The organism is Candidatus Deferrimicrobiaceae bacterium (genome assembly GCA_036504035.1).
GTDB lineage: Bacteria > Desulfobacterota > Deferrimicrobia > Deferrimicrobiales > Deferrimicrobiaceae > JANXPS01.
On record DASXVV010000006.1, the window covers coordinates 56,750 to 172,092 of the forward strand.

Consider the following 115,343-nt stretch of genomic DNA (forward strand, 5'->3'; position numbering starts at 1 on the left):
GGGCGGGAGGCGGCGGAGGAATTCCGGGTGCTGATCCTCCACGCTTCCGACATGGAATTCGCGCTGCTGGCCGACGAGATCGCAGGCGTCTCCCGCATCGCCTCCGCCGACCTGCAGGCCACATTGCCGACGCTCAGCGGCGTGCGCGCCGAATATCTCAAGGGGATCACCGCCGACCGGCTGGCCGTGCTCGACGCCGACCGGATGCTGGCCGACCCGGGCCTCATGGTCCACGACGACTTCACCGGATGACATCGAAACGAACGCCTCAGGAGGGCGAACATTCATGAACATAGATTTCAGGTTCAACATCGGGGTCAAGCTCGCGGCCGGGTTCATCTTCGCCAACCTGCTGATCATGGCGCTGAGCGTCGATCCCTACATCAGCATCCACCGGCTGATCCTGAAGGCCGGGGAGATCGATGCGACCTCCCGCGACCGGCTGTTCGTCGCGTCGGTCGTCGCCGACCTCGACGAAGCGTCCGCGAACGCCGACGGCTACCTGGCCACCGGCGAGCGTCAGTTCCTCGACGCCGGTACGGCCGCGTCGGGAAGGGTCTCCGAACGCCTTCGCGAATCCGGGACCGCGATCCGGAACGCCGAGGCCCGGCAGCTCTTCGCCAAGATGAGCGACCTGATCGCCAAGCGGCTGGCGCAGATCGGCGACGACGTCGGCGCCCGGCGCGCGGCGGTCGACCGGGGGAAGGCGCAGCCCGAGGGGCGCAAGGCCGAGATCCTGCTCGGAGGCGAGATCCGCAGATTATCGGCCGAGATCGGCCGCGTCCTGCAGAAGAGCGCGGAAGAACAGCTTTACGCCCACCACCAGCTGGCCGACAGCACCAAGACGACCCTCGTCATCGCCTGCCTGATCTGCTCCGTCCTGTTCACCGTCGTCAGCCTCTCGCTCACGCACCACATCGCGAAACCGCTGCGCGACATCACCAAGACCGCCGAGCGGATCTCCGACGGCGATCTCACGATCGCGGTCAGTAAATACAACCGGGAAGACGAGGTGGGCACGCTCGCCAAGGCGTTCGAGAAGATGACCGCCTATCTTGAGGAAATGTCGCTCGTCGCCGGGAACATCGCCACGAACAACCTGACGGTCCGCGTGTTCCCCCGCTCCGACCGCGACATGCTCGGGAACGCCTTCCTCACGATGCTAGAGAACCTGCGGCGGATGATCTCCGACCTGACCGACGCGGCCGACGTCATGGCGTCTTCCTCCAACGAGATCCTCGCGCTCACCACGCAGCTCGCCGCAAGCTCCTCCGAGACGGCCACCGCGGTCAGCGAGACCTCGACCACCATCTCCGAGGTCAAGCAGACCGTGCGGCTGGTCAGCCAGAAGGCCGATTACGTCTCCGAGAGCGCCCAGAACGCCGCGGCCGTCTCCCAGAACGGACGGGCGGCGGTGAACGAGTCCGTCATCCGGATGAACCAGATCCGCGAGCAGATGGAATCGATCGCCGACAGCATCGTCAAGCTCTCCGAGCAGAGCCAGACGATCGGCGCCATCATCGCCAGCGTCAACGACATCGCCAACCAGTCGAACCTGCTCGCGGTCAACGCCTCCATCGAGGCCGCCAAGGCGGGCGAGCAGGGGAAGGGCTTCGCGGTCGTGGCCCAGGAGGTGCGCAACCTGGCGGAACAGTCCAAGGAGGCGACCTCCCAGGTGCGCGCGATCCTCAACGACATCCAGAAGGCGATCTCGGGGGCGGTCATGGCGACCGAGCAGGGCAGCAAGGCGGTCGACGCCGGGGTGATGCAGTCCCACCAGGCCGGCGACTCGATCAAGACGATGTCCGAGGCCGTATCCGAATCCGCGCTCGCCACGACGCAAATCGTGGCGTCGACGAACGAGCAGGTCGTCGGGATCGACCAGGTCGCGCTGGCGATGGACAACATCAAGCGCGCCAGCGAGCAGATCGCCGCCAGCATCCGGCATGCCGAAAGTTCCTCGATGAATTTGCATGAGCTTGGCATCCGGCTCAAGCAGGTCATCGGGCGATTCAAAATCCAGGGAGAATGACGCGCGCGTGAGCACCCGGGAAGAAGAGTTCCTCCAGCGGCTGCTGGCCACCTTCCGGATCGAGGCGGAGGAGCACACCTCCGCCATGAGCGCCGGCCTGATGGAACTCGAGCAGTCGCCACCCGTCCCGCGGCGGCGCGAGCTCGTCGAGATGGTCTATCGGGAGGCGCACAGTCTCAAGGGCGCCGCGCGCTCGGTCAACCTGACCGAGATCGAGCTCATGTGCCAGTCGATGGAAGGGCTGCTCGCGGTCGTCAAGCGCGAGGAGGTGACGTTGTCGCCCGCCCTGTGCGACCTCCTCCTCGAATCGCTCGACACGGTCAACGGGCTGCTGCAGGGAAGCGGCGAGGAGGGGCCGGCCGAACGGCAGAAGCGGCTCGCCCTCCGCGACCGGCTCGGGGCGGCTTCGCGCGGGGAAACCGGCGCATCTCCGCCCGTTCCGTCCGCAGATACGCCGTCAGGTCCCCTCCAGGAACCCGCACGGGCGCCCCGCCGCCGATCCGAAGACCGGCTTCCGCCTCCCGCGGCAGCACCGGCCGCAGGCCCGGTGGTCCCCGGCGCCGACACGATCCGGATCCCCAAGCACAAGCTCGATGCGCTGCTGCTGCAGGTCGAGGAGCTTATAGCGCTCAAACTGATCTCACAGCGGCACGTGGCCGAATTGCGCCAACTGCGCGACGAGGTCGGCCGGTGGTCCGATGGCTGGCAACGCGTCCTCCCGGTCCTGCGGAAGATGGCCGCCACCGACGGAGGGGGCGAAGAAGCCGCCCCCGACGAAGACCGCGATGCACGCCTGCTTCGCGCCTTCCTCGAAAACCATGCATCGGCGGTGAAAGATATCCCGGGGCGCCTGACGCTCATGAAGAAGGGATTCGGCGACGACGTCCGCACCGTGGCCTCGATGGTCGATTCCTTGTTCGAGGACGTCAAGGACGTCCTCATGTTTCCCTGCGCTTCGCTCCTCGACCTGTTTCCCAAGGTGGTGCGCGACCTGGCCCGCGAGCAGGGAAAGGACATCGATTTCCGGATCAGCGGCGGAACCATCGAGGTCGACAACCGGATCCTGCAGGAGGTCAAGGACCCGCTGCTGCACATCATCCGGAACTGCGTCGACCACGGGATCGAGTCGCCCAAGGAGCGGGAGCGCAAGCGCAAGTCGCCCCGCGGCAAACTTTCGATCTCGGTGTCGCGGACCGACGGCGGCAAGATCGAGATCCTGACGTTCGACGACGGCGGCGGGATCGATCCCGAGCGGGTCCGGAATTCAGCCGTCGCCAAGGGGATCATTACAGCCGAGGAATCCTCACGGATGACGACGGACGAGTCGGTGGGCCTCATCTTCCGCTCCGGCTTTTCGACGGCGTCCAAGATCACCACCCTTTCCGGCCGGGGGCTTGGGCTCGCGATCGTCCGCGAGAAGATCGACAAGCTCGGGGGCACGGTCGAGGTCGAGACCCACAGCGACTCGGGCACCACCTTCCGGATCCTCATCCCGATGACGATGGCCACCTTCCGCGGTACGCTCGTGCGGGTGGGCACGCGCATCTTCGCGATCCCGACGACCAACGTGGGGCGCGCCCTGAGCCTCCCGTCCGAGCGCGTGAAGCGGGTCGAGAATGTCGAGACCATCGAGCTCCATGGGAAGCCCGCTTCGCTCGTGCGACTGGGCGCCATCCTCGGCGTGCCCGAGGAGCCGGGCAGCGACGAGGCGAGGACGGTCCAGTTGCTCGTGCTGGGAACCGGGAACGCCCGCATCGCGTTCAAGGTCGACGAGGTGCTGAGCGAGGAGGAGATCATCCTCAAGAGCCTCGGGAAGCAACTGTCCCGCGTCCGGAACGTCTCCGGAGCGACGGTGCTCGCCTCCGGGCGGGTCGTCCTGGTGCTCAACGTCTCCGACCTGCTCAAATCCGCCGTGCTCCTCGCAGGGCGGATCGACCAGGTTCCCTCGGCGCCAGCGACCCGAACCCGAAAACGGAAGTCCGTCCTGGTCGTCGAGGACTCCATTACCGCCCGGACGCTGCTCAAGAACATCCTCGAATCGGCCGGGTACGCCGTCGTCACCGCGATCGACGGAATCGACGGGTTCACGGCGCTCCAGTCCAGGAGCTTCGACCTGGTCGTATCCGACGTCCAGATGCCGCGCATGGACGGGCTCGAGCTTACCGGGAAGATCCGCGCCAGGAAGGAATTCGCAGACCTGCCGGTCATTCTCGTGACCGGCCTCGAATCGGCCGACGACCGCAAAAAAGGGGTCGAAGCCGGCGCCAACGCATATATAGTGAAGAGCAGTTTCGACCAGGGCGACCTGCTGTCCGCGATAAGGAGAATGGCTTAAACGATGATCGACGTCCTGATCGTGGAGGATTCCCCCTCCGCCGCGCAACTCATCAGCTACATCCTCACGACCGACCCCGAGATCCGGATCGCCGGGATCGCATCCAACGGCGCCGAGGCGATCAAGAAGCTGGCCACCCTGTCCGTCGACGTCGTTACGATGGACATCAACCTTCCGGGCGGGATGAACGGCTTCGAGACGACCCGGCGCATCATGGAGACCCGACCGCTTCCGATCGCCATCATCAGCTCGCTCGTCGTGCCCTCCTCCGGGAATTCGAACCCGTTCCGGATGATGGTCGAGGGCGCGCTGGCGGTGCTCGCCAAGCCCCCGGGACCGGGGCACCCCGACTACGAGCGGCGGTCGAAAGAGCTGATCCGCACCGTGCGCGCCATCGCCGAGGTCAAGGTCGTCCGCCGGCACACGGGCTCCGCGCGTCCCGCCGCCCCCTCCACCGAATCCTCCGCACGGGCGGGCATCGTCGTCCCGCAACGGACCCGCCCCCCGCGGATAGCCCAGGGCACGGGACGCTACCGGATCGTGGCGATCGGCGCGTCGACCGGCGGACCCGCCGTGGTCGAATCGATCCTGGCGGGGCTCGGGCCCGATTTCCCGTTGCCGATCCTGCTCGTCCAGCACATCTCGGCCGGCTTCACCGAAGGGTATGCCGCCTGGCTGCGCAAGTCGACGGGGATGCCGACCCGCATGGCGCGGCACGGGGAGCTGCCCGAGGCGGGCATGGTCTACGTCGCCCCCGACGACCAGCACATGGGCGTTTCGACGACCGGGACCATCGTCCTCGACGGTACGCGGGAGGCGATCCACGGGCTGCGCCCTGCGGTAGCCCACCTTTTCGAATCGGTCGCCCGGGTCCACGGCGACCATGCCATCGGCGTGATCCTGACCGGAATGGGCGCGGACGGCGCGCGCGAGCTTGGGCTGATCCGGGAAGCGGGTGGCGTCACCATCGCCCAGGAGCGCGGCAGCTGCGTCGTGCCGGGCATGCCGGGCGAAGCGATCCGGATGGGGTCGTCGACCTTCGAGCTCACGCCCGAGGCGATTCCGAGAAAGCTTTCCGCGCTGGCGGCCGAATGACGACGCCCCCGGTCGATATCCTGCTCGTCGAGGACAGCCGGACGCAGGCCGCCCTGATCCGGCACGCGCTCGAGGAGGCCGGATACGGCGTCCGGAACGCCCTCGACGGGAACCGTGCGCTTGCACTCATCCGGGAATCGGCGCCGACGCTCGTCGTCAGCGACATCATGATGCCCGGCCTCGACGGCCACGGCCTGTGCCGCGTCCTGAAGGCCGATCCCGCGACGGCCGGGATTCCCGTCATCCTCCTGACGACGCTTTCCGAGCCGGGCGACATCGCACGCGGCATCGAGTCCGGCGCCGACAGCTTTCTCTGCAAGCCGTTTTCCCCCGAAGTGTTGCTGGAACGCATCGACGAATTTCTGCAAAATGGGGAGTTGTCGAGAAGCCGGATATTCGACCTGCTGGTGTCCGCCATCGACGAGGGGCGCAGGAAACACGAAGCGCTCGCGCGAAGTTACGGAGAGTTGTTGAAAAGCCGGGTGTCCCGGAAGTCGCTCGACGAGACCATCCGGATCTGCGCACGTTGCAAGAAGGTGCAGGACGACCGCGGAGATTGGGTTCCGGTCGAAGAGTATTTCCGGCGGGTGGCCGGGCTCTCCTTCACCCACGAGTTCTGCGCCGAATGCGGCGACGGCCTGCTGCGGAAGCAGTCCATCCCGTAACGTTGCCGAACGACGACCCGGGCGCCCGGGAAGAAAGGCACTCGAACGCGATGACACCGGAACCGGAACAGGACGCACCCGCGACGATCCTCATCGTCGAGGACAGCCCGACGCAGGCCGAGCAACTCCAGTTCCTGCTCTTCAAGCACGGGTTCCAGACCGACGTCGCCCTGAACGGACGCATCGCGATCGAAGCGATCCGGCTGCGCAAGCCCGACATCGTCATCAGCGACATCGTCATGCCCGAGATGGACGGCTACGAACTGTGCGCAGCAATCCGGAGCGATTCCGGCCTCGACAGCATCCGCATCGTGCTGCTGACGTCGCTATCCGAGACCGACGAGGTGCTCCGGGCGCTCGAGAGCGGCGCCGACTATTTCATCACCAAGCCCTACGACGAACGATTCCTCGTCGAACGGATCCAGGGTATCCTGGCCCGGCGCAAGTCGTCCGACGATAACCCCGACAGCAACGAGATCGTCTACAACCACAAGCGTTATGCGATCCACACCGAGCGGCGCCGGATCCTCGACCTGTTGCTGGCGACCTACGAGTCCACCATCAAGAAGAACGGGGAGCTGCGCCGGGCGCACGACGAGCTTCGGAACATGAACGACAAGCTCGAGCGCGCCGTGACCGAGCGGACCAAGGCGCTCGAATCCGAGACCTATCAGCGGCAGCGCGTCGAGGCGGTGCTCGAGAACCTCCGGCGCGCCGAAGAGGCGCTGGTCGAGCGTCACCGTGCGCTCTCGGTGCTCTACAAGATCACCACCGTGATCAGCGTCGCCCGCGACCCGCGCGAGATGTGCGTCGGCGTGTTGGAAGCCATTTCCGAGCTGAAGCTGTTCGGCTTCGAGACGCGCGGCCGGATCTTCAACGTCGAGAACGGACGATTCACGGACTGCTTCCCGCTCAAGGCCGAAGACAACCCTCCCCCTCCCAGCCTCGCGGCGTGCGAGGAATGCCTCTGCGGTCTTGCAGCGCGCACCGGCGAGATCATCCTCTCCCGAGGTCCCGGGGAAGTCCCCCTCCATTCCGTCACCTGCGAATGCGATACGCACGGCCACGTCATCGTACCGCTCAAGACGCAGTCGGGCACCGTCGGCGTCCTTTGCCTTTGCGTCGACCCCGCGGGCGTGCCCGACATCGGGGAGGCCGGAGAACTGCTGCGGTCGCTGGGCGGCCAGATCGCCATCGGCATCGAGAACGCCCGCGTCTACGAGCAGACGCGCCACAGCTCGCTGCACGACCCGCTGACCGGACTGCCCAACCGGCGCAACATGGAGATCTTCTTCGAGAAGGCCTACGCGCAAGCCACACGCGGCGCGTCGCTCTCGGTGCTGCTGTTCGACATCGACCGATTCAAGAGCTACAACGACACCTACGGCCACGCCGCAGGCGACAAGGTGCTCGTCAGCGTCGGCAAGACGGCGTCCGAACAACTTCGCGACACCGACCTGATCGCCCGCTTCGGGGGCGAGGAGTTCCTGGTCATCTGCCTGGGCCTTGGGCTGACGGAATCGTACAAGGTCGCCGAGCGGATCCGCGCCGCTATCGAGGCGAACACCGAGGTGACGGTCAGCATCGGCGTCGCCGCCTACAGCCACGGGGTCGGCGGCAAGGAAAAACTGATCGAGTGCGCCGACGCCGCCCTCTACGTCGCCAAGAACAACGGCCGCAACCGGGTCGAGGTTCACGTCCGGAAGGAGACCGCCCCCCCCCCTTTCTTGACGCGTTCTTGACACGCCGCTCAACCCTCCTTCATCCGCGGTTTCCATAATGCCTCCATAACGCGCGACAAGCGCCGATCAAAACGGAGGAAGCATCCATGAAAAAAAGATTCGGTTCGGCGGGCCGCCTGTTGCTGGCCACGCTCTGCCTGGCGATGGCCGGCACGGCGTTCGCGGGCGAGGTCACCGTGAACGGGGCCGGGGCAACGTTTCCCTACCCGCTCTATTCCAAGTGGTTTTACGAGTATTCGAATGCCCACCCGGGCGTCAAGTTCAACTACCAGTCCATCGGGTCCGGCGGCGGGATCAAGCAGATCACGTCGGGCACGGTCGATTTCGGCGCCACCGACGCTCCGATGACCGCAGACGAGATGAAAAAGCTGCCGGGGCCGATCTTCCACATACCCACCGCGATCGGCGCCGTCTCGGTCGTCTACAACATGGAAGGGGTCAAGAACGCGCTCAGGCTGTCGCCCGAAGTGCTGGCCGATATCTTCCTCGGGAAGATCGGCAAGTGGAACGATCCGAAGATCGCGGCGCTCAACAAGGAAGCGAGGCTCCCCGACATCGATATCGTCGTGTCGCACCGCTCCGACGGCTCCGGCACCACCGATATCTTCACCAGCTACCTGGCCGCCGTCAGCCCGGGGTGGAACAAAACGGTCGGGCACGGCAAATCGGTCAACTGGCCGGTGGGCCTCGGCGGCAAGGGCAACGAGGGCGTCGCGGGCGTGGTCAAGCAGACGCCGGGGGCGATCGGCTACGTCGAGTTGGCGTTCGCCCAACAGACCAAGATGAAGGACGCGGCACTCCGCAACCGGGAAGGAAAGTTCGTCTCTCCCTCGCTGGGGACCACTTCGGCCGCCGCCGCGGGCGCCGCGAAGACGATGCCGGCCGACTTCCGGATGTCGCTGGTCAACGCGCCCGGCAAGGACGCCTACCCGATCTGCGGACTGACCTGGCTGCTCGTCTACAAGGACCAGAAGGATGCCGTCAAGGGGAAGGCGATCGTCTCCTTCCTCAAGTGGGCGCTGCACGACGGCCAGAAGATGAACGCCCCGCTGCTCTACGCTCCGATTCCGAAGGCGGTGGCCGAGAAGGTCGACAAGACGGTGCGCGAGATCAGGTCGGGCGGCAAAAGCCTCTACTGACCGCCTGCCGTCCTGTTCGAACCTGCACGTCGCGGGGGAGGTGCCGTCCGGGCATTCTCCCCCGCCTTGTTTCCGTACGCGATCGCTTAGGCGGGCGTAACCGCAGATGATCGGGGACGGTATAATAAACACTAATAACCCCCGGTCTTCCGGAAGAAAAAGGTCATTTGTTGCCGCAAAAGCCGTTCCGCCGACGCATGGCGATTGTCGTTTCCCTGTTGCTCCTGTCGTTCTGCTTCCTGACCCGCTTCGATTTCAAGGGACATCACGAGGGTCTCTTCCTGCTCAAGGGCAAGGGCTGGCGCCTGTTCGAGCTCAAGGACGACCTCTACCTGGGGGACGGCAGCCGCATCCTCCTCCACTTCGACACCGACCGGATCCGGGATCTTTACTCCAAGCGGGAGCGTCATCCCCATGGACGGGCTTATCTGGAGTACGTTTGGGACGCGGCCGACGGAAGCGGATACGTGGTGAACGTCTTTCCGGGAGGAGAACGGCTGATGACCAATTTCAGCCGGTTCATCGACGAGGACGGCAAGGCGGTGTTCGGGCTGTTCGTCGGGGGCGGGTTGCCGCTCTCGGTGCTCCCGGAAAGCGTCAACCGCGGGAACGACACCGGGATGGCCTGGTTCGACGGGACACGCTGGTTCCACGTCTGGTGCAACGTCAACGAGGGAATCGGGCCCTCCGGTTCTCCGGGGGCAATCCCTCCATCCCGCTGGAAGTTTCTGGGGAGCCGGATCCTTAACTACAGCGACAAGCGGCTTGTTCTTTCCAGCTGGCACGAAATCGAGGTCGAGGGCGTCCCGCTGCGGATCGATCGATACGCCTATTTCACGGCCGGAGATCCCTTCTTCCGGCTCGAGATCAGGATCACCAACATCGGCAGGCGCTCCGTGCGCGTCGCCTACAACTACGGGGACGACCCGTGGCTGGGCGATTTCGGCCGGGGCAAGGGAAACGTCGGATGGGTGAAGGACCGATTGATCCGCCACGAGGAACTGGTGGATTCGTCGGCGTATTCCTGGGCCGGGATGTACGACCGGGGGAACGAGACCGCGGGAGATCCCCCCGGCATGGCCTACACTTATATCGCCAATTTCATCGAATGGCTGGGCCCGGATAAACCTGTGGTCTATTACGCCAACACCTTTCGGGGACCCCAGATGCCCATCCTCGGCAACGTTCCGCTGTCGAGCAACGAGCGGTTCATCGGCCTCCAGTGGGACCCCCTGGAGCTCGACCCGGGAAAGGGGAAAAAGCTCTTCCTCGTGGTCGGGAAGGCGAACACGGCTCCCGACGGCGGCCTCCCTTCCATTCCGCCCGGGGCACTCGATGCTCCCCCGTCGGCCTCCACCCCGGTCCGCTGAAAACCGCCCTCGCTTCTTAACGCGGTCTTAATACGCGGCCAATCCGCGCTTCATTCCCGCGCGAAAGAATGGGCTCATGTCAGCCAGCCGCGGCAACGTGAAAGACATCCTTTTCGAGCGGGCGACCGCCCTGTTCGCCGGTTGCGTCCTGGGGCTGACGCTGTTGCTCCTCGGGCTGCTCGTACACGAGTCTCTGCCCGCCCTGAAGAAGTTCGGCTTCTCCTTCCTCACCGGCACGACCTGGGACCCGGTGGCCGAGACGTTCGGCGCCCTCCCCTTCATCTACGGAACGCTCGTCACCTCGACGATCGCCCTGCTCATCGCGGTGCCACTCAGCGTCGGCGCCGCCGTCTTCATCAACGAATTCGCTCCGCCGTGGCTCAAGGGCCCCGTCGCCTTCCTCGCCGAGCTGCTCGCCGCCATCCCCAGCGTCATTTACGGGCTATGGGGCATCTTCGTGCTGGTGCCGCTGCTGCGCGACCACCTCATGAAGCCCGTCGCGAAGTTCCTCGGCTGGATCCCCCTGTTCAAGGGCCCCGTCTACGGGCCGAGCATGCTCGCGGCCGGAGTCCTGCTCGCCATCATGATCGTCCCGTTCATCCTGTCGGTCAGCCGCGAAGTCATGGCGACCGTGCCGCAGCGCCAGAAGGAGGCGGTGCTGTCGCTGGGCGGCACGCAGTGGGAGATGATCCGGATCGTCGTCGGCCAGCATTGCATCCCCGGGATCTTCGGCGCCACGATCCTGGGCCTCGGCCGCGCCATCGGCGAGACGATGGCGGTCACCATGCTGATCGGAAACCGCCCCGACATCCTCTTCTCCATCTTCCAGCCCGGCTACTCGATGGCCGCCGTCATCGCCAACGAGTTCACCGAGGCGACAGGCGACCTCTACCTGTCCGCGCTGGTCGCCATCGGGCTCGTCCTCTTCCTCATCACGTTTGTCATCAACCTGGCCGCCCGCTGGATCCTCAAGCGGCTCGTCGCCCGGGCCTCCCGGGGGATCGCATGATCGCGTCGATCGCCCTCCGCCGACGACTGGCCGACCGGACCATGAAAACGCTGTTCGTCCTGGCCGCAATCCTCGTCGTCCTGCCGCTGTTCATGATCTTCGCCGACCTTCTCTGGAAGGGGGCGAAGGAGCTCAAGTGGTCGCTCCTGACCGATCTGCCCCGCCCCGTGGGCGAGCCCGGGGGAGGCATCGCCAACGGCATCCTCGGAACGCTGACGATCAGCGGGTTGGCCATGGCCGTCGGCATCCCGGTGGCGGTCATGACCGGGATCTACCTTGCGGAATACGGCCGCGGCCGGTTCGCATCGATCGTCCGATTCTGCGTCGACACGCTGGCCGGCGTCCCGTCCATCATCATGGGAATCTTCGGATACGTCCTTATCGTGCTGCCGATGAAGCGCTTTTCAGCGTATGCGGGGGCGGCGGCGCTCGCGATGATCTTCATCCCCATCGTCGTCCGCACGACCGAGGAGATGCTGAAGACCGTCCCGCAGCCGGTGCGAGAAGCGGCGCTTGCGCTGGGAATCGAGCGCTGGAAAGCGACGCTGCATATCACGGTCCGGACCGCCTGGTCCGGCATCGTCACCGGCATTTTGCTGGCGATGGCGCGCATCGTCGGCGAGACCGCCCCGCTGCTCTTCACCGCGCTCGGCAACCAGTTCTGGCAGTCGCGGCTCGACGGGCCGATCGCCGCCGTCCCGCTCCAGGTGTTCACCTACGCGATATCGCCCTACGAAGACTGGCACGACAAGGCGTGGGCCGGCGCTGTCGTCCTGATCCTGATCGTGCTCTGCATCAGCTTGACCGCGCGTTTTTTCACCCGGGAGAAGAAATGGAAACCGTAAAGCAGGACATCCTCCGGATCGAATCGCTGTCCGCCTGGTTCGGGGACAACCAGGTGCTCCGGAACATCTCGATGCCCATCGGGCGCAACACCGTCACCTCGATCATGGGTCCGTCGGGCTGCGGGAAAAGCACCTTCATCCGCTGCATCAACCGGATGCACGACCTGACGCCGGGCTTTCGCCTGTCGGGCGGAATCCTCTACGACGGGGCCGACATCTACGCAGACCGGGTCGATTCCGTGGCCTTGCGGCGCAAGATCGGCATGGTGTTCCAGCAGCCGAACCCGTTCCCCCGCATGTCCATCTTCGAGAATGTTGCCGTGGGGCTCAAGCTCAACGGCGCGTCCAAGGGAAAGCGGGAAATCGCCGAGAAGGTCGAGAAATCGCTCCGCATGGCCGCGATCTGGAACGAGGTGAAAGACCATCTCTCGCGCCCCGGCATAAGCCTTTCCGGGGGGCAGCAGCAGCGGCTCTGCATCGCGCGGGCGCTTGCCGTCGAACCCGAGATCCTCCTGATGGACGAGCCATGCTCCGCGCTCGACCCGGTGTCCACCGGCAAGATCGAGGAGCTGATCGAGGACCTCGGCGAGAAGTACACCATCGTCGTCGTCACCCACAACATGCAGCAGGCGGCCCGCATCTCCGACTTCGTCGCCTTCTTCCTGATGGGCGACCTGGTCGAGCTCGACCGCAGCGCGAAGATCTTCACCAACCCGTCCGACAAACGGACGGAGGAATATATCACCGGCAGGTTCGGATGAACGAAGAAGGAGCGTAGAAGATGACCGCAGCAAGGCATTATTCGGAAGCGCTCGGCGAGCTCAAGGAAATGGTGCTTCGGATGGGGGGGCTGGCCGAACGGATGGTCGACTGCGCCATCAACGCGCTGGTCGAGCGCAATGCCGGCCTCATGGACGAAGTGCGCGCCATGGAAAACCAGGTCAACCGGCTGCACGTCGATATCGACGAGGTCTGCCTCGAAACGATCGCCCTGCGCCAGCCTGCCGCCGGCGACCTTCGCTTCATCACAGCGGCGATGAAGATCAACACCGACCTGGAGCGGATCGGCGACCAGGCGACCAACATCTCCCAGCGCGCCGCATCCCTGCTGGCCGTCCCGCCGCTCAAGCCACTGATCGATATCCCGCGGATGGCGCAGATCGCCGATGGCATGCTCAAGAACGCGCTCGACGCGTTCGTGCACGGGGACGAGGCAATGGCCATGGAAACCATCGCGCTCGACGACGAGGTCGACCAGCTCAAGGACCAGGTGTTCCGGGAGCTGCTCACCTACATGATGAGCGACCCCACGACCATCCCGCGGGCGATGGACCTCATCCTGGTTTCCCGAAGCCTCGAGCGGATCGCCGACCACGCGACCAACATCTGCGAGGATGTCGTTTTCATGGTCAAGGGAAAGGATGTGCGCCACCAGGGGCCGCTGGCGTAAAAAAGTCGACGCGGGTATCATCGGTTACGTGAGCACGCTAGCCGCGATCGACATGGGCTCCAACGCCATCCGCTTCTACGTGGTGGAGCCGACCGGCCCGGCGTCCTACCGGGTGATCGAGAATATCCGCGAGCCGATCCGGCTCGGCGGCGACGTGTTCCTGTCCGGCACCATCCGCCCCGAAAACATCCGCAAGGCCGAGGAGGCGTTTCGCCGCTTCCGGCAGGCGCTGCAACGCTACCGCGCAAGGGTCGTTCGCGCCGTGGCGACGGCCTCCATCCGCGAGGCGGTCAACGGGGAGCAGGTGATCGCGCGGATCGAGAAAGCCTCCGGGATCCGGGTCGAGGTGATTCCCGGCGACGAGGAGGCGCGGCTGGTCGCGCTGGCCGTCGGGAGCCGGATCCCGCTCAAGAAGCGGAACGCGCTCATCGTCGACCTGGGGGGCGGCTCGGTCGAGGTCAGCCGCATCGAGAACGGCCGCATCACGCTGGCCGAATCGCACAACTTCGGCGCGGTCCGGCTGCTCGACGTGCTCTCCTCCGCCGGCGACGACCCGGCGCGCGGCGGCGCCCTTCTCCGCGATTACATGGAGCTGATGGGGCGCAAGCTGCGGCGCAAGGGCGCAGAAAAAGCCGATATATTCATCGCGACGGGCGGAAACATGGAGACGATCGCCTCCCTGTCGGACATCGGCGCCGTCCCACATCCCACATATCCCGGCACGCTCGTCCTTCGCACCTCGAAGCTGCGCACGGTGATGGAGACGCTCTCGGGCATGACCGTCAAGGCGCGCATCGCACGCTACGGCCTGCGGGAAGATCGCGCCGACGTCATCCTCCCCGCCTGCTTCGTCTACCACATGCTCGCGAAACTCAACGGCAGCGCCGAGATCCTCGTGCCGCGCGTCTCGCTCAAGGATGGCCTGATCCTCGATGCCCTGGCCCGCACGCGGGAAGTCGAGCACAGCGACGACCTGCGCGCCCAGGTGCTCGTCTCCTGCCGCGAGCTGGGCGAGCGGTTCAAGATCGACCGCTCCCACGCCGAGAAGGTCGCGTTCCTCGCGACGCGGCTGTTCGACGGCACCGAAAAGGTCCACGGAATGCCCCCCGGCGACCGGCTGCGTCTCGAAGTCGCGGCGCTGCTGCACGACATCGGCTACTACATCAGCATCCAGAAGCATCACAAGCACAGCTTTTACATCATCTCCAACGCCGAGATCGTCGGCTTCCCCCCGCAGGAGCGGTCGATCGCCGCCCATGTCGCCCGATACCACCGGAAGGCGCTTCCCAAAAAAGAGCACGCCGAGTTCGAGGGTCTGCCCAAGAAGGAGCGCGTCGCCGTCCGGCGGCTCGCCGCCCTGCTTCGGCTGGCCGACGCCCTCGACAAGGAGCACCTGGGCGCGATCCGCGGGATCGACTGCCGGATGCGCGGGGGCGTTCTCCGGATCTCGGCGGCCAGCCGGAAGAGCTGCCGCCTCGAATCGCTCGGCTTCGAACGAAACGCCCAGATGTTCCGCGAGGTCTTCGGCATCGACGTCGCACTCGAGATCCGCAAGGAGGCATAGACCCGCATGGTCAACCGGATTCCCCGCACAGCGCGTGAGCCGCACGATTACCCTGGCAAGCTGATCGCCGTCGAAGGGCTCGACGGGTCGGGCAAATCGACGCAGATCTACCTCGTCCGCCGGTGGCTCGAACTCGAGGGGTACAAAGTCTTTTTCACCGAGTGGAATTCGTCGGCGATCGTGAAGAACGCCACGAAGCGCGGGAAGAAGCGCAACCTGCTCACGCCGACCACTTTCTCGCTCATCCACTGCACCGACTTCGCAGATCGGTACGAGCGCAACATCCTGCCGATGCTCAAGGCCGGCTTCATCGTCCTTGCCGACCGCTACAAGTACACGGCGCTCGCCCGCGACACGGTCCGGGGCTGCCCCGAGCGGTGGGTCGAGAAGCTCTACAGCTTCGCGGCGCAGCCCGACATCACCTTCTATTTCCACCTGCCGCTCAAGACGGCGCTCGACCGCATCCTCGCCGGGAGGCCCGAGCTCAAGTACCACGAGGCGGGAATGGACCTCGGACTTTCCCCTGACCCCGTCGAGAGCTTCAAGATCTTCCAGGGCCGCATCCACAAGTCCTACGAGGCGCTCTCGAAGAAGCACGGCTTTACCCGCATCGCCTCGGACCGTCCGATCGAAACCATGCAGGAAGAGGTGCGCGACATCATCCGGGAGCGGATCGACCTCGCCCGGTTCAAGGTGGTGAGCCGATGAGCGCGCCCAAGAGGTTCTACGGCGAAGGGCTGCCGGGCGTCGACCCGGCCTCCCTGCACGGGAAGCTGATCGTCATCGAAGGGGCGGACGGCTCGGGGCGCAGCACCCAGACGGCGATCCTGACCGACTGGCTCGAGCGCCGCGGCCACGCGGTCGCCCACGTCGGCCTGCGCCGCTCCGAGCTCGTCGGCGAAGAGCTGGCCGCCGCGAAAGACGGAAATGTCCTGTCTCCCCGAACGCTCTCCCTCTTCTACGCCACCGACTTCGCCGACCAGGTCGAGAACCGGATCATCCCGGCGCTGCGCGCCGGCTTCGTCGTCCTGGCCGACCGGTACATCTACACGCTCATGGCGCGCGACTTCGTCCGGGGCGCCGAGATCGACTGGCTCCGCTCCGTCTACAGCATCGCTCCCGTCCCCGACCTCGTGATGTACCTGCGCGTCCCGCCGCAACAGTTGCTCGAGCGGTTCATCTACCGCGGGAAAGAGCTCGACTACTGGGAATCCGGGATGGACATCGGCTACAGCCGCGACTGGTTCGATTCCTTCATCCGGTACCAGACCGAGCTCAACCGCGTCTTCACGCGGCTCCAGCACGATTACGGCTTCGAGATCATCAACGGCAACCGCTCCCGCCAGGCCGTAACCCGCGACCTGCAGGCGCGCATCGAGGCGTTCATCGAGTCCCCCGAGGAGAAAAAGCGATGACCCGGAAGACACCCCCTCCTAAAAAGGCGGCCGCGAAGCCGGCTGCACGGCCCTCCGCCAAATCGGCGCCGGCGGAAGGGCCGGCCGCGAAAGGTTTCCCCGCGTCCGAAGGGAAGAAATCGGTGGCCAAGGCATTGACGCGCAAGCGGACGCCGCAGGTCGCCCGCGAGCTCCTTGTCGTCGAGATGCGGCGCGTCCGGGCCATCTTCGTCGAGATCGGCGAGCGTTACCTGGCCGACATCGAGGGGAGCATCGTGTCGATCATCGACGACCTTGCGCAGCGCAAGCTGCCTCCGGACCGCGTCGAACGGCTTCTCAAGGAGGTCCGGGAACTCGACGTCAAGCCGCGCAAGGGGCGCCGGAAAGATCTCGGCCGCATCGAAATGCTGGTCGACGATCTACGCAAGTCGCTCGAGGATTGACCCAAACGTTCCTCGCCAAGGCCGGCGAAAAACGGCTCGAACGCTTCCTGGCCGCCCACAGGGCCGCTTCCCGAAAACCGGGAGAGGAATCGGTGCACGATCTTCGCGTGGCGATCCGAAGGCTGCTCGCGTTCCTCGACATGGCCGCCCCGCTCGTCGGTCAAGGGACTCCGTTTTCAGGAACGCTGCCCGAAACGCTGAACCGGCTGATGAAGCCGCTTGGACGGCTGCGCGACGCGCACGTCAAGACCCTGCGCATCCGGGCGATGGTTCCCCTGGCCGACCCGGTTTCGTGGCAGTACGCGCTGGCGGTGCAAAGCGACACGGAAAAATGGGAAACCGTGGCCGATGCCGCGCTGCGGCGCACCCGGGCAAACCGCATCCGGGCGGCCTTCCGGGCGCTCCCTTTTTCGCGCCCGATCCCCGACGATCCCGAGGGGGCCATGCTCGACCGTCTCCGCGGGCTGGAAAAGGCGCTGGTCAGGGACGCAGGAGTCTTCCTTGCCGAGCCTTCCCCCGAATCGCTCCACGTGTTCCGCCTCGCCTTCAAGACCTACCGCTATTCCGCCGAAGTCGTCGGCGCGCTGCTTCCCGGGCGGGCCCCGGAAGCGGACGCGCGTCTCCACGATTTCCAGACGCTCCTGGGAGATATCCACGATCTCGATGTCATGCTGGCCGAGGCGCGGCATTTCCGCGAAAAGGTCCTGGGGGAAAAAGGCGGCATGAGCGATGTCGAGCGCGCCGCCCGAAAAGCGCGCGCGGAATCCTTGCATCGTCTTTCCCGTATCTTGCACAATGAACGGGAGGTTGCGTCGCTGTTCCGCCGGGACGCGGCCGCCAATCGGACCGACAAACGGAGAATCGATGTCCCAGGCTAACCCGACCCACGATTATTTCCAGGCGCTGTTCAACGCGATCCTTCGAGGGATGCGGGCACTCGGCCGAATGCTCCGAGTGCGTGATCCGGAACTCGGTCGGAAAAGCGATCGCGGGAGAAGCGGTCACCCGGAGACGGATGCGGATGGAGCGCTCCGATGGTCGGGGGACGATCGAGACCTACCAGCTGGTCACCGCCATCCCGTTCGATTACGAAGACCGGCGCCTGGCGCTGTTGCAGCTCGAGGACATCGACGTCTCCCACGGGATCTGCGACGAGTGCCTCGAAAAGCAGCTTCGGGGGCTAAACAGGTAGATAATAGACTTAGGAGAATGCCGTCAGGAGGGTTGCCATGAGCGATGTCACGCACAAGAAATGCATCGTATGCGGCCTTGTCGAGCCCGAAGACGACTCCATCTGCATCCATTGCAAGGCGGTCATCCGGGGAGAAGCGGTCGAGCGGCACCAGCATGAAAAGAGGGACGTCGACGTCGCTCTCCACAAGGAGGGCAGCGGGGATATTCCAAAGCACTGACCCTGCGGAAGGTTCAGGGCGTGGCGAGTGCCGCAGCCGCGAACTGCCTGCCGAATTCGAAGCATTGCGCGAGCTCGGCCTCGGAAGGCGTCATCTTGACCTTGATCGGCTCGACCGCCACCTTGAACCGCATCGCGGTGAGGATGTCGGACACCGCCTTGACGGCCTCGCCGCTCCAGCCGTAAGAACCGAACACCGACGCCGGTTTCCCCTTCATGTTGAGGACGACCAGGTTGCCGATCAGGTCGAGGATCGGGTGCGGCACGGTCCCGTTGAGCGTCGGGGTGCCGAAGAGGACGCCTGCCGCCTGCTCGAACGCGTCGATGATCGTGCCCATCGGCGTCTCGACAATATTGAAAAGCTCGGGCGTGACGCCGCCCGCCTTGAGCCCCTCGGCCACCTTGACCGCCATCGCAGCCGTGTTGCCGTAGGACGAGGCATAGACGACCGGCACCTTCTTTTCGGTGACGCGCGACAGGACCGAGGCGCGCTCCTCGTAGCGGGCGAGGAACTTCTTCGGATCCTTGCGCAGGATCGGCCCATGGGACGTGGCGACCATCCGGATCGGCATGTCCTTGAGCCGAAGGGCCGCCTTGAGGACGTGCTCGCGGAACGGCCGCATGATGGTGCCGTAGTAGAACTCGAACGCGCGCCAGTGATCCTCGGGCTTCTTGATCTCGTCGTCGAAATATTCCGCGGAGCTGTAATGCGCCCCGAGGAAGTCGCACGAGAACAGGATGCCGTCCTCGGCCAGCCAGGTGAGCATCGTGTCGGGCCAGTGCAGGAACGGCGTGTTGAGGAAGGTCAGCGTCTTGCCGCCCAGCGGCAGCGTGTCGTTGTCGCCGACCACGAGCGACTTGTACTCGCCGTTGACGATGTTGTCGACGAAGGTCTTGGCCGACCGGGAGAGCACGACCGTGACGCCCGGGTTCGCGGCGATCAGGTCGACGAGCGCGCCCGAATGGTCGGGCTCGGAGTGGTTGATCACGATGTAGTCGATCTTGACGACCTCCGCCACCTTGGCGATGTTCGCCAACCACTCGGCCGCGAAGGGGCGCTTGACGCTCTCGATGAGCGCGGTCTTCTCGGTTCCCTTGACGAGATAGGCGTTATAGGTGGTCCCGAACTCGGTCGGGATGACGATGTCGAAAACGGCCAGGCCGGGATCCTTGACCCCGACCGCGAACACGTTCGATGCCAGCGTAATCGGTGCCATCTTCTGCGCCTCTCCCATCCGCTCTATTCGTCGGCCGGTTCGAATTCGGACTTGGACGCACCGCAAAGGGGGCAGGCCCAGTCATCGGGCAGGTTCTCGAACGGCGTGCCGGGCTCGACGCCGCTGTCGGGATCGCCGACCGCGGGATCGTAGATGAAGCCGCACGGGATACAACGCCATTTTTTCATTGATCGATTCCTCCTGATGCTGGTTAAGTTGGTCAGGTCTTTAATAATATGCGAATCTCATCGGCCGCGATTCATGAAACTTGCGGCATTATATAATCGATGGAGAAGGGAGAGGCGGGCATGCAGGATTGGCTGGCCAGGTTGCGGGACGTCCCATACGTCGCGGCCGACGTCGAGACGACGGGGCTGTCACCCGATTCGGGCGACCGGATCTGCGAGGTCGGGATGGTCCGCTTCCTGCGCGGGTCCGCCCTCGATTCGTTCGTCTCGTTCGTCAACCCGCTGCGCCCCATCCCGTCCGGCGCCTCGGCCGTCAACGGCATCACCGACGCAATGGTGGCCGGCGCCCCGACCTTCTCCGACCTTTACCCGCGGATCGTCGAATTCCTGGGCGACGACCCTCTCGTCTTCCACAACGCGCCGTTCGACCTGTCGTTCCTTCGCGCCGAGTCGCGCATCGCCGGTCTCGACTGGCCCGGCAACCCGGTCGTCGACACGCTGGCGCTCGCCCGCAACAGCGGCCGCTTCCGGTCGAACAACCTGGCGGCCGTCTGCCGCGAATTCGGCATCACCTCGTCGTTCCACCGGGCCGAGGCCGACGCCTGGGCCGCCGGCCGCCTCCTGCTCCACCTGCTGCCGTAATCGAATCACCGGGCCGACTTCCGTTTATTCCGCATGGCGGAATACCACGATGAAGGATCAAGGAATGCTTTCTTTGCGGCCATGACATCGCGAACGGAAATCCCGGTGGAGTCCGTTACCGGCATTCCCATCTTGTGGATAAATAGAACCTGGCTCGCGTACACGCTGCGATGGCCGGTGACCAGATAACTGACGATGCAGGCGACGGCGGCATACGGAGCGATCGCCGGCCCGAAAAACTCTATCGCCATGACGGATGCGGCGATCGGCGTGTTGGCAGCTCCCGCCAGGAGTGCAACCATCCCGATCGCGGTATAGGCTGCGATGTGCTCGTTCCCGCCGATCAGGTGGAATATGTTCCCCGCCGAGGCGCCGACGAAGAAGATGGGCGTCACGACGCCGCCGCTCCCTCCTGCCGCCAATGTAACGGATGTGGTGCCGATCTTCCAAAGGAACGCAGTGGGTGAAAGAGCCGCCCCGAATACGCCCGCCTCGATGAACCTGAGCCCCAATCCCAGATAATCTTTCGACACGAAGAAGCCGACCACGGCGACAAGCGTTCCACCAAGCAGCGGTTTAAGGACGGGAGGAATCGGGAGCGACTTGAAGCCTTTGTGCGTCAATGCCAGCCCTTCGATCAAAAGGATGGCGACCAGTCCGCACCAGATCCCCATCGGGATCATTTCGAGAAAGAAGGTCTCGCTGACGGCCGGGATGTTCGGGATAGTGCGGTAGAAAAAGGTTGCCCCAAGCATGTGAGACACGAAGAAGCCCGTTATTCCCGCGATGAACGAGGGGTACAGCACGTCGTACAGAATCCGCCCCAGGAACAGTACCTCGATGCCCATCAAGGCACCGCCGACAGGGGTCCCGAAGACGGATGCGAACCCGGCGCTGACCCCACAGATGACCAGCTTGCGTCGATCGACATCGTCCAGACGGAGCAGACTCGCGAACGCCGAAGCAAGCCCTGAGCCGATCTGGGCGCAGGGGCCTTCCTTCCCCGCGGATCCGCCTCCGGAGAGTGTGATCACCGTGGCGACCAGCTTCACGGGGATGACCGCCAGTGGAATCCTGCCCATCTTTTCGTGGATGGCGGCGATGACCCGCTCAGTGCCGTGTCCCTCGGCCTCCGGAGCCAGGCGGCGAACCAGTTCGCTGCTGGCAAGAAAGACCAGCGGCAACGCGAGGAGGGAATAGGGGTTCCGACCAAAGAGCGCCGTCGCCCAAGCAAGGGACTTTAGGAACGCCGTCGTGCTCAGGCCTACCAATGCCCCGACGATCATCGAAAGAACCGTCCAGCGAAGCATGTGGACGAAAAAGAGCGTTTTCACCTTGAGGCGTGCCTTCATTTTTTGACCCGACGAGTCCTGGCGGCAGGGGCCTCTATTTCGCGCGGGGGAATTTCTTTTCTGATCCTGGGACGGTTGACCTCGGATGAGAAAAGCAGTTTCGGAGGGAGTTCCTGGGCTCCGAGCATCTTGACCAGAAGTTCCATCCCTTCCGCGATCACCTGAAGGTCCGTTGCCTTGAGCGATTCGAGGCCCATCAGCAGGAGCACCTGCGCCACCTCCGGGGTTTTCTCCGCCGTCTCCCTGCCGTCTTCGGTCAAAGCGACTGCAATTTCGCGCCGGTCCGTTTTCGACCGCGTACGCGTGACATACCCCCGTGCCTCCAACCGGTCGACGATACCTACGAGGGTCGAGGGATGCAGGTACATCTGCCTCGCCAGGTCGGACAACCTAAGCGGCCCGGCGTCATCGAGTACTTTCATCGCCCAAAGTTGAGGCGATGTCAGGCCGGCGACCCGTTCCGACCGCTTTGAATATTCGTGCGTGACCTGCACGACCCGGCGCAGGTTGTCCACGACTTCCGCGATCGTCTTCTTTCTGCTCGTCACCTTCCCGCCTCCACGCTTCCTGTTGTAACCGCCCATGCATTATATTACGATACCAATAGTTGGTACACAAACTATCAACCGGTCAAGGTCGGGTCCACCCCTTCCTTTGGCTGGCACAGGGGGGGCTTATGGAAAAGGCGACTCGTTTTTCGACCGCAATGGCAATGCTGGTAATTCTGAGTGTCGCTACGTTCGGGTGCGCGAAGAAGCAGACGATCCGGGCGAACGACACCACGTTGCCGAAGGCACCCGGGCAAACGACCGCGACGATGAACACACCGGGGGTGTCCACGAGAACTCCAGAAGGCGTCATCACCTCCGAGACGATTCGGCCGGGCAAGAACACACCCAATGCCAGTGCGGCGGTTCGGAAAGAACCGCCTTCCACGACCGCCAGTTCCACCACATCTACCGTTTCCGGGGTGGCGGGTGCCGCCCTTACCCGGGAACAAGCATCTATCTTCAAGGATATCCACTTCGACTTCGATCAGTCGCTCATCCGCGAGGAGGATAGACCCATCCTCCTCGGCATCGTCGAATATCTCCGGAAGACCTCGGGAGCCCGTCTCCTGATCGAAGGCCATTGCGACGAGCGGGGGACGGCCGAATACAACATGGCGCTTGGGGAACGGCGGGCGACCAGCGCCCGGAAATACTTCGTCGCCTTGGGCATTCATGAAAACCTCCTTACGACGGTGAGCTTCGGGAAAGAAAAGCCGCTGGACTCCGGACACGATGAGGCCGCATGGGCGAAGAATCGCCGGGATCATTTTATCCGGAGATGACGGCGGGAATTCAGGGATTCAGACCGGGGGTGACGAATTGAGAGCGACACTCGTCGTACGTGGGGTGATGTTCCTTTGCATGGTGATTACCAGTCTGTTCGGCCAAGGGCGGATCAACGAACGGGAGATGCTGCGGAAGTATGTGCGAACCCATTCCCTTCGATTTCGGAGAAGACCTCCCGTACCTTCTGCGATTGAGGAACAGACGGCGTACCGGAACACCATCGCGCGGCGAACAGGCGAGTGATGCGACTGGAACCGGATTTTACAAGCCTTGAACCCTGGGAACAGAGAAATGCAGCATCCTGAAACATCGGGGACCATCGGTTCGCAAAGGCGGGTTCGTTCCCACGGTCTGGAGCTGTTTGTCGGATTGGTTTCGCTCGGCCTGGTCGCCATCCTTCAACCCGAATACGCAGTCGGGCAAAGCATATTCATGAAATTGCTTTTCGCCCTGCTCTATCTGCCGCTCCTGGCCGCCATTGCCTTCGGAGTCCTCCGGATCGCCGGCAAACTTCCGACGTTGACCGCTTCGGTCATCCTCGGATCCTGGATCACGATCTCATGGTGCTTCTTCGGCCTGTTGTCAACGTTCCCGATCGAACCGTTCGGAACGAATCTTCCGATAACCATTGCCGCATCCATGGCCGCCGGCGCTCTTGTATCCGCCGCTGTCTCCCTTGCAGGAAAGGCCACCCTGATGTTCCCGATGATCATGGCGATCACTTTTCTGGGCATGGCGGCGCTGTTGAATGTCTCGTATTGGGTCTACAAAGCATTTGCGGGGAATCAGGAAGCGGCAATAGTCGAAATCCTCAGGGAGAAGCAAGCGGTCCCGGGGGTGCCGTTTCCGGGAGACCCGGGGAGTTACCCGGTCAAGACCCTGACCTACGGAACCGGCACCGACCGACACCGACCTGAATATGGAGCCGGGGTCTCGATCCGTACCCGGACGGTCAGTGGCTCTCCTTTCGTTCCTGCCCAGTGGTCCATCGCACGAACCGGCTACTGGGGATTCGATGAGACGGCGCTCCCGATCAATGGGAGAGTCTGGTACCCCGAGGGCAAGGGACCCTTCCCGCTGGTCCTGATCGTTCACGGGATGTGCGGCATGACCACCTTCTCGGATGGCGGGTTCGCATACCTTGGCGAGTTGCTCGCAAGTCGGGGCTATATCGTCGCTTCCGTCGACGAGAATTTCCTGAACCCGGGCGGGTACCGGTACGGGGAGTTTTCGGAATCGGACATCGACGCCAGGGGATGGCTCCTGCTTCAGCATCTCAAGGTTTGGGAGCTGTGGAACCGGGACCCGGGAAGCGGGTTCCACGGCAAGGTCGACATGGATCGGATTGCGCTGATCGGGCACTCCCGCGGGGGCGAGGCGATCGCGGCTGCCGCGGCTTTCAACCGAATGGGCAGGTACCCGCGGAACGGCAATATCCCCTTCGATTTCCACTTCGGGATTCGCACGCTGATCGCGTTCGCACCGAGCGACATCACGCAATCCCGTTATGAACGATCGACCCCGTCGAAGATCGAGAACGTGAACTACCTGCTTCTCGAAGGAACGCACGACAGGCAGGTTCCAAGCGTCATCGGGGCCAGGGTTTTCCAAAGAGTCCGGTTCACCGATCCCGACCGGCACTACATGAAGTCGGCTCTCTATATCGGCGGCGCCAACCACAGCCAGTTCAATTCCGACTGGGGAATCTACGATCTCTCCTTCCCGACGCGGGTGCTCACCGACATGAGCGCACAACTGGGCGCGTCCGACCAGCGTGACATCGCGAAAACCTGCGTCTCGGCTTTTCTCGATGCGACCCTTAAAGGGGATGAACGTTACATCCCGCTGTTTCGGGATTATCGCCTGATGCAGGGTTGGCTTCCCAAGACCACATACGTCAGCCGGTACGAGGATTCGGGATTTCGCCCCATCGCGGATTTCGACGAGGATATCGATCTATCGACAACCACTATCCCCGGCGGGACGATCAGCGGCGAGGGACTGACTCAATGGCGGGAACAGGACATCGATCTTCGCGGGACGCGCAACATCGTGGAGGGGATGATGCCTTCCGATCGCCTGATGTTTTCGATCGCGTTTCCGGACACGACCACCAGCCCTGAAATCAGCGTAATTCTTACCGATCGAAACGGACAAAGCGCGAGTCTGCCATTGTCGAGGATATTCCCGGTCAAACCCGCTCAGCGTTACTCGTTGACCCGCCTCGGCTTCCTCGAAAAGCCCTCGCAAGTGCTGATCCTTCAGACGGTTTCGATCCCGCTGGCACGGTTCATGATGTCCAATCCCCGCCTGGATCTCGCCTGCATCCAGAGGATCGATTTCAAGCTGGACCCGAACCATCGCGGGAGAATCCTGTTGGACGATATCGGCGTCGACATCGGGAAGGACATTCCCGCCGCATGACAGGATTTTTCCCTGGAAAGGAAAAGGCCGGGGGGCGAACGCCCTTCCGGCCTTTTTCGTTCGTCGTCGCGTGTGCGTCTTACTTCTTCTTCGCCTTTTTCGCCTCGCGCGACAGGTAGGCCTTCTGCAGCGCCAGATAGAGCTCTTCGCGCTGGTCGTAGAGCCGCTTCAAGGGCCGCTTCTTGGAGCGCGTCAACACGTAGGCCGTGAGCAGCGGCAGCGCGATGGTCGTGTCGAGGTAGCACACGACGGCGTCGGGGAGGTTGTCGGGGTCGACCTTGCCCCACGACACCGCCTCGGACGGCGTCGCGCCCGAGAGGCCGCCTGTGTCGGGACGGGCGTCGGTAACTTGGAGGAAGTAGTCGTGCCCCTTCTCGTCGAGGCCGAGCACCTCTTGAATCTGCGGCTCGGTCTGAAGCATGAAGTTCTTGGGAGATCCGCCGCCCAAGATAAAGACTGCGCTCTTGCCCTTCTTTTTCGCCGCGTAGACGATCGCCGCGGTCTCGTTGACATCGCGGGAGACGTCGATCTTGACGCCCTTGCCCTTGAGCGCCATCGCCGCGACGTTCATGCCGATGGAGGAGTCGCCCGGCGACGAGGTGTAGACCGGCACGCCGTAGCGATATGCCGCGGCCAGCACGCTGACCTCGCCCAACCCCAGCGCCTTCTCTCGCTCGGCCAGGTACCTCCCCATACGGTGGTGGAACTCGGCGGTGCCCATCTCGGCCTGGAACTCGTCGGCCTCGAGCACCTTCCGGAAGAAGGCGTCGGTGTCGAGCAGCACCTCATAGGAAAACAGGATGTCGTAGATGCGGACGACGCCCTCGTCGCGCAGCACCCGGTCGTCGGTGAAGGGCGACCCGGCGTGGAGCTGCATGCCGAGCGCGAAGTGCGCGTCGTGGTACAGATTGGCGCCGGTGGAGATGATCCAGTCGAGCGCGCCCGCCTTGATGAGCGGCACCACGCACGAGGCGCCGAGCCCCGCGGGCGTCAGCGCGCCGGTCAGCGACACGCCGACGGTCACGTCGGGGCGAAGCATCTTCTGCGTGAGCAGCCGCGCCCCTTCGCGCAGACGTCCCGCGTTATAGGCGAGGAAAAAGGTGTCGATCAGGTCGGCGGCCTTCTCCCCCGCACCGATCGGCGGCGGCAGGATGCGCGCGCCCTTCAAATACTTCGACGTCTTGGCCATTACGTTCGTTACCCTCCCGATCGGGTGCCTCTTGCGGCGCCCCTTAGTCTTCCGGTACCAGCAGGAACTTGGCGGCGATCTCTTCGGACAGCGTGGCGCCGTCGAAGGAAGCGGTCGCCGTGTAGGTCACCCGGCTGTCGGTCTGGATCTCGCGCCCGGAGATGATGTCGACGGCGCTGCGGAAGTTGCCGGCTGCGCTCGTCTTCGAGGTGTACTGCCCGGGCAGCTTGACGCCGAAATCCTCGAGCCGCTCGGTCAGAAGCTCGGGCGAGAGCCGGGACTCGCCGGCATATTTCCCGGCCGCGTTGAGGAAATGCTTCCCGTGGCTCACTTCGAATCCTTCATAGGCCAGCTCGGTCTTGACCTGCATGGGGCCCAGGTCGACGCTGGGGCCGACGAAGGGCAGCAGGAAATCCTTCTCCTCGATGGCCCGGTATTCCCTGGTGAGTTTCCGGCCCGCCAGCCGCGTAAACGGCTTGGTGTAGAGATCCTGCATCTGCGCCAGGTAGCCCTCGAGCCGGAACGTCTTGCCGAGGATGTCGCCCGCGGGGCTGTCCTTGACCGTCGCCATCCAGTCGCGCCAGGCCTTGGCCATCTCGGTGCAATCGGCCTTCCCGGTATTCGTGTCGAGCGTGAAATAGAAGGTCTCGGGCGGGGAGAGCCGGCGGAACGGCGCGTCGACGAACTTGCCGTCCTGCAGGATCTTCGCGGCGGACTCGCGGATCTCGATCCGGGCGATGCCGTCCTTGACGCTCTTGACGGTCTGGACCGCCGTGAGCTCGAGCCCCAGCGAACGGTTCCGGACGGTCTCCTTGCCGTCGGCCGCGCGCAGCGTCCGACGGACCTCGCCCGTGGAGACGAATCGGCCCTTCCACGAGTTGCCTTCTTCCAGATGGAGCGTGACCCCGATCTCGGTCGGCAGCTCTCCCTTGCCGTGCTTCGCCGCTTTCGCGGCGTTGTCGCAGGCGGCGCCCTTGTGGCGCATGCAGGCACATCCCGACGCGAGCAGCGACATTCCGGCGATCAACGACACCAACACCGTCGATACGGAAAACGGACGAACGTTGCGCATGCGGCACCTCCGGGCGTTTCGAGTTTGACCGCATTATATAACGCAGGCCATAATCACGGGATGAACGATTACCGATTTACCGCCAGCGCCGATCTCACCGCCATCCACGAAGTCGCCAAGTTGCTCGCATCCACCCGGAACCTGGAGCGCGCCCTCGGGACGACGCTGCGCACCCTCCAGAGTCTCCTCGGGTTCGACCGGGCCGCTCTCCTTTTCCCCGACCCCGCGACGCGCGAGCTCCGCATGGAGGCGAGCGTCGGCTATTCCCGCGAGGAAGCCGAACGCGCGCATTACGTCTGGGGCGAAGGGATCGTCGGCAAAACGGTCAAGACCGGAAGCCCCATCGTCATCCCCGACGTGCGCCAGGAGCCGATGTTCCTCGACAAGACAGGCGTTCACGCCGATTCTCCCGAGCCGGTCGCCTACCTCTCGGTTCCCATCAAGATCGGCAACGAGGTGCTGGGCGTTCTTACCGCCACCCGCATCGGCCGCCTGGGGACGCAGGCGCTCGAGGGCGATACGCGCACGCTGGTGATCGTCGGCTACCTCATCGGGCAGGCGATGAAGCTGAACACCGCCTTCGAGCGGCTGCAGGAGGAGTTCCAGCGGCAGCGGCAGGAGTTCGAGAAGACCATCCGCAAGACCTACCGGATCGAGAACATCATCGGGCAGAGCAAGCGGATGCAGGAGGTGTTCGCCTCGGTCGTCAGCGTCGCGGCCTCCCGCGCCACGGTGCTGCTCCGGGGCGAGAGCGGCACGGGCAAGGAGATGATCGCCCGCGCGATCCACCTGGCGGGCAAGCGCGCCGAGCGACCGATGATCACCGTCAACTGCGCCGCGCTGCCCGAGACGCTGCTCGAGTCCGAGCTGTTCGGCCACAAAAAGGGCGCGTTCACGGGCGCGGTCGAGGAACGCAAGGGGCGTTTCGAGGAAGCCTCCGGCGGAACCATCTTCCTTGACGAGATCGGCGACATCCCGGTGCCCACGCAGGTCAAGCTGTTGCGCGTCCTCCAGGAACGCAAGTTCGAGCGGCTGGGCGAGAACCGCACGATCGCCGTCGACGTGCGCATCATCGCGGCCACCAACGCCGACCTCGAGAAGATGGTCGAGGAGGGGCGTTTCCGGGAAGACCTCTACTACCGGCTCAACGTCATCCCGCTGTTCCTGCCGCCGCTGCGCGACCGGCGCGAGGACATCCTCCCTTTGCTCGAGCATTTCATCGAGCGCTTCAACCGGGAGCACGGGAAGAACATCTCTTTCTCGCCCGACGCCATCGAGCTGCTGCTCGACTACCGGTGGCCGGGCAACGTCCGCGAGCTCGAGAACCTCGTCGAGCGCACGGTGGTCATGGCCCGCGCCCCCGTCGTCCAGGCGGCGGATCTTCCGCGCGGGGTCCGGACCTATCGGGCCGGCACGATCCTAACGACCATTGCGCCGCCGCCCGAGGCCGCCACCGAAGCCGCGCAGGCGGGAACGGCCGCCCAGGCCCCGAAGGGCCACCCGCCCGCCTCGCGCGCCGCTTATCTGAAGGATATGGAAAAGGAAGAGTTGCGCCAGGCGCTCGACAACGCCGGCTGGGTCATCGCCCGCGCCGCGAAGCTGCTCGGCTGGACGCCGCGACAAGTGGGCTACAAGATGAAGAAGCACGCCCTCGCCTCGCCCTGGAAAAAGCCGGGCGACTAGGGCGACACGATCCCCATCGCCTCGCGGATCTTCCGGACCAGCGCCGCGGGCCGGAACGGCTTCTGGAGATACCCCCGCCCCTTTCCCATCGCCCCCTGCTGCGCGACCGACTCCTCGGTGTAGCCCGACATCAGCACGATCCCGACGCCCGGGCACATCTCCTCGATCCGGTCGGCCATCTCGCAGCCGCCCAGCCGCGGCATCACGATATCGGACAGGACGAGGCGGATCTCTCCGAGGTGCTGCTTCGCGAGCTCGACCCCCTCGACGCCGTCCGCCGCCACGAGTACCCGGTACCCGGCCTGCTCGAGCGATTCGCGCACCAGCCGGCGGACCGCTTCCTCGTCCTCGACGACAAGCAGCAGCTCACCACGGACGGGCATCGCCTCGGCCGGTTTCTCGATTTTTCCGACGCCGACGTCCCCCGTGACCGAAGGCAGGTAGATCCGGAAGGTCGCCCCGTTCCCGGGTGAGCTCTCGACGAGGACGTGCCCTCCGCTCTGCTGGACGATCCCGTAGGTCGTCGACAGCCCCAGCCCGGTTCCTTTTCCCTTTTCCTTGGTCGTGAAGAAGGGTTCGAAGATGTGCTCGCGGGTCTCGTCGTCCATGCCGATCCCGGTGTCGGACACGCTGAGGAGCACGGCGGGGAGCGGCATCCCGATACCGGATTCCAGCAGGCCGGCATGGTCCTCGACGCCCACGGCCGAGGTCTCGACGATGAGGCGCCCCCCGTCGGGCATCGCGTCGCGCGCATTGACCGCCAGGTTCACGAGCACCTGCTCCAGCTGACCCGGATCGATCAGGATGTTCGGGATGCCGGCCTGCGTGCGCGTCTCGAGCTCGATATCCTCCCCGATCAGCCGCTGGAGCATCTTGTCCATGTCGCGCACGACGTCGTTCAGGTTGACCACCCTGGGCTGGAGCATCTGCCTGCGGCTGAAGGCCAGGAGCTGCCCGGTCAGCGACGCGGCGCGCTCGCCCGCCTTGTTGATCTCCTCGATATCGTGCCGGTTCGGGTTGCGCGGGTCGAGGCGGCCGAGCAGAAGCTCGCAATAACCGAGGATCGCCGTCAGCAGGTTGTTGAAATCGTGGGCGACGCCGCCGGCCAATCGTCCGACCGCCTCCATCTTCTGGGCCTGGAGAAGCTGATCCTCAAGTCGCTTGCGCGCGGTCAGGTCGGTCAGCGATCCGGCGATACGGACCGGTTGCCCCGCCTCGTCGAACAGGCAGGTCCCCCGCCCCTGGACCCAGCGGTAACTGCCGTCCTTGTGCAACAGGCGATACTCGGTGTCGATGTGACGGTTACGGCCGCCCGTCAGGTCGGCCAGCGCCGCGGTGACGCGGTCGAAATCGTCGGGGTGGATCCGGCTCGACCACGCATCGACGTTGTATTCGACCTCGCGCTCGGCGTACCCCATCATCTCGAGGCAACGCTCGGAGAAATGCATCTCGCCCGTGCGGACGTTCCAGTCCCAGATGCCGTCGTTCGAACCACGAACCGCCAGCGCATAACGCTCTTCACTTTCGCGTAGCGCCTCGTCGGACCGCAGGCGGTCGGCCAGTGCGCGGTGCTCGGTCTCGGTGAGTTGCCGAGCGATCGCCTCCCGGGCCGTCTCCAGCCGGGCGACGATCTCCTGGTCGAAGATCCGCAGGATGCCCACCACGGCCCAGGCCATGACGACGGCAAAAAACGTGCGGAACAGGTGGACGGGCACGTGCATCTGAACCAGAAAAGTATCGACATTCAGCAGGTTCGCTGGGAAAAAAGCCGCATTGGCCCGGATGCAGCCGCAGAAGAAAGCCCAGGCCAACGTTGCGCCGGCCGCGCCCAGGAAATACCTACGGCTGCCGAGCGGTTGGAGTTCCGTGCGATTCGCCAGGTAATAGCGGTAGAAGCCGGCCGCCGACAGCACCCCGCCCGGGAAGCGGACCAGGTAGCCGACGAGGACATTCGAAGTGACCCAGGGAAACGCCGACGGGACGGATAAGGCGGCGATCGCCGCGAAGAGCAGCGGCATCAGCCAGGCCGGCAGCGTGCGCCCCACGAGTCCCAGCAGGCGGCGGCCGAATTCGAACAGGAAGGCGTAGGAGACGTAGGTGAGGAGCTGCGCAACGCGGAAGAGCGCTTCGTTCCGGCCGTGGATGACGGTCCACATGTCGATGAAATCGGCCGGCGCGTGGATGAGCGCGTAAGCGACGTAGAGCCACAGGACGCCGGCAAGCGAGTGGCGGCTGCCCTTGTGCGGTTGGACCCAGATCGCGATGCCCATGATGGCGAACGCCATCCCGTACACAAGGTACACCAACTCGGGATTTCGGCCGACCCAATCATAGAACGGATTCACGCTGCCTCCGAAGTCCTCTCGGGCCTCATATTCCTCATCGGAATAATAAACGATTTCCTTCAGCAACATATCGCACGACGGAAGCGGCCGGCCTGGACGCGCCCAAATTGTCGATATTGCGACAATCGTGGGACCGGCCGGGACCACCCCTCGCGTGCGACTGACACGTCCTCCTCATAAAAATCTCCTTCCATAATGACCACTTGCGGCGTCGCATTCCCCGGAGCGGCGATTCGGCACGCATACTGCGTTGTCTACCGGCAACAACATTTCAAGGAGGCAAAGATGTCGAACCGCTCCCTGCTCCGGAACCTTTCCCTTGCCGCCGTCGCGCTCTGCGCGCTCACGGGCACCGCGCTGGCCACCCCTTCGACGCAGATCTGGATCCCGTCGACCGACGTCCAGGCCTTCAAGACCGTTCACCTGAACGTCGACAGCTACATCCGGACGAGCAACAACCCCGACGGCACCCGGTCGAACCCGCTCTACGTCATCGGACCGACCTTCGGCGTCTCGCCGTTCGAGAAAGTGCAAGCCGAGGTCGGCTTCGACCTGATGTACTCGGGCGCCACGGCGACCGGCCCCGACGGCAACACCGTCAACCTCGACAGCAACCCGCTCTATGGGCACGCCAAGATCGGAACGCCGGAAGACGCACTATTCAAGGGCTCGCCCGCCCTCGCGGCCGGCATTTACAACGCCGGGACGCGACGCAAGGTGACCGATCAGAACATCGCCTACGCCGAGGCGGCGAAGACGATCCCGGTGCTCGGACGCATCTCCGCCGGTTGGTTCGTGGGCAACAGCTACCTGCTGAACGACGCACAGGGCAACAACGACGCGAGCGGCGTGCTGCTGTCTTGGGACCGCACGATGACCGAGATCTCCGACAAGCTGTGGCTGGGCGTCGACTACCAGGGCACGAAGAGCGCGATGGGCGCACTGTCCTTCGGCGCCTCCTGGGCGTTTGCGAAGAATGTCAGCGTGATCCTCGGCTACGACATCTACAACAGCAAGGCCACGGGCGGCCAGAACACGGCGACCGTGCAGGTCGACATCAACTTCCCGTAGGGGACATCCCGACTACGCGAGCCGTTCTGAAAAAAAGTCCCGTTCCATGAACGGGTAGACGAGGAGACGCAAGATGAAACGCATAACGAGAAAGGCAGCCACGATATTCCTGTGCCTGGCGATGCTTTCGATGTTCGCCGGCTCCCTCTTTACGTCCTTTGCGGAAGACAACGCCGCGGCGAAGACGGCCGACAACGCGGCGCCTGCCGCCGCGGCGGCTCCGGCAGCGGCCGCACCTGCCCCCGCGGCGGCCGAGCCAAAGCCCGACCCCTCCGGCGTAAACACCGGCGGCGTCGGCGACATCATCGGCGGCTCTGCGGGCGCGCCGACCGACAACGATCTCAAGCTGATGGGCAAGACCGAGCCGCTGGCCGCCAAGGTCGCCGATACGGTCGGCCACAACCGGATCGCCATAAACACCGTCTGGACGCTCGTCTGCGGCTTCCTCGTCATGTTCATGCAGGCGGGCTTCGCGATGGCGGAAACCGGCTTCACCCGCGCCAAGAACGCCGGCCACACCATGGCGATGAACTTCATGGTCTACGGACTGGGCATGCTCGGCTTCTGGCTCACCGGCTTCGCGATCCAGATGGGCGGCGCGGGCCCCTTCGCCACGCTGGGCGGCGGTGGCACGATGAACAGCGAATTCGTCGTCCACCTGTTCGGCAAGGAGTTCGGCCTGTTCGGCACGAAGGGCTTCTGCCTCGGCGGCGGCGCCTATGACGCATCGATCTTCACGATGTTCCTCTTCCAGATGGTGTTCATGGATACCACCGCGACGATCCCGACCGGCTCGATGGCCGAGCGGTGGAACTTCAAGTCGTTCGTCCCGTATGCCTTCCTGGTCGGCGGTCTCATCTACCCGCTGTACGGCAACTGGGTGTGGGGCGGCGGCTGGCTGTCCAAGCTCGGCAGCAACTTCGGCCTGGGCCACGGCCATGTCGACTTCGCCGGCTCCTCGGTCGTCCACCTGACCGGCGGCGTCCTCGCCTTCGTCGGCGCCAAGATCCTCGGGCCGCGCATCGGCAAGTATGCCAAGGACGGCACCCCGCAGGCGATTCCCGGCCACCACATCCCGATGGCGGTCGTCGGCTGCTTCATCCTCGCGTTCGGCTGGTTCGGCTTCAACGCCGGCTCCACCCTGGCCGGCACCGATTTGCGCATCGGCGTGGTCGCCGTCAACACGATGCTGGCGGGCGGCGCCTCCTCCTTCTCGGCCATGCTCTACATGTGGCTGCGTTACGGCAAGCCCGACATCAGCATGATGGCCAACGGTCTTCTCGCGGGTCTCGTCGCGATCACGGCGCCGTGCGCCTTCGTCAACTCGATGGCGGCCGTCTTCATCGGCCTCGTCGCCGGCATTCTGGTCTGCTGGGCGATCTTCTTCGTCGAGCGGACGCTCAAGGTCGACGATCCGGTCGGCGCGATCGCGGTCCACGGCTTCAACGGCGCCTGGGGCGTCCTCTCGCTCGGCCTTTTCGCCGACGGGATGTACGGCGACGGATGGAACGGCGTCGCGGGCACGGTCAAGGGGCTCTTCTACGGCGATCCCGGACAGTTCCTCGCCCAGGTCATCGGGACGGCGACCAACCTGATCTACGTCGGCGCCATCGGCTACGTCGTATTCAAGGTGCTCGACCTGACGATCGGCCTGCGCGTCTCCGAAGAAGCCGAGCTTGAAGGCTGCGACCAGAGCGAAGTGGCGGTCGTCGCCTACCCCGACTTCAACCTCCGGAACATGCCCCGGTAACCGGGACAAGCGAAAGACCAGGAGAACAGCCATGAAAAAAGTGGAAGCCATCATCAAGCCGTTCAAGGTCGACGACGTCAAGAAGGCGCTCAACGACATCGGTATCACGGGCATGACCGTGTCCGAGGTCAAGGGCTTCGGCCGGCAGAAGGGACACACCGAAATCTACCGCGGTGCGGAATACGTGGTCGACTTCATCCCGAAGATCAAGATCGAGGTCGCGGTCCCGGCGGACACGGTCCCGGCCGTGGTCGAGCGGATCGTCACCGCCGCCCGCACCGGCAAGATCGGAGACGGCAAGATCTTCGTCTACGATATCGAGGACGTCGTCCGGATCCGCACCGGCGAGCGCGGCAAGGAAGCGCTCTAGATCGTCACGACGACGGGAGTTCCCCGCGGCGGCTCCGGCTGCCGCGGGGGGCTCCCGCCCTTTTTGTGTTCGCATCCGCAATCCACCGTAATATCCTTGGGGCAAGGCACACCGAAACGGAGGTTTCCCCATGAAAATCCTCTACCCGCTGCCCACCCCGGGCTCCCCCCCCGACGCGCTCGAGATGGCCATCGACATCGCTCGCGCCCACGGGGGAAAGATCCGCATCCTGTCCATCGTCGACACCGAACGCATCCGCAGCATCGAAGCGGGGGCGACGCCGGGCGCGATCGAGATCGCCCACGACGTCGTCGAGGAGATCACCGCGCGCGAGCGGGACATCGCGGCCGAGTCTCTGAAGGCCGCGCTTCGCCGGTGCGGAGAGGCCGGCGTCCCCACCGACGGGAAGATGGTCGAGGGCGATCCGCGCGAGGAGCTCGTCCTGGCCTCGGTCGACGCAGACCTGCTGGTTGCGGGAATCAACGCCCATTTCGCTTTCGGCGGCGAGGACAAGCCCGCGGGACTCGCCCTCTCGCTCATGAAGGACCGCACCGTGCCCGTCCTGTTGTGCGCTTCACCCTGGCGGGCCGTACGGACGTTGGCCGTCGGGTGCGGCGGCGGGGAGCGGACGCTGCGGGCCGTCGGCGCGATGGCGCGGATGGGGCTCTGGAAGTCCGGGGTCCGCACCGTCCTGCTCGCGGTCGACGACGACTCCGAGCGTGCGGAGCGGAAGATCGCCGGCCCCAAGGAAGTCCTCGAGGAAGACGGTTATACCGGTCTCGAATCGGTGATCGCCCCGATGCCCAAGATCGAGAACTTTCTCGCGGCGTGCAAGCGGGAGCAGGTCGATGCCGTGGTCCTGGGCGGCTTCGGCGAGCATCGCTGGAACGACGTCTTCGGCTTTTCGATCACCGGCCGGATGATCCGCGAGGCGCAGCATCATCTCTTTCTGTTCATGTAGCGCGAGGACCCGTTGACCGAATCCGCCTCCCACGCCCTAGGCCTGTCGCTGCCGCTCTGGTCCGTGCTGCCGTTCGCGGGCTTCCTGCTGTCGCTTGCCGTCGTCCCGCTTCTCGCGTCCGAATTCTGGTCGCGGCACTACAACAAGGTCGCGGCCGCCTTCGGCCTGCCCGTCGCCGCGGCATTCCTTTTCTTCGGGCCGCACGAGCTGCTGACGACCGCGCTCGACTACGCCTCGTTCATCATCCTCCTGGGCTCCCTGTTCACGATCTCGGGCGGCATCCTGGTTCGCGGGGCATTTCGCGCGACTCCGGCCGTCAACGCCGCGTTCCTGCTCTGCGGTAGCCTCCTCTCGAACGTGCTGGGGACCACCGGCGCCTCGATGCTGCTGCTCCGGCCGCTCCTGAGGGCCAACGCCCACCGGAAGCGACGTGCCCACGTCGTCGTCTTCTTCATCTTCACCGTGGCGAACATCGGCGGTGCGCTGACGCCGATCGGCGATCCCCCCCTGTTCCTCGGCTTCCTCAAGGGAGTCCCGTTCTTCTGGCCCCTGCGGGCGCTCTGGCCTGTCTGGCTGTTCACGCTCGGGACGGTCGTCGGCGTTTTCCTTCTCGTCGACCGGCGGATCCGGAAAACTGACGGCGCGGCGGCAGATGCCGGTGGGGAAAAGACCCCGATCAAGATCGACGGAACGGTCAACTTCCTGCTGCTGGCGCCTGTGATCGGCGCGGTCTTCCTGCCGGCCCCTTATCGGGAGGCCGCGATGGCGGGCGCCGCCGGGCTGTCGATGTGGCTCACCCCGCGCGCCGTACGCGAAGAAAACGGCTTCACGTGGCACCCGATCCGGGAGGTGGCGATCCTGTTCGCCACCATCTTCGCGACGATGATCCCCGCCCTGCTGCTCTTGCAGGCACGCGGCGGCGCGTTGGGCGTCTCGCAACCCTGGCAGCTCTTCTGGGCTTCAGGGTCGTTGTCGAGCTTCCTCGACAACGCGCCGACCTACCTCACCTTCTTCTCGCTCGCCCAGGGCATGGGGAACGGCTCCGGCGTTGCGGGTGTCTCCCCCGCGCTCCTCGCCGCGATCAGCGCCGGAGCGGTCTTCATGGGCGCCAACAGCTACATCGGAAACGCCCCCAACTTCATGGTCAAGGCCATCGCCGAGGAATCCGGCGTCCGGATGCCCTCGTTCTTCGGCTACATGGCGTGGTCGTGCGCAATCCTCATTCCCACGTTCATCCTGGTGACGCTGATCTTCTTCTGACCGGTTGTATACTGTCCCCATGCCCCCTTCCCCCCCCGTCACCGCGTCGCTGTTCTTCACCTGCATGGCCGACGCCCTCTACCCGAACGTGGCGATGGCCGCCGCGACCGTACTCGAGCGGTTCGGCGTCACGGTGCGCGTGCCGCCGGCGCAGACGTGCTGCGGCCAGCCGGCCTTCAACTCCGGCCACCGGAAGGAAGCTCGGAAGATGGCAGCCGGATTCCTCCGGGCGTTCGACGGCGAGGGGTACATCGTGACCCCCTCGGGCTCGTGCGCCGTGATGGTCAAGGAGATGTACCCGGTGCTGTTCCGCAACGAGCCGCGGATGCTCGACCTCGCCTGCGCCGTCGGCGAGCGCGTCTACGAGCTGTCGCAGTTCCTCGTCGACGTCCTGGGCGTCACCGACCCGAAATCGGCTTTCAAGGGCAAGGTCACGCTCCACGACTCCTGCCATCTGCTGCGGGGGCTGGGCGTCCGCGAACAGCCCCGCACGCTGCTGCGCGCCATTCCCGGCGTCGAGCTGGTCGAGATGGAGCAAAGCGACCGCTGCTGCGGATTCGGCGGCGTCTTCTCGGTGAAGAACCCGCTCGTCTCCTGCGCGATGGTCGATAAGAAGATCGAGCGGATCCTGGCGACCGGCGCGCAGTACGTCGCCTCCGGCGACCTGGGATGCCTCATGAACATCGGGGGCGCCGTTTCCCGGTCGGGCTACCCGGTCAAGCCGATCCACCTGGCGGAGATCCTGGCCGGCCCGCCGGCCGATGGGAACGCCCCGTGATCCCGCGCTGCCACGATTTCACCCGCAACGTCGCCCGCGCACTGTCGAACCGGAATCTCCAGTCCGCCATCTCCCGAACGACCGACCGCTTCCTGTCGCACCGCGACGCGGCCGTCCGGTCGTTCCCGGGCGATTTCGAGGCGGCGCGCGAGGCGGCCTCGCAGCTGAAGCTTTCGGTCCTGCGCGATCTCGACGTCCACCTGTCGCGCTTCATCGAAGAAGCCGAGCGGCGGGGAGCATCGGTCCACGTCGCGCACGACGCCGCCGAGGCGCGCGAGATCGCCGTCCGGATCGCGCAGGAAGAAGGGGTCAAGCTCGCCGTCAAGTCCAAGTCGATGGCCACCGAGGAGATCGCGCTCAACGAGGCGCTCGAATCGGCCGGCGTCGAGGCGGTCGAGACCGACCTGGGCGAATACATCATCCAGCTCGCGCACGAGGCGCCCTCGCACCTGATCGCACCCGCCGTCCACAAGACGCGCGAGGAAGTGTCGCAATTGTTCGTCGACAGGTTGGGGGAACCGTATACAGAGGAAATCCCCGAGCTGGTCGCGATCGCCCGCAGGCATCTTCGCGACAAGTTCCTCTCGGCCGGGATGGGCATCAGCGGCGCCAACTTTCTCGTGGCCGAGACCGGGTCGATCGCGATCGTCTCCAACGAAGCCAATGCCCGGATGGTCACGACGCTGCCGCGCGTTCACCTCGCGGTCGCCTCGATCGAGAAGGTGATCCCGAAGCTTTCCGACCTGCCGGCGATGCTGCGGCTGCTGACGCGCAGCGCAACCGGGCAGCCGATCTCCTCGTACGTCTCCGTGTTGACCGGCGTCCGCCGCCCCGGCGACCTCGAGGGGCCCTCGAAGCTGCACATCCTGCTGGTCGACAACGGCCGCAGCGCGATCCTGAAAGGCAAGTACCGCGAAATCCTCAAGTGCCTCCGATGCGGCGCCTGCCTCAACATCTGCCCGGTCTACCAGACCATCGGCGGGCACGCTTACGGATGGGTCTACCCCGGCCCGATGGGCTCGGTACTGTCGCCGCTGCTGCTGGGGCTCCGGGAAGCATCGGCGCTGCCCGACGCCAGCACGCTGTGCGGCGCCTGCGCCGACGTCTGTCCCGTCAAGATTCCGCTGCCCGACCTGCTGCTCGAGCTGCGCGGCGACGCGCGGGCGCAGGGGCACCGGACGCCGGGCGAGGTGGCCGGGATGAAGGGATTCGCCGCGATGATGGGACGAGCAGGCCTCCTCGAGGCATTCGAGCGGATCGCCGGGGTCGTGTCGCAGCTCCTGTGCAAGGACGGGAAGATCCCATGGCTGCCGTTCGGGCTGTCGGGCTGGACCGACCGGCGCGACTTTCCCGCGCCCGCCGTTCAACCGTTCCGGAAGCTCTGGAAGATCAAGCGGGGGATCGCGCCGTGGAACCGCTAGGCCGCAAGGATGCGCTGCTGCGCCGGCTGCGCGTCGCCCTGCACGGTCACGACGAAGCGCGCCCGGCCCCGCCCGCTCCGGAACTGCGCGAGGCAAGGCCCGCGACGCCCGCCGAGCGCGCGGCCCGCTTCTCGGGCGCGCTCCGCGCCGCCGCGGGCACGGTCCTGTCCGGATCCGCCTACGCCGTGCTACCGGCGCTCGGCGAAGCGCTCCGGGGCGCCGGTGTCAGCGCGCTGCTCGTGCCCGAAGGCGACCCCGCCGCGCGCGCGCTGGCCGATGCGCTGCTGCCGCTGGGCCCGTTCCGGCTGGCGTCGACCTCCGAGTTGCTGCACGGGAAGTCGCCGGTCACCGCCGGGATCCAGTCGGCCGAATTCGCGATCGCCGAGAGCGGCACCGTCGTCCAGACCGGCCGCCAGGGCCGGACGCTCTTGCCCGGGCTCGTCACCGACGTTCACGTCTCGCTCGTATCGCCCGATATTCTCGTCGACCGGATGGAGGACGTTTTGGCGACGCTCGCCGCCGACCCGCCCCGCACGATCGCGTTCATCACCGGGCCCAGCCGCACCGGCGACATCGAGCAGACACTCACCCTGGGTGCGCACGGGCCTAGGGCGCTGATCGCGGTCCTCGCCGAAGCGGATTACTTCCCGGTCGCCTTGACGAGGTAGCTGGCGATCGCCTGCGCCTCGGGATCGGTGACCCGGGCACCTTTGTCCTTCATCCGCGCAATCGTCGCTTCCCACTCCGCCTTGTCCTTGGACGCCGACAGCGCCCGGCTCGCGGCGTGGCACAGCGTGCACTTAGACTCGAACAGCGCCTTGCCGTCCTCGGCCGCAAAGGCCGCGGACAGGGCGAGGCACAGGACGGCTGAAACCGGTACGGCCCATCGCATCTTTCTCATCGGCGATCCTCCCTCTGCCCCGGCTACTTCTTGCCGTGTTCTGCGGTCAGGAAGTCGACGATCCTGGTGGCGTCGTCGTCGCTGATCGACCCGGGCTGCTTGGCCTGCATCTTCTTGACGAGAGCGACCCATGCCTCGCGCGTTTCCTTGCGGGAGGTCGCGCGTTCGACCGTGTGGCAGATGGAGCACTTCTGCTCGAAGAGCGCCTTGGGCTCCGCGGGCGCGGCAGCCGTAGCGGCCGGGGCGGCAGGCGCGACGGCCGGGGCGGCGGCAGGCGCGGCGGGCGCCTCGGTCTTGGGCGCTTCCTGCTTGGAGCAGGCGACCAGGGTAGCGACGGAGACGGCGGCGATCAACGACAGGGCAATACGCTTGTTGGGCTTCACGGGATCGATCCCTCCTTTTGGTGGTGGTCCTGTTGATGGTGGTCCTGCGGCATACCTGCAATGGTACAATGATGCGCATGATCTGTGTCCGGATTCCCCAAAAAAACAGGATGCTGGAAATTCCCGGCCCCCGCCTCGTCAAGGACATCCTCCTCGAGACCGGCCATCGTCCCGCCACCGTCATCGTCACGATGGGCAAGCGGCTGCTGACGCGCGACCACCGGGTCGACGACGGCGAGACGATCGATATCGTCTCCGTCGTTTCCGGAGGATGAGTCCCCTCTCATGAAGTGCAAGCGGTGCCGCAAGGCGACCGCGGCCGTCGAGCTTCGCAGCCACAACGCCGCGTTCTGCCCCGAATGCTTCTTTCTCTTCTTCCGCCGCCAGGTCGAGGAGGGGATCCGCAAGCAAGGCCTCCTCGCGCACAACGACCGCGTGCTCGTCTGCGTCTCGGGGGGCAAGGACAGCCTCGTCCTGTGGGACGAGCTGCTCGAGATGGGCTACGACGCCGAGGGGCTCTATATCGGCCTCGGCATCCCCGGCTACTCCGACCGCTCGAAGGAAAAGGTGCTCGCGTTCGCCGAGGCGCGCGGGAAGAAGCCGATCGTCGTCGACCTGCGCGACGAGGGGGTCCCTATTCCCGAGGCGGCGCGCGCCAACAAGAAGCACGAATGCTCGGTCTGCGGCGTGGTCAAGCGCTACTTCTTCAACCGCGTGGCGGCCGAGGGCAACTTCACGGTCGTGGCCACCGGGCACAATCTCGACGACGAGTCGGGGCGCCTGCTCGGCAACCTCCTCCACTGGCAGAAGAGCCACATCGCCCGGCAGCACCCTTTGCTTCCGGCCGACACCGACGGGCTCGTCCGCAAGGTCAAGCCGCTGTGGCGCCTCTCCGAGCTCGAGACCGCGTCCTACGCCTTCCTCAAGGGGATCGATTTCGTAATCGAGGAATGTCCGATGAGCACGGATGCGACGTCGCTCGTCTACAAGGAAGCGCTCTCGCTGATCGAGGACAAGATGCCGGGCAGCCGCTTCGCCTTCTACGCGGGCTTCCTCGACCGCGCCAACCCGGTGCGCGAGGCGATGGCAACGGCCGCAGCGATCGAGGCCGCGAGCTTCGTCCCCGGCGCGGCGCCTGCCGCACCGCGCGGGACTTGCGACGCCTGCGGGGCGCCGACGCTGTCTTCCACCTGCGGCTACTGCCGGATGAAAGCAAAAACCAAGGCTTCCCACAAGGAGAACACGTGAGCGTCCGCAACCCGAAAGGCCCGATGCGTGCCGGCGAAGACGTGATCATCGTCGATCCGAAGGGCGAGGAAAAAATGCTGGTGCTCGTCCCGGGCAAGGTCCACGGGACGCACAAGGGGAACCTTCAGCACGACGATATCATCGGGAAGCCCGACGCCGGCCGGGCCTGGACCCAGATGGGCGCCGAGTACCGCTATTTCCGCCCCACCTACATCCAATACGTCATGAACCAGAAGCGGCACGCGCAGATCATCTACCCGAAGGACACCGGGCCGATCCTTTTGTGGGCCGACATCTTCCCCGGCGCCACGGTGGTCGAGGCGGGCATCGGCTGGGGCGCGTTGTCCGTCAAGCTGCTCGAGGCGATCGGGCCCGGCGGCAAGCTGGTCACTTACGAAATCCGGGAGGATTTTGCGGAGAGCGGCGCGAAGACCGTCGCGCGGTTCCTGGGGGACTGCCCGAACCACACCGTCAAGGTGGGCGACATCTACCAGGGGATCGCCGAGCGGGAAGTCGACCGGATCGTCCTCGACCTGCCCGAGCCGTGGCACGTCGTGCCGCACGCGGCGGAAGCGCTCGTTCCCGGCGGAATCATGCTCGTCTACCTGCCCTCCACGGTCCAGATCAAGCAGTTCGCCGATGCGGTCGTGGCGCACGGCGGCTTCACCGACCCCGACACCTTCGAGGTGATCCACCGGCCCTGGCACGTCAAGGGGCTGTCCGTGCGTCCCGTCCAGTGGATGTTCTCCCACTCCGCATTCCTGGTGAGCTGCCGAAAGCTGTCCTGATCCCGTTTCCCCTAACGATCCTGTGACATCCGCCTCCCCTTATCGCTAAAGTTCCATTCAACGATAACCGATAACCTAATAAACGCAGGAATGCAGGGGATTCAAGGCACCCAACGGTTATTGGAAAGGAGATTTGCATGAAGCAGCGGTTGTATCTTGCAGCGGGCGCGCTCGCATTGCTTTCGCTCGTCGGCTTGGGAACGGGTTGCAACAGCGCCAGCTCAAGCGACCCCGCCGCCCCATCCGACACCCTAACGGGCTCGGCGGCCTACCTCGCCGACATCAGCGCCGGCAACGGCAACGACAATGCGTCATCGACCGGCCTGGGCGGCAACGGCGGCAACGGCGCCAACGGCGCCAACGGAGTCTTCCTCGAAAGCTACGGCGTCCGCGGCATCCAGACGCTCGCGAGCGGGAAGGCCAACGCGACGTTCACGCTGAACATCCCGGCGTTCACGCCCGAATTCGGCGCCGGCGGCAAGACGATCGCAGCCAATACGACCATCTCCTTCGACTTCCCCGCCGACGGTGTCAACCAGGTCTTCTTCACGACATTGGACAACACCCAACTGATGTACAAGAACGCCGACAACACGCTTTCGGTCGTCTCCGGCCTCCGCGTCAACCCGGGCGTCACAGTCACCGTGCAGGGAGGCAACGCAGGTACCGATGCCGCCTCCATCGATCTGACGAACGACGTCGAGGTGTTCGGCACGATTCGGTCGGAGGTCGGCGCAAGCGCCCAGACCTCCCTCACGATCCGGACCGGCGGCGGCTTCTTCATCCGCACCTCGGGCGTCGTCTCCACGGCCGGAGCCGCGGACAACGCTGCCGGGACGCTGACGATCTCCAGCCTGAACAGCACCAGGAACGGCGGGCTGATCCTGAACCAAGGCACGATCGACTGCTCGGGCGGCAACTCGGCTGAAGCCTCCGGGTACGACGGAGGATACTTCTCGCTCCGCTCCGACGGATACCTGATCAACACCGGGTCGATCAAGGCCAATGGCGGCGACGGCGCCATCAACGGCGGTAACGCCCCCTACGGCGGCCAGGTCGTCGCCAACTCATACCTCTACAACACCGGGACGATCCAGGCCAAGGGCGGCAAGGGCACGTCGGCCCAAGGCGGCAACGGCGCCGGCTACAGCAACTGGCTCAATGTCTATTCCAATTATGCCAGCACCTACAACTCGGGCGTCATCGACATCTCCGGCGGCAACGGCGGCACCAACGGCGGGCACGGCGGCGATCTGTTGCTCTATAACAACGCAGCCGGCAACACTCTCAACTCGGGCGACATCGCGGGGAACGGCGGCAACGCCACCGACAACGTGGCCGCGGTCCGCGGTGGCGATGGCGGCACCATCGAGATCGACAACTACGGCGGCAACCTGGCCACCTCGGGCAACCTCTCGGTCAATGGCGGCGCCGCGCCGACGGCAGTCTCGTCTGTATACGGCGGCAACGGCGGCAATATCCAGTTCTATAGCATCTACGGATACGACAACTACGGCGGCGGCCCAGGCTTCACCGTCGCCGCCGACTGGATGGACATCTCCGGCAACCTGTCCGCCAGGGGCGGCAACGGCTACAACGGCGGAGCCGGCGGCTACCTCTCCGCCAGCTACGGCGCGAGCGATACCAACTCCTACGGCCCGAACGCGTCCAACACCGGCGGGATCCGTTTCCTCGGATACCGGAAATTCGCGTGCAACGGCGGCTCCGGGACGGTCGGCGGCAGGGGCGCCGGCATCACCTACCGCACCTTGTCTGACACCTGGGGCTACATCCAGGTCCCGGCGGGCGGCATCGCCAATGAGGCGATGCTCGAAAGCAAAGGCGGTGCGGGCAGCGCGGGCAACGGCGGCAACGGCGGCTCCCTCGACCTCCGTACCGACGACAGCACCTCCAGCCTGACCTCGGCCCCCGGCTTTCCGGTCGCCAACATCGTCAACAGCGGCTCCCTATCCACCCAGGGCGGGGACGGGACCACCGACGGCGGGAGCGGCGGCTCCATCTACTTGTGGGGCTACGACGGGCTCGCCAGCAACGCCGCAATAAACGCCTTCGGTGGCGCCAACACGTACGACAACAACTTCCGCGGCGGAAACGGCGGCGGGATCGACCTGTACGCCACGAACGGCGATGTCGCCTTCTCGGGCACCGTCAACGCAAACGGCGGCAACGGGGGCGCCCTCGGCGGCAACGGCGGCCATTTCGACATCGGGTCGCTCGTCACCACCGTCACAGGCAACGTGGCGGTCAACGGCGGCGACGCCGCCAGTACGCTGGCGGGCGCCAACGCAGGCAGCGGCGGCTACATCGATCTCTGGAGCTACCGTGCCCCGACGACCGTCGCCGGCACGCTGACCGTGACCAAAGGAACCGGCGGCAGCATCGGACTGTCGGCCACCGACGGCTATTACCACGTCGATGGCGTGGCCCTCTTCTAGGGCAACAGCCAGATCCGCCACTGGCTGCCCGTTCAAGACGGGCATGTCCAAACACGACGGCCGGGAGGGGAAACCCTTCCGGCCGTCGTGTTTCCTATTCGTCCCGTCGGAACGGAATCGCGTGTCCTACTTCCGAGGGTTCGGATCCGGCGCGCGGACCGCGATGTCGGGAAACTTCTTCAGATCCGGCAACGTCTTCCGGCCGCTCCGGATGTCGGCGCGCTCCTTCTCGCGATTCGCCGCGCGCGCCTCGTGCTCTTTCCTGACCTTTTCATCCTGTGCCCCCCGGGCCGCTTCCTGCGCCTGGCGCTCCTGTTCGGCCCGTTCGAACGCGGGAAGCCTCCCCTCGGCCTCGGCGGCGTGGCGGCGATACCGGGTCATCTCCTCTCGGTACGCCTCGATCGACGCCTTCGTCGGAACGGCGGGCGGCTTTGGAGGGGGGCCAATCTTCGCCACGACGGCTGCGGAAGGGGAACCCGCGCCGGCGGATGACGGAGATTGCAAGGCGCCCGATTCCCCGGGCGCCGCGACGCCCGGCATCAACGCGCCCCCTGGACCCGGCCGGTTGACCCCCACCGGCGCCTTGCCGCCGAAGAGCACGGCCGGTCCGGGCTCGTCTCCCCGCATCCTGCCGATTCCGAAAGCCAGCCCCCCGGCAACCGCTCCCGCCGCGATCAGGCCATACACCATCTTTCTCGACATGAACGTTCCTTTCAGCCGATCGACCGGTAGTAGTCCATCGCCCGGGCCAGCCCCTCCGAGAAACGCACCCGCGGGGCGTAGCCCAGAAGTTGCTGCGCCAGCGAGATGTCGGCCAGCGAGTCGCGCACGTCGCCCGCGCGCGGCGGCTCGAACCTCGGCGCCACCCGCTTCCCGGCCAACGCATAGATCGCCTCGAGGATGTCGAGAAGCGAAACGCGCTCGCCGCACGCGATGTTGAATACCTTCCCGCACGCTTCGGCAGGCGCCGAGCAGGCCAGAAGGTTGGCCTGGACCACGTTCTCGACGAAGGTGAAATCGCGCGTCTGCCCGCCGTCGCCGTGGACGACCGGCGCGGTTCCGGAAAGCACGGCCGTGACGAAGGCGGGGATGACCGCGGCGTAGGTCGACTTCGGAGCCTGCCGTGGCCCGAAAACGTTGAAATACCGCAGCGCCACCGTCTCGAGTCCGTAGACCGCATGAAAGATGCGCAGGTAGTGCTCGCCCGCCAGCTTCTGGGCAGCGTATGGACTCTTCGGGTTGGGGGTCATCGACTCGCGCTTGGGCAGCTCGGGGGTGTCGCCGTAGGCCGAGGAGGAGGCCGCGAACACGACGCGCCGGACGCCCGCGTCGCGCGCGGCGACCAGGACGTTGAGCGTGCCGTCGACGTTGATCGCGTTCGTCAACAGCGGGTCGGCCACCGAGCGGGGGACCGACGGGAGCGCCCCCTGGTGCAGCACGTAGGAGACGCCCTCGACCGCCCCGCGGACGGCATCGAGATCGCGCAGGTCGCCCTCGACCAGTTCGAACGCATCGCCGTAGGCTTCCGGGAACCCGGCCAGGTTCTCCCGGCGCCCGGTGAGGAAGTTGTCGAAGACACGGACGCGCGCGCCCTTCGACAGGAGCGCCTCGGCCAAGTTGGAGCCGATGAAGCCCGCGCCACCGGTCACGAGATAGGTCACTGGTGGTTCCTCCTCACAGCTTGACGATGTTCTTGCCCGGGAATCCCTTCATCGCGTTGCGTGTATCGACGACGACCTTCGAATGGCGGGACACGAGCGCGTAATCGAACGCGGCGTGGTTGGTCACGATCACGACGCAATCGGCCTTGCGAAGCGTATCTGCGGTGAACGGCACGCCCTTCATCCGCTTCCCGCCGTCCTGGAGCGTGGCCACGTGGGGGTCGCAATAGGAGAGAACGGCGCCCTTCTTCTGCAGCAGGTGGATGATGTCGAGCGCCGGCGACTCGCGCACGTCGTCGATGTCCTTCTTGTACGCCACGCCGAGCACCAGAACCTTGGCGCCGTTGACCGATTTCCTGAACCGGTTGAGCGCGTCGCCCACCTTGTCGACCGCGTAGTGCGGCATCTGCCCGTTGACGACGCCCGCCAGCTCGATGAACCGCGATTCGAAGCCGAACTGCTTCGCCTTCCAGGAAAGGTAGAACGGGTCTAGCGGGATGCAATGCCCGCCGATGCCGGGACCGGGGTAGAACGGCATGAAGCCGAACGGCTTCGTCTTGGCCGCGTCGATGACCTCCCAGACGTCGAGCCCCATCCGGTCGCACATCAGCGCCATCTCGTTGACCAGCCCGATGTTGACCGAGCGGAAGGTGTTTTCGAGCAGCTTGACCATCTCGGCGACGGCGGCCCTGGAGACGGGGTGCACGTTTTCGAGGAAGGCGCCGTAGAACGCGGCAGCCACCTTCGAGCAGGCGGGCGTCACGCCCCCGACCACCTTGGGAATGTTCCTCGTGGTGAACTTCTCGTTGCCGGGATCGACCCGCTCTGGGGAAAACGCGAAGAAGACGTCGCGTCCGACGGTCAGCCCCTTGCGCTCGGCCATCGGCACCATCACCTCTTCCGTCGTGCCGGGATAGGTCGTGCTCTCGAGGATCACGAGCATGCCCTTGTGGAGGTGCTTCTCGATCTGCTCCGCCGCGGCGACGATGTAGGAGAGGTCGGGATCCTTGGTCTTGCGCAGCGGCGTGGGAACGCAGACGTTGACCGTGTCGAGCTTTGCGATCGCCGTAAAGTCGGTGGTCGCGGAAAAGAGCCCCGCATCGACGGCCCGCTTCACCGTGGCCGACGGGATGTCGCCGATGTAGGAACCGCCGGCGTTGAGCTTCCGGACCTTGCTCTCGTCGACGTCGATGCCGACGACCGGGACGCCGGCCTCGACCAGCTCCATCGCCAGCGGCAACCCGACGTAGCCCAGGCCGATGACGCCGGCCTTGAACTTCCGAACCTTCAGGCGCTGCAGCAGATCGGGGGACGACTTGGGTGACGCCATGGGAGGAACCTCCGGTCAGGTCTGTTGGGTCTTGTCCAATGCGGCAAGGATCCCGGGGATCGCCTTGAACAGGTCGGACACCAGCCCGTAGTCGGCGACCTGGAAGATCGGCGCCTCGGGATCCTTGTTGATCGCGACGATGGTCTTCGAATCCTTCATGCCTGCGAGGTGCTGGAGCGCCCCCGAGATGCCGAGTGCGATGTAGAGCTCGGGCGCGACGACCTTGCCCGTCTGTCCCACCTGCCGGTCGTTAGGCACCCAGCCCGCGTCGACCGCCGCCCGCGATGCGCCCACGGCCGCACCCAGCCGGTCGGCAAGCTGCTCGACCAGCGAGAATCCCTCGACCGATCCCAGGCCCCGCCCCCCCGAGACGACGACACGCGCTTCGGTCAGCTCGGGCCGGGCGGACTTCGTCTCCTTGCGGCCGACGAACACGGTCCCGTCGGATTCGACCGAGAGCGCGACCGGTACGATCGGGGCGGTCGGGCCGGACGGCGAAGCCGCATCGAACGCCGTCTGCCGTACGGTGAACATCAAGGGGCTTCCCGTCATCAAGACGGCGGCGATCGCGTTGCCCGCGTACATCGGGCGCCGGACGCGCAATTCCCCCGCCTCGAGCGTCAGGCCGACGATGTCGCTCGCCAGCGGCGCGTCGAGCAGCCCCGCCAGTCGCGGCATGAAATCTTTCCCGAACGTGCTCGCGGGCGTCATCACCGCGCCGTAGCCGTGTTCGCGGACGACCTGCGCGCAGGCGGTGGCGAGGGGATGCGCCAAGCCGTGCGCGAAGACAGCCGCGTCCCCGTGCAGCACGCGCCGGACGCCGCACCCCGCGGCCGTTACGGCCACCGCGGCGGCACCCTCGCCCAGCACCAGTGCGTCGATCGCACCGCCGACCAGCGCGGACAATCGCCTGGCGGCAGTGATCGCCGACAGCGTCGACTTGCGGAACGCGCCTTCCTGGTGCTCGACGACGACCAGGATGTCGACCATCAGCCGATCACCCGGGCTTCCTCGCGCAGCAGCCGGACCAGCTCGGCGGCATCGGCAACGATTCGCCCCCCCTTGCGCGCTCTCGGCGCCTCGAAGGAGAGAACCCGAACCTTCGGCGTCAGGTCGATCCCGAGCGTCGCGGCGTCGACGACGCGCACCTCTTTCTGCCTGGCCTTCATGATCCCGGGCAACGAGGCGTAGCGGGGCTCGTTGAGACGAAGGTCGGCCGTCACCACCGCGGGAAGCGGCAGCTCGACCGTTTCGATCCCGGCATCGGTTTCGCGGTCGACCCGGATGCGCTTCCCGTCATCGAGGAATTCGATCCGGGAGGCGAAGGTGGCCTGCGGCCACGACAACAGCGCGGCCAGCGTCTGCCCGACCTGGTTGTTGTCGTCGTCGACGGCCTGCTTGCCGAGCAGCACCAGGACCGGCGACTCCTCTTCAACCACCTTGCGGAGCAGTCCTGCGATCACCAACGCGTCGGCCGCGCCTTCGAGCCGGACGAGCACCCCCCGGTCGGCCCCCATCGCCAGCGCCGTGCGGAGCTGTGCATCGGCCGCGAGCGGCCCGACCGTGACGACGACCACCTCGGAAGTCCCCAACCGCTCCCGAATGCGCAGCGCCTCCTCGACGGCGATCTCGCAGAAAGGGTTGACGATGGTCTTGACGCCGTCGAGCACGAGTCGCAGCCCGTCGGCGGAGATCCTCACCCGCTCGTCGGGATTGGGCACCGGCTTGATGGCGACCAGGATCTTCACTGGCGCTTCGTCACCAGAAACGGGAACACGGCCGGGAAGATCCCCGATGAGAGCGAGCCGATCCCGCCCCCCGCCATGTCGGCAAGCCAGTCGTTGAATTCCATCGACCTTCCCGGGATGAACGACTGGTGCCCCTCGTCGAGGGCGCCGAGAACGACGATGAACAGGACAGCGACCAGGATGGACCGCGGGACGGGATCGGAGGCCTCCCGCCGCCACAATGCGAACAGGAAACCCATGACCCCGTAGAAGCCGAGATGCGCGAGCTTGTCGGCATGGGGAAGATCGACGGGCGTTTCCAGGTTCGGGATCGAGGTCAGGGTGATCGTCAGCGCGACCCAGCCGACCAGCATCCAGAAATAGAGACGCCTGCGGCCCAACGTCTCAGCGCCCCTTGCCGGTGTACCACCGGTCGAAGAACGACCGGTATTCGCCCGATTTCACCGACCGCCACCACGGCTCGTTGTCGAGGTACCAACGCACGGTTGCGCGCAGCCCCTCGTCGAACGGCACCTGCGGGACGATCCCCAGCTCGGTGCGGATCCGGGTGTCGTCGATCGCGTAGCGCCGGTCGTGCCCCGGGCGGTCCTGAACGTATTTCATCGCGGATTCGTCGCGCCCCATGAGCCCGGTCAGCAGCTTCGTGATCTCGATGTTGGTCCGTTCGTTCCCGCCGCCGACGTTGTAGACCTCACCCGGCGTGCCCCGCAGGAGCACCCCCTCGACCGCCCGCGAGTGGTCGTCGACGTGGATCCAGTCGCGCACGTTCATGCCGTCGCCGTAGACCGGCACCTGCTGCCCCTCGTGCAGGAGCGTCACGAAGAAGGGGATCAGCTTCTCGGGGAACTGGTAGGGCCCGTAGTTGTTCGAGCAGCGCGTGGTCAGCGTGGGCAGGCCGTAGGTCTTGAAGTAGGCGCGCACCAGCAGGTCGGCCGCGGTCTTGCTGGCGGCGTAGGGGCTGTTGGGCCGAAGCGGCGAGCTCTCGGTGAATCGGCCGGTGGCGCCCAGCGACCCGTAGACCTCGTCGGTGGAGATCTGCAGGTACCGGGCGACGCCGGACCGGCGCGCCGCGTCTAGCAACACCTGCGTCCCGAGGATGTTGGTCTTGAGGAAGAGGCCGGGATCGTCGATGCTGCGGTCGACGTGCGTCTCGGCGGCGAAATTGACCACGGCGTCGGGCTTCTCATCGTCGAAGACCCGGGCGATGGCCGCCGCGTCGCAAATGTCGGCGCGGACGAAGCGATACCGGCGGTCGGCCTCGGCGTCGCGCCCGGCGACATCCGACAGGTTGGCCAGGTTTCCCGCGTAGGTCAGCGCATCGACGTTGACGATGCGCCAGCCGGGCTGCGCACCGTAGATGTAGCGGACGAAGTTGGAGCCGATGAAGCCGGCCCCGCCGGTCACCAGAAGCGTGAGTCCGCCGTCCGGGAGCCCCGTGTGCGTCGTCGCGTCGGTCACCGCGTCACCCGTCCTTCCGGGCCCAGTCGTACGGGATGTCGTTGTCGTGAGGGGGGAACCGGTATTCGTCGGGCGCCTCGGGCTTGTACGTCTCGGTGCACATGTTGATCAGCAGCGCTTCCTCGCCCGAGATCGTCTTGAAGCCGTGGAAGACGAGCGGCGGGATCCGGAGCAGGATCGGCCGGTGCTCGCCAAGGAAGTATTCGTTGACCTCGCCCTTGGTCGAGGACCCCTCGCGGCTGTCGTAGAGCACGACCTTCATCATGCCCTTCAGCACGCAGAAGTGGTCGTACTGGATCTTGTGGTAGTGCCACGCCTTGACCACTCCGGGATAGCCGGTGGTCATGTAGACCTGGCCGAATTTCAGGAACAGCGCATCGTCGGCGCGCAGGATCTCCATGAGGCGCCCCCGCTCGTCGGGAATGACCTTGAGTTGCTTGATGGCGACGCCGTCGATCATCGAAAAATCCTCCCGGGGCTCTTTTTCAGTAAAGGATCGGTTCGTGGTGCTCGATCGCCTTGCGGCCGATCGAGTGGTAGAAGAAGCCGTGTTCCCGCATCTTCCGGGGATCGTAGATATTGCGGCCGTCGAAGATCACCGGGCGCTTCATCACGCTCTTCATCAGACCCAGGTCGGGCTTTCGGAACTCGTTCCACTCGGTGACGACGATGAGCGCATCGACGCCCTGCAGCGCCCCGTAGGGCGACTCGGCGTATCGGATTTTATCGCCGTAGCGTTGCCGCGCTCCCTCCATCGCCTCGGGGTCGAAGACCGTGACCTCGGCCCCTCCCGCCAGCAGCCGGTCGACGATGTAGAACACGGGCGCCTCGCGAGTGTCGTCGGTGTTGGGCTTGAAGGCAACCCCCCAGACGGCGACTTGAAGCCCCGACAGCTTCTCGTGGAAGTGCAGCTCGAATTTCCGGAAGAAACGCTTGCGCTGTTCCTGGTTGATCGTCTCGACCGCTTGCAGGATTGCCAGCGGCGCCCCGGCGTCGGACGCCGTCTTGAGCAGCGCCTTCACGTCCTTGGGCAGGCAGGAGCCGCCGTAGCCCAGGCCCGGAAACAGGAACTTCTTTCCGATGCGGGAGTCGGACCCGATCCCGTCGCGCACCTTCTCGATGTCGGCGCCCACGGCGTCGCAGAAGTTGGCCAGGTCGTTCATGTAGGAGATCTTCATCGCCAGGAAAGCGTTGGCCGCGTACTTGGTCACCTCGGCGCTCTTCACGTCCATCACCTGCACCGGGTTGCCGGGGGGCAGGAACGGTTCATAAAGGTCGGAGAGGAGGGCGATCGACTTCGGTGAGGAGGCGCCGATCACCACCCGCTCGGGCCGGAGAAAGTCCTCGACCGCGAAGCCTTCGCGCAGGAATTCCGGATTGGAGACGACGTCGAACGCGTCCCGGCCGGCGAGATGTTGCGCGATCGCCGCGGTCACCTTGTCGCTCGTGCCGACGGGCACCGTGCTCTTGTCGACGATCACCTTGTAGCCGGCATCCGGATTGGCCGCGAGGATCTTCCCGATGTCGTCGGCCACCTGGAGGATGTATTTCAGGTCGGCCGACCCGTCCTCGCCGGGCGGCGTCGGAAGGCAAAGGAAGACGACGTCGGATGCGAGCAGCGCGGCGGCCAGGTCGCCGCCGAATGTGATGCGCCCCCGGCGCAGGTTGCGCAGGAAGATCTCCTCGAGCCCCGGTTCGTAGATCGTCACCTCGCCCGAATTGAGCTTGCCGACGATGGCCGGGTTGTTGTCGACGCAATGGACCGTATTCCCGCGTTCGGCAAGACAGACACCGGTGACGAGCCCGACGTATCCCGTACCCACGATGGCGATGTTCATTTCCAGTGCTCCTGATAGTCCTGTTGGAATTGACCGGGCGGAAACCGTACCAATTTACCGCAAAACGGGTCGAATGGGCAGGGGTAGGTGAAACCATGCGGCCCTTCGTGAATCGAACGACAAAATTGAAACGAAGTTTTTTTTGATGCAATCCCGCCAAAGGGTTGGTAGTAATAATTGCAACCGAGAACCATTACCACCAAAAAATGCCGGGCCGGTTTCGCAATTCCTCCATCCCCGGCTTGCAATATTTCGAATTCCATTCCCATGGGGGTGCACGTCGGAAAAGCCGACACGATAACCATTGCTATTTGCTCATGTTTTTTGGGGAGCGCCTTGGTACGCCCCTTGCTCCATACAGATGAACGCAGGAAACGTTAACCCGCACCACACACACTAGAAGGAGGTAAAAATGAACAGGCGAAAAATGATGCCCGTATTTTTCCTGGCATTGATCGCTGCCGTTTTCTCCTGGAGCGCGTCTCCAGGATCGGCAGCCGTCGGCCCGAACCCGGCCGTCAACTACAACGTCCCCAACTACGCCGCCAGCCCGCTCCCGACGGTCGACAACGTCGGCAACGTTGCGCCCGGCACCGGCATCCGGAAATTCATCGACTCGTTGCCGGGGCTAAACGCCGCGAACAACCTGGGGCAGAAGATCCCGGTCGCGATCGCCGACAACACCACGTTCAATGGCTCGGACTACTACGAGATCGCGCTGGTCGACTACACCGAGAAGATGCACACCGACCTCCCCGCGACCCGACTCCGGGGATACGTCCAGCTTGAAACGCCGTTCAACGCCGGCGTCAGCGCCCACATCGCCCTGAAATATCTCGACAACACCGCCATCCTCATCGGCGGCCTCCAGGCCTATGCCGTCGACAACGTGCACTACCTGGGCCCGCTGATCCTCGCCCAGAAGGGCCGCCCGACGCGTATCAAGTTCTACAACCTGCTGGCCAAGAGCGCCAACGGCGGCAACCTGTTCCTGCCGGTCGACACCACCTTCATGGGCGCCGGAGACGGCCCCAAGCAGATCGGCGTCGACAATACGGGCATGCCGATCTACGAACAGTACACCGAGAACCGCGCCACCCTCCACTTGCACGGCGGCAACACGCCGTGGATCAGCGACGGCACGCCCCACCAGTGGATCACCCCCGCGGGGGAAGTCACTTCCTACACCAAGGGCGCGAGCCAGCAGAACGTGCCCGACATGCCGCTGCCGGCCGACGGTTCCGCGACTTTCTACTACACGAACGATCAGAGCGGCCGCCTCATGTTCTACCACGACCACGCCTACGGCATGACGCGCCTCAACGTCTATGCCGGCGAGGCCGCGGGATACCTGTTACAGGATTCCACCGAAGCGGCGCTGGTCAGCTCGGGGGTCATCCCCGCCGACCAGATTCCGCTGGTCATCCAGGACAAGACGTTCGTCCCCGACAACGTGACCGCCACCGACCCGCTTTGGGACGTCGCCAAGTGGGGCGGCAAGGGCAATCTCTGGTTCCCGCACGTCTACATGCCGAACCAGGACCCGACTTCGATCACGGGCGCGAGCGACTTCGGCCGGTGGGATTACGGCCCCTGGTTCTGGCCCGTGTTCCCCGTGGCCAACGACCTGCCGGCGCTGTCCGCCGTTCCCGAGTCGTTCATGGACACGCCGATCGTCAACGGCACCGCCTACCCGTTCCTCGACGTGCAGCCCAAGAGCTACCGGCTGCGCATCCTGAACGCCTGCAACGACCGCATGCTTAACCTGTCGCTGTTCCAGGCCGACAACACGATTCTCACCGGCAATGGCGTCAACAAGGAAGTCAAGATGGTTCCCGCCATGCCCGGCACCATCGGCTTCCCGGCCACCTGGCCGGTCGATGCGCGTGACGGCGGCGTCCCCGATCCGGCGCTTGCCGGTCCGTCCTGGATCCAGATCGGGTCCGAGGGCGGCTTGCTGCCCAAGGCGGCGGTCGTCCCGCCCAACCCGACCAACTATGAGTACAACCGCCGCAACATCGTCGTGCTCAACGTCACGAACCACTCGCTCTTCATGGGTCCCGCCGAACGCGCCGACGTCATCGTCGACTTCTCCGCGTACGCCGGCAAGACGCTGATCCTCTACAACGACTCGCCCGCGCCGGTTCCCGCATCCGACCCGCGCAACGACTACTACACGGGCGACCCCGACCAGACCGCCTTCGGCGGCGCGCCGACCACGGTTCCGGGCTACGGCCCCAACACCCGCACCATCATGCAGATCCGGGTCGCCAACACGGCGCCTGCAGCCGCCTTCAACAAGGCCGCGCTCGACAACGCGCTCCCGGCCGCCTTTGCGGCGAGCCAGCCCGCGCCCCTCGTCGCGGACAACGTCTACGTGCGCATTTCCGACACCTCGCTCAACATGTCCGGCCTGCCCCAGGCGGTCGGCAGCATCCACGTCGCGGCCGGCGGCACGGGCTATACCTCCGCGCCAAAGGTCACGCTGATCGGTGGCGGCGGCACGGGCGCCGTCCTCACGGCGACCATCGCCGGCGGGGCAGTCACCGCCATCAACGTCACGAACGGCGGTTCCGGCTACGTGTCGAACCCCACCATCACCATCACGGGCGGCGGCGGCGTCGGCGCGGTGGCATCGGTCAACCTTGTGGGCTCGACCCCGATGCAGCCCAAGGCCATCCAGGAACTGTTCGACCCGTACGGCCGCATGAACTCCACGCTGGGCGTCGAGCTTCCCTTCACGAGCGCGCTGACCCAGACCACGATTCCGCTGGGCTATATCGACCCGACCACGGAGTCGTTCAAGGACAACGAAATCCAGCTCTGGAAGATCACCCACAACGGCGTCGACACGCACGCCATCCACTTCCACCTGTTCAACGTCCAGGTGATCAACCGCGTCGGCTGGGATGGCGCGATCCGGCCGATAGACAACAACGAGCACGGATGGAAGGAAACCGTCCGGATGAACCCGCTCGAGGACATCGTCGTCGCGATGCAGGCGAAGTCGCAGACGCTGCCCTTCAAACTCCCCGACAGCGTCCGCCCCCTCGACGTGACGAAACCGCTCGGCTCCACGATGGGCTTCACGGGCGTCGATCCGCTCACGGGCAGCCCGATCACCGTCACCAACGACAACACCAACTTCGGTTGGGAATACGTCTGGCACTGCCACCTGCTGGGCCATGAAGAAAACGACATGATGCGACCGGTCGTGCTGCAGGTCGCACCGGCCGCACCTTCGGGCCTGACGGCGGCGAGCACGACCATTCCGCCCCAGGTCACACTTTCCTGGACCAACAACGCCACCACCCCGGCCGCTACGTCCATCACCCTTCAGCGGGCGACCGACAACGCCTTCGCGACCGGCCTGACCACCTTCACGCTCGCCAGCACCGCCACGGGCTACATCGACAACTCGGTCGTTCTCGGAACCTACTTCTACCGCGTCCGGGCCGAGAACGCGAAGGGCCTTTCGCCTTGGACAGCTCCCGCCTCGGCGACCCTCGCCGTCACGCTGAACGCCAGTCCCGCGAGCCCGCAACCCCGGGGCACGCAGATCCTGTTTACGGCGGGAGGCGGCGCATTCCAGTTCCAGTTCCGTGCGCTCCAGCCAGGTTCGTCGACCTGGGTCGTAGCCCGCGGGTACTCGACCACCACCACCTGGACCTGGAACAGCAACGGAGTGGCCCTCGGCACCTACCAGTTCCAGGTTTACGCACGGCGCGTAGGGTCGGTAGCGGCATTTGAAGCCGTGAGCCCGATCGTGCCCTACGTGATTACCGATCCCCTCGCCGCCACCGCGGCCACCATCGGCGCCGCACCGGCGTCGCCGCAACCCGCGGGAACCTCCGTGCTCTTCACCGGCGGCGCGAGCGGAGGCCCCGGTCCCTTCCAGTTCCAGTTCCGGGCCCTCCAGCCGGGGCAATCGACCTGGGTCGTGGCCCGCGCCTACAGCACGACCAGCACCTGGAGCTGGAACAGCACCGGGGTGCCCTTCGGGACCTACCAGTTCCAGGTCTACGCCCGACGCGTGGGTTCCACGGCCGCATTCGAGGCGGCCAGCCCCATCCTGCCCTACGTGATCTTCGACAACCTCGCCGCGACCGGCGCCACGCTGGCCCCGACGACCGCGACAGTCACCGCAGGCACCCCCGTGGGCTTCACGGCCACCGGCAGCGGCGGACCCGGCCCCTACCAGTACCAGTTCCTCGGCCGGGCCGTCGGATCCACCACCTGGCTCGTTGCCCGGGCCTATAGCACGGTCAACACCTTCACCTGGGCCACCACCGGAGTCCAGCCCGGCGGGTACGAGTTCATGGTGAACGTGCGGCGGGTCGGATCGGTCGCGCCGTTCGAGGCGCAATCGACGATCAGCACCATCACGGTCCAGTAACAGGCATACGTCCGTCGGGCGGAGCTCCCTTCGGGGGCTCCGCCCCTTTCATTCCACCGACCTGGAGAATCCGCATGAAAATGATTACGGCTATCGCCTCGGTCACCCTCGTCCTGATTTCCCGTGTCTGCCCGGCCGGAGAAGTCGTCGTTCCGCAGTCCGAGAAGGACCGGATCAACTACAGCGTCGGCTACCAGATCGGAGGAGATTTCAAGAAGCAGGGCGTGGAGATCTCGCCCGAGATGCTTATCCAGGGCATCCGGGACGCCATCGACGAAACTGCGTCCCGGATGAGTCCAAAGGACATGCGACAGACGCTCGTGACGCTCAAGGCAAGCATTACCGCCGCCGAGCGCAAGCGGAAGGGCGGCGTTGGGGCTCCGGTCGATCCTCGGGCCGAGCAGACGTTCCTCGACCTGAACGGGAAGAAGGCCGGCGTCGTCATCCTCCCGAGCGGGCTGCAGTACAAGGTCATCCAGGAAGGGACCGGCGCGACACCGACGGCCAGCGACAACGTCACGGTCAACTACCGGGGAACGCTGGTCGCAGGCAACGATTTCTACGATTCGAAGAAGGTCGGCAAGCCGGCGGAGCTTGCCGTCGGCGCGCTGATTCCCGGCCTTCAGGAGGCGCTGACGCGGATGAAGGAAGGGGCTCTCTGGCAGATCGTCATACCCCCGAGTCTGGGATACCGGGAAGGGAGTCCTCTCGTAGGGAAAACGGTCATTGTCGATCTCGAACTGATTCGGGTCAACCCCGCGAAATAGATCGACTGGATCGCCTTTCTACAATCCTTTCAGCCCCAGGGAAACGAGCGCGGCCAACAGGCTTGTGGCGATCACGAAGTTCCGCCTCGGCTGCTTCCGCACCAGGATCTTGAGCGCCAGCAGCAGCGGGATCGATTCGAGGCAGGCCATCAGCAGGGCATTCCGGACATTCTCCCCCATCCCGACGGCCGGTACCAGGACCGTCGGCACGAAGATCGTGACGCCGATCAGCAGCGCCTCGAATCCAGATATCAGCATGATTTTCTTGTGCCCCGCCTGCAACTTCATGATCGACAGCACCCAGATCAGGACGATCCCGCAGAGGGCGGACAGGTAGTTATCGAGCCATACCGGAGCCGACGGCAGGAAATGGAGGATTCCAAGCAGGCAGACGCAAGCAACGTAGATGATGCCGAAGCAGATTCCGGAGTCGACTCGTTGGGAACGCCAGGGAAACAAAGCCATCATGAACGCCGCGATGCCGAATGCGACGACACCCGCCCGCCCCGGGACCCCGAATACGGCCAGCGCCGGCAGCAGCAGCCCCAGCGCGATCACCCAGGACATGCAGGGGACGGTCTTGCCCATCACGACCGCGATCCAAGCGGTCGTCTTTCCCCCGGCCCCCCGCGTCCCGAACCCGGCATCGGCTGCATTCCGTCTCCAATGCAGCCTTTGAGCCAGGAACACGGTGCCGTAGATTGCCCCCCCGAACGCGAGAATGGCAAGGAGTTGCAACGGCTCGGGCTGTTCCCGCATCGCCCACGAGATCAGCCCGAAAGAGGCCATCGCGCCATAGAGGACCGGGACCACGGCGCCGTGCGGCAGGCCGAGGGTCAACAATCGGTGATGGAGATGTGTCTTGTCGGGGAGGAACGGGTTCTGGCGGTGCCAAAACCTGCGTGCCATCACCAGCAGCGTGTCGAGGATGGGAAGGGCAAGCACGCCGGCGACGGTCACCGGATCCAGCGGAACGGCACCGCCCGGATGCACGCCGGCGACGGCGAGGCAGGCGAGCGAGTAGCCCAGGAGGAGACTCCCCGAATCGCCCATGAACAACCGGGCGGGAAAAGTGTTGTAGCGGAGGAAGCCGATCAGGGCGCCGAGCAACGCCACCGAGACGAGGAGCCCGTCGCCGTCGCGGCTGAGGAGGGCGAACAGCCCGAAGAAGACGCAGGCGATCGCGGCGATCCCCCCCGCCAGGCCATCGAGCCCGTCGGACAGGTTGAGGGCATTCATCACCCCGACCATGCAGAACACGGTGAAGGCGGGGGCGAAAATTCCCGTCTCGATCGGGCCGAAGCCGAACAGGTTCCCGACCGACTCCAGCTCGAAACCGCCCAGCCGGACGAAAAGCGTCGCGGCGATCACCTGCCCGAGGAACTTGACCACCGGACGCAGGATGTAGAGATCGTCCAGGAATCCGACGGCCACCACGGCGACCGCTCCGGCCCCGAATGCAATCAGCGTCCACGACCCATGGCGCGCCATGAGCAGCGCTCCCAGGAGGGCGGCGGCGATCGCCATGCCGCCCAAACGCGGGATGGCGCGCGAGTGGATCTTGCGGGCGTGGTCCGGCGAGTCGACCGCGCCGAGGAATCTCGCCAGCCAAGCGGTGCGGGGCGTGATAAAGAGCGACACAAGGAGCGACACGAAGAACAGCAGCGCCGCCTCCCGGTAGACGGCAGGATCGTTGGTGATCGGAATCTGCATTGGATACTCAGTATACCGGGGGGGGAGAGGCGAAGTACTGATGGATTTTCCGCAATGGCTTGCACAGCAACGTCCAGGGGCGCGGCGACATTCCGTTGACGGTCCAGGCGCGACGATCCATCCGGTTGGCCGCGATCCGGCTGAGCAGGCCGGCGTTACTGGCGCCGCCGATGCGCATCCGGACCAGCACCTCCGGGATGTAGGTCGTGCAAAGGCCGTGCTTCAGGAGAAATCGGAGCATCAACTCGTAGTCCGCTGCGGAGCCCAACGAGAGATCGAACCCGCCCAGCCTCCCATAGACCGCTCTTCTGACGAAGAACGTGGGATGGGGCGGCATCCAGCCCCGATAGAATCCGGCGGGGGAAAGGCTCCCGGCCTTCCAGTACCGGAAGACGCGGTCCTTCGGGGCCGCGACGTAGACGAGGTCTCCGTAGCACGCCTCGATCTCGGGATTCTCGAACACCCGTGCGACCTTCTCCAGGACGTGTTCATGCGCATAGCGGTCGTCGCTGTTGAGGAGGCCGACGACCTCGCCGGTCGCCAGGGCGATCCCCTTGTTCATGGCGTCGTATATGCCCTGGTCCGGCTCGGAGAGAATCAGGGCAGCGGGGGAAAGTTGCCGGACGATCTCGAGCGTCCGGTCGGTCGAGCAGCCGTCGATCACGATGTGCTCGACCCGGACCGTCTGCGCGCGAAGGCTCTCGAGGGAATCGGCGATCGTCGCGGCGCCGTTCCGAACGGCGGTCACGATGGAAAGCGACGGCCGGGTCATCCCGCCCGCTCGACGAACCACTCGCCCAGCACCAGCACGTCCATCCGGGTGCGCAGGAAGCAGTCGAGCGCCTCCTCGGGGCGGCACACCACGGGTTCGTTCTCGTTGAACGACGTGTTGAGCAAGAGCGGCACGCCGGTGAGCTCCCGGAACGCCTCGATGAGCCGGTGGTATCTTGGGTTCTGCCCCTTCGTCACGCTCTGGAGCCGCCCCGATCCGTTCACGTGCGTCACGGCCGGAACAAGGGCGCGCTTCTCTTCCCGGATCGGGTAGACCTGGAGCATGAAGGGGACGTCGTAGTCGGTCTCGAACCATTCCCCCACGGCCTCGCGAAGGATGGAGGGGGCGAACGGCCGGAACGACTCGCGCCGCTTGATCTTGAGGTTGAGGGTTTCCTTCATGTCGGCCCGCCGGGGATCGCCGAGGATCGACCGATTGCCGAGCGCGCGCGGTCCCCACTCCATCCTGCCCTGGAACCAGCCGATCACCTTGCCTTCCGCGATGCGTTCAGCGGTCCGGCGACACAGCGCGTCCTCATTGTCGATCCGGGACACGCGGCAGTTCTCCGCGTCGAGCTCGGATCGCCGCGCCTTGAGGAGGTCGCCGATCGCTTCCGTCGTGAAGCCCGGGCCGAGGTAGGCGTGATCCATCACGAAGCCGCGCGGGTTCCCCATCTCCTGGTTCCAGACGTAGAAAGCCGCGCCGATCGCGCCCCCGCCGTCTCCGGCCGCCGACTGGATGTAGAGATCGCGGAAGGGACTCCGGTCGAACACCTTGCCGTTGGCCACCGAGTTCATCGCGCATCCGCCCGACAGGCAGAGGTTGGGGCTCCCCGTCTCTTCGTGCACGTGCGCCAGGATGTGGAAGAACGCCTCCTCGTACATCGCCTGGAGCGAGGCGGCCAGGTCCCTGTGGTCGTCGGTCAGCGGCTCCCCTTTCGCCCGAGGAGGCCCGAGCAGCTCGGTCATTCCCTCGGAGAAGACGGTGCCGATGACCGGTTCCCCGTTCTCCCAGACCATGGACACGCCTTCCGAATGGTGCCGGAAGCAGTCGAGGTCTAGCTCGAAACGGCCCCCTTTCCTCAGCCGGACGATCCGGCGCATCTGTTCCATCTTTGTAGGAGAGCCGTAGGGCGCCAGCCCCATGACCTTGTATTCGTCGCCGTAATGGGGGAAGCCGAGGAACTGCGTCAGCGCCAGGTAGAAGAGCCCGAGGGAGTGCGGGAACGTCACCTGGCCGGACACCGCGATCTTGTTGCCGCCTCCCTGCCCCCACATCGTGCTGACGAAGTCGCCGAAGCCGTCGACCGAGACCACGGCGGCCGAATCGAAAGGCGAGACGAAGAAGGAACTCGCCAGGTGCGCCCGGTGGTGCTCGACGGCGTGGAGTACCGCCCGCACCGATCCAGCGTCGACCCCGAGCGACCGGCAAAGCTCTCCGCGGATGTCCCGCACCCGCCCGGCGTTGGCCAACCGGTCCCGCACGGCGGAAAGACCAGGGCGTTTCGAGAAGGCGAAGAGCGCCTTCCTGAACAGGTTCGCACCGGGGTTCCGGTTGATGGCGATGTGGTCGACCTCGTCGATGTCGACGCCCGCCTCCGAGAGGCAGTAGCGGATCGACTCGGATGGAAATCCCGCCCAGTGCTTGATGCGCCGGAAACGCTCCTCCTCGGCCGCCGCGACGAGTTGCCCGTCGACGAGGATGCAGGCGGACGAATCGCCGTGGAATGCGTTGATGCCGAGAATGGTCATGGGTTTCCTCCAGGACGGGGCGTCCCGGCATGCGCGCCGCTTCTGTTGGTCGATCGCAGGGCGCCTTCGACGATCCCGTCGACCGCCCTCGCAAGGGAATAGCGCCCGATTCGGGACGGGACCCGCGACTTCCGTTCCTCGAGGCCGTCCAGCACTTTCCCGATGGCGGAAGCCAGGGCAACCGGATCACCGGCGGAAAAGGACTCCCCGATCCCCTCGACCAGGTCGGGCCCGCAGCCGACGCGATCGCTCACGACCGGGACGCAGCCGAAATGCATGGCCTCGTTGACGACCAGCCCCCAGGTTTCGTCGCCTCCGGAAGGCAGGCAGACGATATCCGCTACGGCATAGATGTCCGGCAATCCGGATTGGTTCACGAAACCGGCAAAATGGACGGACAAGCCCGGCACCCCCGACACGGCCGCCTTCATGGGCTCCAGAAGATCGCCCGCTCCCGCCACCAGCAGCGACACCTCGCGTCTTTCCGAGAGACGGCACATCGCCTCTGCCAAGTCCATCGGCCGCTTCTTTTCGATGAGCTTTCCGCAGAACAGCACGACGGGACGCGCGGGAGGGAGGCCGAACCCCTCCCGGATCCGGTCCCGTTCCGGCCGCCTGCGGGACGCCGCCTCTTCCCAGTACGGCGTGTCCACGTTGTGCGGGGAAGAAACGATCCTGTCCGGCGGCGCCCCGAGATCCATCGTGTACTCCCGGACGAGCTTGCCGACCGAAAGGACCATGACGCCGTTGCGAAACAGCGGTCCCAGGATCATCCGCTTCCAGCTTCTCCACCCCGGGCTTTCGTGCAGGAGCGTCGAGTCGCCCCGGTAAAGGACCGGGATGCCCCGCGCCATGCAGGCATAGAAGAAAAGCAGCGCCCCGGGCGAATTGTAATCGTTCCGGAGAAAGACGTCGGCCGTCCCCGCCAACGCCTTCTTGATCGGCTCAAGACTCATGCGGTGTCGGAGGCTGCCCGGCGACGTCCCCTCGGCCCCCGGTAGCAACTCCCAGCGATACCCCTGATCGAGGGGAACATCCCATTGGAACGTGTGCCCGAACCCAGCGTCGAACCCCGGACGCCGCCCGTGGTCTGAAAGATAATAGACGGTCAGGTCGATTTCCTCGCGCTTCGCTAGTTCGCGCCAAATGGGCGCCTGGTACTGGATAAAATGGCTGGCGATGACGCCAAGGCGTGGCCTCTCCGGTTTCCGGGGGGACCTCGTCATCCCCTGCGCCGCCTGGGCGAGCAGGATTCGAGGATCGCCGCTGTCTCGCGGTCCTCCCCGGGGACGAGCACCGCCTCGTCGGAAAACGTTCCCGCATCCAGCGGCTGCCCGTCTAGGCCGAGGACGCGATATCCGAAACCGGCGGCCGACGGGAACAGGCGGCCATACAGATCTCCCGAATGAAGCGACATGAAGATGACGGGCCGGCCCTTGGCCAGCACCTCGCGAGCGCCCTTCAACATGTCGATCTCGGCCCCCTCGATGTCGACCTTCATGACGTTCGGCACGATCCCGAGCGTCCGGGATATCTCGTCGATCGTCGTGACCTCGACGGTCAGCGATCCCCCTTCCGCCAGGCGACTCGTCGCAGGCCCGTCGACCGCAAAGGTCGCCGTGCCCACGCGGTCCGAAACCGCCTTTCCGACGATCGCGACGTTATCGATCCCGTTCATCGCGACATGACGACGGATATACGCGAGATTCCTCGGCAGTGGCTCGATGGCGACCACCCTGCCCCCCGGCCCCGAAAGGACGGAGGCGAAAAGGGAGTAAAAACCCGTGTTGGCCCCCACGTCGAAGAAAACGTCGCCCACCCGGATGCATCGCATCATGCTCATCTGCTTGTCGATCTCGTAGGATCCCAGCCAAACCCCGTGGGTGTGTGCCCCCGTGATCCACTTTTTCCCGCGAAGCGGCCCCTGGAGGATCGGGACGGCCACCCCGTCGGGAATCAGGCCGAGGAGCGCGCGAAGCCCCTTCCCCAACCAATTCCCCATCGGGATATCCCCGAAACGCATCACCATGATTTTCCCGCCTCCGCGTCCTTGTGCCTGCTTTCGCATCTTCCCAGGACATCCCCGATCATCTTTACCAGCGGCGGCTCACTCCCCTGCACCCGGCCGGCCGCCTGTTGCCTTAGCGCTTCCTCGACCGCGCATACCAACTGGTCGGGGCCTTCCGCGAGGACGACCTTCCCCGTGTCGGCCAACACACGCCCGAACTCGACCTGGTGGTCGTCGAGGTGTTCGCCAAACTCCTTGCGCCTGGGCATGACGACCGGAATCTTTCCCGCCCGGAGGGCGTGGATCACGGATCCCGCGCCCGCATGAAGGATCAGCAGATCCGCGCTCGCGAGAAGTTCTCCGAATTCCGCCATGCCCAGGAAAGGCCTCGCATCAAAGCCGGGGGCGCCGAACCGGGTGTGGCCGTGCTGGACGATCACCGGCTGCGGCAACGAAGGCAGGCGCAGGATCGCCTCTAGAAGCCGATCGAACGGCTGGGTCGCGTTCCCCACCGAGACGAAGGTCGTCAAAGAAGCGGCCCCCCGAACCGGCCCTTCGGAAAGAACCGCCGCAGGCTTTCCCACTGATAGAAGAAGTCGTGCGCCAACCGGTACATGATGCGACCCGTGAGCGACGGCGCATGGATCCGGGTGATCGTCTCGACGAAGACCACCCGGATCCCGAAGAGGAAGCGGCCGACTAGCGCGAAGGGCACCGCCGGACCGGCCCCCGTGCTCAGGATGACCGCGGGGCGCTCCTCCCACAGGATACGGAACGCCTCCCACAGGTTCAGGAGGAACTTCCAGTCGCGCTCGGAGTGGGCGATGAACCGGGTCTTGCCTTCCATATCCGGCGGCAGCATCGCCCGGTCGTTGATCACGTAGAAATGATCGTAGCCCGCATACGCGGGCATCAGGCAGCGCACCTCCGTCAGGTGACCGCCGCACGACGAGACGATGCAGACCTTCACGCCCCCACCTTCAATCTTTCCTGGCCACTGCTACCATGGATTTCGCGAATGCGGGAATCCGCCCGACACTACGGAACGCGACCTCGCCGAATCGGGCTTCCCGAAGCAGGGTCCCCAGTGTCTCCTTCGACCAGAACTTGATGTGGCCGAAGTCCCACAGAGCGGTGAAATGCGTGTCCATCTTCCCCGACAGGGCCATCGCCAGATTCTTCCAGTAGCCGTGGTACGGCGTGGAGACGATCGCGACACCTCCGGGTTCGAGCAGGTCGTGGAGCGCCGCCGCAAATTTCCTTGGGTAGTACAGATGCTCCACCACCTCCAGGCTGACCACCGCGGGGAAGGTTCCATATTGTCCCGCAAGGTCGTCGTATGCTGAACCCGTTGCAAGCTTCAACCACGGATAGACCCGGTTCGCGTGCGCAATTCCCTCCGTGGAAGGATCGATCCCGGTCATCTCATACCCTTCCTTCGAAAGGGCATCTGCGACCGACCCGTTCCCGCAGCCCAATTCGAAAACCCGGAGAACCCTTCCGGAGCGCGCCTGCCGCCCCAGCGTCTCTAGGACGACGGGGAGCAGGTGCCGGTGTAAAGGATTGAGTCCCGCGTCGCGGAATCTGTAACCGTATGCGTCATTCGAGGGTTTGTCAGTCACCCCGGGCTCCCTTCAGGCCGCGTGCCGGCCGCCTTTTTGTAGACATCGAGCATGGAAGCCGCGATCGCGCGCCAACCGTAGCCTCTCGCCATCCATTCCCGCCCCCGTTTTCCCATTTCGGCAAGATCGCCCATCTGGATTACACGGACCGCATCCGCCAGTGAAGCGGGGTCGTTATCGACCCACAGGCCGCAGCCGCGGCTTTCCATCTCCGCCCAAGGCGTTCCCCGGCTCGCGATCACCGGCACGCCGTGGGCCAGCGCCTCGGCGACCACCATCCCGAAGTTCTCGGTGAAGGACGGCACGACGCAAACGTCGGCATGCATGAAGGCGGCCGTCCTGTCGTCGCCGTCCACATGCCCAAGGAAACGGACGCGGTCGCCGAGACCGAGCTCGGAGGACAGCCGCCGAAGCGCGTTCTCGTAGTCCGATTCGCCGCTCCCGGCGATCGACAGCGAGAGCGGCATCCCCTCGATCGACCGGATCGCGCGCATCAGGTTCTCGATCCCCTTGATCGGGTGGAACCGCCCGATGAACAGAAGGCGGAGCATTCCCCTTGGCCGCCAGTCGCGCGCGGGAAGCGAATCGGGGATGTCGACGCCATTGGGCACGATGGCGATTTCCGCCTTCGGAATCCGGCGCCGGCTGTCCCTTTCCTCCTCGCGGGACGTCACATGGAGCACGGACCGGCCTGGTGCCAGCAGAGCATTGCAGATTCGCTCCCAGACCGACTTGGTCCATGCCTTGGTCGTGCCTTCCCAGCGCTGCAGCGATCCTCTTGGGGACCAGACCACCGGCTTGCCGGCAAGACGGCACAGCGCCAGCGTCGGCAGGGTCGGGGCGGAATAGACTGCCGTCAGGTGCACCACGTCCGCCCAGCGGATCATCGGCCAGAGCAACCGGAGCATCCCCGGGGAAAAATCCGCCCCCGACCTCCGGCGGCAGAAATAGACTTCGTATCCGCCAGGAAAGGTCACGGGAAATCCCGATACCGGGACGGTATCGGAAAGCCGGGGGCTCGCCGCATCCGTCGTGAGTACCCGGAGGTCCACTCCCGGCAATCCGGCCAACGCGTTGCACAACCCGTGAAGGGAATGGATCGGGCCGCCCCAGTAGGTGGCCGGAAAGAATGTCGGCACGACGTGGAGCACCTTCATCGGCGAGCGGCACCCCGGGCGTAAAGGTAGAAATCGGATCGCGCCGGATCGGCCATCTCCTCCGGCCGGATCCGCCCCCCACCCGTATCCGATGCCTCCACCTCGAATCCCCGGGATTCGAGCAGTTTCCGGAACGCGACGACATCACCGAACCGCGGGTGGATCTCCATGGCGATGAAGCCGACCGAATCGAGCCACTCCCCCGCGGAGGCGAACAGGTCGAACTCCGATCCCTCGATGTCCATCTTGAGAAAGTCGATCCCGTCGAACCCGTTTTTCTCGAGGAGCGATGCCATCGACAGGACCGGCGGGGTCTCGAACCAGTGCGAGCAGCGCTTCTTCCCGTCTTCGCCGCTCAAGACGCCCGTGCCTGCCCCGATAAGTCCGAACTCGATCGAGACGCGGTCGCGCACGCCGTTTCGCTCGAGGTTTTTCCCGATCTCCGGGATGAACCCCGACTGCCCCTCGACGGCGATCACCCGGGCACCGGCCGAGGCCGCGAGCAGGGAAAAGAGGCCGACGTTCGCCCCGAGGTCGACGACCCGGTCGCCGGGCTTGATCGTCGCCTTCCATTGCCGGAGATACACGTTCCGGCAGTACATTTCCCGCACGCCGGGCCAGTGCGCCCCGTCGACCAGGATTTCCGTGCCGAGGGGGCGGACTTTCAGGATCCCCTTCCCCATCCGGCGATCCGCCGGGACGAGGGTGCCCGACTTCAGGATCTCGGGGATGCTGGCGATCACGCAGGCCGAGTATCGCGCGAGCGTCGCCGGGCCGCAGACCCGCCCGATGCCCGACAGTTCTACGACAAGCCGTTTAAATCCTGCTCCCATGTCCTTCCTTTCGCTCACGCCGTGTCGCCTGCGGGATCAGCAGGCGCTCTCAGCACCAGGTACTGGATCGCCAGGCCGATCGCCCCCATCCTGATGATCTCGATGATCACGGAATAAAAGACGCTGTCGACCAGCGTCGTCCCCCGGAACAGGAAAAGGAAGACGATCAGTCCGCCTCCCCCCGCGGGTATGAATACATCTGCCAACTGGCGCTGCGCCATACCGATGAAGAAGAATCCCGCGACGACGGCCGCCGCTCCCCCCGCGAAGTAGAGGTAGGTAAACGGGCTCATCCCGACGGAAGTGTCCCCCGCCTCGATCCCCATCACCTCGCGCACGTACCAGAGCCCGTGCCGGGACATCTCCTTGGATTGCCACAACGCCCGGGGGACGACCGCGTAGACCGGCGCCAGGAGGATGTCCGCCATGAACCGGGGCGAGCCGGGAGGCAGCGGCGTCTCGTCGGCGAACGCCACGCCCAGGGAGGCGATCTGGGTCATGCTGACCCGGGCCAGGAATGCCACCCCCGTACCTGCGGATTCCTCGATGTCCTCAGCGGTATAGCTGTCCCGCTCGGTGAAGGCCGCCTTGATCATCGTGTCCGCGATCGAGCCCACGTCCCTTCCCACGAATGCATCATCCGAGTAGCGGGCAATCCGGAACGGTTCGATGACCGCGTAGGCGACGACGATCGCCAGGGGAACGACCGCGACGATCCGCCAGGGGATCGTTCCCCGCATCAGATAGTGGCCGATGCCGACGATCACGAAGGGCATGGCCACGTTGCCCTTGAACCCGGACAGGAAACCGAACAGCACCTCGACGGTCAGCACGGCAACCAGCAGGCGGCCCTGCCTTCCCCCCCCGGCAGGGTCGAAATACCGCAGCGACAGGAGGAGGAGGGCGAACTTGCCCAGCGATTCCGCAAGCCCGAGGTACTGCTTGAAGGAAACCGTTGCCTGCATGCGGTCGATGTCCGAGCTGTAGCCGTAGATCCCCAGCCTGATCATGAGCAACCGGCTGACGAGGGAGAGCGCAAGGCAGGCGACGATCGTCCCCGGGCGGATATCCAGCCCCGGCCGGAGAACGCGCCTGAGGAAGGAGGAGGCGCGGAACTTCTTCGCGATTGCCCCGGCGATCCCGGACCAGTAGCCCGTCCACATGGCGGCTGCCCCCAGCACGACGAGCAGCATCAGCTTGAGGATGGCCGGGGTGACGTCGGGCAACAGCCCGACGAGCGCCACCTTCTCCTCGGGCATCAGGAACAGCGCGTTCCCAACGCAGAACTGGAGGAATATGGTCAGGAAGGAGGCGAAGACGGCGGGATTCAGCATCCATCGCTCGGGCCTGCGCGCCCTGAGACGACCGACCTCGACCGCGAGATACCCGGTCAGCAGCAGCGTCATCAGCACCAGCTTCCCCTTGGGGGAGAGCGTGTCGTCGGAAACCAGACAGACGACCGACGCACCCGACGCAGAGACGATCGACGCCATCAGGGGAGGCGTCAGCGGAAAGCGTCGGTCCATCACGCGGCCGGCTCCCCGATAGACGGCATGGGGAACCCCCGCTCCTTCCCCGCGAGCGTCGCGAGCAGCAGCTTGAGGCGATGCCGGTAGGTGTGCTCGGCGTGGGCACGCCGCATGCCCGCCTCGGCGACCGCGCGGCGCTCCTCGTCCCGGGGAAGCCACCAGTCGATCTTCCGCTTGAGGTCGGGAATGCCGCGGAACGACACCAACTCCCGGCCATCCTCGAAGAGCTGCCCGAGGCCCGGCCGCCAGTCGACCATCTGGAAGGCGCCGATTCCGGCCACCTCAAACAGGCGCGCGTTTAACCCCCACACCTCTCCATAGTGAAGGGAGTTGAGCACGATCTTCGCCCCCCGGAAAACCCGGGCCTTCTCCCGGCCGAACACGGGACGCCCCCGGTACATCTCCGCCACCGGGTTCGGGTCCATCCAGAGCGGTGGCTTCCCTCCCCAGATCCGGACATCGTACCCGGCCAGGTGACGAAAGACCGAAACGCGCCAGGAATGCTGGGTGCCCGCAGTGGCGATGTCGCACTGGAAGTTCCCCGCCTCCCCATCCGTCTCTGCAAGCTCGTAAGCCGCGGGGTTGAAACATTCCGGCAGGTAAAACACGGGCGGGGTAACGACGCCGTCCAGGACGCGCACAAGGTAGGGCTCCTTGAAAAATGCCGCGTCGTACGGCGCCGTCATGAAAAAGGCCCGACGCAGGTTCACCATCGCATCGGGGAACCACATCGCAACCGGTGCACCCGCCCTGCGCCTCAGTTCGCGCACCTCGCCTGGCCAAAGCGGGTCGCCGCAAACGATGACCGCGTCGAGGGGGCCCTCGTCGACCGCCTGCCACAGCGCGCGCATCCTTCGGGCGCGGATCGCGGGAACGTTGTCGGTGGCCCCATGGACCGCTTCGCCAACCTGGTCGACGCGGCGGCCGAGCCCCGCCCCGAGCCGATGGGCGCGGTAGCCCGGCTCGAAGCGGCGCACGGCGTGCCCCATCCGCGAAAGCGTCTCCGCGATGTGGAGGGCGAACCCTTCCGCGTAATACTTGCCGACGACCAGGATGTTCATTCCGGCCCCTGCGCCAACGTGTTGTACCGGTCGGGAACGACTTCCCGGGTTTGGAACCAGGGCAGTGCGCTGTCGTGGACGATCAGGTAGTTCGCCTCGAAAAATCGCTCCATCTCCGGATGCCAGCAGCTGTACAGGTCAACGTGATCCGGATGTATCCTGCCGATTCGGTACGGCAACCCCTCGACCGCGTCGAAGACGTCCTTAAGGTAGTGCCGGGAGAAGATCCACCGGTAGTTGTACTCGAACTGAAGGACCCGGATTGCTCCCGTTCGCAGGAGCGGCAGCGCCCCCGCAACAACCTCCATATCGTGCCCCTCCGTGTCGCACTTTAGCAGGTGGATGCGACCGATCCCGTGATCGGCGCAGAACCGGGTGGCCGTGACTCGGGAAATGTCGATTGACTGCGTTTCCCCCTCGTTCGTATCCGGGTGGATGGAGTTCGACCCGTCGAACCCTCGGACGTACATCTTTTCGGCTCCCTCCGCGGAAGAGAGCGCCAGTGGGTTAAAACGAAGGTCGATCCCGGCGCCCGAATTCGCCAACCGACCGCGCAGTCTCTCGAAAGTGTGGGGCACCGGTTCGAAGAGATGAAGCAGGAGCAGCGACCGTTCTCGCGGATCGCGAATTTCGTCCCTGAGACACGCTGACCAGTCGCCCACATTCGCGCCGACGTCGAATACCACGAGCCGCTCGGCGGCGGCAGCGCGCGTGCGCCAACCGCCCAGGACGGACCGCTGCACCATCAACTCGCCGTTGCTCCGGATGTTGTTCGCCACGTCGCCCCGGGCTTGCATATAAAGTCCTCGACCCAGCCGCCAGGCCGTTTTTTGCCCGAGCAGCGATGCGATCAATCGGGTCAGCATGTCGTGCGCTCCTCCCCGCCCTGCCATCCGGCCGGATCGATCCGGCAATCGCACGCGCCAACCCGGCGAGCGGCAATTCGTAGCGACAGGCGCCTTCGGACGCGCCTGTGACCATTTCCTGCCGATTCCGGACGACCGCGTACCCCAGCCGCTTGATCACTCCCTCTTGGCAGAAGGAGTGCAAGGCGGACCAGCACTCTATCGATCATTATGCCTCCCGCCCCGCATGGTCGTTGGATTTCACGAGGTAAAACAGAGCCTGGTCTCCTCGCCCCTGTTCGTTCAGCTCCCTTGCGCGATTCGCGAATCCGGCGATTTCCTTCCTCGAGAAAATGGATTCGTCCCGGGTTTCCGCATACGATCGTTTGTCCCTGAGGGATATCCCCTTCAGATATTGCTCACTGCCCCAAAACTGGAATGCCGTGGAATCGTGGACCACCTTTCGAATCTTCAGGCCGGCGCGCTCGGCAAGAATCCCCATGCTTTTCACGGAGTGAAGGTAATAGTGCCTCGGGGCGTCGAGCTGGACCCAGTTGACCCCGTAATAATTCCAGGCGTAGGAAGACGCCAGCGGGATCCCGATCACGCAAGGCCCGCCCGGCGCCAGCAGCCGGGAAACGGTATCCAGCGCTTCGGCGGGATCGGGGACATGTTCGAATGAATGAAGGAAGATCACGATATCCCATTCCCCGACGACTTCCCGGAGACCCATTTTCCGGATTTCCAGGCCGTTCGCGTATCGCAGGTCTTCCCGATTGAACGGGTCGATTCCGAGGAGGTTGCGCAGTCCAACCCCGCGGAGGCAGTTCAGCACGGCACCATGGCCGCAACCAACATCGAGGATCCTGGACTTCTTCGTCACCGAAAGGGGACGGAGGAACCGCAGGGTGTTATTCGGATTGGTCGCATTCAACAAGCGTCCCATGATTCCCTTTCCGGACAGGACATATCCATCTCTCAACCCGGTGAGGTATCCCTTGATCCGGTTGAGGGGGGGAATCGCACCGTAGGACAAATAATCCCGCGGATAGAATCGCGCGATATCGGAAGGAATCTCCGCAATCTGCAGACACTCGCACCTAGCGCACTGGAAATACCGGAATACGTCGCCGTATCCGAACATCCTTTCTCTGGCGTCATAAATCCTGTTGTCCGCTTCATTGCCGCAGATCCTGCACTTCGAATTCATTGGGCGCTCCCCGACGGCCGACCGGCCCCGGGAAAAAATTTCGCGGCAAGAACCCTGGCCGCCCGCGCGGGCGCCATCTCGAAACGGCAGATCCCGTCCGATGATTGACCGATCATCTCCATATTTCCTCGCAGCACCGCATAGCCGAGCCATTTGATCGTCTCGCGGGTCACCCGCATGCGGAACTTTGTCATTTCGAATGTCCGCCGGAATCCCCGGTAAGTCTCCTCCCGGTTCGTCCCGTGGATTTCGTATAGGAATCGCTGCCGCTTCCAGAATCCCGATCTTCCAGTATAGATGCCGGGATAATAATCGGGGCGCTCCTGCCGGGTCACAATGACCGGTTCGGGAACATAGCCGACAGGAAACCTTCGCGCAAGACGCATCCAAAGGTCCACGTCGGCCAGCAACCCGAACGCCTCGCGCATCCCGCCCACTTCCGCCCAGGCATCGCGGCGGATCAACGCCGTGCCGCGGACGGGGCACCCCCATCGAGGGAAAAGGTGCCGCTCGAGGAAAGTGGCCCCATCGATCAATTCGCCGCTGAACGGCTCATCGTCGATCCTGTCCGAGCCATGCACGCCATACGAGTTGAAGACGAACCCGGCATCGGGATGGCGATCCATCAGCGCCCCCCATTTCCTGAGCATGTCGTGCCGGTACAGATCGTCGTGATGGAGCAGCGCGATGTACGGACGGGCGGCCTGCGAGACGACATAATTCGCATTGCCCGCCATCCCCAGGTTCCGCGGCGTCCGGATCGGGACAATTCGCGAATCGGTCTCCGCCATCTCGACGACCTTCTCCCACGTCCCATCGGTGGAGCAGTCGTCGCTCACCAGTAGCTCATAGCCGTCGATGTCCTGTTCTAGCACCGTGCGAAGGGTCGACTCGACCAGGTTCTCGTGATTGTAGGTGACCAGGCAGACCGAGATCTTCCTCCCGAGAGATGCCATCGAATTCCCGTCGGTCACCGGCAGCCCCGGGTCATGACGGAATCCCGGGACGGAACCTGCCCGAGATGGCCGAATACAGCTGGCGCTTCACATCCTGGTCAAGGCGGGTCCAGCCGATCCATCCGGAGGCGACCACCCCTGCGATCGACAAAGGGTAGGTCACCCGCGCAAGGCGCGATCCGACGCTTTCCGCGATCAGGAATACCAGCACCGAACAAACGCCCAAGGAGAAGGACGCAAGCGCGTCGCCCCGCACCCGGACACCGAGATCGATGAGTTCGGCCTTGAAGAAATACCGGTAGGTCACTGCCAGCACGATCCCTTCCGCCAGCAGGATGGCCCCTCCCAGCCCTGCGAAACCGAATCGCCGGTAAAGGAGAGCGCCGGCCGCCAGGCTGACCACCCCGCGGACGAAGGACGACGCGAGGAGCGCCCGGATGTGGTTAATCCCCGTAAGGTAGAGCGTCATCAAAGCCCCGGCGCTCACGATCGAGATGCTCGAGAGCAGAAAGCAGAGCAAGGGCCTGTCGAGCGCAACTCGGCTCCGGGTCCAAAGGGCATATGCCGGCGCGATCAGCGGATAACAGGCCAGGATGCCGAGGTTGACGGCCGTGCCGACGATCGCCCAGTGCGCCTCCTGCAATGCGGCTACCTTCGCCCCCTCCCGATTGGCATGGTAACGCACGACCTCCGGCAGGAGCGGCGTCGTCAGGACTCCGGTCAGCGTCGCCCATAGGTTAGTCAAGGTCCGGACCGTGGTCAGGATCGTGACCATCGCGGGCCCCGAAAGGAAGGAAACCATCAGAACCAGGCCGTTGGCGGACCCCTGTTGGAGCAGGCTGCTTCCCGTCAACCCCAGCGAACGCCCCAGGTCCCTGATTCCGGCGACAGGATCGCCGCCGCGCCACCACGGAAAATAATCGGGAAGGACCCGGCGAATGTAGGCTGCGGAAGCCAGGTAGACGATGGCCTGGACGCACACGTAAATGGCAGTCGCCTGGAAGAGAGACAGGTTCGCAACCGCTGCCGCCATGACGGCCAGGAACTGGCAGACCTGGAAGCCCATCCCCCACCAGGCAGCCTGGTACATCATGCCGGCCGGAATCATGAGTCGATGCAGAATGCTCGGGTAGACGCCGGTAAAAATCCACGCCGGCACCAGGAGAATCAGTGGAGCATTCGAGGCCCAATCCGTCAACACAAGCACGACGCACAGGAGCATCTGGAGGCACCCGATAACGCACAGGCCTGCGACGGACGACGCCAGGCTGCGTTTCAGCTCGTCCCGGTCGCGATAGTAGGCCAGATTGATTCGGTTCCCCACGTACGAGACGTAGCCGGTTTCGAGGGTCCGCAGCATCGTGAATGTGGCCAGAAGCGTCAGCCAACTCCCGTATTTTTCCTTTCCCCAGCAACTCATGCAGACCGGAACGGATACCAGTTGAATCGCGATGGCGATGACCGTCGAGATACCGGTGACGACCGCGACTCTGGCCGCTCGGCGCGTGACGTCGAATTTCCGGATCAAGTCGCCGCTTCCGCCTTCCGTGTGAATACGGCGCAAAGGATCGGCCCCCTGCCCCCCCGCCAGCGCTTCCTGCCGGTCAAGAGGTCTCGCACCGCCCTTGCCGTCGCGAGAAGGCCAGTCACATCGAGGAACAGGGAGATCGGATTCCGGCTTTCCTTCGGATCGAGGGGAGCGATGATCCGCCCGTTTGCGTCGAGGACGCTTCGCCCCGGGCGAGGCGGTCCTTCTGGATCCCGTTGCCGATAATGGCTCGCGTAAAAATCCGTGAAATCGACGAACCGGACGTCAAGACGATGCCGTTCCGCAAGATACCTCAGCGACGTTTCCCCAAGCCACCAGAGGTGTACGGGAGGAAGCTCGGAATCCCAGGTCGACCGGGGGAAGGCGGACCGGTTCGGCGTCGTGACCAGGATCTCGCCGCCTTCGGCCAGCAGGGCCAATGTCTCTTCCAGGAGGCGGTGGATGTCGGGAACGTGCTCGATCAACTGATTCATCACCAGCACATCGAACCGGCTTCGCCCGGATATGGCGGCGACGTCCTGGCCGGACCGGAAATAATGGGGGCCGAACCTGCGCGTCGCCTGGTCGACCGCATCCTGCGACAGATCGATGCCCACCGCGTCAAATCCGTCGCGATTGAGGGCATAGGTGAAATATCCCAAGCCGGACCCGATCTCGAGGACGGATACGCTGCTGCCTTTCCCCCTTCTTTCCCTGAGCGCGTTACCAACGGCCCAATAGGACTCTTCCCGACCGCAAAGAAAATCGAGCGGAGACTTTTCGTCGACGATGTTCAAGCAATAAAGGTAATAACGATTGTATCCGGGCACGCGTTCGATCGCGTTGTAGATGCACTCGTATATGGAATCATCCACCGTCATCGGCCAGGCGAAAGCGCTGCCGCAGCCGCTGCAACCATACAGGTCGAATCGGCTGGATTCCCGATATCCCGGATAATCTTTCGCCATGACTTCGGCAGGACAGCCGCAAAGCGGGCAATTCACGTCGAATCCTCACGCTGGCGAAGCGAAGGCCGGATCGCCAGCAATTCATCCACCCTTTCCTGGAACGCCTCGAACGAGAAGTATTCGAGCCCCTCGGGAACGACGCCGGTTTTCGCGGAGAACGACACCAGGATGGCGGCCTTCAGTTCCTCCCTCGAATCGGGGTCGACCAGCGTCCCCAGCATTCCGTCGCGCAACGCTTCCCTTCCCCCATCGCTCTTGCTCCCGATGACCGGCACGCCGCACGCCATCGCCTCGAGGAACACGATCCCGAATCCTTCCCCCTTGCTCGGCATGGCGTAGACGTCGGCAAGCCGGTAGTGGTCGACCTTCTCGTCCTCGGGAATCATTCCGGCGAAGACGACCCACTCCGACACGCCAAGCACACGCGCTTTTTTTTCAAGACGACCCCGGTCGCTCCCGTCGCCGGCTATCAGATAGGCGACATCGGGGGCCGCGCGGGCCAATTCGGGGAGCACATCGAGGACGGCATCGAACCCCTTGCATCGCTCCTGCGACACCAGCCGCCCCAATGTCATCACGACCTTCTTTCCGCGCAACCCGTAGCGTTCGACCAACGCCCCGTTCCGGGGACCTGGCGTAAACCGGGCGAGGTCGACCGAGTTCGGCAGGATAAACCCCTTTTCGGGCGAAAGGCCGGTCCATGCGGCGAAGCGGTCTCGGGTCAACTTGCTGACGGAAATGAACCGGTCGACCCGCCTCGCAAGCGAATTGCAAACGCGGTTGTTCGTCGGTCGCCAGGCATCGATCCCGTGGACGACCAGCAGAAGCCTGGCGCCCGTCAGCCGGGCGCTCGGCCAGGCGGCGGGAAGCAGGTTGATGTGTCCGCAGACCAGGAGGTCAAAGCCGCCGGCCGCCCGCAATTCGGCCGCCAACACCTGCAGGTAGCGGGCTTTGCCGCCCAGGCCGGCAGTCACGTATTTCAGCTTGGGGGGCTGCGCCTCGCCCGAATTCGGCATCAGTCGTGGAATCGCCACCACCTCCTCGACCGCCGGGTTCGCGCAAAGGGCCGTCAACAGATCACGATTGAACTTCGCGATCCCGCCGTGCCCGCCGAAGGCGTCCGTCAGCAAGCAGAGAATCCTCAAGGAACCGGCCTCCGGCCGACGGGGGAGGCCGGGGGATCATACGCGAAGATGGAGGCGATACCACACACTCTGAAATCGCTCAGCCGGCCCGGCATTCCCGTTTGCGCCTGGCGAACAGGACGACATAGCCGAAGACGGCCGCGGCGGAGGTTGTGGACAGGACGATCCTGGCCCGTGCGGGGCGGGACTTCATGTCGGGCGCCCGGACGGAATCGAGGATCTTGAACCCGAACTGCTCCCGGTTCCTGGCCATCATCTCCCGCTCGGCTTCCTGCCCGTAGAGCGTGTAGAAACGGTCCCGCACGAGCGGGTCGAACGTCCGGGCGATCTGCTCTTCGATGAACCGCTTGTTCCGTACGGCCCGCTCGAGCGCTTCCTCCTGCAGGCGGCTCTTCGCCTCCTCGAGATAGAAGCCCACGATCCGGGCGGATCCCTCCGCCGTCAGCGACTCGAACGAGATGGACAGGGTGCCCGCCTTCTTGTTGGGTGTCAGTTTGAGCGCACGATTCGATGCCCGGATCGCCTGCCAGTCGCCCGGCTTCCGGGCGCGGCCCGCCTGCGCGTCGTCGGAGAATCGAGCCATGAGGCGCTCCCGCCAACCCGGCCGAAGCGTCCCGGTTCCGGGGTCGTATCGTTCGCCCAGGACGATCGGCCAAACGTCATGCTTCGAGAAGACGCGCGCGGTCACGTCCCGGCTCCGGAACAGGGCGTCGAGATCCTCGATCTTCGAGGCGTTCCCGACGGGCAGGCCGATCGAGGCAAGCGCCCCCGCGGCCGGGTTGATCTTGCTCTCCTCGGCCGGAGGCGTGATGACCGCGGTCGCCTGGTAGTAGTTCGGCATCTCCCGCACGACCAGGATGGAAGCGACCCCGACCACCAGGGAGAACAGGCCGATCTTCCACCACCCGCGCCTGAGCACCGCCCAATAGACGCCGAGGTCGATCTCGGCCCCTTCGTCCCGCGTCACGCCTTCGCCGTCCGCCATCGCTCCCCCGTCCTACAGTCTCAGCAGCACGCCGGCCGTCACGGCGATCTGCATCATGATCTGGGTGATGTCCTTGATGTCCTTCATCAGGCGCGTCTGGACCAGCTTCTCGGGGACGACGATCGAATCGCCCGGTGCGACCTTCGCCGACTGGACGCCCCGGTCGCCGAAGACGAAGAATCCGCCCGACCGGCTCGTCTCGCCCGTGGCGACCGTCCCGTCGGCCCGGAGCAGGAAGATGTGGTCGCGGTCGGCCGTCTCAGTCGGGCCGCCGACCAGCCGCAGGTAGTGCCCCACCGTCGGCGTCCCCGGATCGAAGACCACGCCGGTCGGGTTGTAGACGCGCCCGACCACGTTGACGACGTTCATCTTCCGGGGGACCTCGAGCCGGTCGCCGTCTTCGAGCAGGATGTCGGCGGTGGAGCCCGCGATCCGGCCGTCGTCGGGCAAGCCGATGATGACGCGCCCCGTCGCCTTGGCCTTCTTGAGTTGCGCGATGAGCGAACGGCGGGCCGCCAGCAGCGCCCGGTTGGAATCGAGGTCTTCCTTGTCGATCGCCGCGCCGCTCTCCTGCGCCTTCTGGGCGATTTCGAGCTCGAGCTCCTCGATCAGCTTGTCGATGGCCGCCTGCTGCGAGGCGCGGGTGGATTCGCGCGAGAATTGCCCCGCCCGGAAGTAGGCATCGCCGGTGAATCCGCCCGCGCGGGCCACCACCGAGCTGAGCCGCTCGCCCTTCCGGACCGTGTAAATGCCGGGGAAACGCACTTCGCCGGCCAGCGTCACCTGCTGCCTGGTCGACCAGTCGGGCATCGCCCGGACGACGAGCAGGTCGTTTTCCTTGAGCGTCACGTCGGATGCCGGGTCGCCAGCGATCGCCTTCGACGGGGAAACGACGATCGTCTGCGTGGCGACCAGCGTGCCGTCGGGGGAGATCTCGCGCCGGACCAGCTCGGCCTCCTTCCCGTAGGCGCTCTCCTTGAATCCGCCCGCCTTGAACAGGAGGTCGGACAACCGCATCCCGTCGGTCATCAGGTACTCGCCGGGACCGTTGAGCTCGCCCGAAGCGGTCACGCTTTTCTTGTAGCGGGCCTCATAGACGGAATGGACGCGAAGGTGGTCCTCGTCCTGCAACAGGAGATCGGCCTGCGGGTCGCCCGACAGCGCCTTGCCCAGGTCGACGTAGACCGTCGTGAAGTTGCGCCCCGCGTCGACCCGGATCAGCTCGGCACGGGTGAGCAGCGCCGTGCGCGACAGCCCCCCGGCCAGCTTTACGAGGTCGGAGACGCGCGCGCCTTCCGGCACGTCGAACGACAGGACGTTGTCTTCGGGACGGGCCTCGCCGGCCACCTTGCCGAGCGTGGCCTGGTTGTCGGTCACGGGCGCCGGAACGAGGTCGCGCGCCATCCGCACCTCGCCCGAGATCGACGCCTTGCGCCCGTCGCGGAACGCACCCCGGGGATACACCTTGAGCGTGTCGCCCCCCTGCAGCGCGATGTCCGCCTCTTTCTTTCGCTCGAGCACGATCGCCCGGAGGTTGACCGGGATCATCTCCTTGTGCTGGTCGGGCGGGACAAGCCGCGTCAGCAGCGCATAGTCGAAGTCCGTCTCGGGCAGGAACGTTTTTTCGTCGGGCAGGAGCCCGCCGACGGTCATTCCCTTCTTCGCCTCGTACTTGCCGGGGCGCGCAACATTGCCCTCGAGCCGGACGACATTCTTTTCGGCGTCGAGGATGGGCAGCACGCGTACGACGTCGCCATCAGCCAGGTCGAACGCGCTCCCCCCCTTTGCGATCGTCGAGGCGTCGGTGTCGAGGACGGTGCGGGCCGTGTTGCCCTCGAGCCGCTCGACCTGCACCCGCTGCGTGAAGGCCGAGGGGGCGAATCCGCCCGCCATCGCCACGACTTCGGCCAGCGACTTCTCGGGGGCCAGCTCGTAGATCGCGGGCCGGCGGACGTCTCCTGCGACCGCGACCAGCCGACCGACCACCGGCACGAAGATCGTGTCGCCCTGCCGAAGCCGGATGTCTCCGGAGTTTTCGCCATGCAAGAGGAAGTCGTAGAGGTCGATCGTCGTGAGCAGCCGGCCGCCGCGCCGCAGCTCGACCCGCCGGAACGAGCCGATGTCCTTGAGCCCCCCGGCCAGGTAGAGCGCCTGGAGCGCGGTGTGGAAGGAGCTGACGTTGTACCAGCCGGGGGACCGGACCTCGCCGACGACGGAAACGCGGCTTGCCTTCATATCGCCCAGCGATACGTCGGCCGACACCTGGGCCATCGTGCCGATCTTCGCCCGCAGGTACGACTTGAGCTCGCCGAACGTCTTGCCGGCCACGTGCATCGACCCCAGCTTGGGGTAGAAGATCTTCCCGTCCCGGTCGACGGTCAGCCGGCTCGTTCCCTCCAGGCGCCCCCACGTCCGGACGACGATCTCGTCGCCGGGACCGACGACGAAGGAGGGCGACACGGGCATGTCCTCGAGGACCGCGGCGCCGCCGGGCTTCGGGGCGAACAGGTCGTGCCCGAAGTGGACGACGGATTTCGCTTCGTTGTCGCCCAACCGCTTTCCGAACAACCCGGCGAGGTAGACCGAGTTGCGCCAGTCGTAGGACGGCAGCGGCGGGGGGTTGACGGAGACCGCATTCGCGTTTGGAGGCACCGCGCCCGTTTTCGACGATGTCTTGTCCTTGCCTTTATTGTCCTCGTCGGCCTTTTTCTTGGCGCCCTGGATCAGCTGTTCCTTCAACTCCGGATGCGCTTCGAGGAACTGCTTTGCATCGGGCGGAATCTCGGCCCCCGATTGGATCACTTGCCGCGCCTCATCGATCATCTCGGGCGTCACCCCGGCGTCCGGATTGTCTTCGGCGCGAAGGGGCATCGCCGGCCCGAACAGCAGCATCGTCGCCACCAAGGCGAAAATCCATCGCCGGAGGCGGCGTAAACGATCGAATGGCACATCGAACCTCATTTTCGGCATGGTTTGCCCGTCATTATCAGGAATTCCCGTCATTTTCCTCTCATTGCCCGCCATCCGCAACCCGCCAGGCCAGCATTGCCGAGAACGAAAGGTCGGTCCGCCCCTCGCCGCCGAAGCCTTCGGCGTTGCGAATCCTTTCGGAGCCGAACCGGCCTTCGGCCCGGAGGTTCTCCGTCAGCCAGCCGACCAGCCCCGCCCCGGTCCGGACCGTCGACTCGACCTGCGGGCCGCCGGGGGAATAGCGGCGAAGCGAGCCGAGCGAGAGTTCCAGGTATGTGGAGGGCAGGAAATACCAGTGGCCGGTCAGGTCGAGCTGCCGGGCGTCGGTCCCCATCGGGTGCCCGAGAATCCGTCCCCGGTAGCTTTCCGGGTGATGCCCGTGAACGTACCAGCTAGGCCCGTTGCCGGAAAGGTGGTTCGCCGCCCACTCAAGCCGCAGGTCGGCACGGGAGGAGCCGAAAACCGATGGAAGGAATATCCCGCCCAGGAAGGCCCACTTGCTGGGAACGGGCAGGTGGTTCAACTCCTTGATGGTCGCCTCGTCCTCCCCCGCCGCCTCGAGGTAGAGCCGGACCGGCTGGAGCCGGAACGGCAGGTTCACCGCGACATCGAACCCGCTTTCCTGGTTGCCGGTGCTGCCGGGCTCGTTGTCGTGCGTTCCCTTGAAGGCGGTCCACCAGGCTGACGGGCCGCTCGGTTCGCCCCGGCCGCCATACTGCATGGCGCGCGACGCGCCGATCTCGAGGTAGCGGCTCGGGCGAATGGACAGGCGGACGCCCGACAGCAACGGGTGGGGAACGGGGCGGTCATCCTCCAGCCGCGCCACGAACAGGTCGTACCGGAACGTTCCGAGGAACGAGAGAAGCCCCGGCATGGCGATCGGCCGGGCGTTGTGCAGCCGGACGCCGGGATAGGGCGCCGCGTTGTTCGTGAAGATCAGCGCCCCGTTGCGCCCCGGCCCGTACCAGGTGGAGATCTTCCCGGCCTCTACCGACAGGAACGGCCAGCCGGCCTCGACCGACGTGTCGAGCAGACGCGTCCCGCGGGCATCGCCGTCGGCCAGGAACGCCGCCCCGGAGGCCTGGGCCGAAAACCATGCGGCCGGCTCGGCGCGAAAGGCGCCCGATGCGAAGAGGGAACCGCCGTGCGGGACCGGCACACCGTCGGCCAACGGGGGCGCACCCGGCCGATCCGTCAGCGAAAATCCGGCCCCGGCCCGCCCTTCCGAACGCGGCGCGAGATACCATGCAAGCCAGTCCGCGAGCTTTCGGTCGAACCCGTCGGAAGGCAGGTCGCCCGACGCCAGGGCGTTGTCGACCGCATCCCGGACGGAGGAGAGGGGGTATGGGCGCGTGCTCGCCGCGAATCCGGGCAGATAACCGGCTGCATCGAGCTTCTCGACCGCCTGGTAGATCTCGGGCTCCCGGGCGATCGACAGTTCCGCCGCGCGCGCGGCGGGCGGCGTCGCCAGGCCCCCGGCGAGCAGGGCGATCGCGGCAACCAGCATCCGCCCACGGTCGGCCACCGCCCCCGCGTGTATCGAGTGGGTCTTCATGTTCTTTGGATCGTATCCTTCGGCACCGTGACCCGAAAGCGGGATACGGTATCGAGCAGCAGCACCACGCGCTCGCGGTCGGGCAATTCCTCGAGGAAGACGGCTTCGATCCCCGTGAAGGGACCGTCGCCGATCGTCACCTTCTGTCCCGGCTGCCAGGTCGCCGGCCTGCGCATCAGCCGGACGATCCCCTCGTCGTCCATCCGGGCGCGGACCGACGCGATGATCGCCTCCTCGACGGGCTGCGGCTCGAGGCCGAACGCGACGATGCGCGCCACGCCGTGCGTGTAGCGGATCAGCCGGAACTGCTCCAATGAAAAGCGGACGAACAGGTAGGTCGGGAAGAAGGGGCGCTTCTCGACCTCCCCCTTTCGTCGGCCCCGCTTGCAGATCTTCGGGAACAACAGTTCGAATCCGGCATCGGCAAGTCGGGAAGACACCCGGTCTTCAGAGAGCGGCTTGGTCTTGACGAGGAACCATTTAATTTCACTTAACGGCATTAATCGATATTAACCGATTTCCCCCCGCCTGCCTGCGCCCTTTCCTACAGTTTGCTCCCGAAGACGAACCCCTTCTCGTCCAGGATCTTGCGGCCCTCGCCGGGCGAAGTGACGCCGGCCTCTTCCATGTCGGCGTCGACCATGATGCGCACCAGCTCGCGGAACGACACCTTCGGCTCCCAGCCCAACAGCTTCTTCGCCTTGGAGGCGTCGCCGATCAGGTTCTCGACCTCGGTCGGGCGGAAATATTTCGGGTCGATCTTGACGTATTCCTTCCAGTCGAGCCCGGCGTAGGCGAACGACTCCTCGACGAACTCCTGCACCGAGTTGGACTGGCCGGTCGCCACGACGAAATCGTCGCCCTTCTCGTGCTGGAGAATGGCCCACATCGCCTGGACGTACTCGTAGGCGAAGCCCCAGTCGCGTCGGGCGTCGAGGTTGCCCAGGTAGAGGTCTTTCTGCTTCCCGGCCTTGATGGCGGCGACCGCGCGGGTGATCTTGCGCGTGACGAACGTCTCGCCGCGCCGGGGCGACTCGTGGTTGAACAGGATGCCGTTGCTGGTGAAAAGTCCGTATGCCTCGCGATAGTTGACCGCCATCCAGTAGGAATAGACCTTGGCGGCGCCGTAAGGCGAGCGCGGGTAGAAGGCGGTCTTCTCGTTCTGGGGCGGCGGCGTCGCGCCGAACATCTCGCTCGAGGACGCCTGGTAGAATCGCGGCTTCCGTCCCGCCCTGCGGATCGACTCGAGCAGGCGGGTCGTTCCGAGGCCGGTCGTGTCGCCCGTGTACTCGGGGATGTCGAACGAGACCCGCACGTGGCTCTGGGCGCCGAGGTGATAGATCTCGTCGGGCTCGACGTTGTAGATCAGGTTGGTGAGCTGCCCCGCGTCGGTCAGGTCCCCGTAGTGGAGGAACAGGCGTGCGGACTCGATGTGCGGATCGACGTAGAAGTGGTCGAGCCGGCTCGTATTGAACGTGGAGGCGCGGCGGATGATGCCGTGCACCTCGTATCCTTTGAGGAGGAGGAATTCGGCGAGGTACGAGCCGTCCTGTCCGGTGATGCCGGTGATCAGCGCCTTGGGCATGAAACGCTCCGATGGAAAATTGGTGGCAACGCGATAAACTGTCATTCTAGCCGCTCGGGAAGGGACAAATCAATGAACGACCCGGTTTTGCTGCTTCAGGAATACATCCGGATCGATACCGCGAACCCGCCGGGCGATTGCCGCGCGGCGGCCGCTTTCCTGTGCCGCATCCTGTCGGAGGCCGGGCTGTCGCCCGTGATGTCCGGCGCAACGCCCGAAAAGCCCAACGTGCTCTGCCACGTCGGGGGGACCGAGGAACCGGGGCTGGTGCTGGTCCACCACATGGACGTGGTGCCCGCGCAGGCGGAGGAATGGAGCGTCCCCCCCTTTTCGGCCGAGATCCGCGACGGCTTCCTTTACGGGCGCGGGGCGCTCGACACCAAGAACCTGGGGATCGCCCACCTCTGCGCCGCGCTGGCCGCGCGCGAGGCAGGCCTTCTTCGCCGGAAGCTTTTCTTTATCGCCAATGCAGACGAGGAAGTCGGCGGCGGCGAGGGTGCGGAATATTTCGCCCGGAACCTCCCCTTCTCCCTCGGCCGCGCCGTCGGGATGAACGAGGGGGGCAGCGGGCTGCTCGACGCCTTCGGACCCGGGAAATTCTTCCTCGTGAACACATGGGAGAAAGGGCCGCTCTGGCTGACGCTCTCGGCCGAGGGGAAGGCAGGGCACGGAAGCCGACCGTCGCCCCAGGATGCGCCCGGACGCCTCGCCCGCGCCATGGCCCGGATCGCAGAGCACCGCGACCCGCCGCGCCTGACCGAGCCGGTGCGCGAGATGCTCGCGGTCCTTTACGCCCACGGACGGGTGCCGTTCGACCCGGCGACGCTTTCGGGCGCGGCCGGCGATGCCGAAAGGCTCGAGGCGCTGGCGCGCGACTTCCCCGAGTTCGACCCGCTTTTGCGCAACACCTTCGCCGTCACCACGCTCTCGGCGGGCTTCAAGCCCAACGTCATCCCGTCGCGGGCGGAAGGGACCGTCGACGCCCGGATCCTGCCGGGGGAAGCGCCGGAGGCCGTGGCCGCCCGCCTGGGCGAGATGGTCCGGGAGTTCGGCGTGTCCGTCGAGATCGCCTTCTCGGAACCGCCATCCGGATCGCCGTCGGGCCCGCTCTTCGACGCGGTCAAGGCGGCCGTCCTGTCGGTCCACCCCGACGCGATCGTGGCGCCCTACCTGAGCACCGGATTCACCGACTCCCGCTTCTACCGGCAGCTCGGCATCGACATGTACGGCCTGGCCCCGATCCTGCTGCCCCGCGCGGATCTTGCGCGAATCCACGGCGTCGACGAGCGGATCCCGGTCGACGCCTTCCGCGACATGGTGAAGATCACGCAGGCGATGATCGCGGGGTGGAACGGCGACCGGGAAGGCCGGCCATGATGCACGGCCCGGAGCAGGCCGGGTGGTTCGACGCGCAAGCGCCCGAGGACGCCCGCTGGAAAAGGAAAAACCGCTACTACTACGAGTCGGTCGAGCGGATCATCCGGTTCCACGTCCCGCCAGGCGCCTCGGTGCTCGAGATCGGGTGCGGATCCGGCGAGCTGCTGAATGCCCTGACGCCGTCGCGCGGCGTCGGCATCGACCTCTCCCCGGTTTTCGTCGCCCAGGCGAAGGAGAAATACCCCCACCTCGATTTTCGGGTCGGGGACGCCGAATCGCTTCCGCTCGACGAGACGTTCGACTACGTCGTCCTGTCGGACCTGATCGGCTACCTCGACGACGTCCAGCGCGCCTTCGACGCGCTGCGCCAAGTCTGCCATCCGCGCACCCGAATCATCATCACCTACTTCAACTACCTCTGGCAGCCGATGCTGAAGCTCGGGGAAAAGGCCGGGCTGAAGCGCCCCCAGCCGGAGCAGAACTGGCTCGCCCTCGAAGACCTGCAGAACCTCCTCTCGCTTGCCGGCTTCCAGACGGTACACCAGGGCTACAAGCTGTTGCTGCCGATCCGCATCCCGCTGCTGGCGGCCTTTTGCAACCGGGTGCTCGCGAACCTCCCGCTCTTCCGCAAGCTCTCGCTGGTCGAGGTCGTCATCTCGCGCCCGGCCCCCGTCCCGGTTCCCGAAGAATCGCTTTCCGTCTCGGTCGTCATCCCCGCGCGCAACGAGCGGGGAAACATCGAGAACGCGATCCTCCGGACGCCCGTCATGGGACGCCATACCGAGATCATCTTCGTCGAGGGGAACTCGTCGGACGGAACGGCCGCGGAGATCGAGCGCGTCATCGCCGCCTATCCCGATCGCGACATCAAGCTGATCCTGCAAGGGGACGGCCGGGGCAAGGGCGATGCGGTCCGCAAGGGATTCTCGGCCGCTACGGGCGACATCCTGATGATCCTCGACGCCGACCTGACGATGCCGCCCGAGGAGCTGCCGAAGTTCTTCCACGCCCTCGCCTCCGGGCGGGGCGAGTTCATCAACGGCTCCCGCCTCGTCTATGCGATGGAAAAGCAGGCGATGCGCTTCCTCAACACGCTCGGGAACAAGTTCTTCAGCCTCGCCTTCAGCTTCCTGCTCGATCAGCGCTTCAAGGACACGCTGTGCGGCACCAAGGTGCTGCTCCGGAGCGACTACGCGCGCATCGCCGCCGGACGAAGCTATTTCGGCGACTTCGACCCCTTCGGCGACTTCGACCTCATCTTCGGCGCGGCGAAGCTCGACCTCAAGATCGTCGAGGTGCCGATCCGCTACCGCGACCGGACCTACGGCTCGACCCAGATCTCCCGCTTCCGCCACGGCTGGCTCCTCCTCCGGATGGTGCTGTTTGCGCTGCGGCGGATCAAGTTCGTGTGACACCGATGGCCGGGTTGCAATTCCGCCGGTCCGCCGGGATCGCGCTCCTGGTCCTCGGGACGGCGCTGCTCGCGACGGCCCTCCTCGGCCGCTGGACCGGGCTGGGAAGATATCCGAGCTGCCCCCCCGTCCAGGGCGAGCGGTTTTCCCCGGCGTTGGCCGCGCGCACGAACACGCTGGACGCCCTTTACCGGGAAGCGGAATCACGCGCCTCCGTCCCGCTGGCGACTCTGCCGCCCGAAAAAAGGATGCTCATCCTGGATGAAGTCGTCTCCGAGCGGTTCACGCACGGCGCGCTTTCCGAATACAACTTCTTCGGCAACTGGCTGTTCCGCGTTGCGGGGCGCTACCGGAAAGGGAACCTCCATATCGAGGATCCCGACACCCTCCTGAGGCTCGGGCATTCCGCCCTCTGCGACGAGACCTCGTTCCTGCTTTACCGGCTGGCGGAAAAGGCCGGGATCCCGGCCCGGCACGCTTTCCTGGAAGGCCACGCGCTCATGGAGGCGCAGTACGACGGGGGATGGCACGCCTTCGATCCCGACATGGAAGTCCGTTTGCGCGACGATGCGGGATCGGTCGCGAGCGTCGAATGGATGCGGTCGCATCCGGACGCCGTGCGGGCCGCCTATGCGGCCAGGGGCGGGGAAGAATATGGGAATCGGGTCGCACGCATCTTTTCGGGGCCGGTCCGTTACATCGTCTACCCCGCGCAGACCGGCTTCTCCGTCAAGGGGCAGCGGCCCGGCAGGGCCGAGCGGCTCGCCGCCTCCGGGCAGTTCGTGATCCCCCTCGCAATAATGGCGCTGGGCGCGGTCTTGGCGTACCAAAAGCGTGGGAACGCATCGCGCCCCGGGACCGGAGCAGCGCAGGCCAAGGACGGGGTCCGGCAGCATTTCGACACCCTCGCGGACGACTACGACGACTGGAAACGGAAGGCGTCCTACTACTATTCGGCGCTGGCGGGCATCTATGGGGAATTCATCCCCGAGGGGGCGTCGGTTCTCGAGGTGGGATGCGGCACCGGGACGCTGCTCGCCTCGCTGCGCCCGCGGCGCGGGGTGGGGATCGACATCTCGGAGCGAATGGTCGGGATTGCCGCGGCCAAGTTTCCCGGCCTCAAGTTCGTCACTGCAGACGCCGAGCGGTTCGACCCGGGCGAGACGTTCGACTTCGTGATCGTGCCCGACGTCATCGAGCACCTGTCCGACGTTCCGGCGATGTTCCGCTCCGCCCGACGCTGCTGCCACGAAGGATCGCGGGTAATCGTGACGTGCATCAACCCGCTCTGGGCGCCGGTGCTCCACCTCGCGGAGCGGCTCGGGCTGAAGATGCCCGAGGGCGAGCACCGGTGGCTGCCCGCCGCGACGCTGAAGGCGATGGCCTCGGATGCCGGCTTTGAGACGGCCTCCGCACTGGGGCGCCTCCTGCTCCCAAAGCGGGTGCCGGTCTTGTCCGCGCTCCTCAACCGGGCGGCGCGCCACCCGGCGCTGGCGCCGGTCGACCTGCTGCTGGTGCTCGTGTTCGCGCCAAAGCCCCGAAACCCCCGGTAATCATCCCGGTCAATCCGTCCCCGAAGGGCCGATACCGGAACGCGACCGTGTGCGTGCCGTGACCGATCGGCACCGATTTGAAGGTCCCGAAAAGAAGGTCGATCGGTGTTTGCTTGTCGTCCACCGTCGCGACCCAGCCGTCATCCCAGTTGTCGATGAAGCTCAGGAAGCCGTCGACGGGCGATGCGACACGGACGACCAGCGTGTCTCCGTCATAGGAAACGACCTCGATTTTCTGCGGCAATTGCCGGACGTCGGCCACGAATTCATCGGTATCCCGCTGGACGATCGACCGCGACACGAAGAGTCGCCGGCCGTCCACCATGCCGAGGAGGTACCGCGTGGCCGGGCGCGAGACGTCGTATCGCTTGCGAAAAGAGATGTACCGCTGGTAATACCAGTTATCCACGACCCCCACGGACTGGTCGGCACCCAACACGATGGAATTGTACCGGTTCGTGCGCGGCGTGGTCATCGCCGCCGGCAGGACGCGATCCACGATCCGGAGTTCCCGGCGCATGGCCGCCATATGGCGGGGAGCGTAGAAACTCCAGGTCGTCAGACCGATGTAGGCGATTTCGAGGAGGGAGATCGCGAGGAGCACGGCAAACCATCCTCCGAGCTGTTCCGCGGTCAACGGACGACGTGCGCCGGAACGGAAAAGCATTCGGAGGGCCATCATCGCCAGGACACCGGTCAGGATGAACCAGACTTCGGGATATTCGACCTTCCCGAAATATTTCAGCCAGTATGCGTCATACCAACCCTCGAGACAGGTCACGGATTGCACCGCGAGGATCAGGGCGTAGACGATGCCGATGCCCCACATGGCGCGGCGGCACCCGGCGTTCCTTGCGACCGGATCCGGTTCGGTCAGCAGGCCTTCGAGGGCGGTGAGGGCGAATCCCAAGAGCAGGGCGATGCCCGGCAGAAGGATGATATTCATCCTTCCCCAGACGCGGAGGCTGGAAAAGCCGGGGAAATACCCCCACAGGACGCCGAAGAGCAGCGAATGCCTCCCGTAGGTGATGTACGTGATCACCGCAAACCAGGAAAGCAGCGCGAACTTGATGGGCCTCTTTCCCGGCATCGACAGGAAAAGGAGGATGATCAGGACTCCGGTGATGCCGAAGAAATACCACCCCTCCGTCTGGGCCAGCGGAGGGAACACGAGCGAACCGAGGGTATCCGGCAGAAAAAACACATGAGCGGTCGAGTACTGGTAGCTGTTGCCGCCCCGATCGGTGGTCTGCACCAGCATGCGGGCGACCTGTCGAAGATATGGCGAAAGGAGCAGGACGGGCAGGACGACGGCAACGACCGTCGCTGCCGCCGAAGCCCGGCAGGGGGGACAGGCTGCCGGCAGGAATGCCTTGCGAAGCTTCGGGAGCCACAACAGCAGCATGTACGGGATGAAAAGGAAGATGGCGTAATAGACATAGTACAGGTAGCCCGCGGTGATGAAGCAGATCATCGCGAAGGCGAGCACGAGCGAGGGACGGATCATTGCCCGCCGGGTGCGCGAGAGGAAGATCCGGGTCACCGCATACAGGATCCACGGATACCAGGCGGCCGTATGGACGGCATTCGGGAATCGCAGGATTTCGGACATTCTGAAGCTGACCGGGACGAGAAGCGCGCTGAACAGCACCGCACGGGGAGACAACGGAAAGAGCCGCAGCCAAAGCAGCAGTCCGACGGCGAAAATGGCAACGCCGGCAATGGTGTACACGTGATGGTCCCACGCGGAGTAGCCCCCCATCGCACGGTAGAAGAGGGCCAGGGGCAGGTTGAAGGGATAGAGGGACTGCGTGAAGGGGCTGGCCAGGAACGGGAACCCCGCCCCTTCCGCGGGCGACCAGAGCGGCAAATGCCCCCGGCTCAGGAAATCGAGGAGATAGACCTTGTAATTGTAGTACAGGACGTCGAAATCGTTTCCGAGGCGCAGGAACATGCGATCGGGGTCTATCGGGAGGAAATGCGGGGCGAAGAAGACGAAGGGCCAGAGCATGACCAGCAGGAGCGCCCTCCCGGGTTTGACGGCCAGCGAATTCAGGAATTTCAGCGATTTTCCAGCCATTGCGCCCCGCGGGTCACCCCATTTCCGACATGATTGTTTCGCTCTTCTGCTCGGCATCCTTTAGCAGTTGCTTCAAGGTCGGCCGCGGCCTGGCCACCATCGCGATCTGGTAGGAGAAGAACGGCTTCGACAACCGGATCAGCGCGCGATTGAGCGCCAGGAAACATCGCGCCAGGCGGGTATTCCCCAGAGCCAGCGGGAACGGCACCGGAATCCCTTCGACTTCGAGGACGTCGTAGCCGTGCATTTCGAACAGCCGGCGAAATGACCCGAAGGTGAAGAGACGCGTGTGATCCAGGTCGAGGATGCCGCGCGGCCCATAATTGAAAATCCCGAAGCTCAAGGCCATCCGCGACACGAAGAACGCGATGTTCCCGGTGGTGGCGATCACCCGTGGGCGCCGGTCGCCGAAAGACTCGCGCAGGCGGCAGACCAGCGATTCGGGCGATTTCAGGTGTTCGAGGATATCGAGCAGCAGGATGGCCTGCACCGGCGTCTCCATGTCGGCAAAATCGTAGCTCTCGATATCGGCCTCGATGGCGATGGCGGAGCATTCCCTGGCGGAGTCGGGGATGCGCACGTCGACGGAGACCGTCCGGATGTCGCGTTCGGCGAGGGCGCGGGCCATGATGCCGGGACCGCAACCGACATCGAGGACGGTCCAGCCCGGCTCGAGATGCCCGATCGCGAATTCGTGGGAGCTCGGGTAGCCGAACTTGCCCTCGTACCGGCTGTTGCCGGCGTGGTAATCGAATTTCGGGTGGTAGAAGATCCCGAGCCGCATGATCCGCGACATCAAGGTCGTCCATGTGATTTTCGCGGCGTACTTGATGCCGTTGACCCGTGAGATCTCGTCGCCGTAAAACGTCGGAATCGGGATTTCCTGGATGCGCCGCCCGGTATCCAGCATTTGGATGATGATGTCGGTGTCGTAATCGAAGTAGTTCGAATTCAGCTCGAAGGGAAGCTGCGCCAGCGCCTTGACGCTGTAGGCGCGATAGCCGGTATGGAATTCCGAGAGGGAGCAGCCGAGCAGGCAGTTCTGGATCGCGGTCAGCAGCTGGTTCCCCAGCCACTTGTACAGCGGCATGCCTCCCTTCAACGCATCGAGCTTCCGGATCATGCGCGAACCCAGAACGACATCCGCATCGCCGTCCATGATCGGCTCCACCATTTCGAACAAATGTTCCGGAGGGTACTGGCCATCCCCGTGCAGCAGCAGGACCGCGTCGAATCCCTTCTCGACCGCATAGTGATAGCCGATCTTCTGGTTGCCGCCGTATCCCTGGTTGACGGGGTTGTACAGCAGGGTGATCCGCTGCTTTTCATGCTTCCGGGCATAGGCATGGACCGTCTGGAAGGTCCGGTCGGTCGACTGGTCGTCGATCACCAGGATTTCGGTCTCGAACTTGTCGGTCTCCCAGACGGATGCCGGGATCCGTTCGAGGACGCCCTCGATGAAACGTTCGGCGTGATAGCAGACAATGAAGATCAGAAGTTTCTTCATCGGTCACGCCGTTGTGCGGAAACCATCGCCGACAAAGTGATCGACAGCAGCACGGGATAAACCGCCAGGCCGAATCGCGGGTCGCCCCAGACGATCGCGTGTTCCACCCAGTATCCCCAGTAGAAAAGCATCAGGAAGCAAAGACCGGGGGGCGCCGCCCGTCTCCTGGCCGCCGACAGCGTCGAGAACAGAAGCGCCGCGTATGGCGGAACCCAGAACAGCAGGGAAAGCGTCCAGAAGACCGGACGGCGTTCCCCCGGGCGGACCAGTCCGCGGGAAATCCACCAGTCGCGCGGCGGGGCCGCGAAGTGGATGGCGTTCCGGAGCGTCCGTTCCAGCAGGAACTCGCGCGGATGGCGACGGAGGAATTGCCAAAGGCGTTCCCTCGTTTCGGCCTTCCGGCCCCCGTCCTGACGAAGCGCCGATATCAGCGGCTCCCGCTCCGGGTCGCCCGCCACCTTCGTCTGCAGCACGTTCCAAATGAGCATCCCCTGCCCCTGCCCGTTCACCGGAATGAAGCGGCCGAAGCGGGCTGCGTTGCGGATCGTCCAGGGCGCCACCGCGATCGCCGCAGCCAGGAGCAGGATCAGCGCCTCGCGCCGAGGAAGGTTCGGACGGAACGAAGCCGGGAGCCACCGCATGGCCAGCAGCAGCAGCGGCGCGAACGCGGCGACCGTCTTCCCCAGGATGCAGATCCCCCACGCCAACCCGGCCCAGGCCGCCTTCGGCCCGGACGGAGCCCGGATCAGCCGGATCGACGCCAGCACGGCGAGCGTCGTCGCCAGGATGAGCGTCGGTTCCTGAAGGACGAAAACGACCCGGGTGAAAAGCACCGGGTTGAGGGCGAGAAACAGCGCCCCGCAGAAGGCCCAGCCGATCGGGACCAGCTCGAGGAACAGGAAGAAGGCGGCAGTGACGCCTCCGGCATGGAGAAGCGACTGGAAACAGGCGGCGGATTCCACGGACGCGGTTCCGGTCAGGAAGAACCAGCCGCCCAGTAGCGCGGAAAAAAGAGGCGGGCGATAGATCGCCGGCGTCACCCCGTCCTGCGAGAAGCCGTGGCCGGCGGCGACGTTCCGGGCCAGGGCAAGGTATCCTTCGGCGTCGCTCTGGACGGGAGGAATCGGATACGCAGCCGTGAACAGGAGGCCGGCAAGAAGAGCGATCGCAAACAGGAGTGCCACCGCACCGGGACGTCCGATTTCCTTCACCGGAGCGACTCCACGGGGTGCCACTCGGAGACGGTCAGTACGCCCGGCCCCTCGGCATACGCCCCCTTGACAAGGACATATCCCGGGCGCCCAGACGCGATCTCGCCCGGGCCGACGACCAGGATGTATCGCCCGACGAATGGCCCCGGGTTCCAGTCGCGGGCGAGCACCAGCGCCCCGCGCTCGGGAATCCGGCGGAGCTCCCGGTTTCCGTACCGCATCAGGTTGACCATGAAATCCCCTCGGTCGATCTCGGGAACGAAGGTCCCCCGCGAAGTGGCGGACGGCAGCAGACGAATCGATGGCGCATCGGTGCGGATGACGGCCAGCGACGGGTCGAAACCGGAAGGCCGCGGGGCTGGAGGATTCATCGGGAAGATGGTGCGGGCAACGGGCGGTCCTATCACCGCGGAAACCATCAGGACCGAAAGCAGTGCGACAGCGGGCCCGCAGCGGAATCCTTCCGTCGGAGCACTGCCGCGCGTTTCCGGGTACAGGCCGTCCCGCGGACGCAACCCTGCCAGCGCGAATGCCGGCAACATCGCAAGGATCGGGACCGCCACCGCAAAGACGCGCGTTCCGCCGTCGACCCATAAAACGGGCACCGATGCGAGGACTCCCGCGGACAGCGACAGGACCATCGTCGTTTCCCGGCGCAAACCGAATCGCCAGAGGTAGACGGGCAGTCCCGCCAGCAGCAGCGGGAAGTAGAACCAACTGCGCCCCTGGACGGGGAAATCGCTTGCGAACCGCCCGGCGAATTCCGGAAGGCGGGACAGGAAGTTCCCCCAACCCGCGGCGAGTCCTTCGACCAGCTTTCCCGGGTGCCTCCGGATTTGCGCGATGGTCTTTTCCCGGATGAAGGCGTTCGATTCCGCATCGCGCATTTTCCATATTTGGGGGTAATCGTCGTACACCCTCCGCCAGCCGGGGTCGCCGGTTGAAATTCCGTAAAGCGTGAAATAGAAATTGCCGTGGCCGTTCCCGGGACGGCCCCCGTGAAACGCCGCAAGCCCGACGTTGAACAGGGTGGCCGCCGCGAAGCCCAGGATGATCGCGCCGGCCGCCGCGACCCGGGCCCGCCGCCCGCCGTCCCAGGCCGCGAGGGCCCACAGCGCCAGCGCCGGCAGCATCAGGAACGGACCCGCGCGCGCATGGAGCGCCGCCGTCTCGGCGAATGCGCCGACCGACAGCAAAGGGATGTCTCCCCGCCTGGCCGCTTCCCACAGCAGCGAAAACCCCAGCGCCCCAAGCGTCAGGCCGAGAATTTCCGACAGGCACAAGTGGAGGTAGACCTGGGCAAAGATGAACGGGAAAACGAACACCGCCAGGCCGCTCGGCCAGCCCAGGTCCCGGCGCACCGCGCGGGACAGGAGAAACAGCGACGTCCCGAGGAGCATCGCCTGGATGACCAGCGCCCCCCGGATGCCGCCGCCCGATAGCGCGAGGCGAACGGCAAGGAGTGAAGCGTTCAGGGGACGCCGGAGACTCCAGTCGCCCAGCTTTCCCGACCGGAGGAGCTCGATTGCGCCCTTGTAATAATCCCGGGCGTCGGACACCGGCAGCAGGCCCGACAGGATTGCGTCGCCCGACCTCGCGTCGAGCCAGCAGGCCAGCAGCGGCACCATGCAGGCGGTCAGCACGAGGGGGAACTCGGCGTCCCTCATCCACCCGCCATGGGAAGGGGCAATCCTCCTGTCCGGGAAACCCGCACGGGAAAGGACGCCCTGGAGCGCCGCCGCGAACGCCCCGGCCGACGCCAGGAGGATGAGCAGCGCGGGAAGCCGGCGCCCGTACCCGAGGATCAACTCCCGGAGGACCGGGATGTCCGCCGCGAATCGACAGGCCGCGGCGGCGACCGCCAGCATCGCCGCTCCCCGCAACAGGCGCTTCATGGGGTTCCGGCCACGGGAGGAGACATCGTGCGGTCGATGAACATCAGGTGCCACATCTCGAGCATGAGCAGGTTCCAGATCAGGTATTGCCAGTTCTCGCCCCGCTGATGCCGGTCGAGCATGGATTCTACGTACGCCTTCCGGAAATAGCCCCGGCTCGTGGCGCGCGGCGACAGCAGGATGTCGCGCGTCATGTCCTTCAGCTCGTTGCGGAACCAATGATCCACGGGAACGCCGAACCCCATCTTCTTCCGGTAGATGACCTCGTGCGGCAGCAACGGCTCGGAGGCCGCCTTCAGGATGCGCTTGCCCACGCCGTCCGCCAGCTTCAGGCCGGACGGGATCCGGGCCGCGAATTCCATGAATTCGTGATCGAGAAACGGCGAGCGCGCCTCGAGCGAGTGCGCCATCGAAGCGATGTCGACCTTCGGCATCAGCGTGTCGGGGAGGTACTGGTCGAAGTCGAGCCCCATCGTCGCGTCCAGGAAATCGGCTCCCGCCGCCGCCCGGTACCGGTCGAGCATCAGGTCGACCGAGAAGAGGCCTCGGGTCGCGGTCTTCATTTCCGGCGTGTACAGGTCGGCCTTGTAATACTCGCTGAAGTGGGTGATCCGCCGATAGTAGAGGAGGCGCCGCTGCGTAAGCGCCGACAAACGCCGGACAGTCTCCCCCATGCGGCTCGCCGGTCCCGAGAACAGCGCCAGCTTCCCCCGGGGACCGAACCAGCCGGAAAGCGCGGCGCGCAGACCGCCGCGCAGGGCGTAGTCGCCCTCGTTCCCGTAGCGGGGATATCCGGCGAAGTTTTCGTCGCCCCCGTCGCCGTTCAGCACGACCGTGACATGGCGCCGCGCCAGCTTGCAGACGTACCAGGTCGGAATCGCGGACGAGTCGGCGAACGGCTCGTTGTAGTGCCAGACCAGCTCGGGAAAGATCGACCGGGCATCCGGCCTGACCACGAATTCGTGGTGCTCGGTCCCGTACCGTTTCGCCACCATCCGGGCGTACGGGAGTTCGTCGTATTCGGGTTCGTCGAAACCGATCGAGAACGTCTTCACGGGCGCATTCGTCAGCCCGGCCATCAACGCCGTCACGAGGGAGGAATCGAGCCCGCCCGACAGGAAGGCGCCCAGCGGGACGTCGCTCATCAGCCGGATCCGCACCGATTCACGCAACCGCTCGACGATCTCTTCCCGAAGCGACGCGAGCCCCTTCTCCCCTTCGACCCGGATCTTGTCCGCGTAGGAAAGCTTCCAGTAGCGCTCCGGCGTCCCCGCGTTCCCCCGGATCAGGAGCCGGTGCGCAGGCGAAAGCTTCCGGATTCCCTTGAAGGCGCAATATGGGGCGGGCACGGACTGGTAGGCGAGATAGTGATGGATCGACGCAATATCGGGCTCGGCACGGAAGGCGGGATCCTGCAGGATCGCCTTGATCTCGGATGCGAAGAGGAACCGGTCGGGAAGGGCGGCATAAAAGAGCGGTTTCTTTCCGGCCCGGTCGCGCGCGAGGAACAACGCCTTCCGGCGATCGTCCCAGACCGCGAAGGCGAACATCCCGCGCAGGGAATCGACGCAGCTGGGACCGTGCTCTTCCCAGAGATGGACGAGCACCTCGGTGTCGGTGTTCGAGCGGAAGGCGTGGCCGCGCCCGACGAGCCATTTCCGCAGCTCCCGGTAGTTGTAGATCTCCCCGTTGAAGGTGACCCGGACGGAGCCGTCCTCGTTTGTCATCGGCTGGGCGCCGCTTGGAGAGAGGTCGATGATCGACAGCCGCGTGTGCCCCAACCCGACGTTACCGCGCGTCCAGACGCCGGTGTGATCCGGCCCCCGGTGGTGCAGGACCGCGGCCATCCGCTCGAGCAGGGCCGGTTCGGCCTCCCGGGCGGGATCCGCGTAGACGACTCCGAAGATGCCGCACATGGGCTTTGCGCCTCAGCCGCCTTCCCTGGCGACCAGGTACTCGACGTTGGCCTCGCCCGTCTTCACCTTCCGCATCGACAAGCCGAGCCCCGCGACGAACTCGGTCACTTCCTGCGGCGTGGACGGCTCGTACGGCCATCCGCCCACCCAGTCGCGGACGTCGGTCCAGAAGGCCATCCCGCGATTGCGCTTGTAGGTCAAGATCTCCTTGAGCGCGGAAAGTCTCTGCCTTGTCGATCTCCCAAGGAAGTAGTTTCGGTAGACGGACGCCACCTCCATCTTCCACCTGGTGGTTTGCGAGGACCGGTTGTACTTCTGCTTCGTCGCGATCCAGTAGGCGGAGTCGGCCGTCTTCTCGTACAAGGCGAGGTAGAAGAGACCGCCCGGCGCGATCCGTCCGGCCGTATTGCGGACGGCCTCCCACAGCGATCCGGTGTGGTGCAAGACGCCCCAGGAATAGACGATGTCCGCGGGTTCGAGCCCGTCGACGAACGCCTTGTCGAGGACGGAGCCGGAGAGCACCTGCCAGTGTGGCGGGTTGCCGGCCATCGCGCGAAGCCGCTCCGTGGTCTTGACCGAAAACGAATCGATGTCGAAGCTGACGATGCGCGCCGCCCCGGAGCGGAATGCCGCCAGCGAGTGAATCCCGCTGCCGCAGCCGACGTCGAGAAAGTATTTTCCCTTGAGGTCGGGCATTTCGAGAAAATCGAGCAGATGCTTCCGGGAGATTTCGACCCGTTCGTCACTGAAATTCTTCTCGACGAATCGCTCCCAGTTTCTGCCGAACGCAAACGTGTCGGCGCCCCGCCGTCCCCCTGAAGCCTCGGTCATCGTATCGCTCCCCCGTCTTTTCCGGCGCCGGCCCGGTCTATCACGCTCTGGTAATACGCAAGCAGTTTTTCGACGACCCGTTCGGGGCGAAGTGTCTGAAGCCGTTCCCCTGATTTCTCGCCCATCGCCGCCCGGGCTTCACCGGTCAGGGCGAGGGCACGCTCGACGGCAACCGCAAGCGCCGCCGGATTTCCCGCCTCGAACAACAGGCCGCTCTCGCCATCCGTCAGCAGTTGCTCGAGGCTGGTGCCCCGGGTTCCGAGGATCACGCAGCGCTGCGCCATCGCTTCCAGGCAGACATTCGGGAAATTCTCGACAAGCGAAGGGATGAGGACCGCCGCGGCGTGTTTCATCACGGGGTACAGCAGGTCATGCCTCATGTCCCCGAGAAAGAGCACCCGTCCCCGATGCGGTCCCGCCTTCTGCCACAGGTGGTCGATGACGGAGGCGCCCTTGTATCCCCCCTGCTCGCGTCCGACCAGGACGACCAGCAGATCGGGATGCCTGCCCAGCAGTTCGGGGAGGGCGTCGGCGATCGTGATCATGCCCTTCGCAATGCTGAAACGACCTACGAACAACAGATACGGCCTTCCCTGAAGCAGCTCGCGGTATACGGAGTCGTCGGTCCGCTCCGTATCCATGACGAACGGCGTCTCGATGACCGTGACCGGACGTCCGAGATCCTTCTCGACCACCGCACCCACGAAGCCGCAGGGCCCGAAGATGCCGTCGGCCCGCAGGAGGCCTTGCCGTTCCAGCCATTGCTGATCGTGCAGGACAGGCATCGGCATCGAGTCGTATTCCCCGAATTTTGCCCAAAGCGGCGAATAGCTGGAAAGGCGAACGACGGCGGGAATTCCGCGGGGGCGAAAAAGCGAAAGCCCGCCCAGGTGCGGGAACTGGACGATCGAAAACGGCGCCCTTCGGTGTTCATTTTTCACCCGGCCGCACAAGCACTGGCTCCGCTTCAACATCCAGATCGCGCTGTAGTGGCGTCGAAGCGTGATGCGGTTCAGGAGCCCCGCCCAGGGGATCGTGCTCTTGGTAGCGACCCGGTGCACTTCGATCCCGTCGTGCACAAGTCGTTCATCGCGGTCGGCCGGCACGAAAACGACCGGCTCGTGCCCCATGCCGATCAAGGAAAGGGACAGGCGGTGCACGTAGTTGGCCAAGCCGCCGGAAAAACTGCGCTCGGTGACGTATTCCGGCGTGACGTAGGCGATCCGCATCACTCCGCCTTGCCTGTCTGCCAGCGCAGAAGCGGGCGGACAAACCCGGGATGCCCGCCCACGTAATCGCCGGGTTCGGGTTCCGAATCGAAAACGTTGAACATGATGGGCCTTTCCTGTTTGAACAACACCGTATTGCCGTCCCGCATGAAGAACAGGTCGACCGTGAACTTGCCGCCGTTCAGCAGGTCCGCCGGAATGTGGCAGACGCTCCGGTAACGCCCGGGGGCGATCGGTGCCGCGCGATCCCCCGAACGGAACACGACATCCCCGCCCGCCGACTTGAAGTGGATGGAAACGTAGAAGGACTGGAACGGAACCAGCACCCTGAACGCGAACTCGAGCAGGAAGGGAACCCGGATGGTCATCGCGTCCGCCGGGGACCCGTCCTCCGGCACGACGCGCGCCCCCAGCAAACGGACGCAGTCATTTCCCGGTGCGGAATCGTCGTCCGGCCAGGCCAGGTCGTCCTCAACCTTCGAGAAGCTGTTGGAATAGGCGACGATGGCGCCATTCGCATCCCCTTCGAATGCGATCTTTCCGTCGTTCAGCCAGATGACGCGATTGCAGAGCGATCGAATCAGCTGAAGGTTGTGGCTGACGACCAGGACCGTCCGCCCTTCCTGGCCGATCTCGCCGATTCGCCCGACGCATTTCGCCTGGAAGCGGGCGTCGCCCACGGCAAGCACCTCGTCGACGATCAGGATCTCGGGTTCGAGGTGAGCCGCGACGGAGAAGGCCAGGCGAACGTACATCCCGGAGGAGTAGTGCTTGACGGGGGTATCGATGAACTTCCCGATCTCGGAAAAGTCGACGATGGCGTCGAACTTCCGGCGGATCTCGGCCTTTCTCATCCCCAGCAGCGTTCCGTTCAGGAAGATGTTTTCCCTGCCCGTCAGTTCGGGATGGAAACCGGTACCCACCTCGAGCAGGCTGCAGACCCGCCCCCGCATTTCGACCCGCCCGGCAGTCGGGTCGGTGATGCCGGACAGGATCTTGAGCAGCGTCGATTTTCCGGCGCCGTTTCGGCCGATGATCCCCAGCGTCTCTCCCGCCGGCACCTCGAAGGTCAGCCCGTCGAGCGCCTGGAAGCGGTTCCCTGCCGCGGGCGCCCCGATGCGGTATTCCTTGGAAAGCCGTTCGACCTTGATCGCGGGCATCCTCACCACTTCGGATCCGCCAGGAAATCAGAGGATGTCGGCAAAACGACGCTCCATCCGGCCAAACCAGGCGATTCCCAAAACCAGGATTGCGAACGAGACGACGAAGGAGAGCGCGAGGGCCCGGACGTCGAGCGGCGTCCCGAGGATCGCGGCCCGAAACCCTTCGACCTGCGCAGCCAGCGGATTGACCGACAGGAGAAAGCGCCAGCGGGGGGGCACCAGCGTCGACGGATAGATCACCGGCGTCACGTAAAGCCAGACCTGGACAAGGTAGCCGACCAGGTTGCCGAAATCCCGGTGTGAAACCGTCAATGCGGAAAATAGGGTTCCGACCCCCAGCGATGTCACGGAGACCGCCAGGATGAGCAGCGGAAGCCAGCACAGGCTCGCGCTCCATCCCGCCCCGAAGAACGGCATCACGAGCAGCAGGAACGCCAGCGACACGAAGAGGTCGACCAGCCCCCCGATCGCGATGGCCAGGGGAATGACGATCCGCGGGAAGTACACCTTGCTGATCAGGGGAGCCGAGGCGATGAGGGAATTGGCCGATGTCAGGGCCACGCCCGAGAAAAAGCCCCAGGGGAGCAGGGCGGAGAAGACGAAGATGGCGTATGGATGCCCCTCGGAAGGAACGCGGACCATCATTCCGAAGACCAGCGTGTAGATCAGCATGGTCCCGAGCGGCCGGAGAAGAACCCAGGCGCTGCCCAGGAGCGTCTGCTTGTAGCGCACCTTGATGTCGCGGAGGACGAGGACGGACACGAGGTCGCGATAGGCCCAGACAGCGGAGAGATCGGCCCAGCGCCACCCGTGCGAAGGCTCGATGATCTTTACGGGAATGCTTTCGTCGGAAGCGGTTTTCATCAATCCCCTATTCTACAGGACCCCCCTCGATTCTCAACGGGCAATCCGGCCGCGGCAAGGGCGGGACGCACCCGCCGGGACGCGCCGGTTGACGCCGGCGAACCGGATGGGGGACACTCCAACGAGCATGCCGACCCGAGAGCCCACGAAGATCGCCTACATCCTCCCCAACGTCGAGTCCGGCGGGACCGAGCGGCACGTTCTGGCGCTCGCCCGGTCGCTGCCGCAGGAGCGATACGCGCTGTCGCTCTTCACGACGGCGGGCGGAGGGTGGCTGCACCCGGAGTTCTCGGAATTGATGCCGGTCACCGTCTTCGGCGATCCACGGCACGGGCGCCGCTTCCGGATCGGCCCGCTCGAGCAGCTGCGGACCATCGCGCGGCTCACCCGGATCTTCCGAAAAACACGGCCCGACATCGTGCACTGCTACCTGCCCGCCGCGAACGTGATCGGCCCTGTCGCCGCACGCCTCGCGGGCGTCCCGCGGGTGATCGTCAGCAAGCGGGCGCTGTGCGACTACAAGGCGCGCTATCCGCTGTTGCGCCGGGTCGAGCCGGTCGGGAACCGGCTGGCCGACGTCGTGCTCGTCAACTCCGACGCCGTCCGGGCCGATGTCGAGCGCACCGAATCCGGCTGGCAGGGAAAATTCCGCAAGGTCTACAACGGCGTGGCTCCGATCGCGCCTTTTGCCCCGGCGGCGCGGGCCGCGTTCCGGGAGCGCGAAGGCATCCCGGCCGAGGCGCGCGTTGTGCTCGCCGTCTCCAACTTCTATCCCTACAAGGGGCACGCGGAGCTGATGGCGGCGGCGCCGGCCGTGCTCGCGCGCTTTCCCGAGACCCGGTTCGTCCTCGTCGGCCGCGACGCCGGAACACTGGCCGAGACGCGGCGACAGGCGGACGCATCCGGCTTCGCCGACCGCTTCCTCTTCCCGGGCGACCGCGCGGATGTCCCCGACTTCCTGCGGGCGGCCGACCTGTTCGTCCACCCGTCGCGGGAGGAGGGCTTCTCCAACGCGATCCTCGAAGCGATGGCCGCCGGTCTGCCGGTCGCGGCTTTCGCCGTCGGCGGCAATCCCGAAGCCGTCGAGGACGGGGTGACGGGTTTGCTCGCTCCCCCCCGCGACGCGGGGCGGCTGGCCGACGCGATGGTGACGCTGCTCGCCGATGCCGGCATGCGCGCGACGATGGGCGAAGCGGGGTGCAGGGCGACACGCGAGCGCTTCTCGATCGAACGGATGGTCGGCGGGATGACCGCGATCTACGACGCGCTCATGGAGGGGAACGGCACATGTGCGGAATAGCGGGCTTCCTGGCCAAGGGGACGGAGCGGCCCGGGCGGGAGCTGCTCGCCACGATGGGCGGGACGTTGGCGCACCGGGGGCCGGACGGCTCGGGGGAATGGCTGTCGCCGGACGGGCGGGCCGGCCTGGCCCACCGCCGGCTCGCGATCCTCGACCTCACCCCGGCGGGCGCCCAGCCGATGACGACCGCCGACGGCCGGTTCGCGATCTCGTTCAATGGGGAGGTCTTCAACTACCGGGAGATCCGCTCGGAGCTCAAAGGGCTGGGCCACGCCTTCCGGAGCGACTCCGACACCGAGGTCATGCTGGCGGCCATCGCCGAGTGGGGGCTCGACGCAGCCGTCTCCCGCTTCATCGGCATGTTCGCCTTCGCCCTGTGGGACGAGCAAAAAGGCACGCTCTCGCTCGTGCGCGACCGGCTCGGCATCAAGCCGCTCTACCTGGCGCACGCGCCGGGGCTGACGCTGTTTTCCTCCGAGCTCAAGGGGATCATGGCGTGTCCCGCCTTCTCGCGGGAGGTCGACCGCGACGCCCTGCAATATTTCCTCGAGTTCCAGTACGTCCCCATCCCGTTCTCGATCTTCCGCGACGCGCGCAAAGTGCCGCCGGGCGTCATCGTCGAGATCGGGCCGGACGGCAGCCGGGCCGAGCGTCGCTACTGGGATCTGCTCGACCACTGGGGAGTCTCCGGCGCCCCGCGCCGGGAAGAGGAGTACCTCGATGAGCTCAAGGGGCTGCTGTCCTCCTCGATCCGCTACCGGATGATCAGCGACGTGCCGCTGGGCGCATTCCTGTCGGGCGGGATCGATTCCTCGCTCGTCGTCGCGCTGATGCAGCGGGAGTCCTCCCGGCCGGTGAAGACCTTCTCGATCGGCTTCGACGAGAAGGGGTACGACGAATCCGGCTACGCCCGCGCCGTCGCGAACCACCTCGGGACCGAGCACCACGCGAAGATCTGCACGGCATCGGAGGCGCTGTCGCTCATCCGGAAGATTCCCGAGCACTATGACGAGCCGTTCGCCGATTCCTCGGCGATCCCGACGATGCTCGTGTCGTCATTCACGCGGGAGCACGTCACGGTCAGCCTCTCGGGCGACGGCGGCGACGAGCTGTTCTGCGGATACCCGCGGTACGACTGGGTGCGGCAGGGGTCCCGGGCGCACCGGCTGCCGGCGCCGATCCGGAAGCCGCTGGCCGCGCTCCTGTCGCGCGTGCCGAGCCACCGGGTGCAAAAGGCGGCGGCGAGCCTCCGGGAGGGCGACCTCGCCCGATTCTATTTCCACGCGGTCGCGATCGTCGGCCACGACCTGCTGCCCGACCTGCTCGCGCACGTCGCGGACGATTCCGGGCTCGGCTACTTCTCGACGTTCCGCGACCCGCGCCTCTCGAACCCGCTCGACCGGGCCATGGCGACCGACATCCGCACCTACCTCGTCGACGACATCCTGACGAAGGTCGACCGGGCATCCATGGCATGCTCGCTCGAAGCCCGCGTGCCGCTGCTGGACCACCGGATCGTCGAGTTCGCCGCAAGGCTTCCGCTTTCGATGAAGGTCGGGGCGTTCGGCGCGAAGCACCTGCTCCGGCGGGTCCTTTACGACCTCGTCCCGAGGGAGCTGCTCGAGCGGCCCAAGATGGGATTCGGCATTCCCGTCGACCGCTGGCTTCGGAACGAGCTTCGCCCGCTGGTCGAGGAGCATCTGTCCCCCGAGCGGATCCGCAAGGAAGGGTTCCTCCGGCCGGAAGGCGTCTCGCGGCTGGTCGACGAACATATGAGCGGGCGGACCAACCACATGTACCGGATCTGGGCGCTGCTCATGTTCTCGATGTGGCGGGAGCGCTGGCTGGGATGACACCGGGCGGTCCTTGTTGACTTCCGGCCCGGGGGTCGTGATGATTGAATCATGCTCATCAATATAGAAGAAACGGCACGCCTGTTCGACGTATCCGAGAAGGAAGTCCTCCGGTGGATCCGGAAAGGGGGTCTCCCCGCCTCGCAGATCGAGGGGCAGTTCGAGATCAACCGGATGGAACTGCTCGAATGGGCCACCGACAAGGGCATCAAGGTGCCGTCGGAGCTGTTCGCGGCCGCGGACGCCGAGGAATCGCGGCCGCTGCCCACCCTGCTTGCCGCCCTCGAGAGGGGGGGAATCCATCGGGACGTTCCCGGGGACGACCGGCAGGCGGTCCTCCGGAGCGTGGTCGGCCTGCTGCCGCTGCCGCCCAAGGTCGACGCCGGCTTCCTGCTCCAGGTGCTGCTCGCCCGCGAGGCGCTCGGATCGACCGCGATCGGCGACGGGATCGCCATCCCCCACGTCCGCAACCCGATCCTGCTCAACCAGGCGACGCCGTTCATCGCCCTGTGCTTCCTGGCGAAGCCGATCGACTTTCAGGCGCTCGACGGGAAACCGGTGCACATCCTGTTCACGCTGGCGAGCCCGACCGTGAAGTGCCACCTGCACCTGCTGTCGCGGCTGGCCTTCGTCCTGCGCAACCCGGCTTTCAAGGCGGTCCTTTCGGGCCCGTACGACCCGGCGAAGATTCTCGGGACCGTCGCGACGCTCGAAGCAGGGATCACATCGACCAGGCCAGCAGCGCCGCCAAGGTAAACACCATGTAAAGGATGTAGAGGTGCAGCCGGCCGTGCTGCAGGCCGCGCAGGACCGACAGTCTTTCGTTCGCGCGCGCCAGGAACGGCAGATACGCCAGATCGAGCACCGCCTCGGGCACGTGGATCTCGAACCGCCCGGCCCCGGGCAATAGCCTCCCGAGCTCCGGCTCCCGCCGGTGCGGCCGCAGGATTCCCCTGAACAGCGAGACGATCATGTCGGCGAAGGACGAGGCCGTGTACTGGATCCGGGGCGTCGGCCGGAGGTAGGCGCACCCCCAGGTCGGCGCCAACGGGGACGCGGCCGCCTTCGTCCGCGACAGGAACAGGAGCGTCGCCCCGACGCAACCGGCCGCCAGTGCAAGGTCGAGCGCGGTGATCCACCCGAGCGGCGCCAGGCCGGACGGGGAGATCCCCGCCGCGTCTGCGGAAGGGACGGACGCCGCGACAGCCGCATCGAGGAGTCCGCCCAACAGGACCGGCGCCAGCCCGATCGCGACGCAAACCAGGGCGAGCACCGACATCGCCCCGACCATCCATCGGCCTTCCCCGTGGGCCTCCTCCGGGAGAGCGACGCGCGGCGTCCCCAAGAACACGACCCCGTAAACCTTGACGAAACAGGCCAGCGCCAGCCCCCCCGTCAGCGCGAGCGACGGCACCGCGAGCGCAGTGAAGGCGGCGGCGGACGTGTGCTTGCCCGTGGCACCGGCGAACAGGCCGAGATAGACCAGCAGCTCGCTGACGAAGCCGTTGAGCGGCGGCAGCCCGCAGATCGCCGCAGCGCCCACCAGGAAAAGGATCGCGGTGCGCGGCAGGCGCCGGGAGAGCCCCCCCATCCGGTCGATCTCCCGGGTCCCGGCCGCGTGGATGACGGAGCCCGCCCCGAGGAACAGCAGCCCCTTGAACGTCGCGTGGTTGAGCACGTGGAGCAGCGCGCCCGCCATCCCGAGGACCATGAGCGGCCCGTTATGCGTCGCCCGCCCGATCAGCGACCCGCCGAGGCCCAGGAGGATGATCCCGATATTCTCGATGCTGTGGTAGGCCAGGAGCCGCTTGAGGTCGTGCTGCCCGATCGCGAACGCCACGCCGGCCACCGCCGAGACGATGCCGAGCAGAAGGACCGCGATCCCCCACCAGAGCGGGATGCCGGCGAAGAACGACATGGCCCGGACGAACCCGTAGACCCCGACCTTCAGGACGACACCCGACATGACCGCCGAGACGTGACTGGGGGCGGACGCGTGCGCCGAGGGGAGCCAGATGTGCAGCGGCATCATGCCCATCTTCATCCCGAAACCGAACAGGGCGGCGAGGAAGAGCCAGGCCGGCGCGACGCCGTCCGCCGGCACCGAGCCCGCGGCCGGGAAAAGGTAGCTCCCCGTCGCTTGGAAGAGCAGCGGGAAGAAGGCGAAGAGCGCGAGCGTTCCGATGTGCGTCGTGATCAGGTAGAGGGCGCTTGCCTCCCGGACCTCCTCCTTCTCGTCCTCGGTGGACAGGACCAGCCAGGCGGCGAGCGCCATGATCTCCCAGGCGATGAGGAAGAGGACCCCGTTGCGCGCCATCGCCACCCACGCCATGGCCGACGTGAGCAGGCCGAAGAAGAAGGTGAGCTTCGCCGCGGAGCGGGGATAGGCGTCCGCGGGCCGGTAGTCGAGCGCGTAGAAGGCGCAGCACGCGGGAACGATGAAGATGGGCAGGAGGAAGAGCGCCGAGAGGGGATCGACGCCGAATTCGCAGGGGCCGAAGGGCAGCGTCCAGGAAAATTCGAAGGTCTCGGTCCGGCGAAGGAGAAGCGCCGAGACGCTCCCGCCCGCACCGATCGCCGCCGCCGCGCCCATCATGAACGCGGCCACCTTCTGCCCCGTCCGCGGGGAAGTCATCCGGAACGCCATCGGAACTCCGGAAAGGGCGGCGAGCGTCGACGCGAGGATCAACAGGACGCCCGGAGCGAGCCAGTCGCCGATCACGGCCATATCACCTCCCGGAATAAAACAATGTCACGCACAAAATGAAATCCCGCGCAAAATCAATTTTATCGGAGCAGTTTGTCATCTTCCGCCCCTTTGTGCTAAATTGGGGCGCAGTTCCGGAATCGAGCCTCATTATGACCCTAGATCACTCCGCAAAATATGACAAGCCCGGGCGTCCTCCTGCCCTGCCCTCCCTTCCGGTGACGGCGTGACGGGTTTCGGGCCGGACGAATTCCCGTTGGCCATTGCGCTGATCGGTTGCGCGACCGCCCTGCTGGCGCTGTCCGGCATCCCCGGCCTCTTCCTACGGCATCGTCCCGGGTGGGGCCAGAATTTCGCGGCTGCCGCGACCGTCGTCGCCGCGCTCGCGGGCCTGTCCTCGGCGGTTTCCCTGCTCCTCTTCCCCGATCCCTCCTCCTGGCTCCTCGACTGGAATCTCCCGTTCGGCGACTGTGAAGTCGCGGTCGACGCGCTGTCCGCCCTGTTCCTGATCCCCGTCTTCCTCGTCTCGGCCTGCGCCGCCGTCTACGCGATCGGCTACCATCCCGCCCGGGAGCACCGGGACACCGAGCCGGGCATGACCTTCTTCACCGGAATCCTGGCCGCCGCGATGGTGCTGCTCCTGATGGCCCGCAACGGCGTCCTGTTCATCATGGCGTGGGAGGCCATGGCGCTGTCCGCCTGGTTCCTGCTCACGACCGACCGCGGCAAGCCCGAGGTGCAGCGGGCAGGCACCGTCTACCTGTTCGCCACCCACATCGGCACCATGGCGCTTTTCGTCCTGTTCGCCGTGCTCCGGACCGAGACCGGCACCTTCGGATTTCCCGGCATCCGCGCGCTCGCCTCGACCGGTCCCGCGACGGCGATCTTCCTGCTGGCGCTCTTCGGGTTCGGCGCCAAGGCGGGGCTCATGCCGCTGCACACCTGGCTCCCCGCCGCCCACGCCAACGCCCCCAGCCACGTGTCGGCCCTATTGTCCGGCGTCATGCTCAAGATGGGCATCTACGGCATCGTGCGCGTCGCCTTCCTCTTCCAGGCGCCGCCCGCCTGGTGGGACATCCTGCTGGTCGTCATGGGCGCGATGACGGCCGTCCTGGGCATCGCCTTCGCGACGTCGCAGCGCGACCTGAAGCGCATGCTCGCCTGCAGCAGCATCGAAAACATCGGGATCATCACGCTCGGCCTCGGTCTCGGGATGGCCGGCATCCGGCGCGGGAACACCACGCTGGCGCTCCTCGGCGTCGCCGGCGCCTTCCTGCACGTGCTCAACCACAGCCTCTTCAAGCCGCTCCTGTTCCTCGGCTCGGGCGCCCTGATCCACGCCACCGGCACCCGGGAGATCGACCGGATGGGCGGCCTCGCCAAGAGGATGCCCACGACCGCCCTCCTGTTCCTCGTCGGCTCCGCGGCCATCTGCGGCCTCCCGCCGCTCAACGGCTTCGTCGGCGAATTCCTCATCTACCTCGGCATCTTCTCCGACGCCCGGGGCGCGGCCGCCCCATGGCCCGCCCTCCTGGCGCCGGTGCTCGCCCTGGTCGGCGGCATCGCGGCGATCGGCTTCGTGAAGCTCTACGGCATCGCGTTCCTCGGGAACCCCCGCTCGCCCGAGGCCGCGACCGGCCACGAGGCGGGCAAGGCCATGCTTCTGCCCATGGCGCTGCTGGCCATCCTGTGCTGTGTCGTCGGCGTCGTTCCGCAGCCGATCATCCGCCTGGTCGAGCCGGCCGCCTCCTCCCTGATGCCCTGGCCGCCCGCGCCGGGCGGGGCGATCGCGACGCTTCCGTCGATCGGCTGGCTCTCCGTCGCGAGCGGCGGCCTCCTCGCGCTTGCCGCCCTGATCGCGCTGCTCTTCCGGCGCCGGCTGGCCGCCGCGCCCTCCGCCGTCGCGCCCACATGGGGATGCGGCTATCTCGCCCCCTCTCCCCGGGTCCAGTACACGGGCACCTCCTTCTCCGAGCTGCTCGTCAACCTGTTCGAGGGCGCCGTCCGCCCCGACCGCACGCCGCCGATCCTCTCCGGGCTCGCCGCCGGGGCGTCGCGCTTCCGGTTCGCCCCGACCGAGACGATCCTCGACCGGCTGCTCTTCCCGGCCTTTTCCGTCGCAGCGGGCGTCTTCGCCTTCATCCACCGGCTCCAGCACGGGCAGATGCACATCTATATGCTTTACATCTTCGTCACGCTCTTTCTGCTGATGATCTGGGCACACTAGGGGGATTGCTTTATGGCCGATACGATCATCCACCTGCTGCTCGCCCTGCTGATGCCGCCGCTCCTGCTCGGCGTCATCGGAAAGACCAAGGCGGCGTTCGCCGGCCGCGTGGGGGCGCCTTACCTCCAGCCCTACTTCGACCTCGCGCGACTGTTCCGCAAGGGATCCGTCTTCAGCCCGACGACCACCTGGATCTTCCGCGCGGGCCCGGTGGTCACGCTGGCCGCCACGGCGGCCGCGGCGCTGATGATCCCCTTCGGCAACCACCCGGCGCCGATCTCGTTCGCCGGCGACGCCGTCCTCTTCGCCTACCTCTTCGCGCTCGGCCGCTTCTTCACGACGCTCGCCGCGCTCGACACCGGGTCCAGCTTCGAAGGAATGGGCGCCGCCCGCGAGGTCACCTTCTCCTGCCTGGCCGAGCCCACCCTGTTCTTCGCGCTCGTCACGCTGGCCCGCCTGACCGGCAGCCTCTCGCTCACCGGCATGCTGACGGGGTTGCCCGCCGCCGTCTGGCTGGGCGCGGGCGCCTCGATGATCCTGCTGCTCTGCGGGATGTTCATCGTCCTGTTGTCCGAGAACTGCCGCATCCCGTTCGACGATCCCAACACGCACCTCGAGCTGACCATGATCCACGAGGTCATGGTGCTCGATCACAGCGGTCCCGCGTTCGGGCTCATCCTGTACGGCGCCGCCCTGAAGCTGTTCGTCCTGGGCGCCTTCTTCGTCGACATCGCCCTGCCGTTCGGGGCGAGCAACCCGGCCCTCGAGTGGCCCCTGTTCGTCTTTTCCATGCTCGTGCTGGCCATCCTCATCGGGATGGTCGAATCCGTGATGGCGCGGCTCCGGCTGGTCCGGATCCCGCAGCTGCTGGTGGCGGCAACGGTCCTGACCGCCTTCTCCATGCTGCTGATACTGAGGTAACCGATGGTCCCGTTCGCAGACCAAATGCTCGTGCTGGTCATGCTGATCAACTTCGTGGTGCTGGGGTCGAGCCGGCTGGCGTTCTCCATCCGCGCGGTCGCGGCGCAGGGGGTCGTCCTCGGCGCCCTGCCGATGATCATCCACCCCCTTTCCTGGCGACTGGCGGGGATCACCGCGGGCATCATCCTCGCCAAGGGGATGCTCATCCCGTGGCTCATCAACGACGCCGTCCGGAAGGCCCAGATCAAGCGCGAGGTCGAGCCGTTCCTCGGCTACGTGACCACGCTCCTGATCGGCGCCGTCTTCACCGCGCTCGCCTTCGTCTTCGCCGAGCGGCTCCCGCTCGCCCCCGAGCACCAGGACCTGCTGGTCGTTCCCGCATCCATTGCCACGCTATTGACCGGCTTCCTCGTGCTGACGTCGCGACGCAAGGCCATCTCGCAGGTCATCGGCTACCTGGTACTGGAAAACGGGATTTTCATCTTCGGCCTCCTCCTGACCGAGGCCATGCCGATGATGGTCGAGGCCGGGGTGCTGCTCGACCTCCTGGTCGGCATCTTCGTCATGGGCATCGTGATCAACCACATCAGCCACGAATTTTCCTCGATCGACACGTCGCGGCTGCGCACCCTCAAGGAGGACTGAAGCGATGCTGCTGACCGTCTTCGTCCTCATGCCGCTTGTCGGCGCCCTCCTCGCCTGGGTCGTCCCGTCGGGCCGGAAGCGCCCGCTGATCCTGCCGATTGTCGGCGCCGCGCACCTGGTCATGACGATCCTGCTCCTGGCCGACACGCCGCCCCCCTCGGCGGGGGGCTGGATCTTCCTCGACCCGCTCGGGAAAATCGTCCTTTTGAGCATCAGCACGCTGTTTCTCGTGTGCGCGGTCTACGCCGTGGGCTACCTCGCCTACCGCGAGGAGCGGTCGAACCGGGTACTCTGCATGGGGCTCCAGGTCTGCCTATCGGCCATGACGCTGGTCACGATGTCGCATCATCTCGGGTTGCTCTGGGTCGCGCTCGAGACGACCACCGTCGCGATGGCGCCGCTCGTCTACTTCAACCGCAACGCCCGCTCCATCGAGGCGACCTGGAAGTACCTGCTCATCTGCTCGGTCGGCATCGCGCTGGCGCTGCTCGGCCTCTTCTTCCTCGCCTACTCCACGGTCGTCGCGAAGGCCACCGAGCCGACGCTGCTGCTCGAGCCGCTCATCGCCTCCGCCTCCCGCCTCAACCCCGGGTGGCTCCACGGCGCGTTCATATTCCTGCTGGTGGGGTTCGGCTCCAAGATGGGGCTGGCGCCGCTGCACACCTGGAAGCCCGACGCCTACGGCGAGGCGCCGGGGCTCGTGGGGGCGCTTTTGGCCGGAGGGCTCGTCAACTGCGCCTTCCTGGCCGTCCTGCGCGTCTACCAGATCTGCATGGCCTCGGGCACCGAGATCGCCTTCTTCCAGCACGCGCTGCTGGCGATGGGGCTGGTCTCCATGGCGTTCGCGGCCGTCTTCATGGTCCGGCAGGCCGATTTCAAGCGAATGCTCGCCTGGTCCAGCGTCGAGCACGTGGGGATTCTCGCCGTGGCGCTGGGGCTCGGCAAGGGGGCGCTTTTCGGCGCGCTCTTCCACGTCATCAACAACGGGCTGACCAAGGGGGTGCTGTTCCTCTCCTCCGGCAACATCCACCGCTCCTACGGCAGCAAGACGACCGATGTCGTCAAGGGGGCGATGCGGCGCGTGCCGTGGTCCGGCGGGCTTTTCCTGGCGGGCTTCATCGCGATCACCGGCTCGCCGCCGTTCTCGCCGTTCATCAGCGAGTACACCATCGTCAGCAGCGCCTTCCTGCAGGGCAACGGCGGCGTCGGCGCGGCGTTTCTGCTGCTGCTGACCATCGTGTTCATCGGCATGGCCTCCACCGTCCTTCCGCTCGTGATGGGCGAGCCGCCGGAGGGGCTCGAGAAAAGCCCTTACCGCGACCGGGTGCTGACGGTCGCGCCGCCGCTCTGCCTGATGGGCGTCGTGCTGATGCTGGGGCTCTGGATTCCCGGCCCGCTGATGACGCTCTTGCGCGACGGCGCCGCACTTCTGGGAGCGCAACCATGAAACCCGACTTCCTGATCCTCGGCAACGGCGCCGCGGCGCCGGCCCGCGACATCCCCGTCTACGAGATCGACCGGTTCCTCCAAGGGATCATCGACGCCGTCGACGATGGCTGGCGGATCTCGTCCTGGTTCGGGGTGCCCACGCCCGGCGGCGCGACGCTCTATTGCGTGCTTTCCTTCAAGCAGGATGGGCAGATCGGAATCATGGCGGCCGAGGCAGGCCTGTCCTTCACGTCGATCGCCGGGCTCTGCCCGCAGGCGAGCCTCTTCGAGCGGGAGATCGCCGAGCAGTGCGGAATCGTCCCCGAGGGGCACCCGTGGTTCAAGCCGGTCCGCTTCCATCGATCGTTCGTCCGCGGGCGGGATGCGTGGGGACGCCCCGAGGCCGACCCGATCCTTCCGGGCATCATGGATTTCTACCGGGTCGAGGGGGAATCGGTCCACGAGGTGGCGGTCGGGCCGATCCACGCCGGCATCATCGAGCCGGGACACTTCCGCTTCCAGTGCCACGGCGAGCAGGTGTTCCATCTCGAGATCTCGCTGGGATACCAGCACCGGGGAATTGAGCAGGCGCTGATGGGGGGACCGCACCCCAAAAGCCCCTACATGATCGAGGCGGCGGCGGGCGACACGACCGTCGGGCACTCGCAGGCGTGGTGCATGGCGCTCGAGGCGCTTTCGGGATGCCGGGTTCCGGCGCGGGCCGAGGCGCTCCGCGGGATCGCCCTCGAACTCGAGCGGCTGGCCAACCATACCGGCGACCTGGGGGCGATCGCCGGCGACATCGGCTACCTGCCGACCTCGTCGTTCTGCGGCCGGATCCGCGGCGACTTCCTCAATATGACTGCGATGATCTGCGGTAGCCGCTTCGGCCGGGGCCTCGTCCGGCACGGCGGGACCGGCTTCGACCTGGGCGCCCGCGAGGTCGACGAGATGCTCGCAAGACTCGCGGAGGCGCGCCGCGACCTCACCAACGCGGTCGACCTGCTGTGGAACACCCCGTCGGTCATGGGACGCCTCGAAAACACGGGCGCACTCGCACCCGACCTCGCCCGCGAACTGGGGCTGGTCGGCCCGCCCGCCCGCGCCTGCGGCCTGGCGCTCGACGTCCGCCGCGACCACCCCTTCGGCATCTACCGGGTGGCCCAGATCCCGCTGGTCGCGGGGCACCACGGCGACGTCTGCGCCCGAAGCATGATCCGGTGGCTCGAATGCGAGAAGTCGCTCGACTTTATCGGCGAGCAGCTGCTGCAATTGCCGGGCGGCCCGTTCCGCAACCCCGGCGGCGAGCTCGCACCGGGGCACGTGACGGTCGCCATGACCGAGGGTTGGCGCGGCGAGATCTGCCACGTCGCACTGACCGACGCGTCGGGGCGCCTGGCCCGCTACAAGATCGTCGATCCCTCGTTCCACAACTGGCAGGGGCTCTCGATCGCGCTCAGGGGACAGCAGATCTCCGATTTCCCGCTCTGCAACAAGAGCTTCAACCTGTCCTACTGCGGATTCGACCTGTGACGGAGGACGCACGATGATACGCGCGATGTTGGCCCGCATCCGGCAGGGACACCGGACCACCGGCTATCCCCGGGTTCCGGCCGTCCTGCCCGAGCGGTTCCGCGGATATCCCCGGCTCGACCCCTCTCGTTGCCCGGGTGGGTGCCATGCCTGCGGAGACGCCTGCGCCTACGGCGCCATCACCCATGAAGCCGGGACGCTACGCCTCGATATGGGGAAATGCATCTTCTGCCCGGAATGCGTCGACGCCTGCCCGCACGAAGCCCTCGCGTTCGGCAACGATGCGCAGCTCTCGTCGAACACGCGGGAAGGGCTGGTCGTTTTATCGGGGGAGGAGCGGCAGAAGACCCGGGCAATGGGCGACGAGCTGATCTCGCTGTTCGGTCGCTCGATCAAGTTCCGCGAGGTCAGCGCGGGCGGATGCAACGGGTGCGAGGCCGACACCAACGTCCTGTCGACCATCGGCTGGGACCTGGGCCGGTTCGGCGTCCAGTTCGTCGCCAGCCCCCGGCATGCCGACGGACTCTGGATCACGGGACCGGTGACCGCAAATATGAAGGAGGCGGTGCGGATCGCCTACGAGGCCGTCCCTTCCCCGAAGATCGTCGTGGCATGCGGCGCCTGCGCCATCGGCGGCGGCCCGTACGCCGGTTCCCCCGAGGCATCGGACGGCATCGGCGGCCTGCTGCCGGTCGACCTCTACATCCCCGGCTGCCCGCCCCACCCGGTGACCATCCTCGACGGCCTGCTCCGCCTGCTGGGGAAAATCAGGTAACGCTTACCAGCGTCGGATCGCCCGGGCTGCGCGGCATCGTCCGGCCGATCCGCCACCCCGTCTCTCCCAGCTCAGCAAGCGTCGACAGGAGCAGGTCGGACCGCTCCTCCGGCACGAACATCAGCAGCCCCCCCGACGTCTGCGGATCCGCCAGCAGGAATTGCGTTTCCTCGGCGACCCGCTCCGAAAAACGGA

The 115,343-nt window shown here is 65.6% G+C and carries 101 protein-coding genes (2 of these 101 running past the window's edge); 49 read left to right on the forward strand and 52 right to left on the reverse strand.

The window, feature by feature from the left end:
- The 19 genes from VGK27_01600 to VGK27_01690 all read left to right on the forward strand — a co-directional run.
- A protein-coding gene (locus VGK27_01600; GenBank protein HEY3488797.1) for a chemotaxis protein CheW crosses the window boundary here: on the forward strand, positions 1-252 show its end. Its footprint begins 315 nt before the window's first position; the window shows 252 of its 567 coding nt (coding positions 316-567); its start codon lies beyond the left edge, outside the window; it ends in the stop codon at positions 250-252.
- Between the two features lie 34 nt (positions 253-286).
- Positions 287-2,032 (forward strand): methyl-accepting chemotaxis protein, encoded by a 1,746-nt coding sequence (locus VGK27_01605; protein HEY3488798.1) that lies wholly within the window; start codon positions 287-289, stop codon positions 2,030-2,032.
- 7 nt (positions 2,033-2,039) lie between these two features.
- Positions 2,040-4,367: a response regulator gene (locus tag VGK27_01610; GenBank protein ID HEY3488799.1), complete on the forward strand. Its 2,328-nt coding sequence runs from the start codon at positions 2,040-2,042 to the stop codon at positions 4,365-4,367.
- A gap of 3 nt (positions 4,368-4,370) precedes the next feature.
- On the forward strand, positions 4,371-5,462 hold the full coding sequence (locus VGK27_01615) for a chemotaxis protein CheB (GenBank protein ID HEY3488800.1): 1,092 nt from the start codon (positions 4,371-4,373) through the stop codon (positions 5,460-5,462).
- Complete coding sequence (locus tag VGK27_01620) at positions 5,459-6,127, forward strand: response regulator (protein ID HEY3488801.1); 669 nt, start codon at positions 5,459-5,461, stop codon at positions 6,125-6,127. Before VGK27_01615 ends, VGK27_01620 begins: the two co-directional genes overlap by 4 nt.
- A 50-nt stretch (positions 6,128-6,177) precedes the next feature.
- Positions 6,178-7,869: a diguanylate cyclase gene (locus tag VGK27_01625; GenBank protein HEY3488802.1), complete on the forward strand. Its 1,692-nt coding sequence runs from the start codon at positions 6,178-6,180 to the stop codon at positions 7,867-7,869.
- 86 nt (positions 7,870-7,955) lie between these two features.
- Positions 7,956-9,008, forward strand: a complete 1,053-nt coding sequence (gene pstS, locus VGK27_01630) for a phosphate ABC transporter substrate-binding protein PstS (protein ID HEY3488803.1) — start codon at positions 7,956-7,958, stop codon at positions 9,006-9,008.
- 197 nt (positions 9,009-9,205) lie between these two features.
- On the forward strand, positions 9,206-10,378 hold the full coding sequence (locus tag VGK27_01635; protein HEY3488804.1) for a hypothetical protein: 1,173 nt from the start codon (positions 9,206-9,208) through the stop codon (positions 10,376-10,378).
- Positions 10,379-10,454: 76 nt separating this feature from the next.
- Positions 10,455-11,387 (forward strand): phosphate ABC transporter permease subunit PstC, encoded by a 933-nt coding sequence (gene pstC / locus VGK27_01640; GenBank protein ID HEY3488805.1) that lies wholly within the window; start codon positions 10,455-10,457, stop codon positions 11,385-11,387.
- Entirely contained in the window at positions 11,384-12,232 is an 849-nt protein-coding gene (gene pstA, locus VGK27_01645) for a phosphate ABC transporter permease PstA (protein HEY3488806.1), read from the forward strand. The genes pstC and pstA overlap by 4 nt, the downstream gene beginning before the upstream one ends.
- Positions 12,220-12,993, forward strand: coding sequence for a phosphate ABC transporter ATP-binding protein PstB (gene pstB, locus VGK27_01650; protein ID HEY3488807.1), 774 nt, complete (start codon positions 12,220-12,222; stop codon positions 12,991-12,993). Before pstA ends, pstB begins: the two co-directional genes overlap by 13 nt.
- A gap of 20 nt (positions 12,994-13,013) precedes the next feature.
- Complete coding sequence (phoU, locus tag VGK27_01655; protein HEY3488808.1) at positions 13,014-13,682, forward strand: phosphate signaling complex protein PhoU; 669 nt, start codon at positions 13,014-13,016, stop codon at positions 13,680-13,682.
- Positions 13,654-15,246, forward strand: coding sequence for a Ppx/GppA phosphatase family protein (locus tag VGK27_01660; GenBank protein ID HEY3488809.1), 1,593 nt, complete (start codon positions 13,654-13,656; stop codon positions 15,244-15,246). Before phoU ends, VGK27_01660 begins: the two co-directional genes overlap by 29 nt.
- 6 nt (positions 15,247-15,252) lie before the next feature.
- Entirely contained in the window at positions 15,253-15,954 is a 702-nt protein-coding gene (locus VGK27_01665; GenBank protein HEY3488810.1) for a thymidylate kinase, read from the forward strand.
- Positions 15,951-16,661: a hypothetical protein gene (locus VGK27_01670; GenBank protein HEY3488811.1), complete on the forward strand. Its 711-nt coding sequence runs from the start codon at positions 15,951-15,953 to the stop codon at positions 16,659-16,661. The genes VGK27_01665 and VGK27_01670 overlap by 4 nt, the downstream gene beginning before the upstream one ends.
- Positions 16,658-17,083: a hypothetical protein gene (locus tag VGK27_01675; protein ID HEY3488812.1), complete on the forward strand. Its 426-nt coding sequence runs from the start codon at positions 16,658-16,660 to the stop codon at positions 17,081-17,083. The genes VGK27_01670 and VGK27_01675 overlap by 4 nt, the downstream gene beginning before the upstream one ends.
- Positions 17,080-17,961, forward strand: a complete 882-nt coding sequence (locus VGK27_01680; protein ID HEY3488813.1) for a CHAD domain-containing protein — start codon at positions 17,080-17,082, stop codon at positions 17,959-17,961. Before VGK27_01675 ends, VGK27_01680 begins: the two co-directional genes overlap by 4 nt.
- 80 nt (positions 17,962-18,041) lie before the next feature.
- The gene (locus VGK27_01685; protein ID HEY3488814.1) at positions 18,042-18,275 is read left to right on the forward strand and encodes a hypothetical protein; all 234 of its coding nucleotides are present in this window, start codon (positions 18,042-18,044) and stop codon (positions 18,273-18,275) included.
- Between the two features lie 37 nt (positions 18,276-18,312).
- Positions 18,313-18,495, forward strand: a complete 183-nt coding sequence (locus VGK27_01690) for a hypothetical protein (protein ID HEY3488815.1) — start codon at positions 18,313-18,315, stop codon at positions 18,493-18,495.
- A gap of 13 nt (positions 18,496-18,508) precedes the next feature.
- Here the strand turns inward: VGK27_01690 and VGK27_01695 are convergent, their stop codons facing one another.
- Entirely contained in the window at positions 18,509-19,711 is a 1,203-nt protein-coding gene (locus tag VGK27_01695) for an FprA family A-type flavoprotein (GenBank protein ID HEY3488816.1), read from the reverse strand.
- 23 nt (positions 19,712-19,734) lie between these two features.
- Positions 19,735-19,899 (reverse strand): rubredoxin, encoded by a 165-nt coding sequence (locus VGK27_01700; GenBank protein HEY3488817.1) that lies wholly within the window; start codon positions 19,897-19,899, stop codon positions 19,735-19,737.
- 120 nt (positions 19,900-20,019) lie between these two features.
- Between VGK27_01700 and VGK27_01705 the strand changes: the two genes are divergently transcribed.
- The gene (locus VGK27_01705) at positions 20,020-20,541 is read left to right on the forward strand and encodes a 3'-5' exonuclease (GenBank protein ID HEY3488818.1); all 522 of its coding nucleotides are present in this window, start codon (positions 20,020-20,022) and stop codon (positions 20,539-20,541) included.
- A 5-nt stretch (positions 20,542-20,546) separates the two neighbouring features.
- On the opposite strand, the gene VGK27_01710 is transcribed toward VGK27_01705, so the two are convergent.
- Together VGK27_01710 and VGK27_01715 are read right to left on the reverse strand one after the other, a co-directional pair.
- The gene (locus VGK27_01710) at positions 20,547-21,893 is read right to left on the reverse strand and encodes a chloride channel protein (protein ID HEY3488819.1); all 1,347 of its coding nucleotides are present in this window, start codon (positions 21,891-21,893) and stop codon (positions 20,547-20,549) included.
- Positions 21,890-22,441, reverse strand: coding sequence for a MarR family transcriptional regulator (locus VGK27_01715; protein HEY3488820.1), 552 nt, complete (start codon positions 22,439-22,441; stop codon positions 21,890-21,892). The genes VGK27_01710 and VGK27_01715 overlap by 4 nt, the downstream gene beginning before the upstream one ends.
- A gap of 128 nt (positions 22,442-22,569) precedes the next feature.
- Here VGK27_01715 and VGK27_01720 point away from each other — a divergent pair, with 128 nt between their 5' ends.
- Both VGK27_01720 and VGK27_01725 read left to right on the forward strand, forming a co-directional pair.
- Positions 22,570-23,226, forward strand: coding sequence for an OmpA family protein (locus VGK27_01720; GenBank protein ID HEY3488821.1), 657 nt, complete (start codon positions 22,570-22,572; stop codon positions 23,224-23,226).
- Positions 23,227-23,662: 436 nt separating this feature from the next.
- Positions 23,663-25,654, forward strand: a complete 1,992-nt coding sequence (locus tag VGK27_01725; GenBank protein HEY3488822.1) for a hypothetical protein — start codon at positions 23,663-23,665, stop codon at positions 25,652-25,654.
- Positions 25,655-25,733: 79 nt separating this feature from the next.
- Here the strand turns inward: VGK27_01725 and speY are convergent, their stop codons facing one another.
- Together speY and VGK27_01735 are read right to left on the reverse strand one after the other, a co-directional pair.
- Positions 25,734-26,843 carry a deoxyhypusine synthase gene (gene speY / locus VGK27_01730; GenBank protein HEY3488823.1) on the reverse strand — a complete coding sequence of 370 codons (1,110 nt, stop codon included), beginning with the start codon at positions 26,841-26,843 and terminating at the stop codon, positions 25,734-25,736.
- Positions 26,844-26,886: 43 nt separating this feature from the next.
- Complete coding sequence (locus VGK27_01735) at positions 26,887-27,915, reverse strand: hypothetical protein (GenBank protein ID HEY3488824.1); 1,029 nt, start codon at positions 27,913-27,915, stop codon at positions 26,887-26,889.
- A 60-nt stretch (positions 27,916-27,975) separates the two neighbouring features.
- On the opposite strand from VGK27_01735, the gene nifA reads away from it, so the two are divergent.
- A complete protein-coding gene (gene nifA / locus VGK27_01740; protein HEY3488825.1) occupies positions 27,976-29,598 on the forward strand; it encodes a nif-specific transcriptional activator NifA in 1,623 nt (540 codons plus the stop codon).
- On the opposite strand, the gene VGK27_01745 is transcribed toward nifA, so the two are convergent.
- On the reverse strand, positions 29,595-31,943 hold the full coding sequence (locus VGK27_01745) for a PAS domain-containing protein (protein ID HEY3488826.1): 2,349 nt from the start codon (positions 31,941-31,943) through the stop codon (positions 29,595-29,597). The genes nifA and VGK27_01745 overlap by 4 nt on opposite strands.
- Before the next feature lie 285 nt (positions 31,944-32,228).
- Here VGK27_01745 and VGK27_01750 point away from each other — a divergent pair, with 285 nt between their 5' ends.
- From VGK27_01750 to VGK27_01785, 8 genes are all read left to right on the forward strand, one after another.
- Positions 32,229-33,014: a hypothetical protein gene (locus VGK27_01750; protein HEY3488827.1), complete on the forward strand. Its 786-nt coding sequence runs from the start codon at positions 32,229-32,231 to the stop codon at positions 33,012-33,014.
- 73 nt (positions 33,015-33,087) lie between these two features.
- The gene (locus VGK27_01755) at positions 33,088-34,764 is read left to right on the forward strand and encodes an ammonium transporter (GenBank protein ID HEY3488828.1); all 1,677 of its coding nucleotides are present in this window, start codon (positions 33,088-33,090) and stop codon (positions 34,762-34,764) included.
- A 31-nt stretch (positions 34,765-34,795) separates the two neighbouring features.
- Complete coding sequence (locus VGK27_01760; protein HEY3488829.1) at positions 34,796-35,134, forward strand: P-II family nitrogen regulator; 339 nt, start codon at positions 34,796-34,798, stop codon at positions 35,132-35,134.
- Positions 35,135-35,264: 130 nt separating this feature from the next.
- Positions 35,265-36,095 carry a universal stress protein gene (locus tag VGK27_01765; protein ID HEY3488830.1) on the forward strand — a complete coding sequence of 277 codons (831 nt, stop codon included), beginning with the start codon at positions 35,265-35,267 and terminating at the stop codon, positions 36,093-36,095.
- A 12-nt stretch (positions 36,096-36,107) separates the two neighbouring features.
- Positions 36,108-37,355, forward strand: a complete 1,248-nt coding sequence (locus VGK27_01770) for a sodium:proton antiporter (GenBank protein HEY3488831.1) — start codon at positions 36,108-36,110, stop codon at positions 37,353-37,355.
- A 19-nt stretch (positions 37,356-37,374) separates the two neighbouring features.
- Positions 37,375-38,133, forward strand: a complete 759-nt coding sequence (locus tag VGK27_01775) for a (Fe-S)-binding protein (protein ID HEY3488832.1) — start codon at positions 37,375-37,377, stop codon at positions 38,131-38,133.
- Positions 38,130-39,554, forward strand: coding sequence for a LutB/LldF family L-lactate oxidation iron-sulfur protein (locus tag VGK27_01780; protein ID HEY3488833.1), 1,425 nt, complete (start codon positions 38,130-38,132; stop codon positions 39,552-39,554). The genes VGK27_01775 and VGK27_01780 overlap by 4 nt, the downstream gene beginning before the upstream one ends.
- On the forward strand, positions 39,542-40,222 hold the full coding sequence (locus VGK27_01785) for an LUD domain-containing protein (protein ID HEY3488834.1): 681 nt from the start codon (positions 39,542-39,544) through the stop codon (positions 40,220-40,222). Before VGK27_01780 ends, VGK27_01785 begins: the two co-directional genes overlap by 13 nt.
- Here the strand turns inward: VGK27_01785 and VGK27_01790 are convergent.
- Entirely contained in the window at positions 40,195-40,455 is a 261-nt protein-coding gene (locus VGK27_01790) for a cytochrome c (GenBank protein HEY3488835.1), read from the reverse strand. The genes VGK27_01785 and VGK27_01790 overlap by 28 nt on opposite strands.
- Positions 40,456-40,478: 23 nt before the next feature.
- A complete protein-coding gene (locus VGK27_01795) occupies positions 40,479-40,838 on the reverse strand; it encodes a cytochrome c (protein ID HEY3488836.1) in 360 nt (119 codons plus the stop codon).
- Positions 40,839-40,948: 110 nt separating this feature from the next.
- On the opposite strand from VGK27_01795, the gene VGK27_01800 reads away from it, so the two are divergent.
- The 4 genes from VGK27_01800 (at position 40,949) to VGK27_01815 (ending at position 45,330) form a co-directional block, all read left to right on the forward strand.
- On the forward strand, positions 40,949-41,113 hold the full coding sequence (locus VGK27_01800) for a hypothetical protein (protein HEY3488837.1): 165 nt from the start codon (positions 40,949-40,951) through the stop codon (positions 41,111-41,113).
- Between the two features lie 10 nt (positions 41,114-41,123).
- A complete protein-coding gene (locus tag VGK27_01805; GenBank protein HEY3488838.1) occupies positions 41,124-42,086 on the forward strand; it encodes a hypothetical protein in 963 nt (320 codons plus the stop codon).
- Positions 42,083-42,874 carry a tRNA (adenine-N1)-methyltransferase gene (locus tag VGK27_01810; protein ID HEY3488839.1) on the forward strand — a complete coding sequence of 264 codons (792 nt, stop codon included), beginning with the start codon at positions 42,083-42,085 and terminating at the stop codon, positions 42,872-42,874. Before VGK27_01805 ends, VGK27_01810 begins: the two co-directional genes overlap by 4 nt.
- 137 nt (positions 42,875-43,011) lie before the next feature.
- The gene (locus tag VGK27_01815) at positions 43,012-45,330 is read left to right on the forward strand and encodes a hypothetical protein (protein ID HEY3488840.1); all 2,319 of its coding nucleotides are present in this window, start codon (positions 43,012-43,014) and stop codon (positions 45,328-45,330) included.
- Between the two features lie 126 nt (positions 45,331-45,456).
- Here VGK27_01815 and VGK27_01820 read toward each other — a convergent pair whose 3' ends face one another.
- Genes VGK27_01820 through VGK27_01860 form a run of 9 tightly spaced genes read right to left on the reverse strand, consistent with a single transcriptional unit; the run spans position 45,457 to position 53,365 of the window.
- On the reverse strand, positions 45,457-46,032 hold the full coding sequence (locus tag VGK27_01820; GenBank protein ID HEY3488841.1) for a hypothetical protein: 576 nt from the start codon (positions 46,030-46,032) through the stop codon (positions 45,457-45,459).
- An 11-nt stretch (positions 46,033-46,043) separates the two neighbouring features.
- Positions 46,044-46,991, reverse strand: a complete 948-nt coding sequence (locus VGK27_01825) for an SDR family oxidoreductase (GenBank protein ID HEY3488842.1) — start codon at positions 46,989-46,991, stop codon at positions 46,044-46,046.
- A 13-nt stretch (positions 46,992-47,004) separates the two neighbouring features.
- Positions 47,005-48,321, reverse strand: a complete 1,317-nt coding sequence (locus tag VGK27_01830) for a nucleotide sugar dehydrogenase (protein HEY3488843.1) — start codon at positions 48,319-48,321, stop codon at positions 47,005-47,007.
- Between the two features lie 15 nt (positions 48,322-48,336).
- Positions 48,337-49,311 carry an electron transfer flavoprotein subunit alpha/FixB family protein gene (locus VGK27_01835; GenBank protein HEY3488844.1) on the reverse strand — a complete coding sequence of 325 codons (975 nt, stop codon included), beginning with the start codon at positions 49,309-49,311 and terminating at the stop codon, positions 48,337-48,339.
- Positions 49,311-50,069 (reverse strand): electron transfer flavoprotein subunit beta/FixA family protein, encoded by a 759-nt coding sequence (locus tag VGK27_01840; GenBank protein ID HEY3488845.1) that lies wholly within the window; start codon positions 50,067-50,069, stop codon positions 49,311-49,313. Before VGK27_01840 ends, VGK27_01835 begins: the two co-directional genes overlap by 1 nt.
- On the reverse strand, positions 50,066-50,449 hold the full coding sequence (locus VGK27_01845; GenBank protein ID HEY3488846.1) for a VanZ family protein: 384 nt from the start codon (positions 50,447-50,449) through the stop codon (positions 50,066-50,068). The genes VGK27_01840 and VGK27_01845 overlap by 4 nt, the downstream gene beginning before the upstream one ends.
- Before the next feature lie 4 nt (positions 50,450-50,453).
- Entirely contained in the window at positions 50,454-51,527 is a 1,074-nt protein-coding gene (gene rfbB / locus VGK27_01850; protein ID HEY3488847.1) for a dTDP-glucose 4,6-dehydratase, read from the reverse strand.
- A gap of 4 nt (positions 51,528-51,531) precedes the next feature.
- A complete protein-coding gene (locus VGK27_01855; GenBank protein HEY3488848.1) occupies positions 51,532-51,987 on the reverse strand; it encodes a dTDP-4-dehydrorhamnose 3,5-epimerase family protein in 456 nt (151 codons plus the stop codon).
- A gap of 25 nt (positions 51,988-52,012) precedes the next feature.
- Entirely contained in the window at positions 52,013-53,365 is a 1,353-nt protein-coding gene (locus VGK27_01860) for a UDP-glucose/GDP-mannose dehydrogenase family protein (GenBank protein HEY3488849.1), read from the reverse strand.
- A 412-nt stretch (positions 53,366-53,777) separates the two neighbouring features.
- Between VGK27_01860 and VGK27_01865 the strand changes: the two genes are divergently transcribed.
- Positions 53,778-57,761 (forward strand): hypothetical protein, encoded by a 3,984-nt coding sequence (locus tag VGK27_01865; protein ID HEY3488850.1) that lies wholly within the window; start codon positions 53,778-53,780, stop codon positions 57,759-57,761.
- Between the two features lie 74 nt (positions 57,762-57,835).
- A complete protein-coding gene (locus VGK27_01870; protein ID HEY3488851.1) occupies positions 57,836-58,528 on the forward strand; it encodes an FKBP-type peptidyl-prolyl cis-trans isomerase N-terminal domain-containing protein in 693 nt (230 codons plus the stop codon).
- Positions 58,529-58,546: 18 nt separating this feature from the next.
- Here the strand turns inward: VGK27_01870 and VGK27_01875 are convergent, their stop codons facing one another.
- The 23 genes from VGK27_01875 to gmd form a co-directional block, all read right to left on the reverse strand.
- Positions 58,547-60,241, reverse strand: coding sequence for an MraY family glycosyltransferase (locus tag VGK27_01875; GenBank protein HEY3488852.1), 1,695 nt, complete (start codon positions 60,239-60,241; stop codon positions 58,547-58,549).
- A gap of 7 nt (positions 60,242-60,248) precedes the next feature.
- Positions 60,249-61,013 (reverse strand): glycosyltransferase family 2 protein, encoded by a 765-nt coding sequence (locus VGK27_01880; protein HEY3488853.1) that lies wholly within the window; start codon positions 61,011-61,013, stop codon positions 60,249-60,251.
- Complete coding sequence (locus VGK27_01885) at positions 61,010-62,764, reverse strand: carbamoyltransferase C-terminal domain-containing protein (protein HEY3488854.1); 1,755 nt, start codon at positions 62,762-62,764, stop codon at positions 61,010-61,012. Before VGK27_01885 ends, VGK27_01880 begins: the two co-directional genes overlap by 4 nt.
- Complete coding sequence (locus VGK27_01890) at positions 62,761-63,990, reverse strand: glycosyltransferase (protein ID HEY3488855.1); 1,230 nt, start codon at positions 63,988-63,990, stop codon at positions 62,761-62,763. The genes VGK27_01885 and VGK27_01890 overlap by 4 nt, the downstream gene beginning before the upstream one ends.
- Positions 63,987-64,766, reverse strand: coding sequence for an FkbM family methyltransferase (locus VGK27_01895; GenBank protein ID HEY3488856.1), 780 nt, complete (start codon positions 64,764-64,766; stop codon positions 63,987-63,989). The genes VGK27_01890 and VGK27_01895 overlap by 4 nt, the downstream gene beginning before the upstream one ends.
- A gap of 20 nt (positions 64,767-64,786) precedes the next feature.
- Positions 64,787-65,302, reverse strand: a complete 516-nt coding sequence (locus VGK27_01900; protein ID HEY3488857.1) for a glycosyltransferase — start codon at positions 65,300-65,302, stop codon at positions 64,787-64,789.
- On the reverse strand, positions 65,299-65,742 hold the full coding sequence (pssD, locus tag VGK27_01905) for a PssD/Cps14F family polysaccharide biosynthesis glycosyltransferase (protein HEY3488858.1): 444 nt from the start codon (positions 65,740-65,742) through the stop codon (positions 65,299-65,301). Before pssD ends, VGK27_01900 begins: the two co-directional genes overlap by 4 nt.
- A gap of 10 nt (positions 65,743-65,752) precedes the next feature.
- On the reverse strand, positions 65,753-66,394 hold the full coding sequence (locus tag VGK27_01910) for a methyltransferase domain-containing protein (GenBank protein ID HEY3488859.1): 642 nt from the start codon (positions 66,392-66,394) through the stop codon (positions 65,753-65,755).
- Positions 66,391-67,551 (reverse strand): glycosyltransferase, encoded by a 1,161-nt coding sequence (locus tag VGK27_01915; protein HEY3488860.1) that lies wholly within the window; start codon positions 67,549-67,551, stop codon positions 66,391-66,393. Before VGK27_01915 ends, VGK27_01910 begins: the two co-directional genes overlap by 4 nt.
- Positions 67,548-68,402, reverse strand: coding sequence for an FkbM family methyltransferase (locus tag VGK27_01920; GenBank protein ID HEY3488861.1), 855 nt, complete (start codon positions 68,400-68,402; stop codon positions 67,548-67,550). The genes VGK27_01915 and VGK27_01920 overlap by 4 nt, the downstream gene beginning before the upstream one ends.
- On the reverse strand, positions 68,399-69,910 hold the full coding sequence (locus VGK27_01925) for a hypothetical protein (protein HEY3488862.1): 1,512 nt from the start codon (positions 69,908-69,910) through the stop codon (positions 68,399-68,401). Before VGK27_01925 ends, VGK27_01920 begins: the two co-directional genes overlap by 4 nt.
- Complete coding sequence (locus VGK27_01930; GenBank protein ID HEY3488863.1) at positions 69,910-70,974, reverse strand: glycosyltransferase; 1,065 nt, start codon at positions 70,972-70,974, stop codon at positions 69,910-69,912. Before VGK27_01930 ends, VGK27_01925 begins: the two co-directional genes overlap by 1 nt.
- The gene (locus VGK27_01935) at positions 70,971-71,840 is read right to left on the reverse strand and encodes an FkbM family methyltransferase (GenBank protein ID HEY3488864.1); all 870 of its coding nucleotides are present in this window, start codon (positions 71,838-71,840) and stop codon (positions 70,971-70,973) included. The genes VGK27_01930 and VGK27_01935 overlap by 4 nt, the downstream gene beginning before the upstream one ends.
- 208 nt (positions 71,841-72,048) lie before the next feature.
- Positions 72,049-72,765: a class I SAM-dependent methyltransferase gene (locus tag VGK27_01940; protein ID HEY3488865.1), complete on the reverse strand. Its 717-nt coding sequence runs from the start codon at positions 72,763-72,765 to the stop codon at positions 72,049-72,051.
- A 260-nt stretch (positions 72,766-73,025) separates the two neighbouring features.
- Positions 73,026-73,985, reverse strand: coding sequence for a glycosyltransferase family A protein (locus tag VGK27_01945; protein HEY3488866.1), 960 nt, complete (start codon positions 73,983-73,985; stop codon positions 73,026-73,028).
- Positions 73,986-74,016: 31 nt separating this feature from the next.
- Positions 74,017-75,513 (reverse strand): hypothetical protein, encoded by a 1,497-nt coding sequence (locus tag VGK27_01950; protein ID HEY3488867.1) that lies wholly within the window; start codon positions 75,511-75,513, stop codon positions 74,017-74,019.
- Positions 75,510-76,517, reverse strand: coding sequence for a methyltransferase domain-containing protein (locus VGK27_01955; protein ID HEY3488868.1), 1,008 nt, complete (start codon positions 76,515-76,517; stop codon positions 75,510-75,512). Before VGK27_01955 ends, VGK27_01950 begins: the two co-directional genes overlap by 4 nt.
- Positions 76,514-77,626 carry a glycosyltransferase family 4 protein gene (locus VGK27_01960; protein HEY3488869.1) on the reverse strand — a complete coding sequence of 371 codons (1,113 nt, stop codon included), beginning with the start codon at positions 77,624-77,626 and terminating at the stop codon, positions 76,514-76,516. The genes VGK27_01955 and VGK27_01960 overlap by 4 nt, the downstream gene beginning before the upstream one ends.
- Before the next feature lie 79 nt (positions 77,627-77,705).
- Positions 77,706-78,611, reverse strand: a complete 906-nt coding sequence (locus tag VGK27_01965; GenBank protein ID HEY3488870.1) for a Wzz/FepE/Etk N-terminal domain-containing protein — start codon at positions 78,609-78,611, stop codon at positions 77,706-77,708.
- A 12-nt stretch (positions 78,612-78,623) separates the two neighbouring features.
- A complete protein-coding gene (locus tag VGK27_01970) occupies positions 78,624-81,503 on the reverse strand; it encodes an SLBB domain-containing protein (protein HEY3488871.1) in 2,880 nt (959 codons plus the stop codon).
- Positions 81,504-81,621: 118 nt separating this feature from the next.
- Positions 81,622-83,136, reverse strand: a complete 1,515-nt coding sequence (locus tag VGK27_01975; GenBank protein ID HEY3488872.1) for a capsule assembly Wzi family protein — start codon at positions 83,134-83,136, stop codon at positions 81,622-81,624.
- Complete coding sequence (locus VGK27_01980; GenBank protein ID HEY3488873.1) at positions 83,133-83,636, reverse strand: transcription termination/antitermination NusG family protein; 504 nt, start codon at positions 83,634-83,636, stop codon at positions 83,133-83,135. Before VGK27_01980 ends, VGK27_01975 begins: the two co-directional genes overlap by 4 nt.
- Before the next feature lie 44 nt (positions 83,637-83,680).
- Positions 83,681-84,721 (reverse strand): GDP-mannose 4,6-dehydratase, encoded by a 1,041-nt coding sequence (gmd, locus tag VGK27_01985; protein HEY3488874.1) that lies wholly within the window; start codon positions 84,719-84,721, stop codon positions 83,681-83,683.
- Positions 84,722-84,793: 72 nt separating this feature from the next.
- On the opposite strand from gmd, the gene VGK27_01990 reads away from it, so the two are divergent.
- The 3 genes from VGK27_01990 to VGK27_02000 are packed head-to-tail and all read left to right on the forward strand — an operon-like array spanning position 84,794 to position 89,063.
- Positions 84,794-86,098, forward strand: coding sequence for a M20/M25/M40 family metallo-hydrolase (locus VGK27_01990; GenBank protein ID HEY3488875.1), 1,305 nt, complete (start codon positions 84,794-84,796; stop codon positions 86,096-86,098).
- Positions 86,095-87,510: a bifunctional class I SAM-dependent methyltransferase/glycosyltransferase family 2 protein gene (locus tag VGK27_01995; protein HEY3488876.1), complete on the forward strand. Its 1,416-nt coding sequence runs from the start codon at positions 86,095-86,097 to the stop codon at positions 87,508-87,510. The genes VGK27_01990 and VGK27_01995 overlap by 4 nt, the downstream gene beginning before the upstream one ends.
- A 5-nt stretch (positions 87,511-87,515) precedes the next feature.
- Positions 87,516-89,063 carry a class I SAM-dependent methyltransferase gene (locus VGK27_02000; protein HEY3488877.1) on the forward strand — a complete coding sequence of 516 codons (1,548 nt, stop codon included), beginning with the start codon at positions 87,516-87,518 and terminating at the stop codon, positions 89,061-89,063.
- Here the strand turns inward: VGK27_02000 and VGK27_02005 are convergent.
- Genes VGK27_02005 through VGK27_02045 form a run of 9 tightly spaced genes read right to left on the reverse strand, consistent with a single transcriptional unit; the run spans position 88,975 to position 101,759 of the window.
- Positions 88,975-91,143: a hypothetical protein gene (locus VGK27_02005; protein HEY3488878.1), complete on the reverse strand. Its 2,169-nt coding sequence runs from the start codon at positions 91,141-91,143 to the stop codon at positions 88,975-88,977. The two genes, VGK27_02000 and VGK27_02005, sit on opposite strands and share 89 nt — an antisense overlap.
- 13 nt (positions 91,144-91,156) lie before the next feature.
- Positions 91,157-92,650, reverse strand: coding sequence for a glycosyltransferase (locus tag VGK27_02010; GenBank protein HEY3488879.1), 1,494 nt, complete (start codon positions 92,648-92,650; stop codon positions 91,157-91,159).
- Positions 92,647-93,861, reverse strand: coding sequence for a hypothetical protein (locus tag VGK27_02015; protein HEY3488880.1), 1,215 nt, complete (start codon positions 93,859-93,861; stop codon positions 92,647-92,649). Before VGK27_02015 ends, VGK27_02010 begins: the two co-directional genes overlap by 4 nt.
- On the reverse strand, positions 93,858-95,756 hold the full coding sequence (locus VGK27_02020) for a hypothetical protein (protein ID HEY3488881.1): 1,899 nt from the start codon (positions 95,754-95,756) through the stop codon (positions 93,858-93,860). Before VGK27_02020 ends, VGK27_02015 begins: the two co-directional genes overlap by 4 nt.
- Positions 95,753-97,672, reverse strand: a complete 1,920-nt coding sequence (gene asnB / locus VGK27_02025; protein ID HEY3488882.1) for an asparagine synthase (glutamine-hydrolyzing) — start codon at positions 97,670-97,672, stop codon at positions 95,753-95,755. Before asnB (VGK27_02025) ends, VGK27_02020 begins: the two co-directional genes overlap by 4 nt.
- Positions 97,673-97,684: 12 nt before the next feature.
- On the reverse strand, positions 97,685-98,503 hold the full coding sequence (locus VGK27_02030; GenBank protein ID HEY3488883.1) for a class I SAM-dependent methyltransferase: 819 nt from the start codon (positions 98,501-98,503) through the stop codon (positions 97,685-97,687).
- Positions 98,500-99,732 carry a glycosyltransferase family 4 protein gene (locus tag VGK27_02035; GenBank protein ID HEY3488884.1) on the reverse strand — a complete coding sequence of 411 codons (1,233 nt, stop codon included), beginning with the start codon at positions 99,730-99,732 and terminating at the stop codon, positions 98,500-98,502. Before VGK27_02035 ends, VGK27_02030 begins: the two co-directional genes overlap by 4 nt.
- Positions 99,732-100,892 (reverse strand): ABC transporter ATP-binding protein, encoded by a 1,161-nt coding sequence (locus VGK27_02040; protein ID HEY3488885.1) that lies wholly within the window; start codon positions 100,890-100,892, stop codon positions 99,732-99,734. The genes VGK27_02035 and VGK27_02040 overlap by 1 nt, the downstream gene beginning before the upstream one ends.
- A 27-nt stretch (positions 100,893-100,919) precedes the next feature.
- On the reverse strand, positions 100,920-101,759 hold the full coding sequence (locus VGK27_02045) for an ABC transporter permease (protein ID HEY3488886.1): 840 nt from the start codon (positions 101,757-101,759) through the stop codon (positions 100,920-100,922).
- 127 nt (positions 101,760-101,886) lie between these two features.
- On the opposite strand from VGK27_02045, the gene VGK27_02050 reads away from it, so the two are divergent.
- The 3 genes from VGK27_02050 to VGK27_02060 are packed head-to-tail and all read left to right on the forward strand — an operon-like array spanning position 101,887 to position 105,668.
- Positions 101,887-103,059 (forward strand): glycosyltransferase, encoded by a 1,173-nt coding sequence (locus VGK27_02050; GenBank protein HEY3488887.1) that lies wholly within the window; start codon positions 101,887-101,889, stop codon positions 103,057-103,059.
- On the forward strand, positions 103,047-104,912 hold the full coding sequence (gene asnB / locus VGK27_02055; GenBank protein HEY3488888.1) for an asparagine synthase (glutamine-hydrolyzing): 1,866 nt from the start codon (positions 103,047-103,049) through the stop codon (positions 104,910-104,912). The genes VGK27_02050 and asnB (VGK27_02055) overlap by 13 nt, the downstream gene beginning before the upstream one ends.
- A 51-nt stretch (positions 104,913-104,963) precedes the next feature.
- Positions 104,964-105,668: a PTS sugar transporter subunit IIA gene (locus VGK27_02060; protein HEY3488889.1), complete on the forward strand. Its 705-nt coding sequence runs from the start codon at positions 104,964-104,966 to the stop codon at positions 105,666-105,668.
- On the opposite strand, the gene VGK27_02065 is transcribed toward VGK27_02060, so the two are convergent.
- Complete coding sequence (locus tag VGK27_02065; GenBank protein ID HEY3488890.1) at positions 105,634-107,640, reverse strand: proton-conducting transporter membrane subunit; 2,007 nt, start codon at positions 107,638-107,640, stop codon at positions 105,634-105,636. The two genes, VGK27_02060 and VGK27_02065, sit on opposite strands and share 35 nt — an antisense overlap.
- A 205-nt stretch (positions 107,641-107,845) precedes the next feature.
- Here VGK27_02065 and VGK27_02070 point away from each other — a divergent pair, with 205 nt between their 5' ends.
- From VGK27_02070 to VGK27_02095, 6 genes are read left to right on the forward strand one after another with little or no spacing between them, the layout of a single operon-like run.
- Entirely contained in the window at positions 107,846-109,846 is a 2,001-nt protein-coding gene (locus VGK27_02070; protein ID HEY3488891.1) for a proton-conducting transporter membrane subunit, read from the forward strand.
- 12 nt (positions 109,847-109,858) lie between these two features.
- Positions 109,859-110,767: an NADH-quinone oxidoreductase subunit H gene (locus tag VGK27_02075; GenBank protein ID HEY3488892.1), complete on the forward strand. Its 909-nt coding sequence runs from the start codon at positions 109,859-109,861 to the stop codon at positions 110,765-110,767.
- 3 nt (positions 110,768-110,770) lie between these two features.
- A complete protein-coding gene (locus VGK27_02080) occupies positions 110,771-111,412 on the forward strand; it encodes a hypothetical protein (protein HEY3488893.1) in 642 nt (213 codons plus the stop codon).
- Positions 111,413-111,416: 4 nt separating this feature from the next.
- Positions 111,417-112,859 (forward strand): proton-conducting transporter membrane subunit, encoded by a 1,443-nt coding sequence (locus VGK27_02085; protein HEY3488894.1) that lies wholly within the window; start codon positions 111,417-111,419, stop codon positions 112,857-112,859.
- The gene (locus tag VGK27_02090) at positions 112,856-114,373 is read left to right on the forward strand and encodes an NADH-quinone oxidoreductase subunit C (GenBank protein ID HEY3488895.1); all 1,518 of its coding nucleotides are present in this window, start codon (positions 112,856-112,858) and stop codon (positions 114,371-114,373) included. The genes VGK27_02085 and VGK27_02090 overlap by 4 nt, the downstream gene beginning before the upstream one ends.
- A gap of 13 nt (positions 114,374-114,386) precedes the next feature.
- Positions 114,387-115,148: a 4Fe-4S binding protein gene (locus tag VGK27_02095; GenBank protein HEY3488896.1), complete on the forward strand. Its 762-nt coding sequence runs from the start codon at positions 114,387-114,389 to the stop codon at positions 115,146-115,148.
- Here VGK27_02095 and selD read toward each other — a convergent pair.
- On the reverse strand, positions 115,141-115,343 hold the 3' end of the coding sequence (gene selD, locus VGK27_02100) for a selenide, water dikinase SelD (protein ID HEY3488897.1). Its footprint extends 859 nt past the window's final position; the window shows 203 of its 1,062 coding nt (coding positions 860-1,062); its start codon lies beyond the right edge, outside the window — the gene reads right to left on this strand; the stop codon is at positions 115,141-115,143. The two genes, VGK27_02095 and selD, sit on opposite strands and share 8 nt — an antisense overlap.

What these genes read in the sequence shown, in the direction of transcription:
- VGK27_01605 (HEY3488798.1), top strand. Translation starts at nt 287, where the DNA reads ATGAACATAGATTTCAGGTTCAACATCGGGGTCAAGCTCGCGGCCGGG.
- VGK27_01615 (HEY3488800.1), top strand. Translation starts at nt 4,371, where the DNA reads ATGATCGACGTCCTGATCGTGGAGGATTCCCCCTCCGCCGCGCAACTC.
- VGK27_01620 (HEY3488801.1), top strand. Translation starts at nt 5,459, where the DNA reads ATGACGACGCCCCCGGTCGATATCCTGCTCGTCGAGGACAGCCGGACG.
- VGK27_01625 (HEY3488802.1), top strand. Translation starts at nt 6,178, where the DNA reads ATGACACCGGAACCGGAACAGGACGCACCCGCGACGATCCTCATCGTC.
- pstS (HEY3488803.1), top strand. Translation starts at nt 7,956, where the DNA reads ATGAAAAAAAGATTCGGTTCGGCGGGCCGCCTGTTGCTGGCCACGCTC.
- VGK27_01635 (HEY3488804.1), top strand. Translation starts at nt 9,206, where the DNA reads ATGGCGATTGTCGTTTCCCTGTTGCTCCTGTCGTTCTGCTTCCTGACC.
- pstC (HEY3488805.1), top strand. Translation starts at nt 10,455, where the DNA reads ATGTCAGCCAGCCGCGGCAACGTGAAAGACATCCTTTTCGAGCGGGCG.
- pstA (HEY3488806.1), top strand. Translation starts at nt 11,384, where the DNA reads ATGATCGCGTCGATCGCCCTCCGCCGACGACTGGCCGACCGGACCATG.
- pstB (HEY3488807.1), top strand. Translation starts at nt 12,220, where the DNA reads ATGGAAACCGTAAAGCAGGACATCCTCCGGATCGAATCGCTGTCCGCC.
- phoU (HEY3488808.1), top strand. Translation starts at nt 13,014, where the DNA reads ATGACCGCAGCAAGGCATTATTCGGAAGCGCTCGGCGAGCTCAAGGAA.
- VGK27_01660 (HEY3488809.1), top strand. Translation starts at nt 13,654, where the DNA reads ATGTGCGCCACCAGGGGCCGCTGGCGTAAAAAAGTCGACGCGGGTATC.
- VGK27_01665 (HEY3488810.1), top strand. Translation starts at nt 15,253, where the DNA reads ATGGTCAACCGGATTCCCCGCACAGCGCGTGAGCCGCACGATTACCCT.
- VGK27_01670 (HEY3488811.1), top strand. Translation starts at nt 15,951, where the DNA reads ATGAGCGCGCCCAAGAGGTTCTACGGCGAAGGGCTGCCGGGCGTCGAC.
- VGK27_01675 (HEY3488812.1), top strand. Translation starts at nt 16,658, where the DNA reads ATGACCCGGAAGACACCCCCTCCTAAAAAGGCGGCCGCGAAGCCGGCT.
- VGK27_01690 (HEY3488815.1), top strand. Translation starts at nt 18,313, where the DNA reads ATGAGCGATGTCACGCACAAGAAATGCATCGTATGCGGCCTTGTCGAG.
- VGK27_01695 (HEY3488816.1), bottom strand. Translation starts at nt 19,711, where the DNA reads ATGGCACCGATTACGCTGGCATCGAACGTGTTCGCGGTCGGGGTCAAG.
- VGK27_01700 (HEY3488817.1), bottom strand. Translation starts at nt 19,899, where the DNA reads ATGAAAAAATGGCGTTGTATCCCGTGCGGCTTCATCTACGATCCCGCG.
- VGK27_01705 (HEY3488818.1), top strand. Translation starts at nt 20,020, where the DNA reads ATGCAGGATTGGCTGGCCAGGTTGCGGGACGTCCCATACGTCGCGGCC.
- VGK27_01710 (HEY3488819.1), bottom strand. Translation starts at nt 21,893, where the DNA reads ATGAAGGCACGCCTCAAGGTGAAAACGCTCTTTTTCGTCCACATGCTT.
- VGK27_01720 (HEY3488821.1), top strand. Translation starts at nt 22,570, where the DNA reads ATGGAAAAGGCGACTCGTTTTTCGACCGCAATGGCAATGCTGGTAATT.
- VGK27_01725 (HEY3488822.1), top strand. Translation starts at nt 23,663, where the DNA reads ATGAAATTGCTTTTCGCCCTGCTCTATCTGCCGCTCCTGGCCGCCATT.
- speY (HEY3488823.1), bottom strand. Translation starts at nt 26,843, where the DNA reads ATGGCCAAGACGTCGAAGTATTTGAAGGGCGCGCGCATCCTGCCGCCG.
- VGK27_01735 (HEY3488824.1), bottom strand. Translation starts at nt 27,915, where the DNA reads ATGCGCAACGTTCGTCCGTTTTCCGTATCGACGGTGTTGGTGTCGTTG.
- nifA (HEY3488825.1), top strand. Translation starts at nt 27,976, where the DNA reads ATGAACGATTACCGATTTACCGCCAGCGCCGATCTCACCGCCATCCAC.
- VGK27_01750 (HEY3488827.1), top strand. Translation starts at nt 32,229, where the DNA reads ATGTCGAACCGCTCCCTGCTCCGGAACCTTTCCCTTGCCGCCGTCGCG.
- VGK27_01755 (HEY3488828.1), top strand. Translation starts at nt 33,088, where the DNA reads ATGAAACGCATAACGAGAAAGGCAGCCACGATATTCCTGTGCCTGGCG.
- VGK27_01760 (HEY3488829.1), top strand. Translation starts at nt 34,796, where the DNA reads ATGAAAAAAGTGGAAGCCATCATCAAGCCGTTCAAGGTCGACGACGTC.
- VGK27_01765 (HEY3488830.1), top strand. Translation starts at nt 35,265, where the DNA reads ATGAAAATCCTCTACCCGCTGCCCACCCCGGGCTCCCCCCCCGACGCG.
- VGK27_01775 (HEY3488832.1), top strand. Translation starts at nt 37,375, where the DNA reads ATGCCCCCTTCCCCCCCCGTCACCGCGTCGCTGTTCTTCACCTGCATG.
- VGK27_01790 (HEY3488835.1), bottom strand. Translation starts at nt 40,455, where the DNA reads ATGAGAAAGATGCGATGGGCCGTACCGGTTTCAGCCGTCCTGTGCCTC.
- VGK27_01800 (HEY3488837.1), top strand. Translation starts at nt 40,949, where the DNA reads ATGCTGGAAATTCCCGGCCCCCGCCTCGTCAAGGACATCCTCCTCGAG.
- VGK27_01805 (HEY3488838.1), top strand. Translation starts at nt 41,124, where the DNA reads ATGAAGTGCAAGCGGTGCCGCAAGGCGACCGCGGCCGTCGAGCTTCGC.
- VGK27_01815 (HEY3488840.1), top strand. Translation starts at nt 43,012, where the DNA reads ATGAAGCAGCGGTTGTATCTTGCAGCGGGCGCGCTCGCATTGCTTTCG.
- VGK27_01820 (HEY3488841.1), bottom strand. Translation starts at nt 46,032, where the DNA reads ATGTCGAGAAAGATGGTGTATGGCCTGATCGCGGCGGGAGCGGTTGCC.
- VGK27_01830 (HEY3488843.1), bottom strand. Translation starts at nt 48,321, where the DNA reads ATGGCGTCACCCAAGTCGTCCCCCGATCTGCTGCAGCGCCTGAAGGTT.
- VGK27_01835 (HEY3488844.1), bottom strand. Translation starts at nt 49,311, where the DNA reads ATGGTCGACATCCTGGTCGTCGTCGAGCACCAGGAAGGCGCGTTCCGC.
- VGK27_01855 (HEY3488848.1), bottom strand. Translation starts at nt 51,987, where the DNA reads ATGATCGACGGCGTCGCCATCAAGCAACTCAAGGTCATTCCCGACGAG.
- VGK27_01860 (HEY3488849.1), bottom strand. Translation starts at nt 53,365, where the DNA reads ATGAACATCGCCATCGTGGGTACGGGATACGTCGGGCTCGTCACCGGT.
- VGK27_01865 (HEY3488850.1), top strand. Translation starts at nt 53,778, where the DNA reads ATGAACAGGCGAAAAATGATGCCCGTATTTTTCCTGGCATTGATCGCT.
- VGK27_01870 (HEY3488851.1), top strand. Translation starts at nt 57,836, where the DNA reads ATGAAAATGATTACGGCTATCGCCTCGGTCACCCTCGTCCTGATTTCC.
- VGK27_01875 (HEY3488852.1), bottom strand. Translation starts at nt 60,241, where the DNA reads ATGCAGATTCCGATCACCAACGATCCTGCCGTCTACCGGGAGGCGGCG.
- VGK27_01880 (HEY3488853.1), bottom strand. Translation starts at nt 61,013, where the DNA reads ATGACCCGGCCGTCGCTTTCCATCGTGACCGCCGTTCGGAACGGCGCC.
- VGK27_01885 (HEY3488854.1), bottom strand. Translation starts at nt 62,764, where the DNA reads ATGACCATTCTCGGCATCAACGCATTCCACGGCGATTCGTCCGCCTGC.
- VGK27_01890 (HEY3488855.1), bottom strand. Translation starts at nt 63,990, where the DNA reads ATGACGAGGTCCCCCCGGAAACCGGAGAGGCCACGCCTTGGCGTCATC.
- VGK27_01895 (HEY3488856.1), bottom strand. Translation starts at nt 64,766, where the DNA reads ATGGGGAATTGGTTGGGGAAGGGGCTTCGCGCGCTCCTCGGCCTGATT.
- VGK27_01915 (HEY3488860.1), bottom strand. Translation starts at nt 67,551, where the DNA reads ATGAAGGTGCTCCACGTCGTGCCGACATTCTTTCCGGCCACCTACTGG.
- VGK27_01925 (HEY3488862.1), bottom strand. Translation starts at nt 69,910, where the DNA reads ATGGACCGACGCTTTCCGCTGACGCCTCCCCTGATGGCGTCGATCGTC.
- VGK27_01930 (HEY3488863.1), bottom strand. Translation starts at nt 70,974, where the DNA reads ATGAACATCCTGGTCGTCGGCAAGTATTACGCGGAAGGGTTCGCCCTC.
- VGK27_01935 (HEY3488864.1), bottom strand. Translation starts at nt 71,840, where the DNA reads ATGCTGACCCGATTGATCGCATCGCTGCTCGGGCAAAAAACGGCCTGG.
- VGK27_01940 (HEY3488865.1), bottom strand. Translation starts at nt 72,765, where the DNA reads ATGGGACGCTTGTTGAATGCGACCAATCCGAATAACACCCTGCGGTTC.
- VGK27_01945 (HEY3488866.1), bottom strand. Translation starts at nt 73,985, where the DNA reads ATGGCATCTCTCGGGAGGAAGATCTCGGTCTGCCTGGTCACCTACAAT.
- VGK27_01965 (HEY3488870.1), bottom strand. Translation starts at nt 78,611, where the DNA reads ATGGCGGACGGCGAAGGCGTGACGCGGGACGAAGGGGCCGAGATCGAC.
- VGK27_01970 (HEY3488871.1), bottom strand. Translation starts at nt 81,503, where the DNA reads ATGCTGCTGTTCGGGCCGGCGATGCCCCTTCGCGCCGAAGACAATCCG.
- VGK27_01975 (HEY3488872.1), bottom strand. Translation starts at nt 83,136, where the DNA reads ATGAAGACCCACTCGATACACGCGGGGGCGGTGGCCGACCGTGGGCGG.
- VGK27_01980 (HEY3488873.1), bottom strand. Translation starts at nt 83,636, where the DNA reads ATGCCGTTAAGTGAAATTAAATGGTTCCTCGTCAAGACCAAGCCGCTC.
- gmd (HEY3488874.1), bottom strand. Translation starts at nt 84,721, where the DNA reads ATGCCCAAGGCGCTGATCACCGGCATCACCGGACAGGACGGCTCGTAC.
- VGK27_01990 (HEY3488875.1), top strand. Translation starts at nt 84,794, where the DNA reads ATGAACGACCCGGTTTTGCTGCTTCAGGAATACATCCGGATCGATACC.
- VGK27_01995 (HEY3488876.1), top strand. Translation starts at nt 86,095, where the DNA reads ATGATGCACGGCCCGGAGCAGGCCGGGTGGTTCGACGCGCAAGCGCCC.
- VGK27_02000 (HEY3488877.1), top strand. Translation starts at nt 87,516, where the DNA reads ATGGCCGGGTTGCAATTCCGCCGGTCCGCCGGGATCGCGCTCCTGGTC.
- VGK27_02005 (HEY3488878.1), bottom strand. Translation starts at nt 91,143, where the DNA reads ATGGCTGGAAAATCGCTGAAATTCCTGAATTCGCTGGCCGTCAAACCC.
- VGK27_02010 (HEY3488879.1), bottom strand. Translation starts at nt 92,650, where the DNA reads ATGAAGAAACTTCTGATCTTCATTGTCTGCTATCACGCCGAACGTTTC.
- VGK27_02020 (HEY3488881.1), bottom strand. Translation starts at nt 95,756, where the DNA reads ATGAAGCGCCTGTTGCGGGGAGCGGCGATGCTGGCGGTCGCCGCCGCG.
- asnB (HEY3488882.1), bottom strand. Translation starts at nt 97,672, where the DNA reads ATGTGCGGCATCTTCGGAGTCGTCTACGCGGATCCCGCCCGGGAGGCC.
- VGK27_02030 (HEY3488883.1), bottom strand. Translation starts at nt 98,503, where the DNA reads ATGACCGAGGCTTCAGGGGGACGGCGGGGCGCCGACACGTTTGCGTTC.
- VGK27_02035 (HEY3488884.1), bottom strand. Translation starts at nt 99,732, where the DNA reads ATGCGGATCGCCTACGTCACGCCGGAATACGTCACCGAGCGCAGTTTT.
- VGK27_02040 (HEY3488885.1), bottom strand. Translation starts at nt 100,892, where the DNA reads ATGCCCGCGATCAAGGTCGAACGGCTTTCCAAGGAATACCGCATCGGG.
- VGK27_02045 (HEY3488886.1), bottom strand. Translation starts at nt 101,759, where the DNA reads ATGAAAACCGCTTCCGACGAAAGCATTCCCGTAAAGATCATCGAGCCT.
- VGK27_02050 (HEY3488887.1), top strand. Translation starts at nt 101,887, where the DNA reads ATGCCGACCCGAGAGCCCACGAAGATCGCCTACATCCTCCCCAACGTC.
- asnB (HEY3488888.1), top strand. Translation starts at nt 103,047, where the DNA reads ATGTGCGGAATAGCGGGCTTCCTGGCCAAGGGGACGGAGCGGCCCGGG.
- VGK27_02060 (HEY3488889.1), top strand. Translation starts at nt 104,964, where the DNA reads ATGCTCATCAATATAGAAGAAACGGCACGCCTGTTCGACGTATCCGAG.
- VGK27_02065 (HEY3488890.1), bottom strand. Translation starts at nt 107,640, where the DNA reads ATGGCCGTGATCGGCGACTGGCTCGCTCCGGGCGTCCTGTTGATCCTC.
- VGK27_02075 (HEY3488892.1), top strand. Translation starts at nt 109,859, where the DNA reads ATGGCCGATACGATCATCCACCTGCTGCTCGCCCTGCTGATGCCGCCG.
- VGK27_02080 (HEY3488893.1), top strand. Translation starts at nt 110,771, where the DNA reads ATGGTCCCGTTCGCAGACCAAATGCTCGTGCTGGTCATGCTGATCAAC.
- VGK27_02085 (HEY3488894.1), top strand. Translation starts at nt 111,417, where the DNA reads ATGCTGCTGACCGTCTTCGTCCTCATGCCGCTTGTCGGCGCCCTCCTC.
- VGK27_02090 (HEY3488895.1), top strand. Translation starts at nt 112,856, where the DNA reads ATGAAACCCGACTTCCTGATCCTCGGCAACGGCGCCGCGGCGCCGGCC.
- VGK27_02095 (HEY3488896.1), top strand. Translation starts at nt 114,387, where the DNA reads ATGATACGCGCGATGTTGGCCCGCATCCGGCAGGGACACCGGACCACC.